The organism is Bacillus sp. MAG717A (assembly GCF_036884855.1).
Taxonomy (GTDB): domain Bacteria; phylum Bacillota; class Bacilli; order Bacillales; family Bacillaceae; genus Bacillus; species Bacillus safensis.
In genome coordinates this window covers 1,667,563-1,782,494 of the sequence record NZ_CP145733.1, presented here as the reverse complement: position 1 = coordinate 1,782,494, position 114,932 = coordinate 1,667,563, and the positions used below count along the sequence as shown (strand labels likewise).

Genomic DNA, 114,932 nt, shown 5'->3' with positions numbered 1-114,932 from the left:
CCTGTATTCGTTTCGCCATAAGCTTCTTTTGCCTCAAGAACAGCTGGAATGAGCTTTGTTAAATACTGATTGTTCATATAAAAGTTAATGAACCCTGGACCTGCGATATCCAGTTTTTCAATGGAAGCTTTCCCTTTATCAAACGCATTGACGATGTCCTCTGCGATTTGACGAGGTGCTTTTTTCGCAATGCGGGCAAGCTGCATCGCCATGTTGGTAGAGTAATCACCGTGAGTTTTGTCTTTCGGCACTTCTAAAAGGACATCTGGCACCTGGCTTTCATCGGCAAGTCCTGCTTTGACGACTGCCGCAATGATTTCTTCTTTTAACGCATCTTTGACCTGTTCTGCGATATTCATGAACGTAAATCCTCCTTATACGAAATCGATAATGTATGTAAATGCTTTTGATCTTCTCCTGTCAGCATATCGTACGTAATGTGCAGCAGCCCCTTGTCCACATCGAGATCAATACCATGTGTGTGCACATCTAACTGAAGTGTACCGAATGGCATCGTGTAATGTGTGACGGTCGTTTCTCCAATGAGAAAGCGCTGCTTCATTTGAATAGCCCCTGATCTCATCACAAAAATTTCCTTTTCACTCATTTTCACAACGGTTTTTACTTGACCCATTTCATGTTCTTCATGGTAAGTGAGATACGTTTTGTCATTCTTCTCTTGGTACGTTCCAGTCGTGCGGAATTCGATCGTTTCAGCCGGCTCCGTCTCTGGTTTCATCACTGACTTTACATGAATTGAAATTTGGTTTTGTGTCATTTTGCACTTCCTTTGCTAAGACCCGTTTAACTAAAATAGTATACCATAATCATGATCGCCTATCATACCATCATTTCTCTTCTTCACGGTGATTAAACTTCGTTTTTCATCTTCAGCCATCCCTTTAGAAAAAAAGAAAAATACAACTGACCAATACGACAAGTCCAGCCTTTACGCCTAAGTCTTTTCTTTTCAGTAAATAAAAAAGAGCTTGTATGCCTGAACTTGCCAAAAATGCCTGAAAAAAATCAAATGGTGCGATTAGATTCTTCTTAAATACCACCTGCATGAATAACGCAATGGACGTAAGATAGAAAAAGCCCCGATCCTGAAATAAACCAACTAACTCCTCCTTTGCTTCCTTTTTAGAAGCAAAAACAGGCGGATCAGCTGCGAGCTCTCGTTTCAGTGTGAGAAAGCCTGCCGCTAATACGCATAAAGCGAGGGACACCATCAATATTGAAGAAAACATGAGCTGCCTCCTTTATTTTTTGACCAATGTAAAAAAAGAGCTTGTCCACATGAGATGACAAGCTCCTCTATCAACTGATTATTTCACAAAACCAAGCAGCATTTCGCGTAAAAGCTTACTCGCTGTATTCGCTGTTTGGTCAGAGTGATCGTATACAGGTGCTACCTCGACAAGGTCTGCCCCGACGACTTGGACGTCAGATCCTGCAATCGCATGAATGGATGCAAGCAGCTCTTTTGATGTAATACCGCCAGCATCTACCGTTCCTGTACCAGGTGCATGAGCTGGGTCAAGTACATCTATATCGATCGTCACATATACTGGACGCCCTTTTAGCTTTGGCAATACTTGCTTCAATGGCTCCAGCACTTCAAATTTAGAAATGTGCATACCCGCTTCTTTTGCCCATTCAAATTCTTCTTTCATTCCAGAACGGATGCCGAAAGAAAATACATTTTCAGCCCCAATAAGTCCTGCAACTTTACGAATTGGTGTTGAATGTGAAAGTGGCTCACCCTCATATTCCTCACGAAGATCTGTATGTGCGTCCATATGGATGATCGCCAAATCAGGGTATTTCTTATACATCGCACGGAAAACCGGCCAAGACACAAGATGCTCGCCGCCCATTCCTAATGGAAACTTTCCTTTTTCTAAAATGCTGTCGACATACTCTTCAATTAAATCTAAGCTCTTTTGTGCATTCCCAAAAGGAAGTGGGATGTCCCCCGCATCAAAGAATGGCACCTCGTGCAGCTCACGATCTAAATAAGGGCTGTATTCCTCTAATCCGATCGATACTTCACGAATGCGGTTCGGACCGAAACGTGAACCTGGGCGGTAGCTAACTGTCCAGTCCATCGGCATGCCGTATAAAATGACCTTTGCATCTTCCCATGTCGGATGACTTCCAATAAACACTTTTCCTGAATAAGCCTCGTCGAATCTCATGCAAGATTCCTCCTTTTACGCTTCAAAAAATGCGCAAACTGTCATTTGCGCATTCCCATTTCGCTTCATTTATTTGATTAAGTCGCTCACAAATTTCGGCAGAACGAATGCCGCTTTGTGCAATTCTTTTGTGTAATATTTCGTATCAATATCAAAGAAACGGCTGTCTTCTACAGCAAGTGGATCGTATTTTTTAGAACCGATGGTGAATGTCCAAAGACCGCTTGGATACGTTGGAATATTCGCTGTGTAAAGCTTCGTAATTGGGAAAATTTCTTTTACATCACGCTGTACATTTGTAATCAGCTCAGGTGTGAACCAAGGGTTATCCGTTTGTGCAACGAAAATACCGTCTTCTTTGAGTGCCTTTGAGATTCCTGCGTAAAATCCTTTAGAGAATAGGTTCACAGCTGGTCCAACTGGCTCAGTTGAGTCCACCATGATCACATCATACTCGTTGTCAGCTTCAGCAATGTGCATAAAACCGTCTCCGACTTTGACATCTACACGAGGATCGTCTAATTTCCCAGCAATAGAAGGAAGGAATTTCTTCGAGTATTCGATGACCTTTCCGTCAATATCAACAAGTGTCGCTTTTTTCACACTTGGGTGTTTGAGAATCTCACGAATAACACCGCCGTCTCCTCCGCCTACGACAAGAACATTTTCCGGGTTTGGATGAGTGAAAAGAGGAACATGAGCCACCATTTCGTGGTATACAAACTCATCTTTCTCAGATGTCATCACCATGCCGTCTAAAAACAGCATATTGCCAAACTCTTCTGTTTCCACCATTTCTAAATGCTGAAAGTCTGTTTGTTCTGTGTGAAGGGTTTTGTTCACCTTCAATGTAATACCAAAATTCTTCGTTTGCTTCTCTGTATACCAAAGTTCGCTCATTGTTCATCTTCCTCTCATCCAATAATAAACAAACATCTATTGTTAGCGCCTTTTATCGGCTTTGACTATATCGATTGTCCAAGAAAAAAGTATAGTGGATTCATATCAAATTGTAAAGAACCGCATGAGTTCTCTTCATTTTTTAAAGCGCTCCTGCAATCGCTTGTTTAAAACGGTTTTCTTTGTTCCATACTGATAAAAAACCGTCAAAATGGGGGCTTTGCATGGACACAATCATGAGTAATAAAAAAATCCGCATGACCGTGAAAACGATTCGAGCCTGTTTTTTTATCGGCTTGCTCGCTTTTCTATTTGCAGGCACTGTCTTTTTGACGATTCTATTAATAGCTAAATGGCAAGGTGCCCCTTCTGTTCAAGTTCCCCAATCCACGACCATTTATGCAGCTGACGGGTCAAAGCTTGGAGAATCCAGTTTTGGAGAAAAGAGATATTGGGTGCCATTAAAGGATATGTCTCCTCATATGAGACAGGCAGTTGTCGCTGTTGAGGATAAAACCTTTTATGAGCATCATGGCTTTGATGTGAAACGGATGGCGGGTGCTGCGGTGGCCGATATTCGTGCCATGGCAAAGGTACAAGGTGCCAGCACGATCACCCAGCAATATGCACGAAATCTGTATTTAGATCATGATAAAACGTGGAAGCGGAAGTGGAATGAAGCCTTTTACACGATTCGTTTAGAGCAAAACTATACAAAAGATGAGATTTTAGAAGGATACTTGAACACCATTTATTATGGTCACGGAGCGTACGGTGTGGAAGCAGCGTCACGTCTGTATTTCGGGAAGAAAGCAAAGGACTTAACCCTCGCTGAATCTGCCCTGCTTGCCGGTATCCCAAAGGGGCCTTCTCTCTATTCCCCTTATGTGAATGAGGAGAAAGCCGGCGCAAGAAAGAATATGATTTTGAGACAAATGCAAGAGGATGGCATGATTACGAAAAAAGCAGCCGATGACGCTGTAAAAGAAAAGCTGTCCTATCGCCCTTTGCAGAAGAAGCAGATGCAAGCAAAGCAAGCCCCGTATTTTTATGACGATGTGATTCGAGAGCTGAAACAAAGCTTGGGGTTATCAGAGGAACAGATCGAAACCTATGGACTTCATATCCAAACGACCCTTAATCCAAAATTACAGAAAATCGCGGAAAAGACGTTAAAAAACACGATGGATTCCAAATCAGATATCCAAATTGGCTTTGCCGCCATCCATCCTCAAACAGGGCATGTACTTGCCCTCATAGGTGGGAGAGATTATGAGAAAAGTCCATTCAATCGGGTGACACAAGCAAAAAGGCAGCCCGGTTCAACCATGAAACCCCTTCTTTATTACATTGCCTTGCAAAACGGGTTTACACCCGCAACCGTCATGCGCAGTGAGGAAACGGTGTTTGAACTGGATGATCAAGGCAGCGGTGCGGCTTATTCACCAAGCAATTATCACGGCTATTACGCCAATGACGGCATTACAATGCTACAAGCTTTAGCGCTGTCTGATAATATTTACGCTGTAAAGACCCATCTATTTTTAGGAATGGAGCAGCTTGTACGTGCTGGCAAGACATTTGGAATCAAGGAGAAACTAGACCAAGTACCATCTCTTGCTCTAGGCACGTCTCCTGTGAAACCCATTGAAATGACCAATGCTTACGCCATGCTCGTCAATGGCGGAAAACGAGTCAAACCAACCTTTATTACGAAAGTAACCGACGCAAAAGGCAATGTGCTTTTTGAAGAGAAACAAAAACGAGAACAAATCCTCGATGAAAAAGCAGCCTTTGTCACCACCGATATGATGTCAGGAATGTTCAACGATCAATTAAACGGCTATACAAGTGTCACTGGCCGCACCATTATAAAGGACCTTACACGAACATACGGAGGAAAATCCGGGACAACAGGAGCCGACAGCTGGATGATCGGCTTCTCTCCCCAGCTCGTCACAGGTGTATGGACTGGCTATGATAAAGGCCGCACCATTGACTCAGTCGAAGAAACGGCCTATGCGAAAAAAATATGGGCTTCCTTTATGGAATCAGCCCTCTCGAAGCAGCCAGCCTCCTCCTTCATGCCGCCTGACGGTGTCAAAGGGGTATATATCAATCCAAAAACTGGCGATCTCGCAGGACCAGGATGTGAATCAAAGGTATTCACCTATTTTATAGAAGGAACAGAGCCGACAGGTGTCTGCTATGGTGCTGAGGACAAAGCCTCTGAGCAGGAACCAGTTCAAGATCAAAAGCCAAAGAAATGGTGGGAAAAGTGGCTGAAACGTTAAAAAAAGACATGAAAAACCCCGAGATCAATATCTCGGGATTCTCCATGTCCTAGCTTTAACACCAGTTTACTCAAAAAACGGATGGATTTGGTAGCGATCCGCCATTCTTCACAAAAATTTCACAATTATTCAGGGACAGCCAATCCTTCTTTTAATTCATCTGTCGATGCGTCCCATAGTGCTTCATTGTGACCCTTTAAGAAATCAGCCAGCACCTTTTTGGATACGTCATCCATATGACTCACGACGATTTTTCGCTTCATCGATTTATCCATTAAATTCACATGCTCTGGAAGTGACTTATACCCGCGGCGAATCGAACGGTCAACGGTCATTTCACAAGCCGTCACACCTGCATAATAAGGGCCTTCTTCTCTGCGGTCAATCGTCACCCATACGAGCCAATAAGGCTTTCCGTTCGGTACCTCTTCTTTTGTTTTCAAAAATTTAATTCCTTTTTCGACGGCACTTCTTGCATGCATGGCACCAATATCAATGACAGCTTCTTTTTCCTCTACATCAATGATGACTGGCGAGATATTATCAAGGCTGAGTGCACCTGCCCCAAAGCCTCCATGTCCGTCGGTTGCATCTGTTTTTTTAATGATGTTAAAACCAATTGGTTTCTTCTTTTTACCTTCCATTCATTAAACCTCCTAAAGCAGCGGCTTCAAAATAAGATTAAACCAGTATATGATTTGATCCCGCATTCCGATCAATGGACCAAACACAAACTGACCCAGCGGTGTGATCACGAATATGAGAAAAATAATGATCCCATATTGTTCAAATTGCGTCATTTTCGCACGAATACCAGGACTGACGACGTCCTCAATAATTCGATACCCATCCAGCGGCGGAAGCGGTAATAAGTTAAATAGGAACAAGATGACGTTTAAGTTAATAAAGATTAAGAAGAAATTATCGACTCCCGGCTCAAAGCGCATGATCCATTCTCCGCCAAACTTCTGAAGAAGCACATACACAAGAAAGCCCAAAAACGCCAGCACTAAGTTACTTAATGGCCCAGCAATGGAGACACAAATCCCTGCTAAACGCGGTTTTTTAAAATGGTAACGATTCACTGGTACAGGTCTCGCCCAACCAAACCCGGCCACAAAGATCAAAATCGTCCCGAAAATATCGAGATGCTTCAGTGGATTTAACGTCAGTCTCCCTTGATTCTTAGCCGTCGGGTCTCCGAAACGGTACGCAACATATGCATGCGCCAGCTCGTGCATCGTAAATGCAACAACAAGCGTAATGGCGACATATGGAATAAGTTCTAATGGATAAACAAGAAATTGGTTCAAAGGCATGAATCCCTCTTTCTTTCTATACAATGATTTACTTCATTCAGTATACTATAAGAAGTCCCTTAAACTAAAGGGAAGCGTAGCATTAAAGGAAAAAGGAGGTTTTCGCCATGCCGATTGTCACCGTTCAAATGCTTGAAGGAAGAACAGACGAGCAGAAAAGAGCGCTTGTGGAGAAAGTCACTGATGCCGTTGTGGAAACAACAGGCGCAGGTGCAGAAAAAGTATCTGTCATTATTGAAGAGATGAAAAAAGAACACTATGCCGTAGCAGGAAAGCGAATGAGCGATCTGTAAGCATATAAAAAGGACAAACACTCTATTGTGTTTGTCCTTTTGTCCTCTTTCTTATCTGTACCAAGCTTTATTACGGTTCACTTGATTTTTATGAGCCGCATCAAAGTAGTCAACTGTGTAGGAATAATCATAATTCATTAAGCAGACAATGCCGCTTCCTTGAGGGTCATGCGGTAAGCCAAAGTTATGGCCGTATTCATGTGTAGCCGCTTTTGCTGTATTCGCTGTTCCTTGGTCAAGGTTCACGGCGAATGCACTTCCGCTTGGTGCACTATTGTAGACATAAGCGATTCCGCCAGCATCAAAGTTTGGATTTGCTGTAAATCCAGTGACAAAGTCGTATCCTCTGCCATCAAAGCTGCGCGCAAGGTTGGAAAGAATTTGTGATGAATTTGATCCCGAAGACGTCCAAGATCCTACTGCTTGTACGACAAAGTCCACATCATGATCACGGTTAAACGTGACATCTGCTTGCTCGATGATGTTGACAATCCGTGTTTGCCAGTCACTATATTTCGCACGATACTGCGCATCAGCAACCGCATAGACAGTGACCTTCTGACTGCCTGTACTTGCTTTTGTTGAAATAGAATCTCCTGTATTAGCCTTAAAGGTTCTCGAGCCTACCTGCTTACCAGACTCATCTAATACCTTTGTTGTCACATCTCGTTCAATTGGAGGTGCTGCCGTCAAATCTTTAAAATCGTTTGCCTTTGGCAACCCCTCACCAATATGGGTTTCGAACGGCGCATGACCATGATCATGCCCATGACCCGCACTCGCTACTGGTGCTGAAGCTGAACTTACTCCCGGTAACAAACTACCTACCAATAAAAATGACAAAAAGACTGAACGCTTTTTCATTCCTATCCCTCCTTTGTTTTTCACAAAGTTATATATTCACTGAAAATTCACCATTTTCCTTCTCTTCAGTCAAAAACAGGGAATTAGATGCACAGGAAGAAAGTCGAATTACGTCATTTTCACTAATTTTTCGGATATTTTGACACACATTTTATCGAAAAATAGCGCTTTTGGTCTGGGTCTTACAAAACAAAAAAAGCCCTGAAATTCGGGCTTCTGTTCAACTAGTTCAATTTCTTCAACTGATCAATATAAGCAAGGGCAGCCTCAAATTCTTCGTCCGTATAACGCTGCTTGCTTTTAATGGTGAAGACCTTTTCCTTTATCTCATCTTCTGGCAGGTCATCAAAATATAAAATCGTTGAGACAAGCTCTAGGAAACGGGAAGATTGCTCGTTCATCTGCTGCGTCAGCGCTTTGAGGTCAGGCATGTCCACTTCACATTGATCGAGAAACTCTTTCCCATTGTCCGTCAGCGAATAGCGATATTGATAGTATCCGCCCTTTTTTTCCTTCATTTCGTCCAAGAATCCAAGGTTGCACAGCTCTTCAATTCTGAGCGTTAACTCCTCTGAATAGGGGCCATAAAAATGAAAATCGTATTTCTCGTAAAAAGGCAAATCTAGCTTTTTTGCTATGTAAATCATCTTTTGCAGCTTCTTCCGTCCAACGATTTCCCCTGATTCAGAGAATACCTTCATCAACTTTGCATGCTCTTTCAACAAATTCCCGACATCTCCTTTTTCAGTACTTCTTTATCCCAAACCAAGCAGCTTCATGATCGCCTTCTTTTCTTCAGCTTTTTCCGACATATCTACAATTAAGTCCATCGGGAAATAAAGTTTATGATCGGTTCTTCGTTTACCGGAAATGGCGTCAACAATATCTGACTGTCTCGACAGTTCTTTAATATGACCGCTTTGCGTCAAAAGGTGAATTGGCAGCCTCTCTTCTTCCTCTCCAGGTCTATAAAAGTCATAGGGCAAGTCAGAAGACGAGTCGACCACTAAATAGTAGTCAGGATCAATTCCTGCCTCCTTGAACAAGGCTGTCAGCTTGAAATATTTCGTCATTTCTTCATTTGGATTAAACTCTGTATATTGGAATAATCGGCGGTTCATAAAACGGCGGCACAAATCGGCCAGCACGTGATCTTCTTCGTCTTCCCACGCCTGAAAATAAAATAAGACAATGGATTCATCCAGCTTAATATAGTCCTCTGTGGTGACATTCCCCTCAAAGATTGAGTAAAAATGAACTGGGGCATGTGTAAAAATATAACCCGTTTCATGCAGCTCTTTTGCACGATGAAGGATTTTCGTTAAAATGACTTCAGCACTGCGTGTCACTGGGTGGAAATAGACTTGCCAGTACATTTGATAGCGGCTCATAATATAATCTTCTACCGCATGCATCCCGCTCTGCTTCATCACAATCTGATCTTCTCTCGGGCGCATCACACGTAAAATACGTTCCATATCAAAGTGGCCGTAGCTGACGCCTGTATAGTAGGCATCACGCTGCAAATAGTCCATTCGGTCGGCATCGATTTGACTTGAGATCAAACTGACCACCTGTTTGTTTTGATACGTTTTGGCAATGACTTCAGCCACATGCTTCGGGAAATCATCACTCACCCGGCGGAGCACTTCATTGACTTCCGTCTGCCCTAAAATAATATCTCTTGTAAACGATTCATGGTCTAAGTGGAAGACCTTCTCAAAGGAATGAGAAAATGGACCATGTCCGAGGTCATGAAGCAAAGCAGCACTAAGGACAAGCTCACGCTCTCCTTCATCCCATTCAGGCCGCCCTTTAAACACATCATCCACAATTCGTCTCACAATCTCGTATACACCGAGTGAATGATTGAATCGGCTGTGTTCTGCACCATGAAACGTCAAATACGTGGTTCCTAGCTGTTTAATTCGTCTCAGGCGTTGAAATTCTCTTGTTCCTATTAAATCCCATATTAATGCGTCCCTTACGTGAACATAACGGTGCACAGGATCTTTAAATACCTTTTCCTCAGATAATTTACCTTTTGGATACGCCATCGTTTCGTCCCTCTTTTTTTAAGACGTGTTTCTATTATATCGGGTAACTTTTCCCGAAAACATCCTTGAATTTGCTGGTGAATGTGTTCTCAAAGATTGCACGGACGTAAAAAGCCCGACCTGACAGGGACGGACCTCTTTTTAGGTCGACTGAACACATTCAGTGACATTTATTTGACTTTTTTTTGAACCTTTTCGAGTAATTCATCTTCTGTTGGTGCGGATAATGGGCGATTGTTCACAAACGCAAAAGCCTTTTTTCGTCCTGGACCACAATAGGATTGACAGCCAATCTCAATTTTTGCATCAGGGTCAACCGATTTGAGTCGAGGCAATAACGTCTTTAGGTTCGTCGCATCACAATCGTCACATACGCGAAACTCATTAGCCATGGTCTTACGCTTCCTTTCAATGATGATACTTCATTCTATATGAAACAGTTGGACAGCCAATCGTGAATAATATACCACCCAACATTGTACATCGAAGCGGCTGGACTTGCAAGACGCTTTGTGTCCCAATGACGCGCTTACATAAAAGCTAGTATTTTCCACTATCCTTTTAGCAAACTTGTATAAACCTTCTTGAACTTGGCTAATCTAATACCATCAAATCATATGGGGGTTTATACACATGTCAAAACAAAGACAAGATGCTTGGTCAGAGGAAAATGATCTCCTCCTGGCAGAAACCGTCTTACGTCACGTCAGAGAGGGCAGTACGCAGCTAAATGCGTTTGAAGAAGTAGGAGACAAGCTGAACCGCACCTCCGCAGCATGCGGATTTAGATGGAATGCTGTCGTGAGGCATCAATATGAAAAAGCGTTGGCACTTGCCAAAAAACAGCGAAAACAACGGATGCGCGCACTCGGCAATGGCCAGCCTGCGAAAAAACGATTACTTTATCAGCCGCAAGTAGAAGAAACGGTCACTCAGGAGGAATTCTCACAGGAATTGGAGCCAGCAAAGGAAGAAACATTTGCACCAGCTGCTGAAACTGCCGAACAGCTTCAGTTTGTGGATCAAAGCTACAATGAAGAGTTAGCTAGTTTATCACATTTATTGTCACAGGCTTCTCCTGCCCCAAATACCGCAGAGAAAAAGCCGGAAGCAAATCCATTTAGGCAGCATCAAGAATTAACCATCGACGATATCATTGATTTCTTACGCCGTTATGAAGGCGATGGTCAGCAATCCACTGCCTTACGTATGGAAAACAGCCGCTTAAAACGAGAAAACAATGAGCTTTCTCATAAAGTCTCGCAGCTAGAAGCTGAAGTGAAAAAGCTTGAAAAGGATCAGCTCACGATTCAAGAAGATTATGAAACACTCGTCAAAATCATGAACCGTGCAAGAAAACTAGTTTTGTTTGAAGAAGACGATAGTGCCGCACCAACCTTTAAAATGGACCGGAACGGCAACCTCGAAAAAATGGCAGAATAACAAAAAGTGCTCCCCACCTCGGGAAGCACTTTTTTAAATGCCCAAAAATAGCATCACACTAAAAAGGACATTGATCAAAAACACGAACATAAAAATATACTTGACCTGCCTTACTTGAAAATCACCAAACATAAAAATATAAAGACCTGCGATGCCAAGTGTCAGTACAGGCTGAAGAAATGGCACTAAAAGCGAAATGCCGTAGCCGGCTCCCATGATGACAGGAAGCCATAGTAAATAGAGGTAACCGCCATTTTTGGATTTCAAGAAACCACTCCCTCTCTTTCTTCTATCTGCTTGATTTCAGGCTGAACAAACTTGAGTCCGGCTATTGTGCGGCCGCGTTTTTGTGATGTCCAAACCACAATCGCCGGCTGCTCTGTCAGAGATTCTGTATCAATGGTGATTAGCACTTTGTCATGTAATTCAATTGAAGCTTCAGACTCGATTTTACACCCAGATAAACTAATATCATGTATGTTCACCGGCACCTTCTCTTTTAACCGGTCCTCATAGACTAGCGTGCCTGCCACACCTTGCAATGGTCTTCTCATCCATTTGCGCCGAATAGCCTTTGGTACTTTCTCCGTTTCTCTTACAAAGCGGAGAAATGTCCGAACAGCATAGGATTTTTTCTCACGATCCGTTATCGATACGTGCTCTCGTGTGAATAAGAAGCGGATCAGTGATAGGTACTGTGATTTTTCTGTGTCAGTAAAAGCCACACCAACCATCAGCTTGTCTCCCTCCGGATGACTCCAGACCACATCACATGCCACACTTTCATTCTCTGAAAAGAATAAATGCATTTGTCCTTGATTTAGAGAAGAAGCTTGATCCATTGGAATGGATAGACGCGCACCTGAATCACTCATATCTAGTAGAAAACAAGCAATCGACTCATCTTGATGATCAGAACGGAGCTGCCCCTCTTTTTCAATGACAAACCGCTCTGATTTTCGATAACGCGGACGATCAAACGCCACAATGAGTGCCATGAACAGGCCTGCACCGTTATAAAGTACCCAAAAAATATTAATCAACGTGAGATCAGCATTCATCGTCCCATTTACCTTCATATCGTATCCTATTTTCACAAGGACTAGCAATGAGAGGAGCAAGAAGATCAAATGAGGAATCATCGTTTTCAAATGAAAATGTCTCTTGTCCGTTTGAATTCCCTTCGGTGTGACAAGAAATTCAACCCTCTTCTTCAAAAACAGCTCACTTAAAGCCACGCCAGCCAGATGGAATGCCATAGAGCTTTCGTAAATATGACTCCAAAACATACTTCTTTTTTGATTCGACACCAGTTTAAACGCTAAATACGAACTAAAGAACGCCGGCAGCCAAAACATGAAAATGGACTGAAAATCGGCCCAGAAACTTTGAATACCAAATAATAAAAACAATATCGGTGTAAGAATGTAAATCATTTTAAACAAACCGTTAAACCAATACACAATGCCATCTAAATAAAGAACGCGCTGCATAAGCGTTAAGCCGCGAACCTTCAATGGATTAAACTTACGGGCGCACTGAATGTTCCCTCTCGACCACCGGTCTCGCTGCTTTAACAGATCAAGCCAGCTTTCAGGTGCCAGACCGACAGCTAATACCTCTCCGACAGACACAGATTTGAACTTCCCTTGGAGAAGCATTCCTGTCGCCATGTCTTCTGTAATTACCCCAGTAGCAAATCCGCCAATTTCCTCTAATGCTGTTCTTCTAAATACAGTATTACTCCCGACATACATGACCGCATTGAATCGATCTTTACCAGCTTGGAGGGTTTGCATGAAGAAGTCCTGCTCATTTGGAATTCGATCCTTCGAGAACATATTATATTGGAAAGGATCTTCGTTATAAAACGCCTGTGGAACTTGAACAAATGCAGTCGCTCCATCATGAAAGTAAGGCACTGTCTTTTCTAAAAAGGCAGGAAGCGGGACCATATCAGCATCAAGTGTGAGAATCAGCTCCCCGTTCGTTTGAGACATCGCATGGTTTAAATTCCCCGCCTTAGCAAACTTGTTATCTGTTCTTGTCAGATAATGAACACCAAACTCAGAAGCAAGCTGCTCTACAGACTCCCTCTTGCCATCATCACATAAATAAATATGGACGCTGCCTTTTGGATAAGACAGATTCAAACAACCTGCAACCGTGCGTTTTAGCACTTCAATTGGTTCATTATATGTAGCTATGAAAATATCAACTGTTGGCAGCCTTTCAAGATCACTGATCATGACTTGTTTCCGATTTGAAGGCTTCCAAACAAGTGTATAAAACACAAGCAGTTGTAAAAATCCAATACATTCACAGGCCACAAGCAAGATGCCCATTATCATATTAAATGTACCTTCATGCGGCAGTGTAAAGAAAAGACGCCAGCAAATATATGCGGCATTTGTTAACACACAGAGCACAATGATGATTTTTTTAATCGTAGAGGCCATCGGCTGAATACGATACATCACATACAACAAAGACAAAACACAAAGCATAAACAGCGGGTAATACGTGGTGATGAATGACAATACATTTTCCTTCTTTCTTACGCCATAAATGACTATTACATATAAAATTTCATAACAAAGGAGGGGATTCTTCCATTACATTGCCCCTCCATTTCTATATAAATCATTTCCACAATCTATCTAACTGATTTGAATAAAAATCAATCGCTTTTCGATAACTCAAAATAGCAGGATCGTTTGTCGTCTCAGTTAAACAGTTCAGTAATATTTCCATCGCTTTGCTATGTTCCTTCAAATTATACAAAGTCATGGCATAAAACGTTTGAATGGCTTTATTATGCGGATAAGCTTCCATCGCATGCAGGAATATCTGTTTTGACTTTTCATATTCCCCTAAGGTTCTGTATGTACTTCCTAATCCTAGTAAAGCGTCTGCTAGTTCTTCTCCTAGCTATTTAATTCATCGAAGGAGCTAAAATCCTATTAAATCCAATATTATATATGTCTCGCATGAAAATAACGGCGTACTGGATCTTTAAATACTTTTTCCTTAGACTATTTCAAATTTTTGGATTATCCATCGTTTCTTCTCTCTTTTTTATATTTCTATTATATCGAATAATTTTTTTCGAAAACAGCTTTAAATTTGCAGGTGAATGTGTCCATAAATAGCATCACACTTTAACCAAAATTACGAACATAAAAAGATAAATACCGGCATTGGCCTTGCCGGCTCCATGAGGAAAGGAAGTCATAGTAAATAAAGGTAACTGATTTTTTGGGACTTCATCACAACTTCTCCTTTTTAATCATCTGCAACTAATAAACAAAAAATTAATTTATTTGAAATAATGTTAATTTATAACAAAAAATACCGATATACATATTAATAATTAAAAGGGAGTTGTTAAATATTGAGGAAAATATTATTTGGGTTAGTGACCATTATTTTATTAAGTACTATCTCCTTTAACGCACAAGCAGCAGATGAGCCAAGTAATTCAATTGAATTAAAAAGAAGTAATGCTTTTTATTCACCAGATGAAGCTATGACAATTATTACACATGCAGAGGATCGACGATTGTATAAAGTCTCTCTTGGCATGAATAAGACAGAAAAACTAACCCTTCGCTCTTCTAAAACATTTGATGTCAAAATTACTAATCCTAATAGTGAAATCATTTCAGAAAGTAGAGGAATAGGAAGAAGCACGATTAATGAAGAAGGAACAGCTCAAGTTGAATTCCCAACGGATACAGTAGGAGATTATTTAATTTACATTGAACCTTCTGATGATAAAAAAAATCAATTTCCCTATGAATTAAATGTTACTGTAGGTATGCCTGTTTTATACCCTATTCCGGCCTCCTCGGTTATGGAAAAAAGGATTACGCTTAATCAAGCTTCGATTACGTCATTTAATAAAACTAGCTCGCTACAATATTTCGACCTATCCAATGACAGTTCAATTCCGAATAATAGCTACATAATAGAAGTTAGAACTGATGGTCCTGACAGCGGTCGAAATTCATTAAGTTTATATACATTGAAACGAAGTATACGTCCAAATTCTAGTATGACCTGGATTAACACAACGTACCCTAATTTCAAAGTTTACCCAGCTTATTATCCAAATGGATCATGGAATCCTGTTAAACAGAAGTATGCTTTCCGAATCTCTGCATTAACATTTAATCAACCTGGAATATACACTTTTGATCCTAACATTTATATTGGCTATAAAGTTGAATTAAAATAATAGAGATAGATCGACAAAATGACTCGATTGTTTTGTCGATCTAAAAATATATTTAAAAAATTTACTTCTCCTTCACGAAAACACCTTTTCATTCCGCTCAATCATCCGCGTCATGTTTTTCTCAAACTCTAGCTGTTCCTCGGTGGTCAGTCCTGAAGCTGTCAGTTGATCGCTCAGCCTTTGGAGTTCTTCTAGTAAAAGACGCATGAGAAGCGCACAGTCAATTGGTTCTCCAGTTAATTCTGATAGGGATGCCATCGTATCAGGCTGTATATCAGGGAATACCGCTTTCACCTCATGTCGTTTATCCTTTAAGGCTACCTCATAAAAACGGCGAATCAAATCAGCTCGTTTTCGACCGCTTCCATCAGCACACAAATAAATTTGCACAGCGACCCCACCGCGTAATCTACGCTGAGAAATGCCTGCAAATTTCTTTCCGTTGATACTTAAATCGTAGCTGCCTGGACAATATGAGCCAACAATTTCATAGGCTTCAATGTCCACCTCATACATCGACAGCATCCGGCGGATCAATTCCACCATCGCATCATACCCGCGGTCAATATCAATGCCCTTCTTTTGTTCAGCAAAGATTAAAGACACATTCAGTACACCTTCATCCAGCACCACAGCAAGACCACCTGAATTGCGCACAATTACGCGATAGCCCTCTTCCTCAAGCAGCTTTACGCCATCTTGGAGGAATGGAAGTCTTGTATCCTGAATACCAAGCACAATCGTATTGTGATGCACCCAAGAACGGGCTGTCGCTGGTGAGAGTCCCTTCCCCACCGACGCGCAAAGCGTATCATCCATCGCAAAGGATTGCTTTGGGTCTACATAGAGACCTAGGCTCGATTGATCTATGATTCGCCATGTCGGCTGTGTCAATAACTCAATAGGTTCATTTTTCATGTCCTGCATATCCTCTCGTTCATAAACTGTGTTTATTATAACATGGAGGGAGAATGAGAGAGAAAAAAGCTCTATGACAAGGAACGTCACAGAACTTTTCAACTGGATGCTTTGGTTTTCTTGTTCTTCTTTTTGAGATGAAATAAATAGCTGCAATTAAAACGACAGGAACCCCAACCATGAGGCATGCAGCGATCAATGTATTCCACGGCAAATCGATCATCTCCTTATTAGACTAAACCTCTATGAAACAGCCCTCATTTACCCAGCTCAACAAGTCTTCAGCGACCAATTCCGCATGCTGAGGGTCCATCACACCAGCATCGACGATCCACACTTTTTTCTCCTCTTCTGCCAGCCGCATGAGAAGTACTCGCCCGCCGCCATCGTCTCCAATGGCTACATAGCCGCTGGCATAATGATGGACTTCCCACGTTGCATTGCGTTCCATTATGTCCTCAGTTCCGTATAGCAGAACATCGCCTCCAACAGAACATCCATTTGTCTGTTTCAACAATTCCTTATAAGCATGGGGCAGCACCATGTTTAACTGGGATTCTGCCTCATTGATATGTATGTCACTTGCTGGTTTGTTCACTTGCAAATTTAGGATTTGAGGTAAATTGAGCATTTTAAGTGCCTCCTCTATGTTAAGCAGCTGATTTTTTCATGACCCTTTTATACATCTTTAAAAGAAAATAGCCTCATCTAGAACTATAGACAGCCATTTTATCTATTACAGCATTTCTTTTAGCAAACTCTCTGCTTTATGTAATTCATCTAGAAAGGGGTTTAAATAATCATTGTAACTATCCAAATAAGCTCTTACCCCGCCAATAATCAACATCTTTTGGAGATCTTCATTGTTCTGAATGATCCTTTGTGCATCCTTATATCTTTTGTATATTAATTGGAGAACACCTTGATTGATTTTTTGGGAATAGTTTTTTTCTAGGATGTTGATGACCGTTTGGATCTGTTTCGTTAGTTCTTGTTTTTTGTTCATTGAACGCTCCTAAAGAATCTGCATTTTTTATTCTCTTGTCAATTCAACAAGCAATCCCTGAGTGTATCTGATCATTATCGTTCTTCAACAGATATATCAATTCAACTATTATTATATTTCAAATAACCCTTAAAAGTTTTTAGACTTTCAAGGGTTTAAAGACATCATCTCTTACTAATAAATATCAAGTCGTTGACAATTAAAACTTATAAAATCGCCTTCATTTATATCTCCTGGTAAATTGTTATCCAATTCTAATAAAAGTCCGCCTACTCTCACTTTTTCATCATGCTTATCAATTAATTTTCCTAATAAACTATAGCTAAAATTATCATCTAATTTTTCAATTCTATACTCTGACAATTCAGCTTTCACTAGGTCTGACACATCTAAACAATAAATAGGCTCTAATAGTTCACTTTCTTCAAGGTAATTTAATGGTTGAGCAAAACACATTATTTCCAGTTCACCATCTGTTACAATCACTTCAGCTTCTGAAGCTTCTTGTGAAATCCAGTTTATTTTTTTTATTTTCAATACGATCACCCTTTTTTTACTTCTTTGTTTTTATCCCTAAACTTGGTGCTTTTTTAGAAAGTTCTTTAACCGATTTTATATGAAATGTGGTAATATTCCCTGTTTTTCTATCAAGCCCAACAAAACCATATTTTGCACTTCCCTTTCCACCAACAAGCCTCACATAACCATTCAGTTCTGGTACATATTTCCCCTTCTGAATAACGTGATTTGCATCTTTAAGGTAATTTTTGATATTGTATTGATTTTTACCCATTGCATCCATTATCTCTTTACTATGCTTTTCATAATGAATAATAGCTTGATCACCTTTGAATTTAATCAGGTCACCCGCACCTTTAGCCGTCTTTTCAACCCTCTTCACATTCTTCCCTTGATCCAACCTAAAAATATATTTCCCAACCTTCACTATTTTCGTGATTGGGATGATAGAGGCTGCGGATAGGGCTCGGTCTGTGCTGCTGATGTTTTGGCTGGTTTCTGGGTCTTTGCCAGTAACGGCTCGGTAGCCGTCGTAGATGCCGCTGTATTCTAGGATGATGTTTTCGGTGGTTGAGACGACTTCACCGTCTAATATGCGTTTAGCATTGCCACGGCTGCGGCTTTCTGGAATTTTGTCGACTTCTTCTATTCTTATTTCGCCGTTTGCGATATACGTTCGGATGATTTGTTTATTGGCGTAAACGGTGTATCTTCCGCCAATAAAATCAATATCCGATGGGTCTGTGACGACTTCATCTGCGATGTCGAATTCTTTTAACTTTTTAATGCCTTTTACGTTGAATAGTTTACCATTTATGACCCTGATATCTCTATGAATCTTGTTTTTCCCGTTCACGGCTTCCCTTTGCAATGTCGTAAGTGACGAATCGTTTGCTGTGATTTGTTTACTGATGTTTTTATGGGTGTCATTCCGAACAACCGTCTCCACATTCGCTTGTTGTTTCTCTTTTAGTTTCTTCAGCATGATGATCATTGGATTGTCTTTTGGGTTGTCTATTTTGTCGTTCAATCCACTGATGGTGCTGCTTACTTTTTCTTCTTTTCCATCTTTGAAAATAGATCCCTTTTGATAGCTCGTGATGTCGATTTTAGGGCCGGTGAACATGGTACTTAAGGTATCTATGTATTGCTTCATTGTTTGAAGGGAGCTTTTGGTTTCATGTAAAGCACTTGTCTGCTCCCTGTCAAATGCATGAAGCAGACCAATGGTTCTTGAGGTCTCAAGCCATGCCTTTTGATAATTTTGCTGAAAAGCTGATTCGTCTACACTTGGCAAGTGAACAATATGACCAACTCTGCCGATGGCGTGGTTTACCTCTGATACGATTTCAGAAATCGTACGTTCAGCTTTTTTTAAGCCTTGATCAAGATCATCTTCGATAAACGCTTGTGAGATAAAGCCGTGCTCGTTTGATTCTAGTGCGTGAAGAGCCTGCTTTGTGTTTTTTAATGCAGCGCTATATTCCTCAATGACGACCTGAAAGAATTGCAGGAAGGGAATATGGCATTCTGTATAGAAGGCGCGGATGGCTTGTCCTGCCTCTCCCTTTAGTGCGCCATCGAGTGAGATGATGTGATGGATTTGTTTTTCTAAAGAGCTGATTTGCTGTGACTGCTGCTTTAACGTATTCAGCGTTTGATCTATTCCGTTTATTAGCGCAAAGGCGTCAAGGGTTTTCATTGCGTTCTCCTTTATTTTCTTTTACTGCTAGAAGCAAGCGCCTTGTCCGTTTCAATCATGGTGTTCACCGCTTGTTCTGTTTGTACAAGCTGTTTCTGAAGGATGCCTATATAGGAGTTACTTAATTCGTTCAGCTGTTGATTGATCTTTTCTAATGAGTCTGCTGTCAGGAGCTGATTTCTTCCTTTGATGGTTGTTGGAAGGGCTGCATTCATTTGAGCGCCTGATTGTTTTGCTTGCTGTAATACTCGTTTGACCTGACTGGCATCTATTTTAATTTCTCTCGTCATGTGACTACCCTCTTTTTTCTTCCTGCTTTTCTTTCTCTATTTTTCTTTCAACCGAATGAATTTCATGTTCTAACGATTGAATCTCCGATGTGACATCACTAATTTTCTCATCAATTCGATTTAATAGATTGGTTAGCTGTACACCTTTTATTTCCTGACTGGCGGAAGCCATTTCGTCTCGAATGTCATCAAACGTGTCTGCCAAATGGCCAAACCATGTATGTGATGTCAGATCTGGATGAGTGATTTTCTTGCTGGCATCTGACAGGGTTGATTTTGCCTCTTTGATTTCTTTGCGGCACATGTTGAGTTCGATGATTTGTTCTTTTTTTATAGATATATCTGCCTTTAATGAATACAATGCTGTTTTATAACCGATGATTGCTCCAGATATCGTCAAACACCTCTATCCCTTAAATAGTCCTCCGTTATGTTACCATTTACTAGCACAAGAGGCATATGATTGAAAGTGAATTTACCAAAAAATGAATCGTATGTATTGGGTTTTAATACCTATTTCTTGCGCACAAAAAAGCTGAATTCATTTTCTGAATCCAGCTGTATATTGCTTATTTGAGCGAATCACTCGCTGTTGCTGATGGATGATCGCTAAATGAGGTGTCTTTCTTTTCAGGAATATAATTGAGAGAGAAACCAACAAGACTAAAAAAGGCACTTAACACCAGTGTTGGGTTTTTGAATAGATTCGTACTCGCAATAATCATATCTCCCTTTTGCAAGAGAATCCCTAGTATTTGACCGAATACCAACAGGGCTCCTGACGTTAAGAACAGGACAAGCAGCACTTTAAATAATAATTCCATTAATGCTCTCATGTGTTTCTCCTTTCTATACTGGAAGTATTCCCATTCCGATGAGCCAGCCAATTCCCACGATCGGCAGCATATAGTAGAGAATCAGTGGTATAAAGGTTTTCTCAGGTTTGGCTCCTGCAAGACCAGAAGCAATGAAAATCGATCCTGATGCCGGCGGGGAAGCGCCTTCTGTCGATGAAAAAGCAAGAATGGCGACAACTGCTACAACTGGATCCACTCCGACTGAGACTAAAGCTGAAAACGAGACAAGTCCAACAGCTGTTAATGTGGCTGTAGAAGATAATGGTCCAGCCACCAGCGTGACAAGAATTCCCACAATGAGTACCATGAGCCATTTCGGAATGGTAAGTACTGATGTGATTTGCGTCAAATCTTCTGCCAATCCTAATTCAGCAAGCACCTGACTTGCCGCAACAGCAAACAGCATCAAGGCACCGATCGTTGTAAATTTAGGAATGGCCGACTTGAAAAACTGAGACCAATCAAGTGCAGACGCCTTTTTTCTCCCGATCGTTAAACTAATCAACATCATGAGAATCGGAATCCACGTAATTAAAGAAATTTGATCCATTGCCTCTGGTCCAATGTGTGGATTACTTTTTAAGTAGTTTGCCAGTGGACCAATTGTGATAATGATAGGAATCAAGGCACCGAAAAAAATAAAGATCGACTTCCACCCTTGTTTCACAGCTTCCCTAAAAGGAAGAATATCATCTGGCGGCATGGCCTGAATTTTATTCTTTTTCACCAGAATATACACCAAAATAAATCGGTATACGACTTGATACAGTCCTCCTATGAGAAGCGCAATATATAAATCTCCCTCAGATACAAGGGCTGCAATTGGTGCAAACCCCAGCATGATAAACATGGAAGAGTTTGGAGGCAGTGCCGCTCCAAGTCCGCCATTCCCTGCTAAAATGGTCGCTGTATGGGTTCGGCTCCAGCCTGATTTAATCATCCAAGATGCCGTGATAGAGCCAGTGGCAGCTGTGTTTGCAGAATTTGAACCTGAAAGAGCACCTAAGACTGCTGAGCCTAACGTACTCATATAAGCCGCTCCACCAGGAAGTTTACCTACAACCGAATTTAAGATTCGCAAGAGTGCATGAATTAATTCCAGCTTTTCAATTAAATAAGCCATGAATACAAATGCGACAGCTGCATAGAGCACCTCATATGTGGATGCAAATTTTAATCCATCCCAGAAAAGTCTTAATGCATCCAATCCGCCAAATAATGTGGTTGCAATAAAGCCTAATAGCATGGCTTCTCCCATATTCCGTTTCACGACGACATTCCATATAATGATGACAGCTATGAATACAATCAACGCAATAAAACCCATATCGTTTTTCGCCTCCCCTTGGTTAAATAAAACGCTTACAATTTATTACCCCTGCTGCATCACGTCAATAACTTCTTCCCAGCTGGCCGGCTTTTTCCCATTAAACCGTTCAACGAATTGAAAGTCTGCTAATCTCTCTAGCTTCTGTTGCGCTGCCCGAGACATGCTGGCATCAACCTCTGCTTCATCTAACATTTCAATAGAGCCAAGAAGCTCGATCGCTCGTCGTTTTGCATGTAATGCACTCCCTGTCACAAGACGGTTCATGGTCTCTTCAAAACTTTTGCTATCCATTGTATCGCTTAATGAAGAAATCACTTGTTGTTCCACATTATATTTTTTGGAAATTTCCAAAAATTCAATCATGAGACCAACGATTCCCTTCATATAAACACTTCTGATCAGCTTTAAGGCAGAAGCATCTCCTGGCTGGTCACTGATTTTTGTGATATTCATGCCATAAGCATTCAATACTTTCATGAATTGGTCAGTTCCACTGCCGCTTGCCGTGATCGGAACCTTGTGTTTGTTGACTGGAAGAGGCCCTAGCATGGCAGCATCTACGAATAGAGCTTTTTGCTTTTCAATTTCGTTTGCCACTTGTTTTTTGATGTCTGGTGTTGATGCCGATACATCTACATATACTTGATTCTCTTTCAAACTTCCCGATACAGATTGGGCAACTTCTAAAGTTTTATTCGCTGGCACAGCAGCAATGACAATATCAGATTTCTCAATGACTTCACTAATACTGCTGGTTAATTGAACTCCTGTCTGCGATGCTTTTTCTTTCAACGCTCCAGCTAATTTCTCATTTTGTAATAGTACATCATACGCGTAAAATTGATCTAATCCTTCTGTTTTCAATCCCGTTGATAGCTCATATGCTGCTTCTCCATAACCGATAAAGCCTATCTTCATCACCGATTCTCCCCTATTCCTGAAATTTTTTCAATTTGCCTGCCAACCATGCAGGTGCTAAGAGACTGATGTCTTGCTTTCCTTCGTCCATATATTGTTGAATCGTTTTTAATCTCTGATTTTCATACGCTTGTTTCTGTTCTGCTAGTGTCAGCATGTGTTCCGCCTTCTCCTGTGGAACGATGACGACTCCATCATCGTCAGCAATGACTAAATCACCTGGTGCTACTTTGACACCGCCGCACGAGATGGTTTGATTCAATTCCCCAGGACCATCTTTAAAAGGTCCGTTTGGCATAAACCCCTTACTGTATATTGGAAAAGCCAGCTCCTCTAAAGCAAGTTTGTCGCGAACAAGCCCGTCAATCACGATTCCTTCTATTCCTACAGCCTTTGCTACACCTGCCATCAATTCCCCTAAATATGCATGACCTTTATGGTCTTTTCCATCAACAATCAGTACATCTCCTTCTTTAGCAGAGTAGATCGCATGATGAAGAAATAAATTATCCCCTGGCCGTAAGCTAACGGTAAAAGCAGTCCCTACTATATTCATGCCTCTTGCAACAGGTTTAATTTGATGATCCATCGCTCCGGTGCATCCCATCACGTCTGACAGCAAGGTTGAGTTAAGCTTTCTTGCCCGATCTATTAGATCATTTGACACGAATTGAACAGTACTCATTGTTTCCATCATCCCCTTTGAGTTATATTCATTACATTTAATTTTATTAAAGTAATATATATTACTTTCGTGACACGATCATACCATCTCGATTTCATTTAGTAAAGCGCTTTCAAAAAAATTAAATGAAAAAAATGAGTCACCACACGACTAATGTGTTGTGTGATAACTCATTTTCGTTAACATATGATTAATTTGATCTAAACGTGGTTTTGTCCTTTCAGGGTCATTAATGGCTAAGGCACTTAAAATATAATCTACGATAAAGATAGCAGATACGACAGAGTTATGAGAGCCCACACTTGCTGAGGAACATGGTAATACATATTGTGCATACTTAGTTAGTGGAGAGCTGTAGCTGTCTGTAATTAAAAGCACTTCCACTCCATATGACTTCGCTGCCTCCAGCAAGTCCTTTATACGCTTTGCATAGCGAGGATAGCTGACCGCTATAATGAAATCATCAGCTTGAAAATGAACGAGATCATCCACCCAGTCGCTTTTGTCCGCATCAATATATTGACAGTTCCCCAATAGCCGATTGATTCCAAATGACAGATACTCGCCAACAGGTCTTCCACTTCGTACACTTGTACACAGAACCTGGCGGGAGCTGGCTATTTTTTCAACAATATGCTGAAAGGTTTCTTCCGTGATATTGTCTAAAGCATACTGGATATTTTGAAATTGCAGCTCTACATGGTTATGCAGAAGCTTACTTTTGTTTGAATGCTTGAGGTTCGCTTCAAGTCTCGTTTGAGGGGCAGCTTTATGCTTCATGTTTGATTGAAGCTCTTTTTGAAGCTCAGAGAAACCGGAATACCCTACAGCAGCAGAGAATCTCATGATGGTAGCTGTACTCGTCCCAACTTTTGAAGCCAATTTATCTACAGTTAAAAACGCGACCTCCATCGGATTGTGCACGATATAATCTGCAATTCTCCTTTGTGCCTCTGTTAATCCCGCGACCTTATGCTGAAGCTTATGTATGAAATCGTCCATTATAGCACCTGCCTATTCTATCGGCTTTATTTACGATCAAATTTTTCTTTTCCCCCTATATTGTACACATTTGTCATCAAAAAAACAGCCAGCACGAATCTATCGTACTGGCTGTCTTTGTCGAGATCATTATAGTGCTTGAGCTGCTGTGATAAGCGCAAGGTTGTAAACGTCTTCGGCATTACAGCCTCTTGAAAGATCGTTTACTGGCTGGTTTAAGCCTTGCAGGATTGGACCTACAGCTTCAAAATTACCTAAACGCTGTGCAATTTTGTAGCCAATGTTTCCAGCTTCGAGGCTAGGGAAAACAAATACGCTGGCATCGCCTTTGATGACGGAATCTGGCGCTTTTTTCGCTGCTACTGAAGGAACGAAAGCTGCATCAAATTGGAATTCTCCATCAAGTACAAGCTCAGGTGCCTTTTCTTTTGCAATGCGAACTGCTTCAGATACTTTTTCTGTTTCGTCTGATTTTGCTGAGCCTTTTGTAGAGAAGCTAAGCATTGCCACACGTGGTTCGATATCAAACATTTTTGCTGTGTTTGCACTTTCAATCGCAATTTCAGCTAGATCTTGGCTGTCTGGAGCAATGTTGATTGCACAATCAGCAAACACGTACTGCTCTTCGCCGCGAGCCATGATGAAGACGCCAGATGTTTTCTTTACGCCTTCTTTTGTTTTAATGATTTGAAGTGCTGGACGCACTGTGTCAGCGGTTGAGTGTGCCGCACCGCTCACAAGTCCGTCTGCAAGACCTTTATACACAAGCATTGTACCGAAGTAGTTTTCATCTAGTAATGCTTTTCTTGCTTGCTCTTCAGTTGCTTTGCCTTTACGTCTTTCTACGAAAGCTTGTACAAGCTCTTCAAAACCTTCATATGTATGAGGATCATACACGTCAACACCATCAAGTGTAAGACCTAATTCTTTTGCTTTTGCTTCAACTTCTTGTTTTTTACCTACCACAATTGGCTGCAATACTTTGCCATCTGCTAGTTTTTGAACGGCTGTTAGAATGCGTTCGTCCATTCCCTCAGGAAAAACGATCTTTACTCCTTTACCTGCAACCTTTTCCTGAACTGTTGAAAAAATATCTGCCACTACAATACCCTCCTTGATTTTACAAAAAAAGCGTTCTCTTTTAAGCATACTCTTCTTCTACCTAAATTCAAACTACCAACTTATATTATAGCGCTTACAAATTAAATTCTTATTTTTCAAACTAATTTAATCAATTTTGATAAAAGCTGTTTTCTTCGTTCAAGTTTTGATCACATCTCCATTTGGACAAACTATGTTATAGTTGGAACAGATGGAAAACTGTTAATAGGAGTGAAAGAAATGAGCGAACAACATACAACAAATGAAGCAGCTCAAACACTAGATGGCTGGTATGCGCTGCATGATTTTAGAACGATCGACTGGACAGCTTGGAAGCTGCTGACAAGTGATGAGCGCCAAGCCATTATTCATGAGTTCACAGGTCTATTGGAAAAATGGAAAACAGCTGAGCAAGATAAAGCTGGAAGCCAAACAATCTATAGTATTGTCGGCCAAAAAGCAGATATTATGCTCATGATTTTACGTCCGACAATGGAAGAACTAGGTGAAATTGAACTTGAATTCAACAAAACACGACTAGCAGAATTTACGATTCCGGCTTATTCGTATGTTTCAGTTGTTGAGCTCAGCAACTACTTAGCAGGAGGCGGCGATGGCGGCGATCCTTACGAGAACCCGCATGTACGTGCGCGCCTATATCCAGAGCTTCCTTCTTCTCAATATGTGTGCTTCTATCCAATGGATAAAAGACGTTCTGGCAATGACAACTGGTACATGCTTTCCATGGATGAGCGTAAATCTCTTATGAGAAGCCATGGCTTAATTGGCCGAAGCTATGCTGGAAAAGTAAAACAGATCATTACAGGTTCTGTTGGTTTTGATGATTATGAGTGGGGCGTTACCCTTTTCTCTGATGATGTGCTTCAATTTAAAAAATTGGTTTATGAAATGCGCTTTGATGAAGTCAGTGCACGCTACGGCGAATTCGGTTCCTTCTTTGTTGGAAACCGTTTAGCAAACGAGCAGCTGGCGTCTTATTTCCATGTATGATAAACTCTTAAGGCTTCGGATCTTTCCGAAGCTTTTTTATGTATTTGTTTAGAAAGGTGATCACATCATGAAACGCTTCCCCATTGCTATTTTTGCATTAACACTCGGTGCGTTTTCCATTGGCATGACTGAATTTGTCATCATGGGACTTTTGCCAAATGTCGCAAACGATCTTCATGTATCAATTTCTGCTTCAGGACAGCTGATTACTGGATACGCACTTGGTGTCGCAGTTGGCGGACCTATATTAACGTTATCGACTGGGAAAATGTCGAGAAAACGTCTCCTCATTCTGTTAATGATTCTTTTCGTGGCGGGAAATGCTGCTGCCGCTGCCTCGACCTCTTATGGTCTATTAATGGCAGCCCGTATCTTAACGTCATTTGCTCATGGAACGTTCTTTGGCGTCGGAGCTATTATGGCTGCACGGCTTGTGCCTAAAGAGAAAAGCGCAAGTGCGATCAGCTTCATGTTTACAGGACTGACAGTAGCCAATGTACTCGGTGTGCCATTCGGTACCTTTATCGGAAATCAATTCGGCTGGCGTATGTCTTTTTTAGTCATTGCCGTCATTGGTCTCATTTCCTTAATGGGTATCATCAGCTTAGTTCCGAATCAGTCGAATGAAGAAGTACTCGATATTCGAAATGAAGTATCCGTCTTGAAAAAACCACAGGTACTCGTTTCCTTTGCGATGACCATCTTTGGTTTTGCTGGTGTATTTACAGCATTTACGTATATCAGCCCAATCCTGCTGCAAGTCACTGGCTTTCAGGAAAATGGGGTAACGCTCATCCTTGTCCTATTTGGACTTGGGGTCACCATCGGGAATTTAGTTGGCGGAAAGCTTGCTGACTGGAAGCTGATGCCGAGTATTATGGTGACACTGATCCTACTCATTGCTGTCCTGTTATTGTTTACAGTCACTTCCGAATTCAAAGTGCCTGCCGTGCTGACCATATTTGTTTGGGGAATCATTTCATTTATTCTTGTTCCTACCTTGCAATACCGCACGATGAACATGGCACATGAAGCACCGACACTCGCATCGACGCTCAGCCATTCTGCCTTTAATATTGGGAATGCCGGCGGTGCAGCGCTTGGCGGTCTTGCTATCGACATCACACATTTACAGCTTGTTCCGTTATTTGCTGCAGCTGTGACATTTATTGGCCTTATCATTACGTTTATGAGCTATCAGTCAGATAAACGAATAAAAAGGACCTGACATAGGTCCTTTTTTTATTTCACCACGGTCATTTCTGGCTCTTCTATTTGTTTCAAGCGTTCTTGAATGGGATGAGAAAAAGAGTGCTCTGACAAGACAATATGGGAGACGGTTTTTGTGAATCCAGACACTTCTTGAATAAAGGCTTCAATTTCTTCAAGAGAAGAAACTGACAGCTTAATGAAAAAGCAAGACTGTCCTGCCACTCGATAAGCAAAAAAAGCGCGTGGGTGCTCGTTCATAAAAGCCACAAAACGCTGATACTCCCCATTTAACACCGTAACTTCCAGCAGGCAGTCAATCAGAAGACCTAATTTTTTATAATTGACCTGAACAGAATACCCTTCGATAATCCCTGCGTCCTCTAATTTACGCACTCTTTCTGCTACAGCAGGTGCTGATAAATTCACTCGTTTAGACAATTCCCTCATGGATAAGCGGGCATCTTCTCTCAATTCATTTAAAATATGCACATCTACATCGGTGATTTTCATTCGTACCTCTCCTATCCAAAAATCGTTCCATTTGAAAAGTATTTGATGATAATACTTATGATGCGAAATGTAAAATAAAACTAAATAATGGTAGAATTTATTTTAACGGAATTGAATGAAAAAGCAAGTATGGAGGGATCACTTGATGAAAGAATCTTTAGACAGCCAGGTTTCTAAAACATTTCCCATCACACTTGCCATCGCACTCACACTTGGCGTTTTTGCGGCGGGATCGGAGGAACTGGTGATTTCACCACTGCTGCCCGATTTATCAAACTCCTTTCAGCACTCTCTTGATGTTCTCGCTCTTTCCATCAGCATTTATGGGTTAGCTGTGCTGGTTGGAGCTCCGCTTCTTGTTCCTTTAGGGGACCGGTATTCAAGAGAGTTGTGTTTGATTATTGGGCTGTCTTTCTTTTTGATTGGCACTGTGATGTGTGCTGCTGCCCCAAATTTGGCCGTGTTTTTTGCCGGCCGTGCTATTTCTGGGCTGGCGACTGGTGTATTTGTGCCAACAGCCTATGCTCTTGTGGGCGACCGGGTTCCATATGAATATCGCGGCAAAGTGATGGGACTCATTGTATCGAGCTGGTCTCTTTCTCTTGTCCTTGGTGTGCCCATTGGCGCTTTTATCGGTCAAAGTTTGAACTGGCGCTGGACATTTTGGATTTTCGCCATGATGAGTCTCGTTGTCCTGCTGCTCGTCATCCTTGAATCTCGAAAACAAGTCGCCACAGCTCATCCGAAGGCACCTCAAGCTAGGGAGAAATCAGGTTCTTTATGGGGGGCTTTGAAAATCGATCGTGTCCCTGCCTATTTGACCGTGACATTTTGTAACATGCTTGGATTTTATGGCATGTACTCATTTTTAGGAGCTTACCTGCAAAGTCTGTTTTCCGGAGGGCAATCAACAGCTGGACTTCTGATCATGGCTTATGGCGTTGGTTTTTCCATGAGTATATTTACCGGGAAATTAGCAGATTGGTTTGGCAAAACACGGTCTCTTTTCTTTGTGCTGGGCGGCATTACACTCGTTCTTGCCTTACTTCCTTATGCACCCTTCTCATGGACATTGCTCATTTTCGCTTTATTTATTTGGGGTGCCATGCAAAGTTTATCCGTCACGCTTTTAAGCACCGTCCTGAGCGACTGCTCCCAAACCCACCGAGGCAAAGTGATGGCTTTTTACAGCCTTGCTTCCAATCTTGCCGTTATGCTTGGGTCTGCTCTGATGGGACCTGTTTATGTCCATTTCAGCTATCATACGGTAGGACTTGTATGTGCACTTATTACGCTTGTTGGTTTCCTCATCAGCTTCGTCAGCTATAAACGTGAAAAAACCTTACAGCAGAAACATAAAAATACATTTGAAACGTGAGCTCATTTCACTGCACATCTCGATATGTGCAGTTTTTTAGGTCAATTTTTAATATTATCATAAAATACATTTTTTATAAATTATGTTGACAATTGCCAATTTTATTTTTTATAATCTAGTAAAAATTTGAAAAAGATTGGATGGTAAACATGATCTTAAAGAATGATGTTTTTCATTTCAAAGAAGAGCCCATCGTTTCACCTAAGATGTTTACAGTCAATACATTAGGCCCTAAGGGGACAAGCAGTGAATATGCAGCAAAACATTTCATCTCTCATTCCACCACTACACTCGGCACTCATACGAAACTATCCCTTTACGACACATTCGAAACTTGCATTGAACATACTCTCTCTAACGCACTCCAATACACTCTCGTTCCACACGCATACGAAGGAATTAAACATTTCTACATGAGACCTGACCTGCAGCTTTTACAAATATTCAGATGTGACACGCCCATGTATGGTTTGGCTGTCAGACCAGATTTCCCCTTTCAAGAACAAATGCTTCACCATTTAAAAATTGTTTCTCATCCTGCACCTGTGAATTTGATTCAATATTTTATTCATCAAAATGCTGAATTTGAGCTAGTCAATTCTACAAGTACAGCCGCACAAAAAGTAAGAGACGGCGAATTTGATTTCGCTTTAACCAATGAGGTGGCTAGAGCTACATACGGCCTCACCTTCATTCGAACATTTAAAAGCATTCCTATGAGCTGGTCTATATTCGGAAAAGGAGAGATGTAATCATGACAACTGAACAAAAGGTGCAAGAATTATATTTTCCTCAAGCGAAAAAACGAGACTGGGATAATGGTGTCATCCAATATTCTACTGTCAGAGGCGATACGGAAGTGTTAATTTCATACGTCCCACCTCACACGATCATCGAACCTCACGAGCATCCAGAAGCACAAATCGGTATCGTATTAAAAGGCGAGCTTCAAATGACGGTCGGCCAATCGACCCAAGTGCTCACCCCATTAGAATCAGCCTATATCGCACCACCATTTGTCCCTCACGGCGCATCGAATCTGACAGATGAAGAAGTGATCGCCATTGATATTAAGAGATTAAAAGATGGGGAAGAATATTCGGCTCCTCCTACTTATTTCTTAGACATTTTCAAAACACGCGATTTACTGCCTGGCATGGAAGTGACCTTTTTTGTAGAGGACTGGATGGAGCTTATGATTGCTAACATTCCGGGAAATGGCGGGGAAATGCCTTTTCATAAGCACCGTAATGAACAAATCGGGATTTGCATTAGCGGTGGATACGATATGACGATTGAAGGTTTTACAGAAAAGATGGAATTTGGCACGACCTACTTCTGTGATCCAAAAGAAGATCACGGCGCCATTAATCCAAAGCCAGAAGCATCAAAGTCTATTAATCTCTTCTTCCCTCCACGCTATAACCGCTTAAAGCCAAAAGCGTCTAAGGTGAAGAAATGAACATTGCCGGAAAAGTCGTCCTGATTACAGGAGGTGCGTCTGGGATTGGGCTTGCCGCCGTCAAGCTTTTCCTTGAACACGGAGCAAAAGTTGCTGTGGCTGATATCAATGAAGATAGTGGTAAACAACTCGTTGAATCATTGCCTCATGAACATGCTGCGTTTTTCAAAACAGATATTACGAATGAGGCTGACTGTCAAAAAACAGTTCAGTCCGTGCTGAGCCAATTCGGGACAATTGATGTGCTGATTAACAATGCAGGCATCGAAATTGTCTCACCTATTCACGAGATGACACTAGAGGATTGGAACCACATTCTACAGGTCAACCTGACTGGTGTATTTCTCATGAGTAAGCATACATTGCCGCATATGCTTGAAAAGAAAAGCGGAAGTATTATTAATACCGGATCTGTCGGAGGTCTCGTTGGCTGGCCTGACATTCCTGCATACAACGCAACAAAGGGCGGTGTCATCCAGCTCACCAAATCGATGGCGATCGACTATGCCGCTCATCAAATCAGGGTGAATTGTATCGCCCCAGGCATTATTGATACGCCATTAAATGAAAAATCCTTTTTAGACAATCATTCAGAAAGTCTTGAGGTTGTCAAAAAGGAAAAAGCAAAGGTGAATCCCTTGCTTCGTCTCGGAACCCCCGAAGAAATTGCGGGCGTGATGCTGTTTCTCGCCTCTGATCTATCCAGCTATATGACTGGAAGTGTTGTCACAGCAGATGGCGGATACACCGCTAGATAAAAAGGAGTGCTTTCATTGAGTAAAAAAACCGTACTTGTCATTGCTGACTTAGGAGGATGCCCGCCCCATATGTTTTATGAAAGCGTAGCGGCATCTTATCATATCGTTTCTTATATTCCGAGACCCTTTGCCATTACAAAGGGTCACGCTGAGCTAATAGAAAAATACTCCATTGCCGTCATCAAAGATCGCGATTATTTTGAGACACACCCTTCTTTTGAACACCCTGATTCTATTTACTGGGCACATGATGATTATCTGAAATCAGAGGAAGAGGTGGTAAATGACCTAGTCCGTGTGGCTTCCTTTTTCAAAGCTGATGCCATCACCACCAATAATGAATTATTCATTGCACCAATGGCAAAAGCCGCCGAGCGGCTGGGACTGCGCGGCGCTGGGGTAAAAGCAGCTGAATTGGCGCGTGATAAAAGCCAAATGAGGGCTGCATTCAACGCTGCGGGTGTCAAAGCGGTGAAAACACAGCCCGTTACGACTTTAGCTGATTTCCAGCAAGCTATTGAACATATCGGGACACCGCTTATTTTAAAGCCTACATATTTAGCAAGCTCGATTGGCGTGACCCTTTTTCATGACAGAGCCGGCAGTGATGATCTCTTTTTAAACGTACAATCCTACTTGCAAACCATTCCCGTCCCAAACGCTGTGACATATGAAGCACCATTTGTCGCTGAAACGTACTTAGAGGGTGCTTATGAGGATTGGTATCAAGAGGGTGGCTATTCTGATTATGTCAGTGTAGAAGGGTTCGTCGTGGAGGGAGAATATATCCCTTTTGTCATACATGACAAGACCCCTCAAATCGGTTTTACAGAAACGGCTCATATTACTCCCTCGATCCTAGACAATGAAGCCCAGCAAATCATCATTGAGGCAGCTAAGAAGGCAAATGAAGGGCTGGGCCTTGAAAATTGTGCGACCCATACAGAGATCAAGCTCATGAAAAATCGAGAAACAGGACTGATCGAATCCGCAGCTAGATTTGCTGGCTGGAATATGATTCCGAATATCAAAAAAGTGTTTGGGGTGGACATGGCCAAGCTGCTGATCGATGTATTAGTCGATGGAAAAAAAGCGAAGCTGCCAAAAGAGCTGCTTTCTGGACATACGCATTATATTGCAGACTGCCATTTGTACCCTCAGCATTTCAAAGAAAGCGGACACATACCGGCAGAGGCCACACATATCACCATTGATCATGTCCATATTCCGCAGGATGCTTTAGTTGGAGATACTGTGATCGTCAGTGAATCCGTCCCATCCAAAGGCACTTTTGTGGATCTCTCTTTATTTGAAGCCTTTAACGGCATCGTTTCGCTTGAATTAAAAGGGTCATCCTCACAGGATGTTGCCGCATCCATCCGCAACTTACAGAAGCAAGCTGCCATTCAGTTAATGGATGAATTAGTGAAGGGATAGAAAGAGAGGGTAACGTGGTGAAGATCTTACCATCTAACGTGATTGAACGGCTGCCAGAACAGAAATTTGGAACCGTATTTGAGAAAATTGCGCAAAAAGCACAAAACGGAGCGAACATCATAAACCTTGGTCAGGGAAATCCCGATCTTCCGACTCCTGCACATATCGTAAGCGCCCTTCAAGAGGCAGCAGGCACTTTAGAGTTTCAGCAATATGCACCTTTTAGAGGCTTCGACTTTTTCAAGCAAGCCATTGCAGACTTCTACAAAAAGGAGTTCGGCACTGAGATAGACCCACAGAAAGAAGTGGCCCTATTCAATGGGGGGAAAACAGGCCTTTATGTCATGAGTCAGTGTCTGCTTGACCCAGGGGACATTGCCCTCGTCCCCGATCCAGGATACCCAGAATATCATTCTGGGATCTTGATGGCAGATGCAAAGCCATACTGTATCAAACTTGAAGAGGAAAACGGTTATTTGCCGAATTTCTCGTCAATTGATCCGGAGGTGCTCAAAAAGGCAAAGGTTCTTTTCTTAAATTATCCGAATAACCCAACAGGTGCTGTGGCAAATGATGCATTTTTTGAAGAGGCTGCTGATTTTGCATCGGCTCACGGACTGCATGTCATTCACGATTTTGCCTATGGTTCATTTCATTATGAGCAAAAACCAGTAAGCTTTCTGAATGCTCCTCTTGGAAAAAGTGTAGGAGTAGAATTATATTCTCTATCCAAAACATTTAATATGGCAGGGTGGAGAGTCGCTTTTGCTGTAGGTAATGAGGACATCATCCAAGCCATTAACGCCTTCCAAGATCATGTGTTTGTCAGTATGTATGGCGGATTTCAACAAGCCGCAACCGTCGCCTTGCAAAGTGATGACCATCACATTCTATCATTAAAAGAGGTCTACCTTGAGCGAATTCACTTCTTCATCCGTCAGGCAGAAAAGCAGCTAGGATGGTTCATCGAACGTCCAGCTGGCGCCTTTTATTTATGGGCTCCAATCCCTGATGATTTTGAACATTCTCATGCATTTGCAGACTATTTACTCGAACATACCGATGTCGTTGTCACGCCCGGGGGAGTGTTTGGAGCACATGGAAAACGTCATGTCCGCATCTCAATGGTTGCTCCAATTGAACAGCTTGCCCTGTTTATCGACCGGCTTCGCATCCTTCCCATTCGCTTTAATCAAAAAACCCGCATATAGCGGGTTTTTTGGTTATATACTTTTCATCGCTCCACCATCGACGGATATTTGTTGTCCTGTAAGATAGGAGGCTTCCTCTGATGCGATAAAAGCGGCCAATGAAGCCATTTCACTCGCTGAGCCCACTCGTTGCATTGGAATTCCTGACGCTACAGCCTGTACAGCTTCTTCCCGCGATAATGCCTGTTTACGCATCATGTTTCCGATAAATTGTTCATACCGATCTGTAGCAATAAATCCCGGGTTTAAACAATTCACTGTGATGCCTGATGATGCAAGCTGTGTGGCAGCATTTTTACTAGCATTGATAATCGCTGCATTCATCATACTGTTCGTAAACATTTGGTCACCAGGTTCCTTCCATAGGTTCCCGACAATTTGAATGATCCGGCCATATTCATGTCGTTTCATCATCGCTGCTGCACGCTTCATCGTATCAATGTACGCAATGGCTTTTTGAGAAAATGCTGCCATCATCTGCTCGCTGTCACATGAATCAAAGGTATCTGGCTTTCCCCCCGGAATGTTATTAATCAACACATCCAGTCTGCCAAACTCTTTTTCTATTTCCGTAAAAGCCTCAGCCCTCACCCCTTCATCTGACATGTCGCCACAGAAAAGAGCCACCGGCTCCTTTGTTTCTGCCATACGCCCAATGTGCTGCTGCGCTTCTTCTAGTGAGGATTGATTTCTAGAATTGATGATGATCTTTACATTGTCTTGAGCGGCAAGCTTTATAGCGATGGCCTTTCCAATCCCTGTACTTGCTCCTGTTACAAATGCAATTCTTTTAGACAAACTCATCCACATCCCTTTTCTTATCAGCTTAGTAAATATACATAAAATGACACATATAGAATGTATTTCAACAAAAAAAGACCTTTCTCCTGCGAAAGGCCCCTCGTTCTCTATTTAAATGTCGTTTCCCAATCAAACCCGATCGTTTCGTCATTCCAGGCGATTCGCTTTTCATCTGGTTTTTTCGGGTCATACGATTCTGTTGTGAAATACACAATTTGCAGCGGCGTCTCACCTAATACACGGTAGCCATGTGCGACACCCTTCGGGATGAGAAGCAGCATCGGATTGTCTTCTCCCATATAATACACATCGGTTTGCCCCTTTGTGGGAGAGTCCTCACGCAAATCGTATAACACGACCTGTGCATGACCTACGGGGAAGAACCAAACGTCGTCTTGTTTTTCATGATAATGAAAGGCTTTGATCACGCCTGGAAAGCTTTTCGACCATGACGCCTGCCCAAAGCGTTTTAGCATCGGTTCATCATCTCGAATGAGCTCTGCAAAAAAGCCGCGGTCATCACAATGTTTCATGAGTTTTTTCGTTTCAACACCATCAATCATGCTGATGCCATCTCCCTTCTTTCTGCAAGTATTCGTGAAGTGCATCCTTCCAATGCCTCGGCTGCCAGCCTGTGGCTTCAATCGCTTGAAGATCTAAGACAGAATAGGCAGGGCGTGGCGTTTGGAAGCCGTACTCTTCCGTGGAAATCGGTTCAATTGTGGCGGACAAGCCGCTTTTCATCACAATTTCTGACGCAAAATCAAACCAGGAACAGCTTTCTCGGTTACTGACATGGTACACGCCTGCCTTCTGATCAAACAAATGAATCAGAGCCTCAGCTACATCCTTTGTATAAGTAGGAGACCCTATTTGATCGTTCACAATGCGTAAATGATCCTTCGTTTCAGCGAGACGAAGAATGGTATTCACAAAGTTATGCCCCTCATGTCCGTAAAGCCACGAGGTACGAATGATTTTCACTTCGTCTGATACAAGCTGAATCAATTCCTCACCAAGCTTTTTACTCTTTCCATAAATGGTTTGAGGATCTGCTTGTGCATCGACTTGGTAAGGGGTGTCCGCCTGCCCGTCAAACACATAATCTGTACTGACATGTAACACATCAGCCCCTGCGCGCTTTGCTTCTAATGCTGTATAGTAGGCGCCAATGCCATTCACAAGATACGCCTTTTCGGTTTCTGTTTCACATTGATCAACAGATGTATAGGCTGCTGCACTGACAACAATATCAGGCTGATAGTGTCTCATCGCATGCCTGACTGCTTGCTGGTCTGCGATATTGAGCATGTTCCTCGTTAAGGCAATGACGGTCATGTCTTTTTCCTTGAGCTGCCTGCTCAATTCTTTCCCTAATTGGCCGCCTGCACCGGTGATTAAAACTTTCATCCGTCACCCTTCTTCGCTCTGATCGTATTTGGCTCGATACCAATTGATCGTTTTTTCGATACCTTCTTCAAATGACGTCTCCTGCGTCCAGCCGAGCTCGCCTTTTAGCTTACTGGCATCAATGGCATACCGTCTGTCATGTCCTTTTCGGTCTTGAATAAACGCAATTTGATCATGACTGATTCCGAGCTGCGATAAAATCGTTTTGGTCAAATCGAGATTTGTTTTCTCGTTGCCGCCGCCAATATTGTATACCTGCCCGGCTGTGCCCATTTCGAGCACCTGTTTCACAGCTCTCGCATGGTCCTCTACATACAGCCAATCGCGAATTTGCTGACCGTCTCCATAAATCGGGATGTTCTCTCCATTGACTGCTTTTCTAATAATGGTCGGGATTAATTTTTCCTCATGCTGATACGGTCCGTAATTGTTGCTGCATCGTGTAATCATCGCGGGTAATTGGTGAGTGTGGATATAGGATTTCACAAGCAGGTCTGAACTCGCCTTGCTTGCTGAATAAGGATTATTCGGTGAAAGTGGTGTTTGTTCTGTGAAAGCAGGATCATCTGGCTCCAAATCTCCATATACTTCGTCTGTTGAAATATGAATGAGCTTTTTCGCCTTTCCTTTTAAGACCGCTTCAAGCATACGATACGTTCCGAGGACATTTGTTTGAATAAAAGGCTCTGCTGATTCAATGCTGCGATCAACATGCGATTCTGCCGCAAAATGAATGATGGCATCATAGACTTCGTCAAATGCTTGATCCAGCTCATGCTGAAGGGTGATATCCCCTTGAATAAAACGAAAATGAGACAACTTTAATAATTCATCCATCTCCTCTGGATGGCTGGCATACGTTAATTTATCAAAAACGGTGAGCCGGACATCTGCATCCTGAAGCAGCAGCTTCACAAAATTCAGTCCGATAAAACCCGCTCCGCCTGTAATTAAATAAGACTTCGTCATTCGGATCCCTCTTTTTTCTTCATCGTTTCAAACATTTTCGCAGATGCTTGGTGGAGAGATTCATGTGTTCCTGCATCAATCCACCACCCTTTTAACATATCATAGGTCAGCTGACTATTTGAGATATACAGATTGTTCACGTCTGTAATCTCTAATTCGCCTCGATCTGACGGCGAGATTCTCTCAATATATTGAAAAACTTCCTGGTCATAAAAATAGATGCCCGTGACGCAGTAAGATGAGCGCGGATACTCCGGCTTTTCCTCTATTGATAAAATCCGTTGGCGCGTGGCATCAATTTCTGCAATACCAAACCGCTTTGGATCTGCCACTTCTTTCAACAAAACCTTGGCTCCTCTTTCTTGCTGCTGAAAGGCTTCAACAAAAGGGTTTAGTGAATCCTCAAATACATTATCACCAAGCATCAGCACAAACTTCTCCCCTTCTACAAAGGGCTTTGCATAGGATAAACCGTCTGATATCCCAGACGCTTCAGGCTGTACCTGATATACGATGTTCATCCCCAGTTCCTGATCGCTTTCTATCAGCTTTTGAAACAGCGGAATTTGTTCTTCTTGTGATATGACCATCACATCTAAAATCCCTGCTTCCTTCAATTTGAACAATGACCAATAAATCATTGGATATGGACCAACCGGCAATAAATGTTTATTGAAAATCTTCGTTAAAGGCGCCAGTCGTGATCCCTTTCCTCCTGCTAAAATAACTCCCTTCACATCTACACATCCTTATGTTCTTTTTGGTGATGATTCATGAGGTGTATAAGAATGTTTTTCACTCGTTCAGTTCCTTTTCCATCTATGAGTGTCCGTCCATTGAGATGAATGCTCCTGCGGAGAAAATAGCTGCCGGACAGTCTTTCCACAGCACGCCGAATATCTTTTTCATCCACAAGTTCACCTAATCCAAGATGGTGACAGGCTCCCTTTTGCGCAAAACGAGCGGCTGTCACTGCTTGGTGGTCTACTTGTGAAAGGACAATGCTGGGCACTCCGATACAAACTGCCTCGTATAACGTCATCCCGCCAGCCACTATTGCCAGATCGGCTTCCGAGAGACGCGCAGATAATTGATCTGTATGACGAATGAATTGAATATGCTCAGCCTCTATTTGTTCTTCAATGCGGGAGGCTTTTCCTGTAACCGCTAAAATGTGTAGGTGGTCAGCTTCGAGCAGTGCTGATACAGCCTTTGATAACAATCCACGCGGGTCACTGCCTCCAAGGCTGATGACCACCTTTTTGCATTCTTTTCGAACCTCATATGTGTCTTTTAATCGGCTTATCTCTTGATCTAACAATAAATAAGGTGTTCCATCAAAATATGCTGTCCCATCTACTTGCATGTGCTTTTCGTCCAGACCGCCATAAATGCCGTTCACGACAACATCGGCAAGCTGACACGCTTCTGCTCTTTTTTCTTCGAATAAAACTAGCCTTGCAGATCCGAAGGACGCTTTGATCAATCGAAGAAATTGGAGGTCACAATCAAGTACATCAATCAGCAAAAGATCAGGATTCAGCTCTTTTAAGTCCTGCTCCATCTGAAGGAATGCCTTCGACTCCTGCACCAAATGAACGTGCCAATCTAGACCTGAGAGCATTTCTACACAAATCTGTTCATTTGTATAGAAATATAAGTCGTTTCCTTCTTGAAGCAGTTGGTTTGCCAGCCGTTTCATTCTGACAACATGGCCCATTCCTCTTAAAAACCCGCCATACACAACAATCATGATTTTCTTGTTCATTCAGCATCCTTCTGTTTCACAAATTGATTCAACCGAACAATATCAGGGTCTTGTTCGCAAATGGTGATGAGTTCAGCCGTAGGCACAGCAATGGAGCCGCCAGCTTTCTCTAGTAAACGGGTCGCAAACTCATAATCTTCTTCTGTATCAATCGTGAATCGATAAGCAGGATATGCAAGTTCTTTGGGCGGTGTGAATAATTGCAGGTGAAATTGCTCAGGATGCTTTCTGATATAGAGCGTGACATGCTCACGCTCTGGCTGCGTAAGGGGAAAATTGTCGATTTCAATTAAAATCTGTGCGTCGATCATTTCCCCGGAAATACCGAGTGGAGTGCCAGCCGTATACGTGTAATCAGCCTTCTCTTGTCTATGTTTTTCAAGCATTTTCGACAAAAGGGCCGGATCTATAAATGGGTTATCTCCTGTTAAACGCACAATGATTTGCGGTTCAAAATGACGGGCAATCTGCGCAAATCGCTGCAGTACATCCGTCTCACTGCCACGAAATACTTTATATCCCTTTGAGAGACAATAATGGGACAGCAGATCATCTTCTGCCTCAACTGTTGTGGCGATCATGAGATTCTGCGTTTTATGATTGTAATGATCTGATTGCTTTACCCGTTCAACAATCAGGTCGATCAGCGCCATACCGCCGATCGGTTTCATCACCTTTTTGGGCAGCCTTGTTGAGCCCATTCTTGCCTGTATGACAAAGAGCACATCATTAATCATTTGGCGTCTCCTTCATGAGTACATCTTTCCACGAAACCCCTGTATGGGCTGGGATATCTCTGACAGCCTTTGCGCCAAGTAAAACCGCCATATACCGTGGATGCAGACCTTGGCTTTTTTGTCCTGGACGTAACACGGCTAGATTTTCTGCGGTCAATGTCTCGCCCTTCGCAATGCCTTTTGTCGTAAAAATGCCTCGATACGCAAATTCACGAATCTTGCCTTCAATAGCTGTTGTCGTTTTATAAGAACTGCCAAGGAGCTCTTCTGGCACTGAATGAGTGTCAGCTTCTTTTAGATGCCGCTGCTTTTCTGCCGCTCGAATATGCTGAACCATTTCCTTCAATTCATCAGGATCAAGAGCAAAGGAATGATCCGCCCCAGGTAACGTTTTATCTACTGTAAAATGCTTTTCAATGATTGCTGCCCCAAGCTTCACAGCGGCCACAGGCGCTTCAGTTGGATGCTCACTATGATCAGAAAAGCCAATGACTGCATCGGGAAATGCCGCAGCTAAGGTTTGAAGAACCCGCAGATTCGTGTAAGCTCTAGGTGCTGGATACTTTGCTACGCAATGCATGATAGCGACCTGCTGATTTTGCTCGCTTGTAATCGCCTCATATGCTTCATGGACATCTGAAATGGTTGCCCCGGCTGTTGAGAAAATGATGGGCTTTTGAAATGATGCCGTGTGACGCATAAGCGGCAAATGATTGATTTCATAGGATGCCAGTTTGAAAGCCGGCGGATCAGTCTGATTCAATAGATCCGCAGATTCTTCGTCACATACTGTGCTTAAAAATAGCAGCCCTTTTTCCGCGCAGCGTGACAATAACACCGGAAGCCATTCTGGCGGTAGCTCCATTTGTTCTACTAAAGAAAAAATGGACACCTCTTCTCCCTTGGCTGTTTCATACAAACCCGGTTCCTTTTGATACATCCGATCAGCTTGAAACATTTGAAACTTCACCGCATCGGCACCTGCTTCTTTTGCCACATCAATTAAAGCAAGTGCCTGATCCAGCTTTCCATCATGGTTAATGCCTGCCTCTGCAATGATAAAGACAGGCGCACCATCCCCCACTTTGCGATCTCCAATATAGAAATACGCCATCTTACCTCTCTCCTTTTTTCGGCCACACATGGTAATACAAGAAGGCATTTTTTGTTCTAAAGCCCAGCTTTTCATACAGCTGAATCGCGGTTGTGTTATGCATCTGAGTTCCGGCAGACATAAACCGGTGCCCTCTCTCATAAGAGGCTTTTATCATCGCTATAACCAGCTTTTTTCCGATCCCTTTTCCTTGTGCATCCGGTCTAATAGACAATAAATCAAGCACCAGTTCATCGCCCTTTGTTACCCCTTGAATCAAACCAATGACTTCACCGTTCACCTTTGCCGCGAGATTGATATCTGCACGTCCGAGTAAATTGTTTCTCATCCATTCCTGAAAGAAATGCTGGACGACATTCTGATCTAAGAAAGGATCAAGTGCATACCGGCTTTTCCCAAAAGCCTGATGAGCAAGTGACACAGCCTCAACGTATTCCTTTTCATCCGGCAGACTGATGACCACATCTTCACCTGTTGATGGCATCTCCATTTGAACAGGCGGTGCCTCAAGACGAGTGAGACCACCTACATAGTACACATGTGACAGCCTTTGAACGATGCGGTTTTTTTCAAGATCAGACACTTCAAGACGTAAAAAGAAAAAATCGCATTTCTCTGTTCTCATCCAATTGATGAAACGCTCCATCAATTCTTGAAAAGCAGACCCTGATTCTGCTTCTACAAACTTCACATGAAAAATATGCTGATCAAAAATGCCGCTTTCCCATTTTGACCATTCATATAACAGAACCGCTTTGAGCTGGGCACCATTAACAAGAGCAAACTGCTTAAAGCCGTTCATTTGTTCCGCTTGTTGGCCGTATTTCTCCAGCCAAGCCGCCAGTACCTGATCATCGATGGAATGAACGACCTTCATGATGATGCCTTCTGTTCTTTTAAAATAGACAACACCGCTGTGATAACATCCTGCACATCTTCATCTGTCATACTTGGATAGAGCGGCAGTGAGAGCGTCTGCTTGTAGTATGCGAGTGACTCAGGGAAATCCTCTGGTGAATAGTGATATGTTTCTTTATAGTATGGATGCAAGTGAACAGGGATAAAGTGAACACTCGTGCCGATTTTATATTCCTTTTGCAGCTGATCAATCAGTTCATCACGCGTGATGAATGCTTCTTTTGGATTCACTTGCAGTACATACAAATGCCATGCATGTCTTCCTTCTTGATGCACAGGTGGCAGGATCAGGCCCGCTTCTTTTTGAAAAGCCTGATTGTATTCTTTTGCAATCTGTTCTCTCCGTGCCTGCATGTCATCTAGTCGGCTTAGCTGAACAAGCCCTAACGATGCCTGCACGTCAAACATATTCATTTTATAACCAGGTTCCTCGACCTCGTAATACCACGTTCCTTTTTCTCCATAACGATTCCACGCTCCCTTGCTCATCCCATGGAGCGCTAGTCTTCTAATTCTAGCTGCAAGCGCATCATCATTTGTTGTCAGCATGCCGCCTTCACCAGTCGCTAGATTTTTCGTTGCATAAAAGCTAAAAGCGGTCGCATCACCAATGGATCCAACGGGCTGACCGTGGTATGTTGTGTAAAGAGCATGGGCAGCATCTTCAAGTACAAATAGATCATACTTTTTGGCAATCGCTAAAATCCGGTCCATATCGCACGATTGACCAGCAAAGTGAACAGGAACAATTGCTTTTGTATGTGGTGTTATGGCCGCTTCTATTTTCTCTGCATCCAGATTGAGTGTTGCTGGATCAATATCGACAAATACAGGCGCTGCTCCCGTATGGATGATTGTATTTGCTGTTGCGCAGAATGTCAGAGGTGTTGTAATCACCTCATCCCCAGCCCCAATCCCTCTTGCCTTTAAGGCTAAAAATAAAGCAGCCGTACATGAATTGACTGCGATCGCATGTTTTGCACCTGTCAGCTGCTGAAATTCTTCTTCAAACTGTCTTACTTTTGGTCCAGTTGACAGCCAGCCGGACTTTAATGTTCCAATGACTTCATCGATTTCTTCCTGCTCAATGAAAGGCAGAGCATAAGGAAGAAATTGTGCTCTCTTTTTTCCCATATCGCTTGCACACCCCTATCTTCATCTCTGAAAATCAACACCAGTTTTTGTTTTGAGCAGAGAAAGCAGAACATCGGTAGATCGCGCATGCGGATAGTGTTGTTTAATAAACTGAGCTCCTTGCTGCTTTGCCAGCTTCATCTCTTGTTCATCCGACAAAATACGAATGGCTTTCTCAGCTAGTTCAACAGGGTCTTCCATATGATAGCTGCCAAGCGACTCGTAATATGGGTATCTTCTGCCTTCTGTCATTTTCCCGATCAGCACACTCTTTTCAAAAAGCATGGCTTCAAGACCAACTGTTGATGTGAGCGTAATCACGATATCCACATATGGCAGTAGGTCATACAGGTCAATTTCTTTTTTAATCAATTTCACATGATTTCCCGCTCGGTCAATAGACACATAGTCGTTTAATCGATTTCGAGCAATTTCCCAAGGATGCGGCTTCATGATCAGCTGAATGTCTTTCCGATTGGCAATCGTTTTAAGAACATTACCATAGAAGGCTTCAGAAAACGGCTGTGTTGCCACAAGCACGGTCTTTTTAGCCGGACTGAAGTTCAATTTACGAAAAATGAGATCCTGTTGAAGCGGTGTTCGCTCCTTCACCAAATCAAACCTCGGATGACCTGTGATTTCCACCTGTTCCGGCTGACAGCCTTTGTCTACATACCAGTCCTTTTCATATTTTCCAAACACCCCGTGGCAAGTCGTGAAAATCGGTAAAAAGGCTTCGTCTCCCATAAGCGCGCCGTGCTGAAGACAGATACTCGTCAGCTGGCGTTTCAATGTTTGCAAAGCGAGTACGCGGCTGTAAGCATCCTCCGTCGTTCCAACAATGACAGCTGCAATCGGCTGCATTTGAAACAGCACTTCTATCTGGTCAATGACATCAATAAATTGCACAATATCCTTCCGCAATTTTTCTCTAAAAAAGACATTGCCAAAGACAGGGTGGTGAGCGTAAGGTTTAAGGAGAGCATTTGCTTTTTCAATATATTCAGCGTGGGCTTCTTTATTAACCTCTCCGGCTAATTCCGGCTTACTGATAACAGGTAATCCGAAATAATCCGCCTTCTTCCAGCGAGCGAACACCACCGTTTGATCTGGATGGAACCGCGTATAATTTTGTTCAGTAAAACGCAGATGTTCAAAGTGAAGCAATACCTTTCCATTCGCCGGACGATAAGTGATGCGCTTCATCTGCTGCTTATGCTGATCAAAAAATGGCTGAATCTCTTCCGGTAATGGACAAGCGGTTGTCAGTTCTTGACCAAATGCTTCATCTTCCATGCGTTCCCTCACTTCAGGACTGATATATTGATAAAAATTGCTGATCAACCCAAGAGGAATTTCCTTGTAGGACAAATCTTTCATCAGATTCACATACTCAAAGTACACCTGCCAATAATGATGAATATAGTGCGACATTTCGGGTCACCTCCCATACCTTTGTTTTAATATACTGCGAAGCTCCCAGCAGGTAGACTGCTCGGGAAGTGCTTGAATAAAGGCACTTTTCTCTTCTTCTGCCAGCTGATAATGAATTGACTGTTCTGTGATGTAATTTGTATCTAATATTTCATCAAAGGGATAGAACGGATAAAAATGATTTAGCCGAAAAAAGAAACGGGCATCCCCTATCCGATAAAAATGCGGACTCTCGTCCCAGTAGGACCCAAATTCATCATGAATTTTTGATAAAATGGATGCACGATGCACAACAGAGCAATGATCTATGGCGCAGGGAGCATTCCATTGCACTGTTTGCGCTGGCCGAATCGTTTCCTTCACTGGCTCTTTTTTGTTATTTAAATAGATCACTTTAGAACTAGAATAGACAATATCTTTACCTGGATGGGCATCTAGATAATGAGTGAGCTTCTCTAAACGGTCCGGGGCATAGACATTGTCATCTGTGGCATAGGAAATATACTCGCCCTTTGCCAGTTCTAATGCTTGATTAATCAGCACGGCGTAGCGAGTTTTCGCTGTTCTTTCTTCCAATGTTTTGACACCGCTTTGGATAAAGTGAACGCGGGGATCTTTGCGAAACGGTTCAATAGCAGCAAGGGTTTTTTCGTTTGATCCATCATCCATGATAAAAAGTTCAAAGTCTGACAGCGTCTGCTGCAGGACCGCTTCAATCGATCTGCCGACGTAAGCCTCCTTGTTGTAGCTCGTCATAATGACAGTTACTTTTGTCAAAATTATCACCTCGGTCTCTTTCAAACTATGTTTATCATATGTGTCTCCTCTTAAAGAGACTGTAGAGTGACCTATTTTTTATAAAATTGTATTTTTTTATTGATCTTTCTTTGAAAAACGTGAACTTTTTGGTAATATAAGTAATCATTTATGTGAATTAAAGGAGTAAAGAACATTGGAAGCTATGAAGAATGATCACTCCCAAGAAGAGGAAGTAAAAGGATTCTTTCGATTTTTTAAAATTTTCGTCGCGACAAAAACGATTATTCGCTCATATCGACATTCCAATATTCCAATTTGGCTGATGATGCTCCTTGCAAGTATCGCCGGTACGGGCTGGATCTACGAAGGGTATTTTAGCGAGTATATGGGCAATCATATTCCATTTCCTTTTATTCTGTTACAAGGGGCGGGATATGGTATTTTGGCAGGCAATATGATTCTATTTTTCGGTGTCCTCATCATCAAGTGGTTAGGGCGTCTCTTTTTCGGCTGTCAAACGGCGTATCGAGATATACTCAAGGTCTGCACACTGACGGTCTTTTTCCCTTCTGCTTTATTTGCACTCACTTGGATTTCCACTGTTGCGATGCTCGGTCCGTATACGTTTGTTAAAATCACACCATATTTAGATCAGCATTATGAAGTATGGTATTATATCAATCTTTTGACTCTTACGGATGTATATGCAAAGACGTGGATATTTGGAATGGCTGTTTTAGGCATTGTCGCTGTGATGAAGCTCAGATTATGGCAAGCCTTCATCATTGTGATCACACCGCCCGCCGCGTTTTTTCTCATCGTGACACTTTTATTTGATGTCCAGCACGCTGTAAACTGGATCATGTAAAAAGGACGAGTACCGATAGAATACGAAGGTTTTTCTCCACTTTAGGAACTGTAGAGCAGTTCCTTTTTTTCGTTCAATGTACATATTCTCCCCTCCTGTCTCATAGTGTGAAAGAGAGAAAGAATGCTATGGAAACAACAGGCGCCTAAACGCCTTCTGTTTAGAACACCATGAGGAAAGAGGAGGAACGTTATGAAATTGAAAAATCAATTTGGGCAAGGTTCGGGTTTCGAAGGTCAAGATTTCCGCCAGCAACAATATGGAGCAAATCCGTATCCTGCGCAGCAGATGGGTTATTCAGTCCCTCCCCAAACGCAGGGTCAAATGCAAGGACAAATGCAGCAGGGGTTTTCACCAATGCCGTCTACCGGCACTTCACAAGGAGGCCAAGGAACGCAAGGCGGCGGTCAGCCATATCAAATTCCTTCTGGACCGATTTATCAGCAAAATGTCACCGGACAGCTGCCTCTTGAGCAGTCCTATATTGAAAATATTTTACGATTGAACCGCGGCAAGGTAGCCACGATTTATATGACGTTTGAGGCGAGTAAGGAATGGAATTCGAAGATTTTTAGAGGCGTCATTGAAGCTGCAGGACGTGACCACATTATCATTAGTGATAACAAAACAGGAACACGATACTTACTATTAACGATCTACCTTGATTACATTACATTTGATGGGGAAATTCAGTACGACTATCCATATTCGATGTCAACATATTCTCCGAGATAATGCCCTGCATGGCAAAAGCAAGGTTCAGGTACCCTTGCTTTTTTCTTTTGTCTAGGTTTTTGTCACACCTCTGGGGCGCGGCTCATAACATGCCTAGTAGTTTTTATCAAAAGCCTAGAGGTGACATCAATGACTGTTGAACTGGATTATACATCACCAAATGTGAAATTTTCATACGATCTGAATCAAAGCCCCCTTGTGAAATACGATCAGCATAACCTGATTAATGTGTTAGGAAAAAAACAATTAAACTCGTTGGATCAAGTGTCCCTGCTGGATATATATTTGAGTAAAAGCAAAGTCGTAGAGCCTCATTATCATCAAAATGCCGCAGAGCTTGTTTATTGTATAGCCGGTTCTGCTGCCGTATCGATGCTGAATCCATTTACAAAAAAACTGCACACCTACACCATTACACCTGGACAGGTGGCAAACGTGCCTCAAGGCTGGTGGCACTATGAAGTCGCTCTCCAAGACAGAACTCATTTGTTAGCCATTTTTAACGCATCAACACCTGAAGTGATCCTAGGCTCAGACCTTCTCACCCTCACCCCTTCTCACATCATGGCTCATACTTATTGCATGAACGAAACACAGTGGAAGCAGGCGACAAAGCCTGTGAAACCAAGCGTGTTTATCGGACCATTTTGCCACCGGGAGGAGGAGTCTCAAACGCATCCTGTCCCTCCATCTCACTACGTCCCTTATTATCAAGCACCGCCCAATTATACTCCTTACTGGAGTTAAGAAAAAAACCGATGCCCCTATGAGAGCATCGGTTTTTTGGCTTATAAATTTTTTGCTGCTGCAATGACAAGCATGATCCAAGAGGCGATAAATGCTACTCCACCAATAGGGGTAATGGCACCTAGAATCTTCACCTGAGTCAATGCCAGCACATAAAGGCTTCCTGAGAAGAAAAGGATGCCTGCAAGCATCACCCAGCCAGCAGCAGGAACCAAGGAGACACCTGACAGCTTATCTGCAAGAAAAGCGACAACAAATAAACCAATGGCATGGAACATCTGATATTGAACACCTTTATTCCATATTTCTATATATTTTTCAGGGATTTTCCCTTCCAGACCGTGCGCACCGAAGGCTCCAAGGCCTACAGCAAGCATGGCGTTAATTGCACCTAAAATGAAAAATAGTTTCATTCGTCATTCTCCTTATCTCGTCAATTATGTTTATCATAGCGCGGGTGAAGGGCGACATTCAACTTTCCCTTTACGTTGACACGAGATTGTCGGATTTCTTTTTCTTTCGTAACAAGACCTGATCGACAACAATCGCAATGAGCGTGCCTAGAACAAGACCGTTGCTTAATAATGAAATGAGCACAGGATGCATTCCTTTCAAGGCCCCCTGAGGCACAAACATCGCCCCTACGCCTGCTAAAACGGCAATCCCAAGAACAAAGCGAATCCGCGGGATTTCTTCTTTCTCATATTGATCAAACTCCGACATCGCAATCCCAATCATAGAAGAGAAGACCACAAAGTTTACAGCAAGCCCCACAGGTGATGGCAATGCAGAGAAAAAGCTCATGAGCAGCGGAAACAAACTAATGAGAACAACAAGCAGACTTCCTATGAAAAAAGGCTTTCTCGAAGGAATTTTGGTTGTCTGGATAAATCCTGCTGCCCCCGAAATAGGTACAGGCGCAATCGCACCGATCAGCCCGCTTAGTAAATGACCAAATGCTGCGACAAAACCAGCAGGACGTGCTCTCTTCCGCTCACGCAGTTCACCAAATGCCTTCACTGAGCTTTCCACAATTCGAATACTTGCCAGCATGTTTACAATGAGTAAAATCGTTATAAAAAAGGACGTGACAAGCAATCCACTGTCAAAGACCGGCATACCGAATGGAAACAGCTTCGGAAACTCGATGATTTGTTCTGGAATTCGTACCGGCTTCGCCAATCCGAGTAGAGCAAATAACAGCCATCCGCCTGCAAGTGCGAATAGCACAGAAAACTGCCTCAAGTAATGCCATTTTGATCGGCTGATCATGAAGGTAAGGATAATAATCAAGATCGATAAGCAAAAGACAAGCCCATCTACTTGATTTCCCCGATAGCCGATCCCCATAAGCCCTTTCATGATTGGCTGACTTAGCTGCACAACAAGAAGCAGCAGGTAAATACCTGTAACGACTGGCGTAAATAAAGACGCGAGCCAATTGATGATTTTAAATAGACTAAAAATAAAAAAGAAAATAGCACTAAAAATTAAAGCCCCTTGTAATGCTTGCAAGGTTTCAGGATACGTCGCAAAGATTGTTCCTGTCATGCCGGCATAAAGGGTATACACACCCCACCAAAGCCCTGCTGGACTTTCATTGATTGGCAGCATATGGCCGCATAAACACTGCACCATCGCCACAAGACCAAGTGAAAAGAAAGTACTTTGAATCAACTCCGCCGATTGCACTTGGTTCAATTCAAATGCTTGTGCAATCGCAATTGGTACGGCAATAGAAGCTGCGATAAAAAATGCCATCCACTGAATGGCGCCCAAAAATAGTTTCAAACAGATCACCTTCCCTTTGTCGTGACAAGACCATTAAAAATCAAAAATAGAGTCGCCGTTCCCGTCCTTCTCTTTTTGACCCTCATCATTTTGCTGAAATTTCTTCGCGCCACTTGTGCCCATGAGTTTCTCCAGCATGGCTTGATCTGTAGACACAGATGGCGCTGATGGTGTATGTATCGATGGAGGTGGTGAGATGACTGGCGACTGCGGCATTTGCGCCTGTGATGGTGCGTCGAGAATGACATCACATAGTGAAGAAATCGCTGCCACTTGACGTTTCACCTCTTCATCATTTCCACTTTGTTTTGCTTTTCGAACCGCTTCCTCCATTTTTTGAAGCAGGCTTGATATATGAATATTCAAGGGTAGACCCTCCAATCTAAAAAAATCTCTTTTCAACATTATTTTACCAAATGAACAAACCAAATGGGTTCATTTTTTCAAAGCAGTGCGCTCACGCCTCTCTAATTTGACCCCTCATCTTCATTCACACATAATAAAAGAAACAAAATCGTCTATGAAAGGATTAAATCATGAACAAGCTCACTGCTCTATTTCAGAAACAAAAAGTCTTTCAGAAGCCGGCAGTTAAAGAACGCATCCGCATTCTTCAAGACTTAAAAGCAGCAATCAAACAGCATGAGAAGGATATTTTACAGGCCTTAGCCCATGATTTACATAAATCCGAACAGGAAGCCTATACAACGGAGATCGGGATGGTATATGAAGAAATCAATCATACCATCAAGCACCTTCACAAATGGGCGAAGCCAACACGCGCGAAAACACCGCTGACTCATATCGGATCGAAAAGCATGATCATCAAGGAGCCCTATGGAAGTGTGCTCATCATTGCTCCTTGGAACTATCCTTTCCAATTGGCCCTTTCTCCATTAGTCGGCGCGATTTCTGCGGGAAATGCCGTGATTTTAAAACCGTCTGAGCTGACCCCGGCAGTCTCACAAGTGATCAGCACTATCATGAAACGTGTATTTCAAGAAGACCATGTGGCTGTCGTAGAGGGCGGTGTCGATGTCAGTACAGAGCTGCTGAAGCTGCCCTTTGATTATATCTTCTTTACTGGAAGTGTGGCAGTTGGCAAAGTCGTCATGGAAGCCGCCGCAAAGCATTTGACCCCTGTCACACTTGAGCTTGGCGGAAAAAGCCCCTGCATCGTCATGCCTGATGCCGACATCAAGCTAGCAGCGAAGCGGATCACCTTTGGGAAATTCACCAATGCAGGGCAAACCTGCATTGCACCAGACTATTTACTCGTTCATGAATCCATCAAAGAGGAACTTCTGCGAGAAATGACGGCCTGTATCCGTGACTTTTATGGTGAACACCCCGAAACGCATCCGCACTTCGGAAAAAATGTCAGTCAGCGTCATTTTGACAGACTCACACAATTTCTCTCAAATGGAACGATCGTCACAGGTGGACAGCGCAATGAACACGAGCTTAAAATCGCTCCGACCATTTTAGACGACATCACTTGGGAGGATCCCGTCATGCAGGAGGAAATTTTCGGGCCGATCCTGCCTGTCATGACCTTTGATTCTCTGCATGAGGCAGCGCATATGATCGAAGCAAGGCCAAAGCCGCTTGCGCTTTACTTATTTACAACAAATAAAGAAACAGAATCCTATATTCTAGACAACCTCTCATTTGGCGGAGGATGTATCAATGACACGCTTATGCATGTCGCTACACCTTACCTGCCATTCGGAGGCGTCGGCGAAAGCGGCATGGGACGATATCACGGGAAGGAAAGCTTCTTTACTTTTACGCATGAAAAAAGCGTCCTGCGTCAAACGAACCGCTTCGATTTTTCCTTCCGTTATCCAAATGCGAAAAACGGACTCGACTTGGTCCGCAAATTTTTAAAATAAACAGGACGAAGGGGCTCTCCCCTCGTCCTATTTTCATTCAATATCCTTGATACACCAATTGATTTCTTCGAAACCCATTTGCTTTAAATACGTGTTTACCTTTGAAAACGGACGACTGCCAAAAAAACCGTTTCTTGCAGAAAAAGGACTTGGATGAGGTGACTCAATGATGTAATGCTTGTTTTGATCAATGCGTTCTTTCTTGTTTTGAGCATGTCTGCCCCATAACACAAAAACGACGGGCTGATCACGTTCATTCAGCACATCAATCACGCGGTCTGTCACACGTTCCCAGCCCTTGCCTTTATGAGAATTCGCCTCGCCCTTTCTCACAGTCAGCACAGTGTTTAAGAGCAGCACACCCTGCTCTGCCCAGCTGACAAGTGAGCCGTGGTTTGGAACAGGACAGCCAAGATCATCCTTTAGCTCTTGAAAAATATTTCTCAAAGATGGCGGGTGTTTGACGCCTGGCTGAACAGAAAAGCTTAATCCATGTGCCTGCCCTGGGCCATGATAAGGGTCTTGTCCTAAAATCACCACTTTGACCTTTTCATATGACGTCAAATGAAGGGCACGATACACGTCATCTGGTTTTGGAAAAACGGTCTGCGTGCGATATTCTTCCTTCATCCATTCACGTAATTCCTGATAATACGGCTGTTCAAATTCACTTTTCATCACAGCCCACCAGCTATCATTTAAAAATGGCTTCATTGTGGTTTTCCTCCTTCTACTTGCTGCGCTAGTCTGGAGATCATCGGTTTTCCATCCCACACAATCTCACTCTCTGATTCTCGTTTTTTCATCGCTGGTTCTTCTAATAATATAGCAAAGTTCGCTGTTGGCAGGTCGCCTAAATCATGCTTTTCACTTAAATCATCTAGGTAGTTCTTCCTTGTTTCACCAAGATCACTAGACTGATTTCCACCGCCGTCAAAAAACGCATAGATCACGCTGGCAGCTGGCACTCGTTTGACTCGGGCATGCTGTGATACACGCAAAAAGAAGTCCCAGTCCCAATAATGATGCATCGCTGGATCAAAATAGCCAATCTCATCGTGTATAGAGCGTTTGTACATACTGCCGGAAGGAACATATGTAGAAAAGACACGCATATCCTCGATGTCCGCTGTATAAGCAAACAAACGTCTCGACAGTGGGAAACGGGTCGCGCCTTTTTCTTCAAATGACACAATTTCTGCATCAGAAAAGACAAAATCAGCATCTTCCAAAGCCTTGCTCATGCGTTCGATATGACAAGGTGTGAAGTAATCATCATCGTCACTCAGCATGATGACGTCGCCTGTCAGCTCCCGCACCCCCACATTCCTGGCATTCACATGCTGGACATTCTCATCTAAATGAATCAAGCGGATCGGAAGCTCAGGGTAAAGTTCCTGAATGATGTCGACTCGCTCTCCTGCATCATTGACGACGACAATTTCAAAAGGTTGTACGGTTTGTCTTGTAATGGATTCAAGCAGTTCACACAGTGCGCTAAGCCGGTTATGTGTCACAATTAATAAGGAAATCTTCATATGCAGCTTACTCCTTTAATAGATTCGTCTTTTTCCATTAAAACATAAATTGGCTTTCTTCTCATGATATAAAAGGCGGTTTGATTTGACGGGAAAATGGGAATTTTTGATGAAAAGGAGTGATGATAATGGAATATATCACAGCTGAGAATAGTAAAGAAGCGAAACAGGCTATCGACCACTTTCATTCATCGGGTTCAACAAAGGACGCTGTATTTGTTTTTGCGTACGACCCAGAACGCTCTGATACCGTAACGGAGTATACAGACGCCAAAAGCATGACTTCGGTCGATCAAGGGATTTGGGATCAAGTCGCCAATGTCATTCGCACCCGGGATGATGAACTGATGACCAAAATGATGTCAGTTGGCGCCGATCAAAAGTTAGCTTTAACCCTTTTAGACGAACTGAAAAAAGGGAAATTGGTGATTTGTAAAAGGTAAGAAAGAAAGGCGTTCCGAAGAGAGGAACGCTTTTTTATGCCGTTTCATTGTGATAAATGGAAAAGCTGATTATAATAAGGGATAGAACAATAACTGTTACACATCACATTGGAGGTTCAGCAACTATGTCTATGAATAAAGCACTCACCATCGCAGGTTCGGATTCAAGCGGCGGTGCAGGTATCCAAGCAGATTTAAAAACGTTTCAAGAAAAAAACGTCTACGGGATGACAGCTTTAACCGTTGTCGTTGCAATGGACCCTCATAATCATTGGGATCATCAGGTGTTTCCAATTGATACGGCGACGATTCGCGCGCAGCTCTCTACCATTGTAGAAGGCATTGGTGTAGATGCACTGAAAACAGGTATGCTCCCAACCGTCGACGTGATCGAGCTTGCAGCTAACACCATCAAAACATACGACCTAAAAAATGTCGTCATTGATCCTGTAATGGTTTGTAAGGGTGCGAATGAAGTCCTTTACCCAGAGCACGCGGAAGCATTGCGCGAAAAGCTCACGCCACTTGCAACCGTTATTACACCTAACCTTTTCGAAGCAGGTCAATTAAGCGGAATCGGCGAGATCAAAACAATCGAACAAATGGAAGAAGCAGCAAAACGCATTCACGAACTTGGTGCAAAATATGTGGTCATCACTGGAGGCGGTAAGCTAAGCGAGGACAAAGCCATCGATTTGCTTTATGATGGACAAACCTTCGAACGCCTTGAAACAGATAAAATCGACACAGAATACACACACGGCGCAGGCTGCACATTCTCAGCAGCAGTCACAGCTGAACTAGCGAATGGATCAGACGTGAAAGAAGCCATTTATGCAGCAAAAGAATTCATCACTGCTGCCATCAAAAGCTCTTTCCAGCTAAACGAATACATCGGACCAACAAAGCATTCTGCTCATCGTTTTGACAAATAAAACAGAAAAAAGCCGATTCGCCGTTTAGGTGAATCGGTTTTTTGTTTATCGAAAGCTTCTTCTCTGTGCAAACAGCCAATCGGTTAAGCCTGGCGTCTCATAAGCAGGCGTCCATGATGCATGGTCATATCCATACTTGCTTGCGTACTCCGTATAAAGTGGCTGGCCGCCTGCTTTTTGAATAGCTTGAATTGTATTTCTCGCATAGCTGATAGGGATAATGGAATCATCTTCTGCATGAAATGCCCATATCGGCTTGTGTGCTAGAATTCCCGCCTTGCTTGGATCTGCACCCCCAGCAATAGGAATCATCGCTGCAAACAAACGAGGATATGTGATGTTCAACTGGTAGGTGCCAAATCCACCTTGTGATAAACCCGTCGCATAAATCCTTTTCTGATCAATCTGATAAGAAGTTAACACATGCTGAAGGACATCATAAGCTTTGTGTAAATCCGGTGAAAATTGAAACACGTTTGTCAGATCGATTTCATTTTGCAAATTTCTTGTTAATGCAAAGCCTCCATCCACAGCATTTCGCGCCTGAGGGGCTAATACGTACGAAGGATGTTTCTTTTGGACTTCAGGGGAAGCCCATAAAACTGCACCATCATTCGCAAGTAACTGCTTTTGATTGTCTGTTCCCCTCTCACCTCCTCCATGTAAGAACAGGACGAGAGGATAGGCTTTACCCCTCTTACGATTTTTTGGAATATACAGCCGATAAGGCATTCCTTTGTATTCGAAAGATAAAAAAGATGATGCAATGTCCTCTCGTGTGACAAACCGATAATTGTATGTAGACGTGGAAAGGCGATGACTTTTCTTGTAAACGCTTACTTTTAAAGTCGTATCTGTTTCGATATGAATGGGCTTTTTGTACAACTGACTTTGAGTTGTCGGCTGGCTGCCATCTGTTGTGTAATAAAGAGAAGCTTTTTGAACGTGAGAATGCAGAGCTACCTCTTGTGAACGATAATATTGACCAGACGGGACTGAAGCAGTTGATGCAGCATACGACGTATGATTTCGGGCAGAAGAAATGGAAGGAAAAAGAAAACTTATAGAAAATAGGACAATCATAAAGGTGATCAGGCATTTCTTGGTTGTATGGTTCATATCGTTCCTCCTGTACATGCTCAGATGAATTTTTATTTATTATTTAACATGACAATAAGAATGTCAACGCTTTCATTTAAATTTCTGAATAATCTGACCGAAATAAAAAAGCATACCCGCAACCGAGTACACTCTTTTATCCATACTTGAATGCCTATTTTTGCTGATCGGACTCTTTCGCCATTTTTCGAATAAAGGCTTCGATGGATTCAACAAATAAAGCATATTCTTTCATTTGTTTATACGTATCTGTCAGCTTCTCTTTCACTTCTTCCTGCTCTAAAGAAGGTTCACCGAGAATAGATTGAACTTGAATGAGCAATTCTTTATATTCTTCACGTTTATCTTCAACATGATCTGCCATTGTCTCCAAGCGTTTTCTAGTCGTCGGCTGCTGTTTTGAATTCAAGTAAACAACCCCTTTTTGTCCTACCGCATTTGGATAAACGTCAGCCTCAGCTGTATATATTTTAAAATGATACCATAATTCCACCTGTTATCATATATGTAAAACGTCATCAAACCGCTTTAGGCCAACCTTGTATATACACGATATAGACCTTAAGATATAGGCTGATTTAACTAGAAAAAAGCAGATCATTGATCTGCTCAGATTGTAGAGAAATTATTTTTCAAGCCGGATTTCTCCTATTTCCTTCTGACTCTTGAAGGCAGTTCTTTTTTGCTCAAATTTCATAGCTAATACTAATATGAAAGCTATTATTAAAATAATACTTAAGAAAATCAAACCGGCTTGCATTTTTCCTGTAGCATCTTTTAGCCATCCAACTGCATAAGGGCCAACAAAACCTCCTAGATTTCCAATTGAATTAATGACTGCAATTCCAACAGCTACTGTGGCTGGACTCAATATCATAGTGGGTAATGACCAAAAAGGACCTTTAAAACAATACATGGCTGCCAATGATATGGTGATGAAAATCATTGCAATAAATGGATTGGATACCATTCCTACACTGAGTAACGTTAAACCAGCTACGAGTAACGGTAAAGCTGTGTGCATACGTCTTTCACCAGTGCGATCTGAGCGTCTTGACCAGTAATTCATGACGATTGAAGCAATAATGTAAGGGATTGTAGCAATGAAGCCGATCTGGGTGTTTGATAAATAGCCAGATAATCCTTTAATAATTTGGGGCATCCAATATCCAACGCCCAGTGTACCTGCAGTATATACAAAGTAAATTAAGGCGAGGTACCACAGTTTAGGATCAGTCAAGGCCGTCTTATGACTAGTTGTTTGTTTGCCTTTCTTTTCTCGTAGCTCCTCGTCCCTTCTTAATTCTGAAATCAACCAATTTTTTTCTTCGGCTGTTAGCCACTTTGCTTGTTCTGGCCGGTCTGTTAAGTAGAAATATGTAACAAACCCTAAAATAACAGCAGGGGCGCCTTCGATAATAAACATCCAACGCCATCCAGGCACATTCATCCAATGAATATGATCAATAATTAAAGTAGAAACGGGAGCACCTATAATATAAGAAACGGCGATTGCTGTCATAAACATCGCAATTGTACTTGCTCTTTCTTTAGCTCGGAACCAATAAGTAAGGTATAGAATAATACCTGGAAATAGACCTGCCTCTGCTATTCCAAGAAGGAATCTAATGATATAGAGCTGGGTAGCATTCTGAGCAAACCCAGTTGCCATAGAAATAATTCCCCAAGTAAAGAGTATCCTAGTAATCCAAACTCTTGCCCCAAATTTTTGCATTAAAATATTACTTGGTACTTCAAACAGAAAATAACCAATAAAAAAAATACCTGTCACAAGACCAAACATTTTACTTGTTAGTCCTAGTGCTTCATTCATTTCCAATGCAGCATATCCCACATTTGCCCTGTCTAGATAAGAAATAATATAGAGTAAAAATAGTAACGGAATAATTCTTCGTGTCACCTTTCGAATCGTCTTCTTTTCGAAATTCAATTGAGAATTTTCCAATCAAATTCCTCCTTTTAAAAAGAAATTTTGATAACGCTTACATTTATCTAAAAATTAAAGAGATACTCTTACGGTTCTGTAAGATGTGTAAGAGTATCTCCATTTACCCTTCTGTTGTTTCCTCAAGACAGCGAACAAAAATGAAATATATCTGGCAAAAACGTTTATTTCCAACTAGAAACGCTCTCAATATCTGGTATACCATTAAATATTAAGTGTTTCGGTTGATAATTAATGTTACCTAACACGGTTTCTCCATCTACATCAGGAAAAGCAGTCTCAGTAGAAGTAGAATCCAGAACCACAAGGTTATTTGGAGTAAAAGTAAAATCGTCAATTCCTAACAATTTAGGAGCTGTTACCAGAACGGTTCTAAAAGCTTCATCTAGAGACAGTCCACCTACAATCATTTTAGAAATGATGTAGCTCATGTTATAAACAGGGTATTTTCTCCATGACGCGCTTGTTAAATCTGAACTGATAGTATCTGGTTTAATTCCCTCAGCTAAGCATTTATAAAAAACATTCCAATTAAAGTGTTTTCTACCGTGACCGATATCTAATACTATCCCTCTTTCTACTGCATCTAGAAATTCTTTTTTTACCTTCCCGGCAGTATTTAACACGTTTCCATCCCTTCCTTGAAATGGATGAGTGAGAATGTCCCCTTTATTAAAATATTGTGTTACCTCTTCAATATCTAGTTTAGTTTCAGTTAAATGAACCATTATTCGTAAATCAGTTCGATCGGCTGCTTCTCTTGCTAAGCGTAATAAAGACCGGTCAGTCGTTATGTCCACCTGACCTAAGCGAATCTTAATTCCTAATAAACGATCATCAGCTAAAGATGCAACTTCAACAATTCGATCCAACGAAATACTTTCTGGCTTGGTTGGGTTAGGGTTGGGATGATTGGTTAGCCCTTCTGGTAAGGCTGATAACCAAGAACGAACTGTTAATGGGCTCTTTTCCCAATAACGATTTGCTTCCTCCCATCCGTCATAGCCAAAAGTACCTGCGTCCCCAACTGTTGTTACTCCTGAGGAGAGATATTGTTTATCTGTCACACCAATCTCCGCTCCAGGTGCCCATAAATGGCAATGAAAATCGACTAATCCTGGTACAATTACGCTAGATTCAGATAAATGAATTTCCCTATCGTCCTCATGAGTAACTGTTATTCTTGTAGACTTATTTGGAATGAATCCATTCTCTGACCAGATAGAACCGCCTTTAAAATTCCATACTCCCATGCAAATACACCCCTTAACTTCATATTGATATAATAGATTCGTTTATTTAATTGTTAACAATAGCATCTTCTTTACATGCCTTGATAACATCCAACCACTGGTGATAAATCACTGACCAACATACACTCCTCTTCTTTTTGGATAGTGGAACAATCAACTAAGTGGTTCATTTCCATACACAAACCAATAAGATAGCGCTTTCAAAAAATAAAATAAATGATGCAACCCCTATCCCCAAAGGATTATCACGCACCTCAAAAAATTTTTATGATTTATCTTACGTAATAAAAATTACTATTTTTTATATAAAAGTAATGTTTATTACCAATAATTTAAATGTATGTTATCACTCATACTTAATAAAGTAAACCTTTTTTATAAAGAACAGCAGATAAAGTAAAACGAACAGTGAAGCAAATGGGAAACGATCGTTTTCCGGAAAATATAATGGAATTGATGGCGAGGGATATGTAGACGTTGTGATTACCATTGGTCCAAAAGCAAAAAAACAATGAAAATAAAAATTCCACTTATGATCAGTGGAATAAGATGAGGATGCGGTATTGGGGTACCCAATTTCCCGCACCTCGCTTATCTGATAGAGAAATGTATTCTACTCGCACCTTTCTATCAATGGTGCAGACGGCTCTGAATCTCCTTTTTTTATATGACGTGCTGTTTTTGGTTACTTTTAATTTCACATCATATTAATCATCACATGTAGGGTTCGGATCAACGACCTGCTTCTTTTTGTAAATGCCATGTCTTCAATGTCAGCTTTGTTTCATTTCTTCCACTGATGGAGATTGATTTATTTCCCGGGGAAGGAAAGTAACGTGCAGTAAAAACTTCTCGGCCACCATTTACAAAAATCTCAATCGACGATGCATCAATAAAGATATGCAGGTCGTGTAATTCCTCTATGACCGCTTCACGAACTTCCTTTGATCGATCTTCAAATCGATCCCGCTCTAATGTCAGCTTCCCTTCCTCTTTATCATAGATGATCCGTGCAGCTGCACGGATACAGCATTCAAACCCTTTCTGTGTGTCAATTTGATCAATGAATACCTCTGCGCTCGTAATATCATCTACAGGGATAGAATGAACAGAACGTTTAATATGAAAAACATGCTCTTGTTCATTGGTCCGCATGGATTGAAGTTCACTTACTGGTTTTTGAATGAGATGTCCGTCATCATCTAAACGGAGCTCTCTCGGGATCGTGAGGCAGTGTATCCATTGATAAGAAATCGTCGGATGATGCTCTTCTCCTTGATCAGGCACCCCCATCCACCCGATTAAAAGACGTCTGCCTGATTCGTCTAAAAAGGTTTGCTGCGCGTAGAAGTCAAAGCCTCGATCCAGCTCCTCAAACGCTCCATGCGTATATTGATAAGTATGATCATCCAATCTCCCAACAAAATAACCTGATTGATGGGTATTGTGATATTTTAAACCATCCGGCTTGAGCCCTTGCGGTGATACAATCAATACATCTCGGCCGTCTAACTCAAACAGGTCTGGACATTCCCACATATAGCCGAAATTGTCTAAACCATTCTTTCCACTGCCTGCAATCGTGCCTTGAAACGTCCACTTCTCTAACGTATCAGAGGTAAACAAAACAAGGTGTCCTTTCAGGTCTAAACTTTGTGCACCAAGAACCATGTACCACTGACCATTCCTCTTCCATACCTTTGGATCTCTAAAATGGGCAGTGAAACCTTCCGGCAGCATTGCCACGACACCTTTTTTCTGAAAGTGAATGCCATCCTCTGAAACAGCTAAACATTGATACGTCTCACGGTTCCCTTGTTCATCTCGAACGTTTCCAGTGTACATCACATGCATCTGCCCATCGTCTATAAATGCACTGCCAGAATAACAGCCGTTTTGATCAAACCAATCACTTGGGGCAAGAGCGGCTTCTTCGTGATGCCAATTCACTAGATCTGTCGATGTGTAATGACCCCAGAATTTTGCACCATGTCCCGTTTTAAATGGCTGCCACTGATAAAAAACATGATAAATTCCTTTCCACTGAATCAGTCCATTCGGATCATTTAAAAGACCGACTGGCGGCATTAAATGAAATTGCTGCCGGTACACATCCTTTTTAACCAAATGCTCATAGTTTCGAATACGTTCTGCTATCTTTTGACGAAGTGCTGCGTCAGTTGTTGTCATGACTGTGACCACCCCTTGATTATTTTTCGACTTCTTTTACTTTAAAAATGATGGTGAGAATAAATGAAACAGCAACAGCGATTAACATACCAATTACATAATTGACCACATTTTGAACACCGAATGGTGCTGCAATCGCAATCATCGGAATGCCTGTTAAACCATAAGCATTGGCGGCTACCTTCGTGAAAACGACGAATGCTCCGCCCAATGCGCCCCCGATCATCGCCGCAATAAATGGTTTACGGTAGCGAAGGTTTACACCGAATATAACAGGCTCGGTAATTCCTAAAAAAGCAGAGAAAGCAGCAGGAAGGGCAATTTCTTTTGTTTTTGCACGCTTGGCTAAGAAAAAGACAGCCAATCCTGCCCCGCCTTGCGCGACATTGGACATTGCCCAAATTGGCAGCAAATAGTTACGTCCAATATCATTCAGCAATCCTGCCTCAATCGCATGGAAGCTATGGTGAACCCCTGTGAGCACAATTAAAGAGTAAGCACCGCCGAAAATGAGTCCTGCTAAGAACCCTGCATGGTCATAAATAAACGTCAGCGCATTCGAAATTCCTGTACCAAGCATTCTTCCAAGCGGGCCAACAGCAATAAACGTCACAAATCCAGTTACAATCACCGTCACAAATGGGGTCACAAGTAAATCAATACTGTTCGGAACCACTTTTCTTAAATTCTTCTCAACAAGACACATGATATATACGGTCAATAACACTGGAATAACCGTCCCTTGGTAACCAAGAAGAGCTATATCAACATTGAATAAATGCATATATTCTGGTTTTGCTTCCGTCAATCCCCACGGATTAAGCAGATTCGGGTGAATCATAATTCCCCCAATGACGGCCCCTAAATATGGATTTCCGCCAAACTCTTTCGCTGCACTGACCCCAATTAAAATCGGCAAAATGATAAAGGCTGCACTTGAGAACATATCAAGCATTTGGAAGACCGCAGAGCTTGGGTCAGCCCATTTGAAGGCTTTCATCATACCTAATAGACCCATTAATAAACCACTTGCCACAATTGCTGGAATGATCGGTACAAAAATATTCGATAATGTCTTTGCAAAACGCGCAAGTGGATTCATTTTTTGTTTCACTGCTTCATCATGGCTGACAGGCTTTTGTTTCTCGTCGCCTGTCTCGAGACCAGTCTCACGAGCAAATGGTTCATACACTTTGTTGACAGATCCCGTTCCGAAAATGACCTGAAATTGTCCTGAACTTGAGAAAGCCCCCTTCACTCCTTCAAGTTCTTCAATGGCCTCTTTGTCAATCAAATCCTCATTTTTCACCACCAATCTGAGTCTTGTTGCACAATGTGTGGCACTGATGACATTTTCCTTGCCGCCTAACAGACTTGTTAATTCTTTGGCTGTTTTTTGATAATCCATGATGTCTCCTCCTTTTTTAAAGCAAAAAAGACCTAAAATTCACCAACGAGTAAAGGACATACACGTCCCCTCGTTACGCAAATTTTAGGTCTTGCCTGCCTGACAGTCACAATCCCGCGATATCAAATTTTGATGACGCTTTCATCATAGTATAAGACTGTGACATGCGTCAACCTCTTTTTTCAAATCCAATGACCCATATACACTAATAAGAGTAGTGTGCATAAAAAAAAGCCTGCATGCAGGCACGATCATTTTAAACCAATTCGGCTTCCTGCAGACGCTGGACATGCAGCGTGATGTAGCCGATCTCCGATTCAGGGAGATGAAGTCCATATTCATCTTTTAACAAATCAGCAAGTCCAAGGGCACACCGGTAAGCCGTATCATACTTTGTTTGGATAAAAATCAGCATGTCATCGTCCATGATTTGAAATGCCTCATTCGATTCCAACCTGCCTAATGCATACCTCAAATGTGTCACAAGCCGCTGATAGGAAATACTATCCTCATCAATTGAATGCTGAAAATAGCTTTCAATATGCTCGATCATTTCTTTGATCATCGTTGTATATTTTACGGTCTTTTTCATGGACTCCGTATTCATTTTGGCCGTATGAATATGAAGTGCCACATATCCTGCCTCATCGTCCGGCAGTTCGACCCCCAGCCGCTCCTTTACATAACGAATGGCATACTTTCCAATCTCATATTCCTGCTTATATAAGACTTTGATCTCACCAAGCAATTTATTATATAACACAATGCCTTTTTGAAGGCGTTCAATGGCGAAGGACAAATGATCAGTCAGTGATATGTGGATGTGATCACTGAGCGGCATCATGAGTTTACCTTCTGCATAACTGATGATATGCTCTGCCACCTCAATATGCGCTTCTGGCAATGTGGCAAGAATTTGTTTGAATTTCTCATTTTCTTCACGCACAACAAAGATTTTCTCTATTTTTTGAAGAGGAACGACGTCATTTTTCCCCTTCTGAAAAGCAATTCCGGGTCCCATCACAATTTTCTCCTGATCGCCCTCCTTTACAACCACTGCGTTGTTATTCAATATTTTATATATCTTCAAGGGGTATCCTCTCCCAGCAGATAACATTTCTTATGTGGGATTTTACCCTGTTTCACTTTTTCTGTAAAGGTAAGAGCGGACCAGCACGCGCCTCTCGCATCGTCTTCTCTTCAAGCATCATCAGACTTTGAGTCAACCGCTTCTCTGCCCTGCGTTTCTTCTTATGCTCTTCTGCCAGCTTCTCCAGCTCTCTCTCTTTCACTACTTGAAAGAATCCGGCATCCGCCGCGGCCGCCTGAAACCCTTGCTGCTTCATCATCACACCAGGGTTCACAAGCACATTCATCATGAAACCAAACCATACGCTCAACCAGCTTTTTAATTTCTTCACTGAACATCCCTCCGCTTTTCTTAGAATCTAGCAGCTCTATCAAAACAACTGCTCCTATCATATCCCGAGAAAAAAGAGAGGTTTGTCACAATCTGGGTGAAAAAACAAACTAGTTTTCAGAAGTTTTGTTGAAAAGTGCAGAAGATCATCATGTGCCTAGATGTTTCATTGAAAATTTTATGCACACGCTATCCCAAAGATAAGCACACCTTATCAACAGGGTTTATCCACATATCAACACCCTCTCACTAGATTTTGTGTATGTAAATTTTTTATTTTCCATATATGTATCTTAATAATCGAGTTATCAACAGACATTTGTGAATAAGTGCGACTTTATAAACAAAATAGTTCTTTGTAACTATGTAAAATAAGACCATTTTAGTAAAGGAATTGTTTTCAACATATTGAATACTTAATAACGGGCAGTGAATCTTTCCTATTTATCCACAAAAAGAAAGGCTATCTCCCTAAAAACACAGCTAGAAAGGGGAAAATTAATGAAAAAGGTCATATCTCGTTCTTCTGTTCTATTGTTCTCCACTATTTTTATTTTATCCACATTCTTTACCGGTCAACAGGCTGCTGCTGCTCCTTCTAACAAAAAGGCGGAACTAGAAAAAGCAGAAATCTTCGGTGAAATCAATGTCAACTCGAAAAAACAAACCACTGTCATTGTTGAATTAAAGGAAAAATCCTTAGTTGAAGCCAAGCAAGACGGCGAAGCACAAACAAAAGCCTCCCTCAAAAAATCTCGAACAAAAGTAAAGAGCGCAGCACTCAAAGAGGTAGATAAAGCGAGTGTTCGTCAAGAATATGAAAAAGTCTTCTCTGGTTTCTCTATGAAACTTCCTGCAAACGAAATCCCGAAGCTGCTTGCAGTTGATGGAGTAAAAGCCGTTTATCCGGATGTTACATATAAAACCGATGAAGTGAAAAAGGAAAGCATCCAGCTTCCAAACGAAGATGTCTCCCCGCTTATGGATAAGAGCGCTCCATTTATCGGTGCACCAAAAGCATGGGATGCCGGCTATTCTGGAAAAGGGGTCAAAGTCGCAGTCATTGATACTGGAGTAGACTATACCCACCCTGATTTAAAAGGAAACTTCGGTTTATACAAAGGCTATGATTTTGTTGATAATGATTATTCTCCGCAAGAGACACCTAAAGGAGATCCTAGAGGTGAATCCACAGATCACGGCACACACGTCGCAGGAACGATCGCGGCAAATGGACAAATTAAAGGTGTCGCAAAGGATGCAACACTTCTTGCATACCGTGTACTTGGACCAGGTGGATCTGGAACAACTGAGAACGTTCTTGCAGGCATCGATCGGGCGGTTACTGACGGAGCAGATGTCATGAACCTCTCTCTTGGAAACAGTGTCAATAACCCTGATTATGCAACGAGCATCGCTCTCGATTGGGCCATGTCTGAAGACGTTGTCGCTGTTACATCCAATGGAAACAGCGGTCCGAACAACTGGACAGTCGGTTCACCTGGCACATCAAGAGATGCCATTTCTGTCGGAGCAACTCAGCTTCCGTACAGCCTTTACAATGTGAAATTCCCGAACTATTCCACTGCAAAAGTCATGGGCTACTACCAAGAGAGTGATTTAAAAGCGCTTGACCAAAAACAAGTCACACTCGTCCAAGCTGGAATCGGTGACGAAAAGGCATTTGAAGACATCGATGTTAAAGGAAAGGTGGCCGTCATTGAACGTGGTGCCATTGCTTTTGTTGATAAAGTCGACAATGCAAAAGCAGCTGGTGCAATCGGCGTTGTGATGTATAACAATACCGATGGAGAAATCCCAGTCGATGTACCAGGTCTCGCACTTCCTACAATTAAGCTGTCAAAAGCTGAAGGAACAGCGCTTGTGAAAGCCATTGAGGCTGGAAGCAATACAACGGCTTTCTCCATTCAATTTGTCAAAGAGCTTAGTGAGCAAGTCGCTGACTTCTCATCCCGCGGACCGGTTGTGGATACGTGGATGATTAAGCCTGATCTATCAGCACCCGGCGTCAGCATTGTGAGTACGATCCCAACACATGATCCATCTCAGCCTTACGGATATGGTTCTAAGCAAGGAACAAGTATGGCATCTCCGCATGTGGCAGGAGTTGCAGCGATCATCAAACAAGCAAAACCATCGTACTCAACTGAACAAATCAAAGCATTGCTGATGAATACAGCAGAAAAACTGTTTGACGCAAATGGCAGCCCATTCCCTCATAACACACAGGGAACAGGCAGCGTTCGAATCATGGAATCACTTCAAGCGTCTTCTATCGTTTCTGATGCGAGCTATTCTTACGGCACTTTCTTAAAGGAAAAAGGCGTTCAAATCAAAACGAAGAAATTCAAGGTAGAAAACCTTTCAAAAGCACCGAAAACGTATACCATTGATTACAAATTCAATGGCAGCGGCATTAGTACAAACGGAACGAAAAAAATCACCGTCAAAGGAAATTCCACTGGATCCTTTACTTCCGCAGTACAGGTGAATTACGGAAAAACCAAAAAAGGGACGTACCAAGGCAGCATAACCATTCGCGAAAATGGCAGAAAGGTCACGGAAATCCCTACTTTATTGATTGTGAAAGAGCCAGATTATCCGCGCGTCACTTCTGTTTCCGTAGAGCCCGACAATCGTGCTGGAAGCTATGTCATTAGCAGCTACCTGCCTGGCGGTGCTGAGAACCTTGCATTCCTTGTCTACTCGACAGATGGAGAGTATTTAGGTGAAGCTGGTGTTTATCAACATGTTGATAAAGGAGAGCATCGCGTAAAATGGAATGGTACGATCAATCAAGGCCAGAAGCTTGAAGCTGGTGAGTATACAATGCTTGCGTATGCAAGTTTGAAAGGAAAATCAGATACCGTACAAACGAAGGAACCTTTCGAAATTTACCCTGAATAAATGTGAATCACAAGAAAAGCCTTGTATGAGCGGATAAGCTCATCAAGGCTTTTCGATCATATATGGAGGAAAGAGAAACTCATATTGATATGGCTATGGATCGTTTCTTTTTTTACTGCTTTTTGACGATCACCTTGGTTTATTTACTAACTTTTTTACATACGAAGCAGCCTCGTCCTTTTCATCAAGCATGCGAGCTGACTGTTTATGCTTCCTGTATCTACCCGCTCAGCCTGCTGGTGTCAGCCGCCTTCTTCCTCGCTATGATGCTGCTTTTCCCCTTTTACTGGCTGCTTGGACGATAAATATACATACGTTATGCATCAAAGGCTTCTTTTAATAAACGATACGATGTGAGCCGGTCTTGCACGTGATGTGTGATGGTCACAGCAATCAATTCATCTGTCCGATAAGCCTTGGCGAGAGTGGTCAGCTGCTTTTTCACAGATGCTGGTGTTCCAACGACCATCCTTTGACGATTGGCAGCCACTCGTTTTTGTTCATATGGACTGTAAGAATACGCCTGTGCCTCTTCATATGAAGGAAAGCCTTCAAGCTTCAGCCCCTGTTCATTGGCAAGTAAAGATAAATCTAAGCTGACAGCCAGTTTTTCTGCCTGCTCCTCTGTTTCAGCACATAAAACAAAGACTGCCAGACTGACACGCGGCTGATCACCGAATACTGAAGGTTCAAACCGATTGATATATTGCTCTACAGAATCTTCTCCACCTTCACCATTAATAAAAAGAGCAAACGTGTAGCCTGCACCTGCTTTCGCCGCAAGCCTTGCACTCCCCCCAGAGGAACCGAGCATCCAAACTTCTGGCGCGGTCTCTACCTTCGGAGAAGCAGTCAAATGAGGCAGCGGGTAAAATTCATCCGCTAGATCGTGTAAATACACCTTCAATTCTTCTACTTGCTCAGGATATTGATCACCTAAACGCTTTCGCTCACCATGATGAAGGGCAATGGATGAAATAGGCATACCACCAGGGGCACGTCCAATCCCAAGATCAATTCTGCCCGGAGCCAGTGCTTCGAGAACCCTGAAGTTCTCTGCTACTTTATAGGCACTATAGTGGGGAAGCATGACGCCGCCCGATCCAATGCGTATGTGTGACGTAACGGCTGATAAATGGCCGAGAAGCACCTCTGGGCTCGATCCTGCAAGCCGGTTTGAAAAATGGTGCTCTGATACCCAAAAACGGTGATAACCCCACTTTTCCGCCTGCTTCGCCAGTTCAACCGTCTGCTTCAAAGCCTCAGCAGGCGTAGCACCTCCTATCAAAGGAGATTGATCCAGTATACTTAATTTCATCATGCTGCACCTCTTACAGAAATCCCCCTCTCTCAAACGAAAGGGGGATGTCTTATTTATTTTCGATTAAAGCCCTTCTCTTTTACAAATTCTCCAAGAAAGGCACGCTTTGGCTGGCTAAAGCCTCGCAGCATCTGCTCAGACCACGTATCTTTTCTCTCGCCGTTTGTTCGTGCTTCATAATATGCGGAAATACGATCATCATATTCTTTTAAATAACGATCCACATGCGCTTCATCTTGCTGATATGAATTTTCATGATATATGAGTTCAACTGGCAGCCGTTCCTTTTGAGACGACTGATTAGCTGGATGCCCAACAGCTAAACCGAATAACGGCAGCACATAAGATGGCGTTTCAAGCACTTCAGAGACTTCTCTCAGCTGATTACGCAGTCCGCCAATATAGCAGATTCCAAGTCCCATTGATTCTGCGGCAACACTGACATTTTGTGCAGCCAATGCCGCATCAATGACGCTAATGAGAAAGGCTTCTGTATTCTCAAGCGCCTCCTGATGATTCTTCCCTGCTTTTTTTGCAATATGATCATGGCGTTTCAAGTCTGCACAGAAGACAAAGAAATGCCCATTCTTCTCAACGTAAGGCTGATTCCCAGCCAGTTCAGCAAGCTTGGCCTTCTTCTCCTGATCTGTTACACCAATAATACTATACGCCTGTACGTAGCTTGATGTTGAAGCAGCCTGTGCACTTTTGATCAGTGTCAGTACCTCTTCTTCTTTCAAACGCTCGTCTGTAAACGAACGAATGGATCGATGATTTAATATGGTTTCTATCGTTTTGTTCAACTCGAAGACCTCCTTGACTTCTTCTATCATAAAACAAAAACATAGGGCTTTTCAAAAATTAAAACTCGCAATAAAAAAGACAGCCTATACTTAGACTGCCCTTACCCGTTTTATTTAAATAAATAACTTTGATATTTCGTTAATTGAACGCTTGCGTTATAGGCGATCCCGAATCCAATCAGAACGGACAAGACAGAGCTTCCTCCAAAGCTGATAAATAAGAGCGGAATCCCTGTTACAGGCATCACGCCTATGTTCATTCCAATGTTCTGGAACGTATGGATCACAATCAAGGCTGTATATCCGACGCAGAAGAATGATGCAAATCGGCTATAAGGATGTATTCGGTCAATCAGCACGACCAGCCGGTAGATCAAGAAGAAGAACATGATCACAACAAACGCACAGCCGATAAAGCCAAAGGCTTCACCTATAATAGAGAAAATCATATCCGTTTGTGCTTCAGGAACATAGACCTTTAAGTTTTTAATGCCGTTCCCAAAAATCTGACCTGCACCAATGGCCATAATCGCCTGCTCTACTTGATATTTATCAGATCCAGATGCATCCTGCGTCTGTGCTTGGTTGGCTGTCGAAGAACTATCAGGCAGCCAAGCGGTAATACGGTTGATCTGGTACTGCTGAATGCCGATTGTTTTCGCAAAATCAGGGAATAAGATGATCACGGCTAAAATAGAGGCAACTAAAAGCACAACCACTGAACCGATAAGAGAAATGAGTTTCCAATTGATCCCTGATAAAAACACCATCACGACGACAATAAACATACAAACAGCCGCAGTCCCTGCATCCTGCAAGAAAATTAGTCCAACTGGTACAGCTGACACCCCAGCAATTTTTAATAGTAGAAAGATATCATCTTCTAATGTCCGTTTTCCTCTAGGGCTTGACTTGCCGATGACAGATGCGAGCATCATAATCAAACCAATTTTCATGAACTCTGAGGGCTGAAGTGTTCCAACCCCTGGTATCACAAACCAGCTTTTTGCACCATTTTTAATTGGAGCAAAATCATGACTTCCAATTTTTGCAGGAGCAACTTTCAGAAAAAGTAACAGCAGTATGCCACCTATAAAAATATAGAGACTTAGCTTCTCTAATTGCTCCAAATCAAAATAATTTATGGCTACAATACATATAACTCCGACCATGTAGTAAATAATCTGCCTCGTCCATGCATTAGTTCCATACTGCCCAAATTGACCCGCAGCATAAATCGCAATGACACTGATGGCAAAGAAGGCTAAAAATATAAAAATCAAATCTCCTTGATAGTAAGGAGATGTATTCTGCTTGTTCATGAACTAACCACCCTTATTACAAAACATAAACGCCCTTATTTATATTAGATTGAAATTTTCACAAAATCAACTCACCTTAAATATGACGGAAGATACATCCGAAAGGTTCCATTCAATTTTCAAAAAATGAAATACTTTTCATCCTAACAATAGGAAAAAATTCCTCTATACACTTTTCATTCAACCGATCTCAAGTCCTTTAAAAAGTTTATTTTACAGATTTTAAGGGGAAAATTCAATGACCTATGTGGCGATATGAAAAGTAAACATCAGATGAGATAAGCTGCACTGAGGAATGAGGATTAAAACCATTTTGTATGGAATAAGGCCCATTTTCCAATTATTACGTTTACTTCAAAGTCAATTGTGGTATAATACCTGTAACAAAATGTTCACAATATCTCCTAAAAACAGACACAATTGCATCCTGACCTCTCATTTGATTTGAACATCAACTTAAAAAGGAGTTGGATACGATGGATATGTTCTTTGCGTACCTATGTATTGCAACGGCTACACCCCTGTTTTTATGGCTGGAAAACAGAAAGATTGCATTAGCATCTATTCCACCCATTATGATTATGTGGATTTTCTTCGGTCTTTACATGACAAGCAGTTTATCTCCAGCAGGACATACCTTCATGATCGCATTCTTTGCCATTAACGTGATTTTGGCTCACATTGCAGCGTTCCTCATCTACGGACTTCCATTCATTCGCAAAAGATTCAGCAGCAGATAGATATCGCCCAACTATTGGAAGCGTTATCACCATTATGATAAAAACCACTCACCTTCAAGAGATGAGTGGTTTTTTTATTATTTCTCTGAATGCTCAGACTGCTTTGGTGCAGACGGTGAATAACCGTCTTTACTGTTCTCTCCGTGGCTGTAGTGAGCCGCAAAGATCCAAACAGATCCGATGACGAAGATAATCGCACAGAACAGACCAAACAAAGTATTTCCGACTTGAACAGTTCCGTTCTCGCTCTCTGTCATGTGCATAAACATGAACAGCTGCAAGAATGCTTGAATGAACGCAAAACCAAAGATAATCCATAGTTTTGCGGAACTGCCAATTTCAGCTCCAATGGCAATCCAGAATGCTAAGATTGTCAGCACAATGGATAGGATGAAGCCAACTACGTGTTTCCAAGGGAAGTGTTCGTGCTCTGCTGAGGAATGTGTTTTTCCAGCCATATCACAAAAGCCCCCCTAATCCGATCAAGTAAACAGCTGTGAAGATGAAAATCCATACAACATCAAGGAAATGCCAGTATAGACTTGAGATAAAAATCTTCGCTGCTGTTTGTGGAGTTAATCCACGTTTTTTAATTTGGAACAAGATTCCGGTAATCCAGAAGATACCGATCGATACGTGTAGTCCGTGAGTTCCTAAGAGTACAAAGAATGCAGACCAGTACGCACTTGTATGGATGCTCGCACCCTCATGTACATAATGGAAGAACTCAAAAATCTCAAATCCAACGAAGCCTGCACCTAGAAGCAGTGTGAGAATCGTCCAGATGACAACCCCTTTTGTACTTCCACGGCGCATTTCATGAACGGCAATCCCACATGTAAATGAACTAACCAATAGCAGGAATGTCATGATCAATACAAGTTTCATATCAAACAGCTCAGCTGGTAAAACGCCACCAGCTGTTCTGCCATGTAGAACAAAGTAGGTCGCAAAAAGTGTTGAGAATAACACGATTTCCGCGCCAAGGAATATCCAGAAACCAAGGATGTTTAAACGTCCGGTTTCAGAGCGATATTCAAGCGGTGCATTTGCATAGCTGCTATCATTATGTCCCATTACTTCTGCGCCTCCTTATTCTTTTTCTCTGTTTCGATTACTTCTTCAACAGGAATATAGTAGCCATCGTCATATTCGAATGAACGTAAAATCATCGTTGCGAATACACCGATTAAGCCAATAACGCCAATCCAGTACCATTCAAATACAAGACCGAATGCACCAAGTCCAAAGAATGCAGACATGATCAGCGGTCTGCCTGAATTGTGCGGCATGTGAATTTTCTTGAATTCTTTTTCAGGATGAACGTCTACATTGTTTTGCTTCCAATGATGGAATGCATCTGGTGTTGTCACTTCTGGAAGTGCTGCAAAGTTATAATGCGGCGGAATTGCAGAAGATGTCGCCCAGTCAAGTGTACGTCCTTCTCCCCAGCTGTCTCCAGACACTTCACGTTTTGCGTGTCTCCAGCTGTAGTAAATGTTGTAGCAAAGGATGATGAATCCGATACCCATCATAAATGCACCAATTGTTGAAATAAAGTTTAGTGCAGTCCAGCCATCTTCTGGTCCATACGTATAAATACGTCTTGGCATTCCTTGCAGTCCTAAGAAGTACTGCGGGAAGAAACAAATGTTAAATCCGATCATGAATACCCAGAAGAACCATTTGCCGATTCTTTCGTTTAACTTGTAGCCAAACATTTTTGGATACCAGAAAACAAGACCAGCAAAACAAGCAAATACAGTACCTGCGATTAATACATAGTGGAAGTGGGATACAAGGAAGTACGTGTTATGGTACTGGTAATCCGCAGCTGCCATCGCAAGCATAACCCCAGTTACACCACCGATTACGAAGTTCGGGATGAAACCAAGTGCCCAAAGCATTGGTGATGTAAAGCTGATACGGCCTCGATACATCGTAAAGAGCCAGTTAAAGATTTTCACACCTGTTGGTACAGAGATCGCCATTGTTGTAATCGAGAAGAATGAGTTAACCGCTGCACTGTTCCCCATTGTAAAGAAGTGGTGAACCCACACAAGGAAACTAAGAACAGAGATTGCCACAATCGAGACAACCATCGCTTTGTAACCAAACAACTGCTTTCTTGAGAACGTCGCAAAGATTTCTGAGAAAATACCGAAAGCCGGCAGGATAACAATATATACCTCAGGATGTCCCCAAATCCAGAATAGGTTCGCCCAAAGCATCGGCATACCGCCTGCTTCGAGTGTAAAGAATGCAGAACCGAATAAACGATCAAATGTCATAAGTGCTAAAGCAACTGTTAGTACAGGGAATGCAAAAACGATGATGACAGACGTAATCAATGTTGTCCATGTAAACATTGGCATACGCATAAGTGTCATACCTTTTGTACGCATTTTTAAGATGGTCACCATGAAGTTAATACCTGTCATAAGTGTACCAATACCTGCAATTTGGAGCCCGAGCAAGTAGTAGTTCTGTCCAGGTCCTGGTGAGAAATCATTTCCGGCGAGCGGCATGTAACTCGTCCAGCCTGCACTTGGTGATCCTCCAATAACGAAGGAAATGTTGAACAGCATTGCTCCGACCATGAATGTCCAGAAGCTAAGGTTGTTCAAATAAGGGAATGCAACGTCACGTGCACCAATTTGAAGAGGAACAACGACGTTGATTAAACCAATTAAAAATGGCATCGCCATGAATAGAATCATGATCGTACCATGCGTTGTAAAGATTTCATTATAGTGGTTTGAATCTAAAAACGTATTATTAGGAAGCGCCAGCTGCGCGCGCATCATCAGTCCGTCTACCCCACCGCGGAAGAACATAATCACAGCAGCAAGGATATACATGATTCCAAGCTTTTTATGATCAACTGATGTCAGCCATTCTTTCCAGAGCCATTTCCACTTTTTAAAGTAGGTTAAAACAAACACGATGGCAATGGAGGTAAGAGCGATAGAAATTTGCGCACCAAGAATTAATGGGTCTCCAGTTACAAAAAACTCATCCCATTTTAAATGCATAACGGCCTCCTCCTTTCCTTAGTCAGTTTATTCTGTTTCTAGTTTTCTTTTATAGTTCTTCACATTCTCGAAAGGATCTGTCTTGGAATGCGGAGAAACTGCTTGGTAACCTAAACGTTTGCGTGCTTGGAGTGCATATTCAGAATCCTCTCCGTGCTTCGCAAAGGATAAATGTGTTGATGAGAATGTCTGCACATCTGCAGCATCAGGAAGCATCAAGTAGTCATACGTTTTCTTCGTTAACTTCGGTGCTTCTTTCTTCGTTTTGTTTACCCATTTATCATAGTCAGACTGCGTCATCGCATTGACTTTGAATTTTTGCTGAGCAAAGCCCTCACCTGTGAAGTTGGCGTTTCTTCCTTGGTATGTGCCCACTTCATCAGCTTGAAGATATTGTTCCATTTCCATTCCAGCCATCGCATACTTCTCCCCGCCTAGCTGAGGAATCCATAGGGATGCCATTGTATCAGCGGAAGTGATTTTGAATAAAATCGGCTGATCTTTTGGAATGTTTAAGTAGTTCACTGTCTCAATATTTTCCTCTGGATAACTAAAGATCCATTTCCAATCAACAGCTGTCGCATAAACGACAAGTGGATCTTTATGGCTTGTTGCTTGAGGTGCCTCTTCCAAAGAGTAAATTGTTTTTACAGTTGGAATAGAAAGAGCAGCAACGATTAATATTGGGATCACTGTCCAGACAACTTCTAGAAGCGTATTCCCGTGTATTTCTGGGTTATAAGAGGCGTTTCCAACGTCCTTACGCTCACGGTATTTAACCAAAATGATGGTAAACAGTACAAATACCGCACCAACGATAAAGAGCATGAATCCGATAGATAAAAGGATTAAGTCTTTTTGTTGTGCTGCGACTGGTCCTTTAGGATCTAAAACAGCGATATTGCTGCAACCTCCTAATACAAAAACACTCACGAGCATCGCTAATAAAAGCATAGGTTTAATGGCTCTGAACAAGAAGATCACCATCCTTCCTTAAATAATGTATAAATTGCTGAATAATTGTGAAAAGCCATCTGCCTTCGAAAACTTTTCTTCCCTTTGTAATGCTATCAAAATCTGTTAGAGTTAGCTTCCCTTTTTTCAAAAGTTCATTTATTTTTCAACAGATTTCTCTTAAAATGTCATAAATTCGACATAAATTTATATTATTGCACACACAATAAATTACTAGGATTTTGAAAAGTTGAGAGTTGAAGGCAAAGGACAAACAATCTATAACTTTGTCAAATTTAGGTTTACCACAATAAAAAAGTTTGGTCAAATTTCAATTTAACTTAATGAAATTTTATCTAGGTAAACAATTTCAAAATAGGTATCCCCACATTTAACAAAAACCTTACTCATTTTAACGCAAGTTGACAAGAAAAGAAAGTATCGATCCTCTAACTATACGCTGTAAGAATTGGTAATCATGTTGAATATGTGGAATCCCACTAAATGACTTCCAGCAAAAAACCGGCTCAGCGCCGGCATTCTGCAATTATTCATCTCTTACTAAAATATCAGGGCGCCTATAGATGTCCCCTTCATGTTCAACATCAATGTATGTCCACTTGCCTGTATAGGTTAAAAAGCGGTTCCCCTCTTTCTCTACGACTATCGTATCCTCTGATTTCAATCCAGGCAATGAAGGGTTCCATGTAAACACTTGATGCAGCTGAATTTCTTCCTTCGATGAAGGAACTGCAATCATTTCTCTAGACACAAAGCCCGTTTTCCCTCCTTGATGAAGCTTTTTCCAGCTATCGGGGAAGCCTTCATTTTCATACTGAGCAATACCTGCTTTCAACACGTCTCCCAAAGTCTTACCGGGGCGCGTGGCGGCATTCATGACCGTGTCAATTCGTGCAAGCCGCTCTTTGTTCTCTTCAAGCTCCTTTGGAAGCTGACCGAAGTAAACAGACCTTGTGACATTCGCCACGAGTCCGTGCCGTTCAGCACAAAGGACAACAAGCGCATGCTTTTGAAGTTTTTTGTCTGTTGGAATTGGATGACGGTATTGATGAATCCGGTCATCTGTTGCCACAAGCAGTACCTCTATCGTCATTCCCTGCGCGATCGCTTTTTGAGCCGCAAGCGATGCGATTTCGTACTCTGTCTGTCCTGGAACGATTTCTTTACAGACATTCTCTACAATGACTGCTGTTTCATGACAAAGCGTTTCATATTGGCGGAGCTGTGATGCGGAAAGAATGGATCGAACTTGCGACAAATCCGGCTCGATCCATTCGAATCCATCCATTTGAATGTCTGACCCGATTCGTTTGTCTTTTGTGAGTGTTTGAATGTGTGTCGTATCATCCTCATACCAATCCATCGTTACTACTTGAAATGGGTGATCGATATACGCCATCTCTTCTTCAATGATCCGCTTTTCTTCCATTTGATTCACAATGAGGACGATGTCGTCTTTTAACACAAGCAGCTTACACACGCCCTCTGGTGTATTTAACACGATATGATTTCTTCTTCCTCCTGTCAGCCAGGAGAAGTTATTTCGCTTTTGAATTAAGACACCGTCGAGCTGTTTTTCTTCCATTATTGTTCTTACTTGTTCAATCATCTAATCACCTGCCTATATGAGTGTATGAATGAAACGTTTAAAAGCTGTTTTCCCTTGCTCGGTTCTTTTAAACACACCCGCCTGTGAGAGAATTCGAGAAAAAATCATGCCGACTTCTTTTTGTAAAATGGCTTCTGTATTCTCCACTGTAAAGGTGTTCTCTTCAAGCAGACGCTTTGCCCATGCTTCATGTTTCGTGATAGCAGGACGGGCTTTGATTTCTTCAAGGGGGTTTTGGGATAACAGCGCTTCTTTTAATTGGCTTAATTCCTCTGCTAATCTACCAGGAAGAACTGCAAGACCCATCACTTCAATTAATCCGATATTCTCTTTTTTAATATGATGGACTTCTTCGTGCGGATGGAAAATTCCGTCCGGGTGCTGCTTGTTTGTACGATTATTACGCAGCACTAGATCTAATTCATAGTCATCTCCATGTCGGCGTGCAATTGGTGTAATGGTATTATGCGGCGTCTCTCCTGTATGAGCTAGCAGCTCCACTTCTTCATCTGAATACATTTTCCACTCGTTTAAGATAAAGTCTGCGGCGTCTGCAAGCGTCTGCCTATCGCTGCTTCGAAGGCGGATCACAGACATCGGCCATTTCACAATCCCGGCCCTCACATTCGGAAAGGCACTCAGAGTAAAAACATCTTCAAGCTTCGCTTTCGCCATCGGAAATTCATGCGCACCGCCCTGAAAATGGTCATGGCTTAATATACTGCCCCCGACAATCGGAAGGTCAGCGTTCGATCCGATGAAATAATGCGGGTATATATATATGAAAGAAAGCAATCGTTCAAAGGTCTTTTTGGTGATACTCATCGGCTCATGTTCGCCTTTGAACACAATGCAGTGCTCGTTGTAATACACATAAGGTGAAAATTGTAGAAACCAAGATTCATCTGTGAGTGTCACAGGAATAATCCGATGATTCTGTCTCGCTGGATGGTTGATCCGTCCCCCAAACCCAACGTTTTCTTTACAAAGGAGACAAAGAGGATATTGTTTTTGACTAAGCTTTTTGGCTTCAGCGATTGCTTTTGGGTCCTTTTCCGGCTTCGATAGATTAATTGTGATCTCCAGCTCGCCATCATCTGTTGGTGTAAACCACTGCACATTTTTGGCGATTCTGCCTGTATGAATATAGTGTGCGTGCTGCTGCATTTCATAGAACCAGCTTGTAGCAGCCTCTGGCCCTTCATACTGGCGTTTCTCTTCAAACTTTGCGTAGATGACACTTGGAGGCGCAACCAAGCATCCCATGATTTTCGCATCTAGTAAATCGCGATACGTATCCGTCCCCTCAAGGATAAGGCCAGTCTCTACTGCCCAATCCAGCATCGGCATTAAGATGTCTTCAAGCTCCGCATCCCCTGAGACTGTTCTTGGCTCAGCTTCATCCAGCCCAAGCACCTCAAGCAGCCGATTTCTCGTATAATCGATATCTAGTGGTGTAATCAGCTCTTGATTAATTCCGTATTGAATCAGCTGTTCCAGTTTTTCAAAAATATCAACCGCCATTCTCTCTGTCCCCTCTCTTGCCTGCCTGTTTACGCGCTATTTACTCTGGTAGCCGTCAGGATGCTTCTGAAACCAATCCCACGCACTTTGAATGATGGTGTGAAGGTCAGCATATTGAGGTGTCCACCCTAATTCTTGCAGCGCTTTTTCAGAAGAAGCGATCAGCTTTGCTGGATCTCCTGCGCGTCTGTTAGCCACCTGTGCTGGAATCGCATGCCCCGTGACGTTTCTTACAGCCTCTACTACCTGTTTCACAGAGAAACCTGTGCCATTCCCTAAGTTATATGTTGCACTTCCTTTTCCAGCGCGCAGACGATCAACAGCTAAGATGTGCGCCTCTACTAAATCCATGACATGAATGTAATCCCTAATACACGTGCCGTCCTCTGTCTCATAATCATCACCGTAAATCATGATCTGATCTCGTTTTCCTAAAGCCACTTGCAGAATGATCGGAATGAGGTGTGTCTCAGGCTGATGATCCTCTCCGACAAGTCCTTCTGTATGAGCACCAGCTACATTAAAGTAGCGAAGCACAACGTATTTCATTCCATATGCCTGCTCAGACCACTTCAGCATTTTTTCAATGGCAAGTTTCGTTTCTCCATAAGGATTGGTTGGATTCGTTTCATCGGTTTCAACGATCGGCACACGCTTTGGTTCACCATACGCAGCTGCGGTTGAAGAGAAAACGATGTGTTTCACATCAAATTCATTCATCACCTGAAGTAAGACTGTTGCTCCTCCAACATTGTTGTCATAGTACTTTAGCGGGTCTGTCACACTCTCACCAACAAGTGAATCTGCGGCAAAGTGCATAACCGCTTCTATTTGATGCGTTTTGAAAACCTGTCTTAAAAAATCTTGATCTCGCAAATCTCCCTCTTCTAAAACAGCTCCCTCCAAAACAGCTTCTTTGTGGCCTGTCTGCAAATTATCCACTACTACTACTTGTTCACCTTTCGCTATAAGAGCCGCTACAGCATGACTGCCAATGTACCCTGCTCCCCCGCACACTAAAATCGTCATTACACTTCCTCCTTCGTGAGTTCTCTTGCGCCGCCTCCAATTCCAGCTGTGTAAAAAGAGGCTTGAATACCTGTCTTCTCTTGATAAATCGCACCCGTTTCTTCTATAAACGATGCCAGCTGTTTTTCTTGCACAATACTGATCGTGCAGCCGCCAAAACCCGCGCCCGTCATACGGGAGCCAATTGTTCCAGGATGGAGCCAAGCGGCTTCTGCCAGAGTATCCAGTTCAAATCCAGTCACTTCATAATCATTCTTTAAAGAGAGATGAGATGCCTTCATAAGCGCACCTATTTCTTCCATTTTATCATCTTTCAGAAATTTGACTGCTTTTATGGTTCGGTCGTTTTCTGTCACCACGTGTCTTGCACGTTTGCGGCATGTTTCATCCTGTATCAAGTGGGCATGCTCGGCAAATTCATCAGCCGTGAGCTCACATAAGTGGGCAAGATCGATTTCTTTTCGTAAATCGTTTAAGGCTGATTGACACTCTGACCGGCGTTCATTGTATTTGGAGTCTGCCAGTGTCCGCTTTTTGTTTGTATTGGCAATGACAAGCGCCAGTCCCTCTTGCCGAAACGGACTGTATTCAAAATCAAGGGTATCGCAATTGAGCAAGATGGCATGATCTTCTTTTCCAAGAGCGATTGAAAACTGATCCATGATGCCGCAATTGACGCCAATAAATTCATTTTCTGCACGCTGCGAAAGGAGGGCAAGACGGGCATTTGAAACGCCGAATGAATGCCATTCATTGATAAAGACAGCGGTGACAAGCTCGATGGAGGCAGAGGAAGACAGCCCTGCGCCATTGGGAATATTGCCGCCATATACAATGTCAAAGCCTTCTTCTATCTTCATCCCTGCTTCGATAAACTGATGGAACACGCCCTTCGGATAATTCGCCCAGCCGTCCGGCTCTAAGTAAGCGATTTCAAAAAGATCGAATTCTTTCACACCATCGCCATCAAAGTTCAAGGAATACATTCTCACGCGGCCATCTGACCGCTTTGCACATGCTGCATATGTACCGAGAGTGAGCGCACAAGGGAATACATGACCTCCATTGTAATCTGTATGTTCTCCAATCAAGTTCACTCTTCCCGGGGCAAAAAAATAGCGAAGTTCTTCTTCTCTATCCCCAAATTGCTGGTGAAATGCCGTGCGTAACATATCGATCATATCCATTCCCCTTTTCTCTTCTGATATTCTTATTTTAGTTGCCTGAACTGCGTAAGTTCAATGGTAAAAAAATCGTTAAAAAATACCCTTTTTTTGCTGTGAATGGTACGATGTGATATGAGGTGTACCATGATTCAAAATAGAAAAAGGTTGTTTTTTGCTGTGAAGGAGGTTTTCCAATTTGAAGAAGGAAGCATTTGCATTTCGTTTTCACCATTCTGATGTTACATTGCCGGCACAAATATGGTCTGTTGGCTGGGAGGTTCAATCATCTTCGTTATACAGCTGGAATGGCGTGGAGCGGAAGGATCAGGGCAAGTGCATCTTTCAGCTCACACTGTCTGGACACGGCATGATTGAAATCGGACAGAAGCGGTTCAAAGTCTTGCCAGGGCAGGCCTTTCTTGTGAAAAGTCCAAGTGCCTATCAATATTATTTTCCAGAGGACAGTGAGCATTGGGAATTTCTATATTTGACGCTTTATGGGGAAGCCTGCGATCTTTGCTTTGACCAATTTATTGATCAAGGAAAGCAGGTCATGCGTTTTCATCCTAATTCCAAACCGATCCGCCTGCTGAAGAAAATTTATGATGAAGCCAGTGAAAGACGGATTACCAATCCATTTGAGGGGTCTAGCCTTGCTTATCAATTTGTCATGGAACTGTATTCATATTTGCCAAAGCTTGAGGGACAAATGGAGAAATGGCCTGAGCCCATCGTTCAAGCGGCCTTGTTTGCCAGCCATCATTTTCACGAGGAAATTGGCCCAGACGATATGGCAGCTGCGGCACGTTTATCCAAAAGTCATTTTACGAGGGAATTCAAAAAGGCCACTGGCTTCACACCAATTCACTACTTAACCAATATCAGGTTAGAGAAGGCGGAAACATTATTAAAAACAACGAAATACTCGATTGAAGAAATCGCCATACAGTGCGGCTACCGAAATGCGAATTACTTGAATAAAGTCTTTCGAAAGAAAATCGGCATGTCTCCAAAGCAACTGCGGGAAACAAGCGATGCATAATAAAAAGCAGCCGCTTTATCATTGGCTGCTTCTTTTACGCTTTTGACAGGTCAACATGAATTCTCCCTTGTCTTAAAACAATGGTCATTTGCGTATCAGGGGTCATTAAGTTTTCTAAAATGTCCGTTGCCGTTTGAAGCGCAATGTCCATTCGGTTGATCTTTTCCTTTTCTTGTTCCGAAAACGCTTCTGGATGTGCGGTCATTTCTTTGACTAGCCTCAGCACTTGTTCATGCTGCTTTTCTGTTTGTTGATATATGGCATCATATAAGTCGTCTGGCCTGCTGCTCATTTCACATCACCTATCTTTTTTTATGTGTTAAATCGCATCTTCTTTTGTTTTCTTGAAGACGAACCACTTACTGGCGACATAATTGACCACCACAATCACAAAGTTGACAAGAATTTTTGCGACGGTTTCATTGAGCGCCATTTGGCTCACAAATAAAATCATCAGCCCCAGATCTACACCTAGAGACATGAGACGGACACTAAAAAATGAAGAAAGCTCACGCATGAGGCTTTTTGTGTCACGAGCCTTTTGCTTGAAGACATACTTCTTATTGGTGATATAAGCAAAGAGCACAGCAAATACCCATGAAACAACCGTAGCTGTTTTGTAATCCATGGAAAACATCTCAACGAATAAATAGAAGCTGACGATATTGACAATGGTTGTACACACACCCATCACAAGATACATGACAACTTCTTGATACTTTTGAAAAAGGCTATACATGTCTTTCTTCATTCCTTCTTGGTGGTTTCTGTTTCTTTTAGAATACCATCTTGAGAAGAACTTCCCAAACGAACAATATGTACGTCCTGCAAAAGATGAAATTTGTTCTACTCGATGGCAAATGTCAGCACAATCGGTTTATATGAGTCAAATGTTTTAGGTCTTTATCATTATTTTAATTTATAATCTTTCAACTGACTTTACAATTGTTTATTATTAGAAGTAAGATTTCAATATTTATGGGTTTTTTAGTCATTTTTTTAGGGACGTGGTAGGTGATAGATTTTACAAAATAGGTTAAATGTCATCATTTTTCGACAAAAATTTATTTTGCGCTGTTTTTAACCACACGTACAGTTACTAGACGGTTTGTTCAAGTCATTGGTTGCAGTGAATATGTCTTATTGAACTGGAGGATATTATGGATACGCAAGTGAAAAGAAGAGTTGACGAAGAGTGGGTTTATTTGATTCAGGAAGCGAAAAAAATTGGACTAGGCATCGAAGAAATACAAGCTTTTTTAACATCCAACGGTGATCAGAAGATGATAAACAAACCGTAAATCAACGCCGTTATCCTTTGTCTTTCAGACTGCTTTGGCTAAAAGTTCTGACCTGTCAATTGACCTTTCGAAAATCCTTTCATGACGATACGCTACAATAATTGAACACCTCTCCATACCAATCCCTTCACTCAATGGGGTTCTGTCTTTCTATATTAGGAGGACAGTCCACTTCCCGTTCTCTATATGATTCCTTTTTAGTTGCATTCATGAAAATTGTCCTTCTCTCGTTATAAAACCAAGCTGCCCACCCATATATTAAGCATGAAAACAACGAGAAAGCAGAAAGGTGGGTAGAGCGTGAGTTCAGATTCCCTTTCGTATTATCACCAAAAAAAGGATCAGTATTATCATGGGGTAAACCCGGTCATCGTCAGTCGTATTCGCGCGGAATGGACGTCTTTGTTGGATATCGGATGCGGCACAGGCAAGCTTGGAAAAGTCCTGAAACAAAAGGGCCGAACCATCTATGGCATTGAGTCATTTGAAGACGCAGCAAAAGAGGCTGAGCAAGAGCTGGATCATGTTCTCTGTGGAAATATTGAACAGATGGCTCTCCCTTATGAACATGAACAATTTGACTGCATTATTTTCGGAGATGTCCTCGAGCACTTATTGGACCCTTGGGCCGTTTTAAAAAAGGTGAAACCCTTCCTTAAAAAAGAGGGTGCCATCTTGTCATCTATTCCAAATATCGGCCACATTTCAACGGTTTTAGAATTACTAGCCGGCAGATTTACTTATACAGATGCAGGGTTAATGGATCAAACACATCTACGCTTCTTCACGCTCCACGAAATACATGCACTCTTTCATTCAGCGGGTTTTCGCATTCGCGAATTCGAGGCTATTCGCGTACAGCATCCTTCCTATGCAAGCGTGTTGAATGATCTACATGAATTACTCATGAAACACGGCATTCGTTCTGATTTTCATGAGGCCGCTACAGCCTATCAATATGTAGTCGAGGCGGTTCCATTTCATGAGTAATCCGACCATCCTGTTTGTTTTATGTGTAAATGATGAATCGATGTTTCAAGCTTGCTTCCGGCAGCTCGCTTCGCTTCCGGCTCCTCATGGATACCATGTGGAGGTCTTACCAATCAGACAGGCATCAAGTATGACCTCTGCCTACAATGAAGCCATCACTCATCCAGCTCAGTTTAAAATTTATCTTCATCAGGATACCTTGATTGTCAAACAGCATATGCTGCTTGAGCTCATCCCCCTTTTTTTACAAAATCCATCACTTGGCATGGTTGGCGTGATTGGAGCAGAAAGCGTGCCCGACAATGGAATTTGGTGGGAGAGTGCTGATTGCAGGGGTAAAGTCATTGAATATCGCTACGACACCTATCAGCTGCTTTCGTTTGAAGGAGACCGTCAGCAGCCCGAAGTGCAAGATTATATCAAAGCTGCGGCTATTGATGGTCTATTCATGGCAACACAATACGATGTGAGGTGGCGTGAGGACCTCTTTGACGGCTTTCATTTTTATGATGTCTCGCAGTCCTTTGAATTCTCTCAGCAGGGCTATGAAGTTGGAATTGCAAAACAAGAAGAGCCTTGGTGTATTCATAAATGCGGAGATCATTTTGATGCAAAAGCATATGAAAAAGCGAGAGAACAATTTCTTGCAAATTATCGATAGAAAGCACCCTTTTCGGGTGCCTTTTTTATGATATACTGTCATAAACAGCCAGATCGTCTCATATGCATTGGAGTACCTTGTCCCTAATTCGTACAAAGGAGGAAACAATGGCAGACAAAAAAGTTCATTATAAGAAGGTTGCCGCTTCAGAGGATTTTCGAAAACTTCTTGAGGAAAAACGCAGATTTATCGTACCGATGACGATTTTCTTTTTTCTCTTTTACTTTTCACTTCCGGTTGCTACATCCTACTTCACCTTTTTGAACACGCCGGCAATTGGCGCGATCTCATGGGCTTGGTTATTCGCCCTCACACAATTTGTCATGACCTGGGTTTTATGTGGACTTTATGCAAAAAAAGCAGCTAAGTTCGACAATTATGTAAGCGCTTTAAAAACTGAATCAAGAGGTGATGACGAATGAGCATGACCGCTTTTATTTTGTTCGTAGCGATCGTAGGTCTCACATTGGTCATCACATATTTTGCTGCGAAAAAAACAAGCAATGCGAGTGATTTTTACACAGCAGGCGGAGGTCTGACTGGGTTTCAAAACGGCCTTGCCATTGCTGGCGACTATATGTCTGCTGCATCATTTTTAGGGATTGCTGGAATGATCGCGTTAAACGGATTTGACGGTTTTTTCTATAGCATTGGTTTTCTAGTAGCGTATCTTGTCGTTCTTTACGTTGTGGCTGAACCGCTACGAAATCTAGGGAAATATACGATGGCCGATATGATCGCTGCACGATTTAAGCGCCCTGCCATTCGAGGGGTTGCCGCCTTTAATACCATTACAGTCTCCACTTTTTATATGATTGCACAGCTTGTTGGAGCAGGTGCATTAATCAAGCTGCTTCTTGGCATTGATTACTGGATCGCAGTGCTGATCGTGGGTGTCCTGATGACCATTTATGTCGTGTTTGGCGGCATGATTGCGACCAGCTGGGTACAAATCACAAAGGCTGTGCTTCTCATGCTTGGGACGCTCATTATTTCTCTGCTTGTGTTTGCAAAGTTTGATTTTAGTCTGCTGAAGATGTTTGAACAGATGAAAACTGCAACCCCGCTTGGTGAATCGTTTCTTCACCCGGGAAATAAATATGATGTGCCTTTAGAAACCTTGTCTCTTAACCTCGCCTTAGTGCTTGGGACAGCAGGTTTGCCGCACATTTTGATCCGTTTTTACACAGTAAAGGATGCGATTTCTGCGCGAAAATCGGTTCTTTCTGCTACTTGGATCATCGGGATTTTTTATTTAATGACGGTTTTCCTTGGCTTCGGTGCTGCTGCCTTTGTTGGAACAGAAGCGATCACAGCAGCAGATGCAGCCGGAAATATGGCCGCGCCTCTTCTGGCACAAGCCCTTGGAGGAGATTTATTATTTGCCTTTGTTTCCGCTATCGCTTTTGCGACCATATTGGCAGTGGTGACTGGTCTTGTTTTATCCGCCGCGTCAGCTTTTGCCCATGACTTTTATAGTCAGATTATCCGCAAAGGAAAAGCGAGTGAGCGGGAGCAGGTGAAGGCGGCACGCTTTGCTTCAATCGGCGTGGCGATCCTCTCCATCATTCTTGCATTATTTGCCCAGTCCTTAAACGTCGCTTTTCTTGTGTCTCTTGCCTTCGCAGTCGCAGCGAGTGCGAATTTACCTTTGATTATCTTCACTGTTTTTTGGAAACGTTTTAACTCTACGGGTGCCATTGCCGGAAGCTTAACAGGCCTTCTGAGTGCACTGATCATCGTCTCGCTCAGCCCAAGCGTTTGGGACCCATCAGGAGCAGCCATCTTCACAGGAGAGCCGCTCATCCCGCTGTCGAACCCTGGGATTATCTCGATTCCACTCGGATTCCTTGCCGCATACTTAGGCACGATATTCTCGTCTGAAAAAGCAGATGAAGACACCTTTACGGAAATTCAAGTAAAGGCACATACAGGCATGCATATGGATACTGATTCATAAGGAAAAGCCGGCTGCTTAGCCGGCTTTTTTGTGTTCTTCTGTTCAAGTCTCAGTAAGGTATAAATTGGCTTTTCAACTTATTTTTATACTTCTCTAATCTGGCAACCCTTCTAAACGTGATGAGAGAGCAGCATGTAATGATGATTAACAGAATTTCATGAACTTCCCCTATGTTATCAACCACATTCTTCATCTCTATCCCTCCCCGTAATGAATCTATTTATCGTTATGAATTCCCTGCAAGATGTCATTCCTATGTTATCATGTTATACACATACTGGAAATTATTTAAATCGACACGAAAGAAGTGGGATGACGTATGCAAAGGATTTATTCTGCAAAATTATTATTCGAATCCATCTCATCACCAAGCAATATTCCCGATAAAATCTTTGAAGAACGAATCGTCTTGGTAAAAGCTAAGAACCAACGTCAAGTGAAGGAAATAGTCAAACAAGGCTTCCCAGAGGAAACCTATGATAATGCCGAAGGTGGCCAAACTAACATAAAATTAGCAGCCATTCTAGATATTTTTGAGCTTGTAGATCACTTAGAGCAAAAATCACTACACTTGAGTGAAGTATACAGCCGCCACCTTATTTTTGATGAAGAAACTTCTGTTCAAGAAGCCATCGAGGCCTATTCTTTAGACAAATAAAAAAGCCGGCTGCTCAGCCGGCTTTTTAATAGCGCTGGAATAACTCTGGGTTTTTCGGAACGTTTTCTAAATAAACGATCTTCCCTTGGTCGTCCAGCTCTGCGATATCAATTCCTTCTCCTGTATAGACACGGCCATCCGAAAGCTTTCCGCACACGGCCCAGTTTGTTTCATACTTTCCATCTGCTCTTTTAATCCATCCATCCCACATATGCTTAATGTCATCATGTACGTGGAAAAATGTGTTCAAAAATTGTGTGAATGCTTGGATTCCAGGCTTCTGGGCGCCATTTAAGACAATCATGACATCGTCAGAAAACAATGCCAGCAATTCATCCAGCTGCTCCTGCCCTTTTCCTGCTTCATCGTATCGGCGAAAATACGTATCGAGCACTTCCATGTTCATTCTCCTTTATTTACATATCATTTCGAAAACAATCGAACTATATAATTGTACACAATTGTTTCTCGCCTGTCTATTTCACCGACATAAGAAAAGACATGAATTGATTCAATCCATGTCTCCTTCAGATCAAAGAGATGCTTTTTCTTCTTCAACAAGTGATTTCAGCTTTTCTGCTGCTTTTTTTGGATCGGTGCTCTGGCTAATGGCGCTAATGATGCTAATGCCATCTGCCCCCGCTTGTATGACTGGAGCCGCATTGTCGTATGTGATCCCTCCGATACCCACAATCGGAATTTGAAGGCCATGACGGCGGACTTCAGTGATCAAAGACACCCCCTGGACACTGCGTGTATCCTTTTTCGTTTCCGTTGGATAGACTGGGCCCATCCCGACATAATCTGCTCCGTCTTTCATGGCTTGTTTCACTTCATCTAAGTTATGCGTCGACACGCCTAATATTTTATTCCCGATCCTTTGTCTGACGTCTTGTGCGTTTGTGTCTTCCTGTCCAACATGAACGCCATCTGCATCAAGATCAATCGCTAGTTGTACATCATCATTCACAATAAAAGGAACATTTGCTTCTTGGCAAAGCGCTTGAATTTGACGAGCCAATTGTTTCTTCTCTTCACCCTGCAAGGCTTTTTCACCCTTTTCACGAAATTGAAACATGGTGATTCCTCCTTGAATGGCCTCTTTCACAACATCAAGCGGCTGTCTCGTTGAATTTGCTGTTCCCATAATAAAATAAACCGATAATTGCTGTTTGATTTGCTGTTGATCAGCCTTTGTCATGTGAAACTCCCCCTAATTTCCCTAGTGTCAGCACATCATCGCCGGTTGTGTGTGATAGTGCGTTTAACAATTCCATTTGAAAGGTTCCCGGTCCTTTATCCTTTGTGTGCAGAGCAGCCTTTTCAGCTGCCACACCATAAAACAGCAATGCAGCGGCCGACGCATGAAGCGGCCGTTCACCTGCTGCACAAAATGCTCCAATGATAGATGTCAGCAAACAGCCGGTTCCTGTCACCTTGGTGAGCCATTCATGTCCATTATGAATGGACAACACCTCATCTCCATCTGACACCACATCGACTTTTCCTGTGATCACCACTATTGTCTGAAGTACAATGGACGCTTGTTTGGCTAATGCCGATACATCTCCATTCGCCGCTTTCGCATCAACGCCTTTTGACTCCCAGCCATCCACTCCAAGTAAATGAGCCACCTCAGCAGCATTCCCTCGGACAACGGTCATTTTTACTTTCTCTAACAGCTGTTTAGCCGCATTCGCTCGAAACGTTGTCGCACCGACGCCGACAGGATCTAACAAAACAGGTACACCTTTTTCATTGGCGGCTTGTCCAGCGAGAATCATGGCTTCCACCGTCTCCTTGGTCAGTGTGCCAATATTAATCACAAGTGCATCCGCTAATTGTGCCATTTCAGCCACTTCTTCTTTGGCGTTTGCCATGACTGGCGAAGCACCTAAAGCAAGCAGTCCATTCGCTGTGAAATTCGTCACGACTTGATTCGTGATATTATGAACGAGTGGATTTTCCTCTCGAACCTTCTCCAATAAATGAGACGCGCGGCTTGTTTTCATCTGTATCATCCTCCCTTTTACTCTGCATCCCACACGTAAGATTTCGTATGCTTTAACCATTCTCTTGCCGCAAACGACAAATAACGGTCTTTTCGCCAAATGACACCTAAATGCCACGGGATCGATGGGTTTAGGGAAATGACCTTTACCTTTTCAGGATCAAGATCACGGCAGATTCGTTCTGGCAGAAGTCCAATCCCTAAGTTTTCAGCTACCATTTCACTAATGAAATCCCACTGAGACGTTTCATAAATGACATTTGGCCGGAATCCCGCATTCATACATTCATTCAAAATCCGGCTGTGCAGAACAAAATCTTCTCTAAAGAAAATAAACGACTCTTCCCTTAAATCAGCTAAATGTACCTCCTCACGACCGGCCATCGGATGGGATGGATGCGTCACGAGCTTCATGTTCTCTTTAATAATGGTGTACGTATGAAAAATTTTATCATTTGCAGGCAGAACAATGACACCAATATCTAACGACCCATCCTCGACCCCTTCCTCTACTTTAATGGAGCCGTGCTCGACCAATTGAAATGTGACATCTGGATATTGCTGGCGGAATTCACCCATGACATTTGGGAAGAAACTTGACCCAATCATCGGGGGCAGTCCAATTCGAATATGCCCTTTTTTCACATTCATTAAATCATTTAATTCGCTCGTTAAATTCTGAAATGACTGTGTGATTTCACTCGCCTGTGTATACATGGTTTGGCCAGCATCTGTCATTTCAACCTGCCGTCCATTTCGGTAAAACAACTGCACCCCCAGCTCATCCTCCAGGTTTTTGACCATCTTGGAAATGGTCGGCTGTGATACGTAAAGGGACTGCGATGCTTTCGTGAAGCTCTTTAACCTTGCCACTTCTAAGAAATATGTTAAATGTCTGATGTCCACATGCTTCATCCTTCCTATAGACAAAAGGAATAATTACTATTCAATATATGTATTTTACCTATAACTGAACGTGCTGTACACTTTAAAGTAAGCTCATCAATTGGAACGTTGTCATGTTTTTGTGAAACACTGAACAATTTATATAGAAAAAGGAGTGAACAGAAAGTGAAATTGCTCAAAACGCCGCTGATTGCTGCCCTTCAGATTATGGTCTTGTTTATTTTTGCGAAATTCATGAATGTGCTGGCGGCCTTTTTGCATTTAAGAATCCCGGGCACGATCTTAGGCATTCTTGTCATTTTCTTATTACTTCATTTTAAGATCATTCAATTAAAATGGATAGAACTTGGCGCCGTATGGCTGCTCGGAGAACTGCTGCTTTTCTTTATTCCATCAGCAGTTGGTGTCATTGATTATGGAAAACTGCTTTCTCAATCTGGCACAAGTATTGTCCTTGTCGTCTTACTTAGTACGTTTGTGGTCATGCTTTCAACTGGTATCATGACGCAAATGATTGCGAAACGAAAGGAGCGAAAAAAGCTATGTTAGTTGGCGGACTATTTCTGATTTTAACTGTTCTTTTATATCTCGGATCAAAAGCGGTGTACAAACGGCATCCAAAGGTTTATGTCTCACCATTACTTGTCACTCCGCTTGTTCTTGTCGTCTTGCTGTTAATCGTCAACATTCCTTACGATGCTTACAATCAAGGCGGGAAATGGCTCACGAATATGCTGCAGCCTGCGACTGTTGCTTTTGCCATTCCTTTATATAAGTATTTTCATATCCTGAAGAAGCATGCAGTGGAAATTCTTTTGAATGTGGCTTGCGGCTCTATCATTGCGATTTTATCTACGGCATTTATCGCCAAGTTATTTCATCTAGACACAGGCCTTATTGAGAGCCTTGTCCCAAGATCGGTCACAACACCTGTAGCAATGAGTGTGTCAGAAATGATCGGCGGCATGCCGTCCGTTACGGCTGTCTTTGTCATTTTAACCGCACTGTTTGGATCGATTATCGGTCCAATGGTGATCCGTTACTTCCGCATCGATAATGACATTGCCATGGGCGTCCTGCTTGGAACAGGTGCACACGGTGCAGGAACATCGAAAGCCTTTGAAATGAGCTCCGTCTCAGGGACGATCTCAAGTGTATCGATGATTATTTCAGCCATTATTACATTATGTGCAGCGCCGATCCTCATGTCGTTTGCCTTATAAAAAAAGCTATTTCCCTTATAGGAAATAGCTTTTAGATTGTTGACAAAGTGCTAAAATGTTCTTTATTTTAGCACTTTGTCTTCTTTTCAGCGTGATAGAAAACCTTTGCAGTCTAGGAAGGACGAGTACCGGAGCGGAGCGAATTTGACATTCGTGAGCACCGGAGCGCAGACCTGCGGGCGAATGCGAGGGTTTGTCTACACGCTGAAAGCCATTCCTTATCGGAAATGGCTTTTTCTTATGCTTGTATGAAGACAACCTTTAAATAGTTTCCTTCAGGATAATTCTTCGTTGTACGGAAATCCTCAGGAAGTGTATATTCTTCAAGTATCCGATAGCTTTGCCCTGATTCTTTAAAGGCCTGCGCAATAAACCCTTTAAATTTCTTCATGCCAAATGCACTGCTATTCGTTGATGCCACAATGACGCCGTTCTCAGCTGTGATTTGCATGGCTTCTTTTAATAGCTTCTTATAATCCTTCGCCGCACTGAATGTGTGCTTTTTCGTTCGTGCAAAGGAAGGCGGGTCTAAGATGACGAGATCATATGTCCAGCCTTTTTTAGCTGCAAACGGAAAATATTTAAAGACATCCATGACTTTGATATCCTGCCCGTCCAAATCAATATCATTGACTTCAAACTGCTCAGATGTTTTTTTCAAGCTGCGATTTGCAACATCCACACTTGTCGTACGGCTCGCTCCACCAAGCGCAGCTGCTACTGAGAAAGCACCTGTGTAAGAAAACGTATTGAGCACAGTCTTTCCCTTTGCATAACGATCTCGAATCGCTTTTCTCACATGACGCTGATCAAGGAAAATGCCCGTCATCGCACCATCATTTAAGTAAACTGCTACGTTCATGCCGTTTTCTTTCACAATGAGAGGAAATTCACCTTTCTCTCCCTTCACAAAATCATCATCTTCTATATACTGTCCAGACGTATCAAATCGTTTCTTCTCATAAATACCTTTATAGTCTGGATAGACGTGCTCGAGTGCAGCCAATACTTCTGCCTTTAATGTATAGACTCCTTCGCTATACCATTGGATGAGGTAGAATCCGTCATAATGATCAATCGTGACACCGCCAATACCATCCCCTTCTCCGTTGAACACACGAAAAGCAGTCGTCTGTGCATCACGAAATAAATGCGTTCTGCTTTTCGCTGCCTGCTCAAGCCTAGAGACAAAAAAAGCTTGATCTATTTTTTCGTTATCATCAAAGGTTAGAACCCAGCCGATTCCTTTATTTTGTACACCATAATACCCTTTTCCTAAAAAAGCGCCTCGCTCATCCACCCATTCAATGAGCTCGCCTTCCCGTACACCGTTCACATGCGATACCGCATCTTTGGAAATGAGCGGATATCCCTTTTTCACTTGTTCCGCAAATGTTTGTTTTAATGAGATTTTTTTCATTTGTGTCATCCTTATCCTAAATTGACTCTCTCTATCCTACCATATGAATGTATACGTTACTTCTATTATGATAAGATGAGGAGAAAAATATCAACATGACATAGAGGAGGCACTTCTTTTGACGACATTACGCTTAGATCATACAGGTATTATGGTTTCGAATATTGATCAATCGATTGATTTTTATGAAAAAGTGGTGGGGATGAAATTAAAGGACCGCATCACTCATACAAATGGAGTGATTGAGCTTGCATTTCTCGGTTTTAAAGATGAAACCGAAACGGAAATTGAGCTCATCCAAGGCTACAGCAGTGACCTGCCATCTGAAGGGAAGGTCCATCATCTCGCCTTCACAACAGACAATATTCACGCTGAATTCAATCGTATTCAAAAGCTGCAAATTGAATTAATCGATGAAGAAATCACGACATTACCAAATGGATATTGCTACTTCTTTTTCAGAGGACCAGACCAAGAATGGATCGAATTCTTCCAGCGCTAATATTTCCTAGGAAATCTATCTCCCATTTATTCATAAAAAAGAGTAAGAGCATATACAATGCCCTTACTCTTTTTATAACACTTTACTAAGAAATGATTTTGTACGCTCATGCTGCGGGTTTCCAAAGAGGGCTTCCGGTTTGTCTTCCTCGACAATATATCCGCCATCCATAAAGATGACACGGTCTCCTACCTCTCTTGCAAAGCCCATTTCATGTGTCACCACAATCATGGTCATGCCTTCGACAGCTAATTGTTTCATTACAGCTAATACATCCCCCACAACTTCAGGATCAAGAGCTGATGTCGGCTCATCGAATAATAGTACTTTCGGATCCATTGCCAATGCTCTTGCAATGGCGACACGCTGTTTTTGTCCACCGGATAATTGGTTAGGGTAGCTTTGGGCTTTGTCTTTTAAGCCGACTTTTTCAAGCAAGTCTAACGCTTTTTCGGCCGCTGCCTTCTTTTCAATGCCTTTTACCTTTATCGGTGCGATCGTAATGTTTTCTAAAACGGTTTTATGAGGGAATAAATTAAAGTGCTGAAACACCATGCCTACTTCTTGTCGTACTTTATTGATATTTACCTTTGGGTCCGTAATCGTGTGTCCGTGGACAATGACTTCTCCAGCAGTGATATCTTCTAATTTATTGAGGCATCTTAGAAACGTGCTTTTCCCTGATCCAGAAGGACCAATGACGCACACTACTTCCTTTTCCTCGATGACTGCATTAATATCCTTTAAGACTTCGTGATCGCCAAAGGATTTCTTTAAGTTTTTCACCGTAATCATACTCATTTGATATCAAATCTCCTTTCTGCGTAGCTAGCCAGTAGAGAAAGTAAATAAATGATCACGAAATAAATGACACCGACAATGAGCCAGACATTCAATGGATCAAATGTAGCCGATGCTTGAACTTGTCCTCGCTGCATAATATCGGCAATCCCGATAATAGATAAGAGAGATGTATCCTTCAAGCTGATGATGGCCTGGTTTGTAATCGCTGGGAGCATGCGGCGGAATGCCTGCGGAAGGACGATAAAGCGCATGTTTTGTCCCCCTGTAAAGCCTAATGAGCGCGCAGCTTCTGTTTGCCCTTTATCAATGGACTGAATCCCTGCACGAATAATTTCTGAGAAATAAGCGCCTGCATTAATCGCTACTGTAATAATACCTGCGGGCACTCGATCAAGCGAAATGAATTCAAGTGTATTCAAACCAAAATAAATGAAGAATAGCTGTACGATAAATGGTGTGCCTCGAATGGCATTCACAAAGACGAGTGCGATGAAATTTAAAATTTTAAATGGTGACAGACGGAATAATGCCACAATTAACCCGATGATAAAACCTAAAATGATGGCAACAACAAAGATATATAAAGTGGTTTGCAAACCATCCATTAAATATGGAAATGCATTAATAATTGTATCCATGTTTCTCCCTCCCTAATTCACATACGGCTGACACATAAAGAAAGCGCGCTCGGAGCGCGCCTCGCTTGTGTTATGACTTCAAATATTTATCAATAATTTTGTCATATTCACCGTTTTTCTTTAGGTTCTCCAGACCTTTATTGATTTTCTTCAATAGGTCTTGATTTTTCCCCTTCATGACAGAGATACCATACTGGTCTCCATTCAAGCGGTCTCCAACTGTTTTCAATTTTAAATCTTGTTGTGCGATCGCATACGTAATGACAGGATAATCCTCAATTAAGGCATCTGCATTTCCGTTTGATACTTCCTGGAACATAGATGGGCTGTCATTAAATTGAACGACTTCATACCCATATTTATCTGCGTTATCAGATGCGAACTTTGCACCAGTCGTCCCGTTTTTAACAGCTAGCTTTTTCCCCTTTAAATCATTAATTGATTTGATACTGCTGTCCTTTTTCACAACAACTGTCAGCCCAGCGTCGAAGTAAGGATCTGAGAAATCTACTTTCTTCTTACGCTCATCTGTAATACTCATCCCGCCCATTCCAACATCAAGCTGTCCTGCCTGCATTGCTGGAATGATACCTGAGAAGTCCATAGCTTCCAGCTTCACTTTGAAACCTTGATCTTTCGCGATTGCATTAATTAAATCAACGTCTATGCCTTCATATTTACCGCCCTTTTCAAATTCAAATGGCGGATACGTTGTATCTATCCCAATTTTATATGTGCCTTTGCCTTCTCCCGAACCACTGTCCGACTTTGATCCACAGGCTGCCATGACAAGCACAACAATTAGTCCCATGATCAATAACATCGATTTCTTCATAAAACACGACCCCCATTGTCAGTTTTGTCTAAATATTCGCAATAACAATAATACTATAACACGCTAAAGCTATAGTGTGTGATATTTTTTATCAATACCAAAGATCCATACAATTCTAGATCAATAGTCTCTTTAAATTTTACTTTTTTGCGAATAACTCATTTTATTCTAAAAGAAGAGTCATTCACAATTATAATGTAAGATAATCTTACAAAAAAATGAGGCAGCACCTTGATAAATGATGTTTCTTTCTAGTATACGAAAGCAAACTCAACAACCGGCTTCCTCTCTTTATTGATATTGTAGTATATTTTTTTCAAAACCCTCTTTTTACCTAAAAATATGTAAGCGTATACAAAATGTCACTGTCTCCCTATTTCTTTCACTACTGGTTGAATTTACATCAAAAAACATGTTTTACAAACTGCATGAGAGAGCTTAAAATATAAGAAGATACTGGAATATGGAAAGTTGATTCAAAAGAACGGATTTTGATAGATGAAGAAAGGAGGATATGAATTGGCAGAAGCAGGTGTTTTGTCGTCCGTTGATGTAGCAAATATGCTCAATGATTGGTATGTCATGATGAAAAAAAGAGAGATACAAGGTGCCATCCAGTTAAAAGAAGACATTCTTCAAGCGTTTGATCGAATGGAAGAAAATCAAGACGTCTTACTTTACTATCAACTGCTAGAGTACCGTTTTAAAGATCTAATAGAAGATACAGCTTCGTTAGATCATAGTCTTTTTGTTGATGAAAATGCCATCCGTACGGATGATATGCTCAGCTATTATTTCTATTTCTTTAAAGGGATGTATGAAATGCGCAGAGGCAATCAGGATACAGCATTTCACCATTTAAAATTGGCCGAGGATAAATTAGATCTCGTGCACGATGACATTGAAAAAGCCGAATTTCATTATAAAACAGGGTGTCTTTACTATAATATTAGGTCCACGCTTCTCTCTATCCACCACTTAAAGATGGCTTCATCTATTTACGACGCAGATCCATGTTATGTGAAAAAATCAATCAGCTGTCAAATGATGCTTGCTTTGAATTATGCGGATCAGTCGAAATATGATGAGGCAGAATCGTTGTTCGAAGAAGTAATTCATTCACTAGAACAGATAGAAGATCCAGATTTACTTGGACACGCCTATTGCAATGCAGCCTTTATTAAAAGTCTAAGAAATGAATACAGTGAAGCTGTGCCACTCCTAGAAAAGGCTTTAATGATAGAAACATTCGAAACCTCTTCTCCAGGCGGCTATTTACTTGCCATGTACGCCTACACAAAAGCACTATTTAAGCTGAAAAAGCCAGGTTTGTTCCACTATTATGTACAGCTTTCACTTCAAAAAGCAGAAAATTTAAAACAACGAAACATTTCACTTAAATTATCCATTTTAGAAACACTTATGATTCAGCCAGACAACATGATTGAGCAAATCAAGTCTTATTGTGATCAATTAGAATCGATGAATTTCCTTGTTGACCTTGAAGCTATTTGTCAGGATGCAGCTGCTTACTTAATGGATCTTGGACTTCATGAAGAATCCTCTTATTTTAGAAACAAGGCGTTGTCCTTAAAAACTTGTTAAGAAAATGGAGTGATGTATGATGAAGAAATGGCTTATCACAAGTGCGATTTTAACCCTCTTGATAACAGGTGTTTCTGTTGGTACTTCCATTCAAAAAGACAGCCAAACTGCACAATCTCAAGATATCATTCAACAAAGAGACCGTGGAACCAATCCTTAATATGAAAAAAGCAGCTGTTTTGATCACAGCTGCTTTTTTATGTGTTAATCAATTTCTCGTTTGATATTTTGCATTTTTTCATCTAAGTAATGGGCAATATCTGCGGCTTCCTTCAGTTCATCAGTCAGTTGATGAGGAACATCGTTTTGCAGTTTATAATAGATTTTATGCTCTAGACTCGCCCAAAAATCCATCGCTATGGTCCGCACCTGAATCTCAACCTTTACATACTCCACTCGATTCGTTAAGTAAACAGGTATCTCAACAATTAAGTGAAGACTTCTGTAGCCATTTGGTTTCGGATGTTGAATGTAGTCCTTCACTTCAAGAATTTTTAAATCCTCTCTTTGCCTCAATACATCCATAATATTATAGATATCTTGAATAAAAGAACAGATGATGCGGACACCTGCGATATCATGGATATGCTCCTTGGCACATTGTGTCGTGATATCGCATCCTTTTCTTGCTAGTTTATTCACTATGCTTTCAAAGGATTTGATCCGTGATTTTGTATGCTCTATAGGGTTATGTCCATGGATTAAATTATACTCCTGGCTGATAATCGAAAACTTTGTATCCATTTCATCTAATGCAAATTTATATACTAATAGTTCATTTTTCCAGTCTTCCATGACATTTTTCAAATCTTCAACATGAGTTGCTGACATATTCATTTTCTTTGTCATCTCCTTTTGGGAAACGGCAGCTGCACCGCTTTCCGTTTACTAGACGGAGAGAGGACTCGAATGGTTTTAAAAAAAAGCAGTTAGCCTCGTTGTTTGTAATATGTCAGCGCCAGTGCAAGAGCCAGCACAGAACCTTTCACAATATCCATTGCATAATAAGGAACAGACATCATCACAAGCCCATTTTGTAAGATCCCGATGAGTACAGCCCCGATAAAAGTACCAAATGCGTTTGGCTTACCTGCTCCCATGACCGAAAAGCCGATAAAAGCAGCCGCTACTCCATCCATTAAATATGGTGCACCAGCATTAATTTCTGCTGTCATCACCCTTGATGCCAGCACGATACCTCCGATCGCTGCAAATAACGCAGAAAGCAGATAGGCCGCAATTTTGTATTTGTTCACATGAATGCCAGACAATCGAGCCGCTTCCTTATTCCCACCGATGATGTACATGAATCTGCCATGCTTTGTGTAGGTCATGAAAACATGCGCAAATAGAACAATGGCAGCCATAATGAGAATGATATATGGCACCTGTCCGATTTTGCTAAAAAAGGCAGGGATCGTTCCCGTTGAAAACGTGCCATCGGGCAGCACCATATTTTCAGAAATGGTCGCCCCTTTCGTATACGTTTGAGCCAGCCCTTGAATGATAAACATCATGGCTAATGTCATAAGCATATCTGGAATTTTCATTTTGACGATCATCCATGCATTTAACAGACCAACAATGATAGAAGCCGCTAGTGCAGAAAGGATTGCAATCAGTGGGTTTTGCGAGAACCATACGAACATAGAAATGACAATGGCATTTGACAGCGTAGCGACTGATCCAACTGATAAATCAAAACCGTTTACTGCCAATGAGATGGTTAAACCCACCGCAATGATGGTCACAATTGAGATAGACCGTAAAATATTGATGATATTTCCCGATTGCAAAAACGCTGGATTCGCTGCCGCAAATACCACAATCAACACAACAATGGTTAAAATCGTCCCATATCGATAAAAGAAATCAAACAGATGAAAGGATGGCCGCTGTTTTTTGATTTGCTGCACAGGGGCTGGAATTTGTTGTTCGCTCATGATTGTCCTCCTGTTGAATGATATAAAAGCTCCTCTTCAGTCGTCGGTGCAGTCATTTCCCGGGCAATGCTGCCATCATATAAAACGTATACTCGGTCAGCGATACCTGCAATCTCTGACAGCTCACTCGACGCATAAATGACAGATTTTCCGCGGGCGGCAAGCTCTGCGATCAAAGTGAAAATATCTTTTTTCGCTCCAACGTCTACACCTTTAGTTGGTTCATCAAAGAGATACACATCTGCCTCAGCCAGCAGCCATTTTCCGATGGCAACCTTTTGCTGATTTCCACCAGATAGGTGCTTCACCTTTGCTTCAAGAGACGGCGTTTTGACACCAAGCCGTTTGACGATGTCGTCTGCTCCCTGCTTTTCCTTCGAACGATGTAAGAAGCTGAATATCCGTGAAAATGATTGAAGACTTGCAGCCGTTAAGTTCCACCCCACGCTCTCTTCAGTCAGAATCCCTTCTTTTCTCCGCTCTTCAGGCACAAGGGCTATTCCAGCTTTCACAGCTTGATGAGGTGATGTGATGTGAATGGTTTGACCATGCAGCTGCACGATCCCTGTCTTTTTTTCTGTGGCACCGAAAAGGGCTTTGCACAATTCTGTTTTTCCAGCACCGACAAGTCCTGCGATCCCGAGAATTTCTCCTTTTTTGACATAAAAGTGAATGTTGTTTAATTTTTGTTGATCGTTTAGTTCTTTCACTTCCAGCACAATAGGTGCATCTTTCAGTGGCCTGCGAGACGGGAATTGCTCCTCTAATGGTGCACCTAGCATTTCTTCAATGACTTTCTGAGGATTTGTGTCTTTGACAAGGTGAGCTGCGACATCCGTTCCATTTCGCATCACTGTCAGTTCATCACAGATGGTAAAAATTTCGGGCATGCGATGGGAGATAAACACGATCCCTGTCCCATGCTGTTTCAGCCGATCAATCATTGAGAATAATTTGCTTGTTTCTGCATGACTAAGCGGAGCTGTTGGTTCATCTAAGATTAAAATGCTGCATTGAATGGAAAAGGCCTTAGCAATGAGCACCATCTGTTTTTCAGCAAGGGTCAGATCGCTGACAAGTCTTTTTGTGGAGATGTCGATGTCCATTTCTTTTAATAGCTGAGCCGCCTTGCGATGCAGCTCTTTCCAGCTGACAAATGTTTTTTTCTCAATCTCATGCATCATCATATTCTCGCCAACACTTAAGTAGGGAACAAGAGCCGTATCCACTTCTTGATGGACCGTCTGCACACCATATGAGGATGCATCCTTTGGGGTTTGAATGGTTGCCGCCTGGCCATTGATGTGGATGGTTCCGTCGAAGTGGGAATGAGCGCCAGAAAGAACTTTCATTAACGTGGACTTCCCAGCACCATTCGCTCCAATTAGTGCATGGACCGTCCCTTTTTTTAATGTGAAATTCACTTGATCTAAAGCTTTGACCCCTGGGAATTCAATTGAAATATTTTTCATACGAACAAGCGGCGCTGTCATAGGTGTCCTCCTTCTCTTGATATCATCTGAAAAACGAAACACCCTCTATGGAAAGAGAGTGCACGTCGCTTATTTTGTATAATGCTTCTTCAAGGTCTTCATCCAATCTTCCTCAAAAGCAGTCGATGAACCGAATCCCTTCACTTCGTCTGCAAGATTGACCATGTTAATGGCTTTTCCTGCTTGTTGAAGCTGCTTTTGCGAGATGAGAGAGGCCTCAAGGTCATAGGAAGATGGTGTTTTCTCACCAGCTATTTTCTTCGCAAGAATCCTCACGTCGACTGCGCCGATGAGCTTCGGATCAACCGCTGCTGTGTACTTCCATGGACTGTCCTTCGCTGTCATTTCTTGAAGATCAGCATTTGACACATCAATCCCATAAATCTTCACTTCTGTTCTTCCTGCTTCCTTTAACGCTCTTGCTGCCCCAATGGCAAAGGCATCCCATGTGGCAAAAATAGCGTCGAGCTTGCCCTTTGGATACTTATTCAGCATGGCTGCTACTGCATTTTGCGTTTGAACAGACGTATCAGAAGAGGCAATACCAAAGCGGTCAAGCTCCTTGATCCCTGAATGTTGTTTGAGCGTTTCTTGATAGACCTTATTTCGTCTCACCATTGGCGGGAATCCATCTACCCACAGGTACGCAATATTCGCTTTTCCTTTAAAATCAGACACGAGCGCGTCTAATGATTTTTTCGCTAATTGTTCGTCATCTTGAGACGTCACTGTGACCCCTTTGATGTCCTTTAGCTTAGGATTCGAATCAAATGCTACAACTGGAATGCCTTTCGCTGTGATCTTTTTCACATCAGCGACTGTCGCCTCGTCGTCCCCGTGAGAGATGATAAAGCCATCATAATTTTCTTCCAGCGCCTGAGAGATGGCATCATGGAACTTCGCTGTATCTCCATTTGCGGTGTAGACATCTACCGTAAAGCCGAGTGCTTCACCTTCTGCCTTCGTCCCAGCTAAAAATTGAGCTGTATGATCGTCTCCTCCAATTTTGCGGATCACTTTAATTTTTGCCCCCTGTCCCTTTGCAAATCGCTTCGGTACATTGTCAAAAGAGACTTTTTCGTTTGCATTTGCCTTTGAGCCTGCACTTGATCCAGTGCCGCAGCCAGATAATAGGACGGTTAATGCCGTTAATAAGACAAGAAATGATGTAAAATGCTTACGCTTCATTGCTGTTCCTCCTCAAGTTGTTTTTATTTTTCACATCGGAAAACTAGGTGAAAAAGTAGGAATACGCCTGTAAAACAAGCATTTGATTCGAAAAAGAGACGAAAAAAAGCCTCTCTTGGAAAGAGAGGCTTGATCACCGTTGCATGAAACATGTATCGGGAAGTCTTCCTCTCTTATCTGTCAAAGCTGTAACAGCTTTGCAGGAATTAGCACCAATTTCTAAAATAGAAACGGTTGCTGGGCGTCATAGGGCCAGTCCCTCTGCCTCTCTTGATAAGAGATCCGTTATGAAATTTGTTTTCGTTGAAATGTCTTCTTTACTTTAATGTGATGTCACATCAATGTCAATGACTTTTTTGAAAATTTCTAAAATATCATCAGCTTCCGATGATTTTCTTAGCAGGTGATGATTTCTTCAGACGGAAATCATATTTTTTCTCATTCACAAATTGTGGGTTGAGATGTGCTGATCCTTTATCTTGACCGCTTTTAGAGAGATAGGTTTTGTAGCCTTCCATCCATTTCCCGCGCCATACCCACTGTGATGCTTTCGCACCTTTGCGGTCATCATAAACGTTCTTCTGGAAGGTATTCTTTTGATTCACTTGATAAAGATTCACGACTAAGTAATGCGAGGCGCTAGCCGTCATGATATTATTCGTGATTCGATTGTTCACTGCTTGATATTGCATTAGCAATTGACCGCCTTCTAAGCCGGCTGTGTCATTTTTGTACAAAATATTATGTGAAATCGTCGTATTGGTTGTACCGCCACGCTTCTTATCATAGCCGCCAATAGAAATGCCTGTATAACGGTTTAAATATACTTGATTGTGTTCGATGCGGATGCGATCTGCCATTTTTCCTTTATGTTCGCTTGTGACTTCAATCCCCAGGTCATTGTGATGTGAGATGTTATGATCGATCACAATGTCTTTTCCGCCATCAACATAAATTCCGCCAGCGGAGATGTCGCTTCCATAGGCTGGGTTCCCTGCACTCGTAATCTCATATACTTTGTTTCTAGAGACGACTCCATTTCTAACTTGATCATACTTTTTAGAGGGTGCTACGTTCTCGAAACCAATTAAATCAATGCCAATATTATCAGTGTGCCGGACCGTGTTATGTGTCACACGGAACTTTTTGACGTTTCCATTTAGCACAAGCGCTTCACTGAAGCCCAGTTTTAATTTTTCAACGGTATTTCCTTTGATTTCAATGTCTTCTATTGCTGCAGGAGCTTTTGTCCCATAGACAGCAATTCCATGTGCATTTCCATTTTCATGTTTCGTCTGAATGTCATACACTCGGTTATTGAGCAGTTTTACGCCTTTACCGCTTCCTTTGATGAAAATACCAACTGGTGTTAAATCTTCTTTATTCGTCTTAAGATGTCCTACAGTCAGGCCTTTGAGGGTGATGTAGCTCTTTTGATCGACCGTGACAAGACCGCCATCGGCTTGATTTCCTTTAAGGGATGCCCCGCTAATCACAGGTTTTTCTTTTCCGTAAGCTTGAAAGACAACGGGTGCTTTCTTTGTTCCGGAATGGCGGACAATCAATTTCTCTTTGTATGTACCGCCTCTCATGTAAATGGTTGTCCCAGCCTTCGCTATACTTGCTGCTTTTTTCAGCGTGCGGAAAGGTTTTTGCTTTGTTCCCGGGTTTTTGTCGTTTCCGTTTACCGCTACGTAATAAGCTGTGCTTTGCTTAGCACCAGCTTCCTCTGTCATCGACTGACAGCCAAAGCTGATCATGGACATGAATACAATGAGTAAAATGCATGGTATCGCTCGTTTCATCTTGTCGTTTGCTCCTTTCCCTTCTCTTCTTCCTTTATCGGTTAAAAAAAAGAGGATTAAAATATGACAATGTCCCTTGCAATGTACTAGTCAAAAGGTGTATGGTTGAAAGAATATCTTACAGGAAACCCATTCGTTTTTAAATTGTCAGATTAATCAGTTAATAACGTATTTGGATTTTATTTCTTTTTTAAAAAGGGGGGACATGAGCCAAACTGACAGCAGAGAGAAGGAAAGCGCTTTAACAGATTTTTCTTGTCTGAATTCCAGAAAACCTATTGCTAATATTTTGTGAAGGTATAGAATAGAATCATAATTATTTCATATTATTAGAATTTTCAAATAATCAAACAGCAAGGAGATTTACAATGCCAAAACAACCCATCCGCGTTGAACTTAGTTCAACAAAAAAACCAAAACCTCAATCTGATCAACTTGAATTCGGAAAAATCTTCACAGATCACATGTTTGTGATGGATTATTCAATTGATAAAGGCTGGTATGATCCAAGAATTATTCCTTATCAGGCTATTCCAATGGACCCAGCTTCGATGGTCTACCATTATGGTCAATCTGTTTTTGAAGGCTTGAAGGCTTATGTTTCTGAGGATCAAAAAATTCTCTTATTCCGTCCGGAAAAGAACATGGAACGCTTAAACAGATCCAATGACCGCCTGTGTATTCCGCAAATTGATTCAGAAACAGTATTAGAGGGCTTAAATGAACTCATTCGCATTGATAAGGATTGGGTACCTGATGCAGAGGGCACTTCCTTGTATATTCGTCCATTCATTATTTCCACTGAGCCGTATTTAGGCGTTGCACCGTCTAGCACGTATAAGCTGATCATTATCTTATCTCCAGTGGGATCATACTATAAAGAAGGCATTCATCCGGTCAAAATTGCCGTTGAAAATGAGTTTGTCCGTGCCGTTAAGGGTGGAACAGGAAATGCCAAAACAGCTGGAAACTATGCATCAAGCCTTAAAGCACAGCAAGTGGCTGAAACGAAAGGATTTTCACAAGTTCTTTGGCTTGATGGGGTCGAGAAAAAATACATTGAAGAAGTCGGCAGCATGAATATCTTCTTTAAAATCAACGGGGAAATCGTGACGCCTGAATTGAACGGCAGCATTTTAGAAGGCATCACGCGTAACTCTGTACTTGAGCTGTTAAAGCATTGGGGAATTCCAGTCACAGAGCGCAAAATATCAATTGATGAGTTAATTGAAGCACATCAATCTGGTGAGCTTGAAGAAATTTTTGGGACTGGAACGGCGGCCGTGATCTCTCCTGTCGGGGAATTAATTTATCATGATCAGCCATATGTGATCCAAAATGGTCAAACAGGCGAAGTATCCAAGAAATTGTATGAAGCCATTACTGGCATCCAAAAAGGAACACAGCCAGACATCTTCGGCTGGACAGTTGAAGTTGACTCGGTCGTCAAGCAAGCATAAGCATGTAAAAGAACCTTTCATTCACGAAGGGTTCTTTTTTGTTTATTTACCTCTCTAACATACCTTATAATGGTAATAAATTAAGGAGGGATGGTATGTTTTTTACTTATCTATTAGCGTTCATTGGGATCTGTATCGGATCGATGATCGTCGCTACTGGTTTCGACGATTCACCGTTCCTCACCCGATTTCTATTTAAGGCGCTTGGGATTTCTATCCTTGCTCTTTCCATCTCTTTTGTAAAGGTTAGACGAAAGAAGTTACAGAAACAAAAAGCGAAAAAGACTTAGTTGACTCGTCTGCTTCCCATCAAATCGTGCACCAAAACAAGACCGATACCGCAACAATTGCCCCGACGTATATCCACTGTTTCCCCTTGATGCTCCGCTTTCTTTCGATCAGTAAAAAAATCTCTGGCAAAAAGATGATCATGATTTCTAGGATAAAGACAAGATAGTAAACAAGCGGCATCGGCTGGAAATCAAACTTTCTTGCATCTCCTCCAATCGTTGCGAAATACATCAATAGGTTGGTCACTGGAATGGTGAAAGAAACAAGCAGACGGAGAACATAGATCCACAAATAGCCCTTATGCCGAATGAGGCCAACAAATGAAGCAATAAGGCCATACAAAAACAAGATCACTGTGCCATAACTTATTACAGGCTGTACGACAAACCCGTAAAGCATTAAACCAATTGCAACCATATTCCAACATTCCTTTCTTTGAAGCCATACATGCTGTTTTTTCTATCATACACTTCTTTCTCCAGTTCCATATGAAGAAATCATAAAAAATGACCCCATAAAAGGGGTCATTCAATATGTGTTAAGCATTGACTGATTTGAAGAATTGCGGTAAATACTCACGGTGCGCTTCGAGCATTTCATCTAAAATTTGCTTTGCAATCTCGTCTGAAGGGACGAGCGGGTTGATCGTCATCGCAACAAGAGCCGTCTCATAATCTCCAGTTACAGCCGCTTCAGCTGCCACACGCTCGAATGATTTGATTTGTTGAACGAGCCCTCTGACAGCTACAGGCAGATCACCTGTCGCGATTGGCTTTGGTCCGTCCTTCGTAATGATACAGTTTACTTCAACTGCTGATTCAGCCGGAATGCTGGCAATCGCCCCTCTGTTCACTGTATTGACTGGTTGAATGTCGTGCTTATCATTATAGATGGAGCTGATTAAGTTACAAGCCGCATCGCTATAATAGGCTCCGCCTCTTTTTTCGAGCTGCGGTGGCTTAATCGACAAATCAGGATCTTTATAGAGCTCAAATAGTTCCTGCTCGACCTGCTGTACAACCTCCGCTCGTGTTCCTTTTTCTTGAGCCGCCTTTTGCTCTTCTTCCAGCATATCTTTCGTTTTATAGTAATAGCGATGATACGGACATGGGATGACCCCTAATCCTTTCACAAAAGAAGGCTCCCAGTTTTTCGCTTCAATGTTTTTCATGGACCACTGGCTGTTCGGATTTCCTAGTTCATCAAGCACTTGATCCATAATGCTGACCCCGTCTAAATATACGTCTAATCCATAGACCATGTGATTGAGACCGGCAAACTGTACCTCAATGCGTTCTACATCCACTTCAAGCGCCTTAGCGATTCCCATTTTGATCCCAATCGGCACATTGCATAGACCGACGACTTTTTTGAGATTCGTGTAGCGTAAAACAGCTTCTGTGACCATGCCGGCTGGATTCGTAAAGTTCACAAGCCATGCGTCTGGGCAAAGCTCTTCCATATCCTTCACAATGTCTAAAATGACCGGGATGGTCCGAAGGCCTTTAAATAAACCGCCTGGTCCATTCGTTTCCTGACCGATGACGCCATATTTAAGCGGTATTCTTTCATCCTTTGCCCGTGCTTCCAGCAGTCCTACACGAAATTGTGTCGTCACAAAATCTGCGTCCTTCAAGGCTTCCCGTCGGTCAAGAGTCAGGTGTACCTCAATCGGCAGACCTGCTTTTTCGACCATACGTTTCGCCAGAGCGCCCACGATGTTTAACTTTTCCTGACCCGCTTCAATATCCACAAGCCATAATTCCTTTACAGGCAATTCATGATATCGTTTAATAAACCCTTCGACGAGCTCAGGCGTATAGCTCGATCCACCGCCTATTGTGACAATTTTGATTCCTTCTTTCATGAATTGACACCTCCGAGTTGCTTCATTTTTTCATGGAGCTCAATGATTTCTGCTGCGAGCTCCTTAACGGTCATTGCGTTCATGAGATGATCCTGCGCATGAATCATGAGGAGGCTAATATCCGTCTTTTCGCCCCTGATTTCTCCTTGGATCAGCTCTGTCTGTGCGTGATGCGCCTCATTTAACGCGTCTTGTGCTTCCTGCATTTTTTGCTTCGCCTCATCAAAATTACCTTGCTTTGCACACGTAATGGCTTCCATCGCTGAGCTTCTGCCATTTCCGCCGTGCAGGATGAGTTGAAACACAATTTGTTCCATTTCCATCGGCCGCATCCCCCTTGTTCCCTCTATTACATGCTGACGACATTTTCATCAGTTGATGCTTTTGTTTCTAGCTCACTTTCTTCTTTCAATTTCTGCTTATCCCACATTCTAAAGAATGGGTAGTATAGAGCAAATGACAACGCAAGGTTAATCAGCTGCATGACAGCACCAGAGATTTTACCTCCTGTGGCGAGATAGCCTGAAATGATTGGCGGCATGGTCCATGGGACAGCAATCCCTGCCGGTTTTGCCACAAGGCCTGTGCTCATTCCGATATATGTGGTGATGATCATCATGATTGGCGTAAGGATAAACGGAATGAGAAGCATTGGGTTCATCACAATCGGCATTCCAAAAATGATCGGCTCGTTGATGTTAAAGATGGCTGGCCCAATGGCAAGGCGGCCAAGCTGTTTCATTTGTTTACTTCTAGCACGTAAGATCATGGTCAGCACCAAAGCTAGCGTTGCACCGCTTCCGCCGACGTTGATGAAGATTTCAAAGAACTGCGCTGTGAAAATATTCGGCAGCACTTCTCCTGCTTGAAATGCAAGACGGTTCTCATCCATTGCACCGAGCCAAATTGGCCCCATGACGCCCCCGACAATGGTTGCTCCGTGAATACCACATGCCCATAGGAGCATTTGCACACCCATCGCAACGATACTGCCGCCTAAGCTGCCACCAAGAATGGAAAGCGGTGTACCAATTAAGACCGTGATGATATTATGAATACTCTCAAAAGGTGTCATCTCAATCACAAGTCTAGCGACCCAGATCAGCGTGATGACCACAAAACCTGGAATAAGTGCAATAAACGATTTACTGACTGCTGGCGGTACACCATCAGGCATTTTGATAACGATGTTCCGCTGTACAATAAAGCGGTAAATTTCGGTTGAAAGCATGGCAATAATCATGGCAACGAATAAGCCTTTACTGCCCATCAGTGTGACAGGAATTCCCCCGCCCACTAGGATAGCTTCTGTTGAGCCTTCAGGTGTGAAAGGTACTTGATATGGAGTAGCCAACAGGAAAGCCGCAACAGCGATCGCACCAGATGATAGTGCATCAACGGCATACTTTTCAGCTAGCCTGTAAGCAATCCCGAAGGTTGCAACAAGTGCCATAATGTCAAAGGTTGCATTAACAGGATAGGATAGTTTCGTGGCCCATTCTGCTCCGAAGATACTTGCCATAAAATCGCTGTATCCTGGGATCGGAAGGTTGGCTAAAATGAGAAACAGTGAACCGACAATAATGAGAGGCATCGTTAAAACAATTCCGTCACGCAATGCTTGTAAATGTCTTTGAGCGGCAATCTTCCCTGCAAACGGCATGACCTTCTCTTCTAGAAATCGGTTGAATCCATTCATCCCCTCCGCCCCCTTTATCCGTTCACTAGCTGTTCAGCAGATTTTAAAACCTCGGCGCCATTACATACGCCATAATGCACGGTATTAATTACGTCTACTGGTATTCCTTTTTCTTCTCCGAGCTTTTTCATTTGCGGTAATAAATATCGAACCTGAGGTCCTAATAAAAGCACATCTGCTTGATCAATATGATTTTTGGCAGAATCTCCAGATACTGCCCAAATACGATAATCTTTTCCTTGTTCTTGTGCGCTTTTCTCCATTTTTGTGACAAGTAAGCTTGTAGACATACCTGCTGCGCAAACCAATAAGATGTTCATGTGTAAACGCCCCCTTTTCAAAGTGTGAAGCTATTCTTTACACATTCATCATATTATGAAACCGCTTTCATAAACACCCATACTTTTTCCTTTAGGAAGCGGAAAAAGTTAATATCACACAGTTAGTTCTTGTACGAAGGAGCCTTTTTATACATGATATCAAGCATGTCTTCAAATGTATCACAGGTGATCAGGTGATGAATGAATTTCACATTATGCACAAGCTCCCCCAGCAGGCGGTACATGCCTTTTAAATCTTTGGCATTCTCTTTTTCGACACAAAGCAGGCAGACAAATTGAACCTTTTTCTCTCCCCAAATGATTGGTTTTTCTAATGTACATATCGCCCAAAACGTCTCATCTGTCAGCGGCGTCATCGGGTGCGGAATCGCCGTATAATGTCCGAAAGAGGTAGGGGCAGCCTCTTCTCTTTCCATGACAGATGGTGTGAGCTCAGCTGGCGCTAATCCCATTTCGATGACTTTTTGCGTTAAAAAGGTGATGACCTCTTCCTTTGTGTGAAAGGCGCGTTTTGTAAACACCAATTCCTTTTTCATATATTGCGAGGCCAATGTCACCCTTGTTTCACTCGTCAGGGCTTCTTCAATTTTTAAAAAATCACCGCCTCCCAAAATGGTGTTCACTTGAATGACTGGAACCGGTAATTCCATATGAATTGGAATCGTTGTAATAATCAAATCCAGGGCATGTAAAGAGACATGCGGAAGCGAATATAGCTCCGCTGTTCCTAAAATGGTCAGCTTTGACCCAAATTGTGACCGCAAACGATCCTGCAGCAGCCTCGCACTCCCTGCACCAGACGCACAGACAATGAGACACCGCTTCGGCGGAATCTCCATTTTCCTCCGCTCTAAAGCCGCACCAAAATGAAGCGCCATATATCCAATTTCATTCTCATGAATACTCAGCCCCTCCTCTTCTTCAAGGACCCTGCTGGCAATAATCCCCGCTTCAAAGGCAAGTGGATACCCCGCTTTTATTTCATCAAGCATCGGATTTCTTAAGTTCATTCCATATTTACATCGGTTGATGGCAGGCTTTAAGTGCAGACTCAATCCAATCATTAGTTCCGTATCACCGGCTAAATCAAGCTGCAATTTTTGATCAATGGCCTTCAGCATGAGCTGTACAAGCCGGCTCGTGTCATCATCGACAATTTGTTTTTGACCGCTCGAGGAAAAGGACTGTACCATTTTGGCTGTTCCTAGCAAATGAATGGTGATATAGACGATTTCCTCTTGTGGAAATGAGACACCCAGCAGCCCTTCAAGACGCTCCACCATTTTTTTAGCGACCCTGTATTCCTTTGCTCGCGGAATTTCGCTGATTTCCTCTGGAAGAACAGATACATAGTTTCCGTGTCTAATTCGTTTGCAGGCAATAGCAACATGAACGATTAAATTATTCATGCAAATGTCTGATAGATTCATGCCTTCCTCATTGATATAATCGATCATTGTTTTCTGAATCAATTCGAGTTCATGCTTTGGCAAAATGGTGACAGCTGTGTTAAGCATCGTTTGATAAGAACGACGTTCATTGAATAAATATTCTGACATGCAATAACGGATTTTCATCTCTGATCCCTTGATTCGGCAGCCTTTGCTCGGCTTCGCTTCAAGCTTCAGATCAAAGGGCTCCAGTTTACGTTTGACCGATTTCACATCGTTGCTCATCGTCGATTTACTAATAAACAGCTGCTCCTGTAAATCCTCCAGCTTCACATAGGATTCTGCCAAAAGAAGTCTTTTTAAAATAAACCGAACTCGCTCCTCTGGCAGCACAGCAAGCGGCTCTTCCTGCTCGACCTCCTCCTTCATAAAACGGCGAAAGGCATTCTCATCGTTGATCAACAGCTCATAGCCAGCTCCTCTAACAGCTGTTACAGCCGCTTGATAAGGGGCAAGACGGTCGTTCAGTTCCTTTATGTCTGTACGAATAGTGCGGCTTGTCACTTGTAAACTGGCAGAAAGTGCAGCGCTTGTGAGCGGGGTCTCAGCTACCATGAGCTGACTTAAGATGTGCGCCAGTCTTTTACTCAGCATCAGATCGGCCTCCTTATGTAGGGTGGAGAATCTGCCTTGTCTGGACAGGTTGTATACGCTTGCAGTTCTCTTCATTACTCATATTCTACTGAAAACAAATAAAAATTGCCAACTCATTTATATGACAAATGCCCCTATTTATACAACTAACCATATCTAATGTCCTATGAATCTTTTTGAAAGATACTTGCGAAAACCACGAAAAAAAGGCGTATACCATCGTGTATCCGCCTTCTTTATGAAGAGATCATCTGGGTAAAGACAACCAATCTATTTTCATGCGTACCTGCTGCATGATCAAATGTCCCTGTACAAGTGATTAAATTGAGATTCCGTGTAAAGGTGTATCCAAAAAACGCCTTGGGCTTCTCCTCACGCGGATAGCTTCTTACTTTTATGACTTCAAAGGTTCGCTTTTTTCCCGATGAGGACGTGACGATCACCTTGTCACCCTTTTTTAGCTCCTTTAATCGATAAAATACCGATGGCCCCCATTTATTATCTACATGGCCATTTATGACGGCATTCCCTTTATCTCCCGGTTTTGGACCATCTTCAAACCAAGCCGTGTTGTCTGTATCCTGAGGGACACCCATACTGCCATCCTTTAATAAAGATGTTTTCTCCACTTTTGCTTTGATATCAATAGCGGGAATGGCGATTTCAGCTGGTACTATACCAGATGGCTCGTCTTTTAATGTATCGTGTGAGTGGTTCTGTTTCTCGGCTTGATGTGTGGTCATTTCCTTAGAAGCTGGTATGTTTTTTGAGGATGACGATTCATCCATTGCCTGTGATGAGCAGCCTGTGATGATGAGAAGCGAAAGAATACTGAGCAGCCAATTCTTCATCTAAGCCGGCCTCCTTTTGAAGAAAGGAACGGCACGATTGTGCACGTTCCCGTCTGTCTTTATGAGTTAGAATTTGATGCCTTACGGCGATTAAGGAAGAATGCACCTGCCACGCCGCCTGCGAGGATCAAACTTGCGATCATTCCCGCAAATGCTTCATAGGACATGCCTAAAGGACCAGCTGTGCCCCCCATACCTGTTTTCGGCATTTCATTAGGCATGTTCGATTTGAACAGCTCAGGATGCTGATCAACAATTGCTGCTGTGACATCCTGACCAACCATGAACATATGACCATAAGCCTCTCTCACTGTCGGATAAAGCTGATCATATTCGCCATTATGGTAAGACGTATACGTTTTGATCAGCTCATCAATATGTGTTTTCAAACCAGCTTCTAAATCAGCTGCCTTTAAACGGCCATCTGTTGCTTGATCTAGGAATTTCGCTTGCTTCATTCGATACGCATCTAAATCTTTGACAGCCTTTTCTTTTGCTTGATGATCGCCTGATGCATCGGCTTTGACATAATCAACTAAGTAACCGATATGGCTTGACCAAATGTCTTTGAATTGTTTGCCTGCATCCTTACCATAAACAGATGCAATTGCATCAGATAAATCATTTGTGTTTTCATTTAAAGCCGCTGCTGCTTGCTCAAAGTCCTTGCTGCCATCATTTCCTTTTTGCATGGCAACTACTGCGAGTGCCAAATGCTCTGAGAACAAATAGTTTAAATCTTCACGAAGATCCGCCGCTGGTGTATCCACTGACTTTTGATCAAATTTCCCAGGAAATTGATCTGTGATGGCCCATGACACGCCTTTTCCTACCTCAAACATATGATGAATGGATTTTCTCACCGTTTCATAGGTCGTATCAAAATCCTTTTCAGTGTAGCTGTCAAACGCTTTTAGCAGTTCATTCACATGCATCTTCAAGCCTTCTTCAAGCTCACTTGCTTTCAGTCTGCCGTCTGTTGCTTGATCGAGCATACCGGCTTGTTTCATTCGATATTGATCAAGCTGCTTGATCGCTTTCTTTTTACCTGCATCATCTTTTTTCGCTGTGGCTTGTACATAGTCAACAAAGTAGCCGATATGACTTGACCAAATGTCTTTGAATTGTTTGCCTGCTTTTTTTCCATACACGGAGGCAATTGCATCTGATAAGTCATTCGTGTTGTCATTTAACGCCGCCGCTGCTTGATCGAAGTCTTTACTGCCGTCAATTCCTTTTTGCATCGTGATCACCGCTAAATAGGCATGCTCTGAAAACAGCTGATCTAGTGCTGCTCGAAGATCTGTTGCTTTATTTGATACCTCTTGTGACGAAGACGTCTTCTTCGCCTCCCCATGCATATGTCCTTCGTGTGCACTTGCGCTATGAGCCGTCGGGAATAGTAACGCTGCGCTCAGTGGAATGGTTAACATTGCTTTCTTCATGTTCATCTTTTATTTCCTCCTCTTTCCGTTTGTTATGTACTTAACGGAGAGAGGGATGAAATGGATCATTCGATTCTATTATTTTTTTTACAACACAGGATCTGTATGTTTGCATAAAAAAAGCCGGATTATCCGGCTGATACGTTACGACGTTTAGATGCTTTCCGCTCTTTATATATTTTCCTCACCACTGGATAAATCACAGGTGCCCATTTGACAATTTGTTTCAGCCATTTTTTCATTTCTCCCGCGCCTCCTTATTGTCATTCTTAAAGGACGATTCCCCATCATGTCATGAAATAAACAGGTGCGGGAGAGCAGGAGTTAAATCACGCCTTGTGCGATCATGGCATCTGCCACCTTACGAAATCCTGCAATATTTGCTCCAACCATGATGTTCCCTGAGTGTCCATATTCGTCTGCTGTCTCTGTACACTGACGATAAATAGACTGCATCATTTGTTTCAGCTGATCATCTACTTCTTCAAATGTCCAAGACATTCTTGCACTGTTTTGCGCCATTTCCAGTGCTGAGACACCTACTCCGCCAGCATTCGCCGCTTTTGCCGGCGCAAACAAAATACGATTCTCTTCAAATACTTTGACTGCCTTAAGAGTGGACGGCATATTGGCTCCTTCTCCAACAGCGATGACACCATTTGCTACAAGCTGCTGTGCATGCGCCTCTGATATTTCATTTTGTGTTGCACATGGCAGCGCAATATCACAAGGAACGGACCAAATTTGTTCGCAATCTTCAATTAATTCAGCATGTGGGTGAATGTCTATGTATGCTCCAATCCGCTGATTCTCGACTTCCTTCAACTGTTTGATGGTCTCCAGTGAAATCCCTTGAGGATCATAAATCGCTCCGCTTGAATCACTGCAAGCCACAACCTTACCGCCTAATTCCATTACTTTTTCCATTGCATAAATAGACACATTTCCTGAGCCTGACACAACAACTGAACGCCCTTCAAATTGGAGCCCATGTGCTTTCAGCATTTCCTCCATGAAGTACACCAGTCCGTAGCCTGTCGCCTCTTTTCTCGCTAAGCTACCTCCGAATCCAGGGCTTTTCCCCGTGAGTACGCCCGCTTCATAAGCACCACGCATTTTCTTATACTGTCCGAACATATAGCCAATTTCGCGTGCTCCAACACCAATATCACCTGCTGGCACATCTTGATCAGGTCCGATATATCGGCCGAGTTCACTCATAAAGC

123 protein-coding genes, 1 pseudogene and 1 riboswitch (2 of these 125 only partly in view) are annotated in these 114,932 nt (G+C 42.3%); of the genes and pseudogenes, 35 read left to right on the top strand and 89 right to left on the bottom strand.

Annotated features, from left to right (window positions below; translation table 11 throughout):
* The 5 genes from argS to speE form a co-directional block, all read right to left on the bottom strand.
* A protein-coding gene (gene argS / locus V6Z54_RS09110) for an arginine--tRNA ligase (RefSeq protein WP_041087789.1) crosses the window boundary here: on the bottom strand, positions 1-359 show its 5' end (the start). Its footprint begins 1,315 nt before the window's first position; only the first 359 of its 1,674 coding nucleotides appear in the window; its start codon is at positions 357-359; the stop codon falls past the left edge of the window.
* A complete protein-coding gene (locus tag V6Z54_RS09105; RefSeq protein ID WP_003215400.1) occupies positions 356-778 on the bottom strand; it encodes a DUF1934 family protein in 423 nt (140 codons plus the stop codon). Before V6Z54_RS09105 ends, argS begins: the two co-directional genes overlap by 4 nt.
* A gap of 124 nt (positions 779-902) precedes the next feature.
* A complete protein-coding gene (locus V6Z54_RS09100) occupies positions 903-1,250 on the bottom strand; it encodes a hypothetical protein (protein WP_338527950.1) in 348 nt (115 codons plus the stop codon).
* A 78-nt stretch (positions 1,251-1,328) separates the two neighbouring features.
* A complete protein-coding gene (gene speB, locus V6Z54_RS09095) occupies positions 1,329-2,201 on the bottom strand; it encodes an agmatinase (RefSeq protein ID WP_039182190.1) in 873 nt (290 codons plus the stop codon).
* 69 nt (positions 2,202-2,270) lie between these two features.
* A complete protein-coding gene (gene speE, locus V6Z54_RS09090) occupies positions 2,271-3,101 on the bottom strand; it encodes a spermidine synthase (RefSeq protein ID WP_003214614.1) in 831 nt (276 codons plus the stop codon).
* A 224-nt stretch (positions 3,102-3,325) separates the two neighbouring features.
* Between speE and V6Z54_RS09085 the strand changes: the two genes are divergently transcribed.
* Positions 3,326-5,395, top strand: a complete 2,070-nt coding sequence (locus V6Z54_RS09085; protein WP_338527949.1) for a transglycosylase domain-containing protein — start codon at positions 3,326-3,328, stop codon at positions 5,393-5,395.
* Positions 5,396-5,520: 125 nt separating this feature from the next.
* Here V6Z54_RS09085 and V6Z54_RS09080 read toward each other — a convergent pair whose 3' ends face one another.
* Positions 5,521-6,039 carry a YwhD family protein gene (locus tag V6Z54_RS09080; RefSeq protein WP_039182196.1) on the bottom strand — a complete coding sequence of 173 codons (519 nt, stop codon included), beginning with the start codon at positions 6,037-6,039 and terminating at the stop codon, positions 5,521-5,523.
* A 12-nt stretch (positions 6,040-6,051) separates the two neighbouring features.
* Positions 6,052-6,708 (bottom strand): site-2 protease family protein, encoded by a 657-nt coding sequence (locus tag V6Z54_RS09075; protein WP_241768934.1) that lies wholly within the window; start codon positions 6,706-6,708, stop codon positions 6,052-6,054.
* A 113-nt stretch (positions 6,709-6,821) separates the two neighbouring features.
* On the opposite strand from V6Z54_RS09075, the gene V6Z54_RS09070 reads away from it, so the two are divergent.
* Positions 6,822-7,007 carry a 2-hydroxymuconate tautomerase gene (locus tag V6Z54_RS09070; RefSeq protein WP_003214939.1) on the top strand — a complete coding sequence of 62 codons (186 nt, stop codon included), beginning with the start codon at positions 6,822-6,824 and terminating at the stop codon, positions 7,005-7,007.
* 51 nt (positions 7,008-7,058) lie between these two features.
* Here the strand turns inward: V6Z54_RS09070 and V6Z54_RS09065 are convergent, their stop codons facing one another.
* The 4 genes from V6Z54_RS09065 to V6Z54_RS09050 all read right to left on the bottom strand — a co-directional run bounded on the left by V6Z54_RS09065 (position 7,059) and on the right by V6Z54_RS09050 (position 10,320).
* A complete protein-coding gene (locus V6Z54_RS09065; protein WP_041087780.1) occupies positions 7,059-7,871 on the bottom strand; it encodes a zinc-dependent metalloprotease in 813 nt (270 codons plus the stop codon).
* 224 nt (positions 7,872-8,095) lie between these two features.
* Positions 8,096-8,596, bottom strand: coding sequence for a YwgA family protein (locus tag V6Z54_RS09060; RefSeq protein WP_041087778.1), 501 nt, complete (start codon positions 8,594-8,596; stop codon positions 8,096-8,098).
* Between the two features lie 30 nt (positions 8,597-8,626).
* Positions 8,627-9,928, bottom strand: coding sequence for an HD domain-containing protein (locus tag V6Z54_RS09055; protein ID WP_007497716.1), 1,302 nt, complete (start codon positions 9,926-9,928; stop codon positions 8,627-8,629).
* A 170-nt stretch (positions 9,929-10,098) separates the two neighbouring features.
* Complete coding sequence (locus V6Z54_RS09050) at positions 10,099-10,320, bottom strand: DUF1450 domain-containing protein (RefSeq protein WP_003215259.1); 222 nt, start codon at positions 10,318-10,320, stop codon at positions 10,099-10,101.
* A gap of 241 nt (positions 10,321-10,561) precedes the next feature.
* Here V6Z54_RS09050 and V6Z54_RS09045 point away from each other — a divergent pair, with 241 nt between their 5' ends.
* Positions 10,562-11,371, top strand: a complete 810-nt coding sequence (locus tag V6Z54_RS09045; protein ID WP_034281253.1) for an RsfA family transcriptional regulator — start codon at positions 10,562-10,564, stop codon at positions 11,369-11,371.
* A 33-nt stretch (positions 11,372-11,404) separates the two neighbouring features.
* On the opposite strand, the gene V6Z54_RS09040 is transcribed toward V6Z54_RS09045, so the two are convergent.
* From V6Z54_RS09040 to V6Z54_RS09030, 3 genes and pseudogenes are all read right to left on the bottom strand, one after another.
* On the bottom strand, positions 11,405-11,638 hold the full coding sequence (locus tag V6Z54_RS09040) for a DUF5970 family protein (RefSeq protein WP_058838521.1): 234 nt from the start codon (positions 11,636-11,638) through the stop codon (positions 11,405-11,407).
* Positions 11,635-13,911 (bottom strand): glycosyltransferase, encoded by a 2,277-nt coding sequence (locus V6Z54_RS09035; protein WP_305960523.1) that lies wholly within the window; start codon positions 13,909-13,911, stop codon positions 11,635-11,637. Before V6Z54_RS09035 ends, V6Z54_RS09040 begins: the two co-directional genes overlap by 4 nt.
* 103 nt (positions 13,912-14,014) lie before the next feature.
* A pseudogene (locus V6Z54_RS09030) lies at positions 14,015-14,296 on the bottom strand (tetratricopeptide repeat protein); the annotation flags it as partial.
* A 469-nt stretch (positions 14,297-14,765) separates the two neighbouring features.
* Here V6Z54_RS09030 and V6Z54_RS09025 point away from each other — a divergent pair.
* Positions 14,766-15,611 carry a hypothetical protein gene (locus V6Z54_RS09025; RefSeq protein WP_073978849.1) on the top strand — a complete coding sequence of 282 codons (846 nt, stop codon included), beginning with the start codon at positions 14,766-14,768 and terminating at the stop codon, positions 15,609-15,611.
* Between the two features lie 72 nt (positions 15,612-15,683).
* Here the strand turns inward: V6Z54_RS09025 and V6Z54_RS09020 are convergent, their stop codons facing one another.
* The 13 genes from V6Z54_RS09020 to pta form a co-directional block, all read right to left on the bottom strand.
* Positions 15,684-16,529, bottom strand: coding sequence for a lipoate--protein ligase family protein (locus tag V6Z54_RS09020; protein WP_041088608.1), 846 nt, complete (start codon positions 16,527-16,529; stop codon positions 15,684-15,686).
* 235 nt (positions 16,530-16,764) lie between these two features.
* Entirely contained in the window at positions 16,765-17,160 is a 396-nt protein-coding gene (locus V6Z54_RS09015; protein WP_041087768.1) for an SMI1/KNR4 family protein, read from the bottom strand.
* A 105-nt stretch (positions 17,161-17,265) separates the two neighbouring features.
* Complete coding sequence (locus tag V6Z54_RS09010) at positions 17,266-17,535, bottom strand: hypothetical protein (protein ID WP_041087765.1); 270 nt, start codon at positions 17,533-17,535, stop codon at positions 17,266-17,268.
* A gap of 174 nt (positions 17,536-17,709) precedes the next feature.
* Positions 17,710-18,072, bottom strand: a complete 363-nt coding sequence (locus tag V6Z54_RS09005) for a hypothetical protein (protein ID WP_041088606.1) — start codon at positions 18,070-18,072, stop codon at positions 17,710-17,712.
* Positions 18,073-18,088: 16 nt separating this feature from the next.
* The gene (locus V6Z54_RS09000; RefSeq protein WP_338527948.1) at positions 18,089-19,756 is read right to left on the bottom strand and encodes a T7SS effector LXG polymorphic toxin; all 1,668 of its coding nucleotides are present in this window, start codon (positions 19,754-19,756) and stop codon (positions 18,089-18,091) included.
* 11 nt (positions 19,757-19,767) lie between these two features.
* Positions 19,768-20,046, bottom strand: coding sequence for a YwqI/YxiC family protein (locus tag V6Z54_RS08995; RefSeq protein ID WP_073978845.1), 279 nt, complete (start codon positions 20,044-20,046; stop codon positions 19,768-19,770).
* A 4-nt stretch (positions 20,047-20,050) separates the two neighbouring features.
* Positions 20,051-20,440 (bottom strand): DUF5082 family protein, encoded by a 390-nt coding sequence (locus tag V6Z54_RS08990; protein WP_073978976.1) that lies wholly within the window; start codon positions 20,438-20,440, stop codon positions 20,051-20,053.
* A gap of 175 nt (positions 20,441-20,615) precedes the next feature.
* The gene (locus V6Z54_RS08985) at positions 20,616-20,882 is read right to left on the bottom strand and encodes a hypothetical protein (RefSeq protein ID WP_338527947.1); all 267 of its coding nucleotides are present in this window, start codon (positions 20,880-20,882) and stop codon (positions 20,616-20,618) included.
* A gap of 13 nt (positions 20,883-20,895) precedes the next feature.
* Positions 20,896-22,230 (bottom strand): TRAP transporter large permease subunit, encoded by a 1,335-nt coding sequence (locus V6Z54_RS08980; RefSeq protein ID WP_338527946.1) that lies wholly within the window; start codon positions 22,228-22,230, stop codon positions 20,896-20,898.
* A gap of 45 nt (positions 22,231-22,275) precedes the next feature.
* Positions 22,276-23,151, bottom strand: a complete 876-nt coding sequence (locus V6Z54_RS08975) for a prephenate dehydrogenase/arogenate dehydrogenase family protein (RefSeq protein ID WP_338527945.1) — start codon at positions 23,149-23,151, stop codon at positions 22,276-22,278.
* Positions 23,152-23,164: 13 nt separating this feature from the next.
* A complete protein-coding gene (locus V6Z54_RS08970; protein WP_338527944.1) occupies positions 23,165-23,836 on the bottom strand; it encodes an RraA family protein in 672 nt (223 codons plus the stop codon).
* 150 nt (positions 23,837-23,986) lie between these two features.
* On the bottom strand, positions 23,987-24,838 hold the full coding sequence (locus tag V6Z54_RS08965; protein WP_338527943.1) for a MurR/RpiR family transcriptional regulator: 852 nt from the start codon (positions 24,836-24,838) through the stop codon (positions 23,987-23,989).
* A gap of 129 nt (positions 24,839-24,967) precedes the next feature.
* Positions 24,968-25,939, bottom strand: coding sequence for a phosphate acetyltransferase (gene pta, locus V6Z54_RS08960; RefSeq protein WP_024423792.1), 972 nt, complete (start codon positions 25,937-25,939; stop codon positions 24,968-24,970).
* Positions 25,940-26,179: 240 nt separating this feature from the next.
* Between pta and hemQ the strand changes: the two genes are divergently transcribed.
* Positions 26,180-26,950: a hydrogen peroxide-dependent heme synthase gene (hemQ, locus tag V6Z54_RS08955; RefSeq protein ID WP_024423793.1), complete on the top strand. Its 771-nt coding sequence runs from the start codon at positions 26,180-26,182 to the stop codon at positions 26,948-26,950.
* Between the two features lie 67 nt (positions 26,951-27,017).
* Positions 27,018-28,178, top strand: coding sequence for an MFS transporter (locus V6Z54_RS08950; RefSeq protein ID WP_338527942.1), 1,161 nt, complete (start codon positions 27,018-27,020; stop codon positions 28,176-28,178).
* A 14-nt stretch (positions 28,179-28,192) separates the two neighbouring features.
* Here the strand turns inward: V6Z54_RS08950 and V6Z54_RS08945 are convergent, their stop codons facing one another.
* Positions 28,193-28,672, bottom strand: coding sequence for an Lrp/AsnC family transcriptional regulator (locus V6Z54_RS08945; protein WP_041087746.1), 480 nt, complete (start codon positions 28,670-28,672; stop codon positions 28,193-28,195).
* A 145-nt stretch (positions 28,673-28,817) separates the two neighbouring features.
* Here V6Z54_RS08945 and V6Z54_RS08940 point away from each other — a divergent pair, with 145 nt between their 5' ends.
* From V6Z54_RS08940 to V6Z54_RS08915, 6 genes are all read left to right on the top strand, one after another.
* Entirely contained in the window at positions 28,818-30,050 is a 1,233-nt protein-coding gene (locus V6Z54_RS08940; protein ID WP_073978838.1) for an MFS transporter, read from the top strand.
* A 149-nt stretch (positions 30,051-30,199) separates the two neighbouring features.
* Complete coding sequence (locus V6Z54_RS08935; protein WP_024423797.1) at positions 30,200-30,802, top strand: bacilysin biosynthesis protein BacA; 603 nt, start codon at positions 30,200-30,202, stop codon at positions 30,800-30,802.
* A 2-nt stretch (positions 30,803-30,804) separates the two neighbouring features.
* Positions 30,805-31,512: a cupin domain-containing protein gene (locus V6Z54_RS08930; protein ID WP_041087742.1), complete on the top strand. Its 708-nt coding sequence runs from the start codon at positions 30,805-30,807 to the stop codon at positions 31,510-31,512.
* Positions 31,509-32,270: a glucose 1-dehydrogenase gene (locus V6Z54_RS08925; RefSeq protein ID WP_041087740.1), complete on the top strand. Its 762-nt coding sequence runs from the start codon at positions 31,509-31,511 to the stop codon at positions 32,268-32,270. The genes V6Z54_RS08930 and V6Z54_RS08925 overlap by 4 nt, the downstream gene beginning before the upstream one ends.
* 15 nt (positions 32,271-32,285) lie before the next feature.
* Positions 32,286-33,707 carry an ATP-grasp domain-containing protein gene (locus tag V6Z54_RS08920; protein ID WP_073978837.1) on the top strand — a complete coding sequence of 474 codons (1,422 nt, stop codon included), beginning with the start codon at positions 32,286-32,288 and terminating at the stop codon, positions 33,705-33,707.
* Between the two features lie 17 nt (positions 33,708-33,724).
* A complete protein-coding gene (locus tag V6Z54_RS08915; protein ID WP_338527969.1) occupies positions 33,725-34,918 on the top strand; it encodes a pyridoxal phosphate-dependent aminotransferase in 1,194 nt (397 codons plus the stop codon).
* 12 nt (positions 34,919-34,930) lie between these two features.
* On the opposite strand, the gene V6Z54_RS08910 is transcribed toward V6Z54_RS08915, so the two are convergent.
* The 12 genes from V6Z54_RS08910 to V6Z54_RS08855 all read right to left on the bottom strand — a co-directional run bounded on the left by V6Z54_RS08910 (position 34,931) and on the right by V6Z54_RS08855 (position 45,980).
* Positions 34,931-35,722, bottom strand: a complete 792-nt coding sequence (locus V6Z54_RS08910; protein WP_269199593.1) for an SDR family oxidoreductase — start codon at positions 35,720-35,722, stop codon at positions 34,931-34,933.
* Positions 35,723-35,826: 104 nt separating this feature from the next.
* Positions 35,827-36,282 (bottom strand): dTDP-4-dehydrorhamnose 3,5-epimerase family protein, encoded by a 456-nt coding sequence (locus V6Z54_RS08905; protein WP_338527941.1) that lies wholly within the window; start codon positions 36,280-36,282, stop codon positions 35,827-35,829.
* A complete protein-coding gene (gene rfbD / locus V6Z54_RS08900) occupies positions 36,275-37,129 on the bottom strand; it encodes a dTDP-4-dehydrorhamnose reductase (RefSeq protein ID WP_041087734.1) in 855 nt (284 codons plus the stop codon). Before rfbD ends, V6Z54_RS08905 begins: the two co-directional genes overlap by 8 nt.
* Before the next feature lie 3 nt (positions 37,130-37,132).
* Positions 37,133-38,098, bottom strand: a complete 966-nt coding sequence (gene rfbB / locus V6Z54_RS08895) for a dTDP-glucose 4,6-dehydratase (protein ID WP_041087732.1) — start codon at positions 38,096-38,098, stop codon at positions 37,133-37,135.
* Positions 38,095-38,835 carry a sugar phosphate nucleotidyltransferase gene (locus tag V6Z54_RS08890; protein ID WP_041087730.1) on the bottom strand — a complete coding sequence of 247 codons (741 nt, stop codon included), beginning with the start codon at positions 38,833-38,835 and terminating at the stop codon, positions 38,095-38,097. The genes rfbB and V6Z54_RS08890 overlap by 4 nt, the downstream gene beginning before the upstream one ends.
* Before the next feature lie 2 nt (positions 38,836-38,837).
* Positions 38,838-39,866 carry a glycosyltransferase gene (locus V6Z54_RS08885; RefSeq protein ID WP_041087728.1) on the bottom strand — a complete coding sequence of 343 codons (1,029 nt, stop codon included), beginning with the start codon at positions 39,864-39,866 and terminating at the stop codon, positions 38,838-38,840.
* Positions 39,863-40,603, bottom strand: a complete 741-nt coding sequence (locus tag V6Z54_RS08880) for a glycosyltransferase family protein (protein WP_041087727.1) — start codon at positions 40,601-40,603, stop codon at positions 39,863-39,865. The genes V6Z54_RS08885 and V6Z54_RS08880 overlap by 4 nt, the downstream gene beginning before the upstream one ends.
* A complete protein-coding gene (locus V6Z54_RS08875; protein ID WP_073978836.1) occupies positions 40,596-41,717 on the bottom strand; it encodes an N-acetylneuraminate synthase family protein in 1,122 nt (373 codons plus the stop codon). Before V6Z54_RS08875 ends, V6Z54_RS08880 begins: the two co-directional genes overlap by 8 nt.
* Before the next feature lies 1 nt (position 41,718).
* Complete coding sequence (locus V6Z54_RS08870; protein ID WP_041087724.1) at positions 41,719-42,594, bottom strand: GNAT family N-acetyltransferase; 876 nt, start codon at positions 42,592-42,594, stop codon at positions 41,719-41,721.
* Positions 42,591-43,769 (bottom strand): DegT/DnrJ/EryC1/StrS family aminotransferase, encoded by a 1,179-nt coding sequence (locus tag V6Z54_RS08865; protein ID WP_075612103.1) that lies wholly within the window; start codon positions 43,767-43,769, stop codon positions 42,591-42,593. Before V6Z54_RS08865 ends, V6Z54_RS08870 begins: the two co-directional genes overlap by 4 nt.
* Positions 43,770-43,790: 21 nt before the next feature.
* Entirely contained in the window at positions 43,791-45,203 is a 1,413-nt protein-coding gene (locus V6Z54_RS08860; RefSeq protein WP_338527940.1) for a CDP-glycerol glycerophosphotransferase family protein, read from the bottom strand.
* 6 nt (positions 45,204-45,209) lie between these two features.
* A complete protein-coding gene (locus tag V6Z54_RS08855; protein WP_338527939.1) occupies positions 45,210-45,980 on the bottom strand; it encodes a glycosyltransferase family 2 protein in 771 nt (256 codons plus the stop codon).
* 184 nt (positions 45,981-46,164) lie between these two features.
* Here V6Z54_RS08855 and V6Z54_RS08850 point away from each other — a divergent pair, with 184 nt between their 5' ends.
* The 3 genes from V6Z54_RS08850 to V6Z54_RS08840 all read left to right on the top strand — a co-directional run bounded on the left by V6Z54_RS08850 (position 46,165) and on the right by V6Z54_RS08840 (position 48,312).
* Positions 46,165-46,830: a YIP1 family protein gene (locus V6Z54_RS08850; protein ID WP_241768933.1), complete on the top strand. Its 666-nt coding sequence runs from the start codon at positions 46,165-46,167 to the stop codon at positions 46,828-46,830.
* A gap of 192 nt (positions 46,831-47,022) precedes the next feature.
* Positions 47,023-47,565 carry a spore coat protein GerQ gene (gene gerQ / locus V6Z54_RS08845; RefSeq protein WP_041087716.1) on the top strand — a complete coding sequence of 181 codons (543 nt, stop codon included), beginning with the start codon at positions 47,023-47,025 and terminating at the stop codon, positions 47,563-47,565.
* Between the two features lie 129 nt (positions 47,566-47,694).
* A complete protein-coding gene (locus tag V6Z54_RS08840; protein WP_039182316.1) occupies positions 47,695-48,312 on the top strand; it encodes a cupin domain-containing protein in 618 nt (205 codons plus the stop codon).
* A 41-nt stretch (positions 48,313-48,353) separates the two neighbouring features.
* Here V6Z54_RS08840 and V6Z54_RS08835 read toward each other — a convergent pair whose 3' ends face one another.
* The 3 genes from V6Z54_RS08835 to V6Z54_RS08825 all read right to left on the bottom strand — a co-directional run bounded on the left by V6Z54_RS08835 (position 48,354) and on the right by V6Z54_RS08825 (position 50,469).
* A complete protein-coding gene (locus tag V6Z54_RS08835) occupies positions 48,354-48,725 on the bottom strand; it encodes a DUF423 domain-containing protein (protein ID WP_025093833.1) in 372 nt (123 codons plus the stop codon).
* A gap of 70 nt (positions 48,726-48,795) precedes the next feature.
* Positions 48,796-50,103, bottom strand: coding sequence for a purine/pyrimidine permease (locus tag V6Z54_RS08830; protein WP_041087711.1), 1,308 nt, complete (start codon positions 50,101-50,103; stop codon positions 48,796-48,798).
* 33 nt (positions 50,104-50,136) lie between these two features.
* Positions 50,137-50,469: a YwdI family protein gene (locus V6Z54_RS08825; RefSeq protein ID WP_338527938.1), complete on the bottom strand. Its 333-nt coding sequence runs from the start codon at positions 50,467-50,469 to the stop codon at positions 50,137-50,139.
* Positions 50,470-50,639: 170 nt separating this feature from the next.
* Here V6Z54_RS08825 and V6Z54_RS08820 point away from each other — a divergent pair, with 170 nt between their 5' ends.
* The gene (locus tag V6Z54_RS08820) at positions 50,640-51,998 is read left to right on the top strand and encodes an aldehyde dehydrogenase (protein WP_338527937.1); all 1,359 of its coding nucleotides are present in this window, start codon (positions 50,640-50,642) and stop codon (positions 51,996-51,998) included.
* 33 nt (positions 51,999-52,031) lie between these two features.
* On the opposite strand, the gene V6Z54_RS08815 is transcribed toward V6Z54_RS08820, so the two are convergent.
* Both V6Z54_RS08815 and V6Z54_RS08810 read right to left on the bottom strand, forming a co-directional pair.
* The gene (locus V6Z54_RS08815) at positions 52,032-52,712 is read right to left on the bottom strand and encodes a uracil-DNA glycosylase (RefSeq protein WP_039182328.1); all 681 of its coding nucleotides are present in this window, start codon (positions 52,710-52,712) and stop codon (positions 52,032-52,034) included.
* On the bottom strand, positions 52,709-53,536 hold the full coding sequence (locus V6Z54_RS08810) for a glycosyltransferase family 2 protein (protein WP_041087706.1): 828 nt from the start codon (positions 53,534-53,536) through the stop codon (positions 52,709-52,711). Before V6Z54_RS08810 ends, V6Z54_RS08815 begins: the two co-directional genes overlap by 4 nt.
* A 128-nt stretch (positions 53,537-53,664) precedes the next feature.
* On the opposite strand from V6Z54_RS08810, the gene V6Z54_RS08805 reads away from it, so the two are divergent.
* Both V6Z54_RS08805 and V6Z54_RS08800 read left to right on the top strand, forming a co-directional pair.
* Positions 53,665-53,979, top strand: coding sequence for a general stress protein (locus tag V6Z54_RS08805; protein WP_338527936.1), 315 nt, complete (start codon positions 53,665-53,667; stop codon positions 53,977-53,979).
* A gap of 125 nt (positions 53,980-54,104) precedes the next feature.
* The gene (locus tag V6Z54_RS08800; RefSeq protein ID WP_073978831.1) at positions 54,105-54,914 is read left to right on the top strand and encodes a bifunctional hydroxymethylpyrimidine kinase/phosphomethylpyrimidine kinase; all 810 of its coding nucleotides are present in this window, start codon (positions 54,105-54,107) and stop codon (positions 54,912-54,914) included.
* A gap of 45 nt (positions 54,915-54,959) precedes the next feature.
* On the opposite strand, the gene V6Z54_RS08795 is transcribed toward V6Z54_RS08800, so the two are convergent.
* From V6Z54_RS08795 to V6Z54_RS08760, 8 genes are all read right to left on the bottom strand, one after another.
* Positions 54,960-56,033 carry a chitobiase/beta-hexosaminidase C-terminal domain-containing protein gene (locus tag V6Z54_RS08795; protein WP_073978830.1) on the bottom strand — a complete coding sequence of 358 codons (1,074 nt, stop codon included), beginning with the start codon at positions 56,031-56,033 and terminating at the stop codon, positions 54,960-54,962.
* A gap of 154 nt (positions 56,034-56,187) precedes the next feature.
* Positions 56,188-56,442, bottom strand: coding sequence for a hypothetical protein (locus V6Z54_RS08790; RefSeq protein WP_041087697.1), 255 nt, complete (start codon positions 56,440-56,442; stop codon positions 56,188-56,190).
* Between the two features lie 216 nt (positions 56,443-56,658).
* A complete protein-coding gene (locus tag V6Z54_RS08785; RefSeq protein ID WP_338527935.1) occupies positions 56,659-57,999 on the bottom strand; it encodes an MFS transporter in 1,341 nt (446 codons plus the stop codon).
* A gap of 164 nt (positions 58,000-58,163) precedes the next feature.
* Complete coding sequence (locus tag V6Z54_RS08780) at positions 58,164-59,252, bottom strand: amidohydrolase family protein (protein ID WP_338527934.1); 1,089 nt, start codon at positions 59,250-59,252, stop codon at positions 58,164-58,166.
* A gap of 732 nt (positions 59,253-59,984) precedes the next feature.
* Entirely contained in the window at positions 59,985-61,442 is a 1,458-nt protein-coding gene (locus tag V6Z54_RS08775; protein WP_338527933.1) for a sucrose-6-phosphate hydrolase, read from the bottom strand.
* A 19-nt stretch (positions 61,443-61,461) separates the two neighbouring features.
* Complete coding sequence (locus V6Z54_RS08770) at positions 61,462-62,850, bottom strand: sucrose-specific PTS transporter subunit IIBC (RefSeq protein ID WP_039182351.1); 1,389 nt, start codon at positions 62,848-62,850, stop codon at positions 61,462-61,464.
* Positions 62,851-63,106: 256 nt separating this feature from the next.
* Complete coding sequence (locus V6Z54_RS08765; protein WP_039182354.1) at positions 63,107-63,940, bottom strand: PRD domain-containing protein; 834 nt, start codon at positions 63,938-63,940, stop codon at positions 63,107-63,109.
* A gap of 52 nt (positions 63,941-63,992) precedes the next feature.
* Complete coding sequence (locus V6Z54_RS08760; protein ID WP_041087688.1) at positions 63,993-64,271, bottom strand: hypothetical protein; 279 nt, start codon at positions 64,269-64,271, stop codon at positions 63,993-63,995.
* Positions 64,272-64,771: 500 nt separating this feature from the next.
* On the opposite strand from V6Z54_RS08760, the gene V6Z54_RS08755 reads away from it, so the two are divergent.
* Positions 64,772-67,198 carry a S8 family serine peptidase gene (locus tag V6Z54_RS08755; RefSeq protein WP_338527932.1) on the top strand — a complete coding sequence of 809 codons (2,427 nt, stop codon included), beginning with the start codon at positions 64,772-64,774 and terminating at the stop codon, positions 67,196-67,198.
* An 89-nt stretch (positions 67,199-67,287) separates the two neighbouring features.
* Positions 67,288-67,503, top strand: a complete 216-nt coding sequence (locus tag V6Z54_RS08750) for a hypothetical protein (protein ID WP_338527931.1) — start codon at positions 67,288-67,290, stop codon at positions 67,501-67,503.
* 11 nt (positions 67,504-67,514) lie between these two features.
* Here V6Z54_RS08750 and V6Z54_RS08745 read toward each other — a convergent pair whose 3' ends face one another.
* From V6Z54_RS08745 to V6Z54_RS08735, 3 genes are all read right to left on the bottom strand, one after another.
* Positions 67,515-68,519 carry an LLM class flavin-dependent oxidoreductase gene (locus V6Z54_RS08745; RefSeq protein WP_041087684.1) on the bottom strand — a complete coding sequence of 335 codons (1,005 nt, stop codon included), beginning with the start codon at positions 68,517-68,519 and terminating at the stop codon, positions 67,515-67,517.
* Positions 68,520-68,572: 53 nt separating this feature from the next.
* Positions 68,573-69,322 (bottom strand): oxygen-insensitive NADPH nitroreductase, encoded by a 750-nt coding sequence (gene nfsA / locus V6Z54_RS08740; protein ID WP_041087682.1) that lies wholly within the window; start codon positions 69,320-69,322, stop codon positions 68,573-68,575.
* A 110-nt stretch (positions 69,323-69,432) separates the two neighbouring features.
* A complete protein-coding gene (locus tag V6Z54_RS08735) occupies positions 69,433-70,644 on the bottom strand; it encodes an FtsW/RodA/SpoVE family cell cycle protein (RefSeq protein WP_041087681.1) in 1,212 nt (403 codons plus the stop codon).
* Positions 70,645-71,120: 476 nt separating this feature from the next.
* Between V6Z54_RS08735 and V6Z54_RS08730 the strand changes: the two genes are divergently transcribed.
* Complete coding sequence (locus V6Z54_RS08730) at positions 71,121-71,384, top strand: spore morphogenesis/germination protein YwcE (RefSeq protein WP_008345491.1); 264 nt, start codon at positions 71,121-71,123, stop codon at positions 71,382-71,384.
* 77 nt (positions 71,385-71,461) lie between these two features.
* Here the strand turns inward: V6Z54_RS08730 and qoxD are convergent, their stop codons facing one another.
* The 8 genes from qoxD to V6Z54_RS08690 form a co-directional block, all read right to left on the bottom strand.
* A complete protein-coding gene (gene qoxD, locus V6Z54_RS08725; RefSeq protein ID WP_007497818.1) occupies positions 71,462-71,842 on the bottom strand; it encodes a cytochrome aa3 quinol oxidase subunit IV in 381 nt (126 codons plus the stop codon).
* Position 71,843: 1 nt separating this feature from the next.
* Positions 71,844-72,461, bottom strand: coding sequence for a cytochrome aa3 quinol oxidase subunit III (gene qoxC / locus V6Z54_RS08720; RefSeq protein ID WP_039182371.1), 618 nt, complete (start codon positions 72,459-72,461; stop codon positions 71,844-71,846).
* The gene (qoxB, locus tag V6Z54_RS08715) at positions 72,461-74,419 is read right to left on the bottom strand and encodes a cytochrome aa3 quinol oxidase subunit I (RefSeq protein ID WP_007497822.1); all 1,959 of its coding nucleotides are present in this window, start codon (positions 74,417-74,419) and stop codon (positions 72,461-72,463) included. Before qoxB ends, qoxC begins: the two co-directional genes overlap by 1 nt.
* Positions 74,420-74,446: 27 nt before the next feature.
* Positions 74,447-75,403 (bottom strand): cytochrome aa3 quinol oxidase subunit II, encoded by a 957-nt coding sequence (gene qoxA / locus V6Z54_RS08710; protein WP_087976235.1) that lies wholly within the window; start codon positions 75,401-75,403, stop codon positions 74,447-74,449.
* Between the two features lie 517 nt (positions 75,404-75,920).
* Positions 75,921-77,003, bottom strand: a complete 1,083-nt coding sequence (locus tag V6Z54_RS08705; RefSeq protein ID WP_073978820.1) for an aminopeptidase P family N-terminal domain-containing protein — start codon at positions 77,001-77,003, stop codon at positions 75,921-75,923.
* A gap of 12 nt (positions 77,004-77,015) precedes the next feature.
* Positions 77,016-78,527, bottom strand: coding sequence for a UDP-glucose--hexose-1-phosphate uridylyltransferase (gene galT, locus V6Z54_RS08700; protein WP_338527930.1), 1,512 nt, complete (start codon positions 78,525-78,527; stop codon positions 77,016-77,018).
* A 36-nt stretch (positions 78,528-78,563) separates the two neighbouring features.
* On the bottom strand, positions 78,564-79,556 hold the full coding sequence (gene galE / locus V6Z54_RS08695) for a UDP-glucose 4-epimerase GalE (protein ID WP_338527929.1): 993 nt from the start codon (positions 79,554-79,556) through the stop codon (positions 78,564-78,566).
* Positions 79,556-80,743, bottom strand: coding sequence for a galactokinase (locus V6Z54_RS08690; protein WP_338527928.1), 1,188 nt, complete (start codon positions 80,741-80,743; stop codon positions 79,556-79,558). The genes galE and V6Z54_RS08690 overlap by 1 nt, the downstream gene beginning before the upstream one ends.
* A 175-nt stretch (positions 80,744-80,918) precedes the next feature.
* Here V6Z54_RS08690 and V6Z54_RS08685 point away from each other — a divergent pair, with 175 nt between their 5' ends.
* Positions 80,919-81,764 (top strand): AraC family transcriptional regulator, encoded by an 846-nt coding sequence (locus tag V6Z54_RS08685; protein WP_007497828.1) that lies wholly within the window; start codon positions 80,919-80,921, stop codon positions 81,762-81,764.
* A 34-nt stretch (positions 81,765-81,798) separates the two neighbouring features.
* On the opposite strand, the gene V6Z54_RS08680 is transcribed toward V6Z54_RS08685, so the two are convergent.
* Positions 81,799-82,056: a hypothetical protein gene (locus V6Z54_RS08680; RefSeq protein ID WP_024423842.1), complete on the bottom strand. Its 258-nt coding sequence runs from the start codon at positions 82,054-82,056 to the stop codon at positions 81,799-81,801.
* A gap of 27 nt (positions 82,057-82,083) precedes the next feature.
* Positions 82,084-82,467 carry a GtrA family protein gene (locus V6Z54_RS08675; RefSeq protein WP_012011676.1) on the bottom strand — a complete coding sequence of 128 codons (384 nt, stop codon included), beginning with the start codon at positions 82,465-82,467 and terminating at the stop codon, positions 82,084-82,086.
* Positions 82,468-82,924: 457 nt separating this feature from the next.
* On the opposite strand from V6Z54_RS08675, the gene V6Z54_RS08670 reads away from it, so the two are divergent.
* The 6 genes from V6Z54_RS08670 (at position 82,925) to V6Z54_RS08645 (ending at position 87,334) form a co-directional block, all read left to right on the top strand.
* Positions 82,925-83,065: an anti-repressor SinI family protein gene (locus tag V6Z54_RS08670; protein ID WP_008345506.1), complete on the top strand. Its 141-nt coding sequence runs from the start codon at positions 82,925-82,927 to the stop codon at positions 83,063-83,065.
* Positions 83,066-83,365: 300 nt separating this feature from the next.
* Entirely contained in the window at positions 83,366-84,055 is a 690-nt protein-coding gene (locus V6Z54_RS08665; RefSeq protein WP_041087669.1) for a class I SAM-dependent methyltransferase, read from the top strand.
* Positions 84,048-84,716, top strand: a complete 669-nt coding sequence (locus V6Z54_RS08660; protein WP_041087668.1) for a glycosyltransferase family protein — start codon at positions 84,048-84,050, stop codon at positions 84,714-84,716. Before V6Z54_RS08665 ends, V6Z54_RS08660 begins: the two co-directional genes overlap by 8 nt.
* A 107-nt stretch (positions 84,717-84,823) precedes the next feature.
* Positions 84,824-85,138, top strand: a complete 315-nt coding sequence (locus V6Z54_RS08655; protein ID WP_024423845.1) for a DUF485 domain-containing protein — start codon at positions 84,824-84,826, stop codon at positions 85,136-85,138.
* Positions 85,135-86,676 (top strand): cation acetate symporter, encoded by a 1,542-nt coding sequence (locus V6Z54_RS08650; protein ID WP_024423846.1) that lies wholly within the window; start codon positions 85,135-85,137, stop codon positions 86,674-86,676. Before V6Z54_RS08655 ends, V6Z54_RS08650 begins: the two co-directional genes overlap by 4 nt.
* Positions 86,677-86,995: 319 nt before the next feature.
* Positions 86,996-87,334 carry a DUF4288 domain-containing protein gene (locus tag V6Z54_RS08645; protein WP_041087667.1) on the top strand — a complete coding sequence of 113 codons (339 nt, stop codon included), beginning with the start codon at positions 86,996-86,998 and terminating at the stop codon, positions 87,332-87,334.
* Between the two features lie 25 nt (positions 87,335-87,359).
* Here the strand turns inward: V6Z54_RS08645 and V6Z54_RS08640 are convergent, their stop codons facing one another.
* The 4 genes from V6Z54_RS08640 to V6Z54_RS08625 form a co-directional block, all read right to left on the bottom strand.
* Entirely contained in the window at positions 87,360-87,734 is a 375-nt protein-coding gene (locus V6Z54_RS08640) for a nuclear transport factor 2 family protein (RefSeq protein WP_338527927.1), read from the bottom strand.
* A 132-nt stretch (positions 87,735-87,866) separates the two neighbouring features.
* Entirely contained in the window at positions 87,867-88,535 is a 669-nt protein-coding gene (thiE, locus tag V6Z54_RS08635; protein ID WP_073978816.1) for a thiamine phosphate synthase, read from the bottom strand.
* On the bottom strand, positions 88,522-89,346 hold the full coding sequence (gene thiM / locus V6Z54_RS08630) for a hydroxyethylthiazole kinase (RefSeq protein ID WP_073978815.1): 825 nt from the start codon (positions 89,344-89,346) through the stop codon (positions 88,522-88,524). The genes thiE and thiM overlap by 14 nt, the downstream gene beginning before the upstream one ends.
* 17 nt (positions 89,347-89,363) lie before the next feature.
* Positions 89,364-90,251 (bottom strand): LysR family transcriptional regulator, encoded by an 888-nt coding sequence (locus V6Z54_RS08625; RefSeq protein ID WP_039182411.1) that lies wholly within the window; start codon positions 90,249-90,251, stop codon positions 89,364-89,366.
* 165 nt (positions 90,252-90,416) lie between these two features.
* Between V6Z54_RS08625 and V6Z54_RS08620 the strand changes: the two genes are divergently transcribed.
* Both V6Z54_RS08620 and V6Z54_RS08615 read left to right on the top strand, forming a co-directional pair.
* A complete protein-coding gene (locus V6Z54_RS08620) occupies positions 90,417-90,800 on the top strand; it encodes a CidA/LrgA family holin-like protein (RefSeq protein ID WP_081378132.1) in 384 nt (127 codons plus the stop codon).
* Positions 90,794-91,474 carry a CidB/LrgB family autolysis modulator gene (locus V6Z54_RS08615; RefSeq protein ID WP_039182414.1) on the top strand — a complete coding sequence of 227 codons (681 nt, stop codon included), beginning with the start codon at positions 90,794-90,796 and terminating at the stop codon, positions 91,472-91,474. The genes V6Z54_RS08620 and V6Z54_RS08615 overlap by 7 nt, the downstream gene beginning before the upstream one ends.
* 238 nt (positions 91,475-91,712) lie before the next feature.
* On the opposite strand, the gene V6Z54_RS08610 is transcribed toward V6Z54_RS08615, so the two are convergent.
* Positions 91,713-92,894, bottom strand: coding sequence for a class I SAM-dependent rRNA methyltransferase (locus V6Z54_RS08610; protein ID WP_073978814.1), 1,182 nt, complete (start codon positions 92,892-92,894; stop codon positions 91,713-91,715).
* A gap of 118 nt (positions 92,895-93,012) precedes the next feature.
* Here V6Z54_RS08610 and V6Z54_RS08605 point away from each other — a divergent pair, with 118 nt between their 5' ends.
* A complete protein-coding gene (locus V6Z54_RS08605) occupies positions 93,013-93,396 on the top strand; it encodes a VOC family protein (RefSeq protein ID WP_024423854.1) in 384 nt (127 codons plus the stop codon).
* A 72-nt stretch (positions 93,397-93,468) separates the two neighbouring features.
* Here the strand turns inward: V6Z54_RS08605 and V6Z54_RS08600 are convergent, their stop codons facing one another.
* The 3 genes from V6Z54_RS08600 to V6Z54_RS08590 all read right to left on the bottom strand — a co-directional run bounded on the left by V6Z54_RS08600 (position 93,469) and on the right by V6Z54_RS08590 (position 95,673).
* The gene (locus V6Z54_RS08600; RefSeq protein WP_041087662.1) at positions 93,469-94,197 is read right to left on the bottom strand and encodes an amino acid ABC transporter ATP-binding protein; all 729 of its coding nucleotides are present in this window, start codon (positions 94,195-94,197) and stop codon (positions 93,469-93,471) included.
* Positions 94,194-94,838 carry an amino acid ABC transporter permease gene (locus tag V6Z54_RS08595; RefSeq protein ID WP_024423856.1) on the bottom strand — a complete coding sequence of 215 codons (645 nt, stop codon included), beginning with the start codon at positions 94,836-94,838 and terminating at the stop codon, positions 94,194-94,196. Before V6Z54_RS08595 ends, V6Z54_RS08600 begins: the two co-directional genes overlap by 4 nt.
* A 70-nt stretch (positions 94,839-94,908) precedes the next feature.
* Entirely contained in the window at positions 94,909-95,673 is a 765-nt protein-coding gene (locus tag V6Z54_RS08590) for a transporter substrate-binding domain-containing protein (protein WP_024423857.1), read from the bottom strand.
* A gap of 519 nt (positions 95,674-96,192) precedes the next feature.
* Between V6Z54_RS08590 and V6Z54_RS08585 the strand changes: the two genes are divergently transcribed.
* The gene (locus tag V6Z54_RS08585; RefSeq protein WP_041087661.1) at positions 96,193-97,278 is read left to right on the top strand and encodes a Rap family tetratricopeptide repeat protein; all 1,086 of its coding nucleotides are present in this window, start codon (positions 96,193-96,195) and stop codon (positions 97,276-97,278) included.
* Between the two features lie 19 nt (positions 97,279-97,297).
* Positions 97,298-97,438, top strand: coding sequence for a hypothetical protein (locus V6Z54_RS08580; protein ID WP_175297111.1), 141 nt, complete (start codon positions 97,298-97,300; stop codon positions 97,436-97,438).
* 44 nt (positions 97,439-97,482) lie between these two features.
* On the opposite strand, the gene V6Z54_RS08575 is transcribed toward V6Z54_RS08580, so the two are convergent.
* The 5 genes from V6Z54_RS08575 to V6Z54_RS08555 form a co-directional block, all read right to left on the bottom strand.
* Positions 97,483-98,115, bottom strand: a complete 633-nt coding sequence (locus tag V6Z54_RS08575) for a GTP pyrophosphokinase family protein (protein WP_039182427.1) — start codon at positions 98,113-98,115, stop codon at positions 97,483-97,485.
* A 92-nt stretch (positions 98,116-98,207) separates the two neighbouring features.
* Positions 98,208-99,221, bottom strand: a complete 1,014-nt coding sequence (locus V6Z54_RS08570; protein WP_039182429.1) for an ABC transporter permease — start codon at positions 99,219-99,221, stop codon at positions 98,208-98,210.
* Positions 99,218-100,714, bottom strand: coding sequence for a sugar ABC transporter ATP-binding protein (locus V6Z54_RS08565; RefSeq protein WP_338527926.1), 1,497 nt, complete (start codon positions 100,712-100,714; stop codon positions 99,218-99,220). The genes V6Z54_RS08570 and V6Z54_RS08565 overlap by 4 nt, the downstream gene beginning before the upstream one ends.
* Positions 100,715-100,783: 69 nt before the next feature.
* Positions 100,784-101,902 carry a sugar ABC transporter substrate-binding protein gene (locus V6Z54_RS08560; protein WP_269102849.1) on the bottom strand — a complete coding sequence of 373 codons (1,119 nt, stop codon included), beginning with the start codon at positions 101,900-101,902 and terminating at the stop codon, positions 100,784-100,786.
* 170 nt (positions 101,903-102,072) lie between these two features.
* Positions 102,073-102,182, bottom strand: a riboswitch (SAM riboswitch).
* Positions 102,183-102,279: 97 nt separating this feature from the next.
* Positions 102,280-103,707, bottom strand: a complete 1,428-nt coding sequence (locus V6Z54_RS08555; RefSeq protein WP_338527925.1) for a right-handed parallel beta-helix repeat-containing protein — start codon at positions 103,705-103,707, stop codon at positions 102,280-102,282.
* A gap of 368 nt (positions 103,708-104,075) precedes the next feature.
* On the opposite strand from V6Z54_RS08555, the gene V6Z54_RS08550 reads away from it, so the two are divergent.
* Positions 104,076-105,167 carry a branched-chain amino acid aminotransferase gene (locus V6Z54_RS08550; protein WP_039182437.1) on the top strand — a complete coding sequence of 364 codons (1,092 nt, stop codon included), beginning with the start codon at positions 104,076-104,078 and terminating at the stop codon, positions 105,165-105,167.
* A gap of 95 nt (positions 105,168-105,262) precedes the next feature.
* A complete protein-coding gene (locus tag V6Z54_RS08545) occupies positions 105,263-105,457 on the top strand; it encodes a hypothetical protein (protein WP_039182442.1) in 195 nt (64 codons plus the stop codon).
* Positions 105,458-105,476: 19 nt separating this feature from the next.
* On the opposite strand, the gene V6Z54_RS08540 is transcribed toward V6Z54_RS08545, so the two are convergent.
* From V6Z54_RS08540 to gdhA, 10 genes are all read right to left on the bottom strand, one after another.
* A complete protein-coding gene (locus V6Z54_RS08540) occupies positions 105,477-105,875 on the bottom strand; it encodes a hypothetical protein (protein WP_041087655.1) in 399 nt (132 codons plus the stop codon).
* Positions 105,876-105,996: 121 nt separating this feature from the next.
* Positions 105,997-107,325: a 6-phospho-beta-glucosidase gene (locus tag V6Z54_RS08535; protein WP_075612131.1), complete on the bottom strand. Its 1,329-nt coding sequence runs from the start codon at positions 107,323-107,325 to the stop codon at positions 105,997-105,999.
* Complete coding sequence (locus V6Z54_RS08530) at positions 107,322-107,648, bottom strand: PTS lactose/cellobiose transporter subunit IIA (RefSeq protein ID WP_039182451.1); 327 nt, start codon at positions 107,646-107,648, stop codon at positions 107,322-107,324. Before V6Z54_RS08530 ends, V6Z54_RS08535 begins: the two co-directional genes overlap by 4 nt.
* A 26-nt stretch (positions 107,649-107,674) precedes the next feature.
* A complete protein-coding gene (gene celB / locus V6Z54_RS08525) occupies positions 107,675-109,024 on the bottom strand; it encodes a PTS cellobiose transporter subunit IIC (protein ID WP_024423868.1) in 1,350 nt (449 codons plus the stop codon).
* Between the two features lie 14 nt (positions 109,025-109,038).
* Entirely contained in the window at positions 109,039-109,344 is a 306-nt protein-coding gene (locus tag V6Z54_RS08520) for a PTS sugar transporter subunit IIB (RefSeq protein WP_003214824.1), read from the bottom strand.
* A 122-nt stretch (positions 109,345-109,466) separates the two neighbouring features.
* Positions 109,467-111,410: a BglG family transcription antiterminator gene (locus V6Z54_RS08515; RefSeq protein WP_073978810.1), complete on the bottom strand. Its 1,944-nt coding sequence runs from the start codon at positions 111,408-111,410 to the stop codon at positions 109,467-109,469.
* 236 nt (positions 111,411-111,646) lie between these two features.
* Complete coding sequence (locus tag V6Z54_RS08510; protein ID WP_338527924.1) at positions 111,647-112,261, bottom strand: class F sortase; 615 nt, start codon at positions 112,259-112,261, stop codon at positions 111,647-111,649.
* Between the two features lie 59 nt (positions 112,262-112,320).
* Positions 112,321-113,712, bottom strand: coding sequence for a copper amine oxidase (locus V6Z54_RS08505; protein ID WP_338527923.1), 1,392 nt, complete (start codon positions 113,710-113,712; stop codon positions 112,321-112,323).
* Between the two features lie 122 nt (positions 113,713-113,834).
* Positions 113,835-113,948 (bottom strand): hypothetical protein, encoded by a 114-nt coding sequence (locus tag V6Z54_RS08500; RefSeq protein WP_223250414.1) that lies wholly within the window; start codon positions 113,946-113,948, stop codon positions 113,835-113,837.
* 82 nt (positions 113,949-114,030) lie between these two features.
* Positions 114,031-114,932 carry the 3' portion of an NADP-specific glutamate dehydrogenase gene (gene gdhA / locus V6Z54_RS08495; RefSeq protein WP_039182467.1) on the bottom strand. Its footprint extends 469 nt past the window's final position, so 902 of the gene's 1,371 nt are visible here — the last part of the coding sequence; its start codon lies off the right edge, out of view; the stop codon is at positions 114,031-114,033.

Excerpts from the sequence above, each read along its gene's own strand:
- V6Z54_RS09100 (WP_338527950.1), bottom strand. The coding sequence starts at position 1,250 with ATGTTTTCTTCAATATTGATGGTGTCCCTCGCTTTATGCGTATTAGCG.
- V6Z54_RS08530 (WP_039182451.1), bottom strand. The coding sequence starts at position 107,648 with ATGGAAATGGAACAAATTGTGTTTCAACTCATCCTGCACGGCGGAAAT.
- V6Z54_RS08535 (WP_075612131.1), bottom strand. The coding sequence starts at position 107,325 with ATGAAAGAAGGAATCAAAATTGTCACAATAGGCGGTGGATCGAGCTAT.
- V6Z54_RS08670 (WP_008345506.1), top strand. The coding sequence starts at position 82,925 with ATGGATACGCAAGTGAAAAGAAGAGTTGACGAAGAGTGGGTTTATTTG.
- thiM (WP_073978815.1), bottom strand. The coding sequence starts at position 89,346 with ATGAAAACAAGCCGCGCGTCTCATTTATTGGAGAAGGTTCGAGAGGAA.
- V6Z54_RS09015 (WP_041087768.1), bottom strand. The coding sequence starts at position 17,160 with ATGCTCAATTTACCTCAAATCCTAAATTTGCAAGTGAACAAACCAGCA.
- V6Z54_RS08500 (WP_223250414.1), bottom strand. The coding sequence starts at position 113,948 with ATGAAAAAATGGCTGAAACAAATTGTCAAATGGGCACCTGTGATTTAT.
- qoxD (WP_007497818.1), bottom strand. The coding sequence starts at position 71,842 with ATGGCTGGAAAAACACATTCCTCAGCAGAGCACGAACACTTCCCTTGG.
- V6Z54_RS08805 (WP_338527936.1), top strand. The coding sequence starts at position 53,665 with ATGGAATATATCACAGCTGAGAATAGTAAAGAAGCGAAACAGGCTATC.
- V6Z54_RS09080 (WP_039182196.1), bottom strand. The coding sequence starts at position 6,039 with ATGGAAGGTAAAAAGAAGAAACCAATTGGTTTTAACATCATTAAAAAA.
- V6Z54_RS09055 (WP_007497716.1), bottom strand. The coding sequence starts at position 9,928 with ATGGCGTATCCAAAAGGTAAATTATCTGAGGAAAAGGTATTTAAAGAT.
- V6Z54_RS09105 (WP_003215400.1), bottom strand. The coding sequence starts at position 778 with ATGACACAAAACCAAATTTCAATTCATGTAAAGTCAGTGATGAAACCA.
- V6Z54_RS09085 (WP_338527949.1), top strand. The coding sequence starts at position 3,326 with ATGGACACAATCATGAGTAATAAAAAAATCCGCATGACCGTGAAAACG.
- V6Z54_RS08745 (WP_041087684.1), bottom strand. The coding sequence starts at position 68,519 with ATGATGAAATTAAGTATACTGGATCAATCTCCTTTGATAGGAGGTGCT.
- V6Z54_RS08835 (WP_025093833.1), bottom strand. The coding sequence starts at position 48,725 with ATGAAACTATTTTTCATTTTAGGTGCAATTAACGCCATGCTTGCTGTA.
- V6Z54_RS08885 (WP_041087728.1), bottom strand. The coding sequence starts at position 39,866 with ATGAACAAGAAAATCATGATTGTTGTGTATGGCGGGTTTTTAAGAGGA.
- V6Z54_RS08735 (WP_041087681.1), bottom strand. The coding sequence starts at position 70,644 with ATGAACAAGCAGAATACATCTCCTTACTATCAAGGAGATTTGATTTTT.
- V6Z54_RS08945 (WP_041087746.1), bottom strand. The coding sequence starts at position 28,672 with ATGAAAATCACCGATGTAGATGTGCATATTTTAAATGAATTGAGAGAA.
- V6Z54_RS09010 (WP_041087765.1), bottom strand. The coding sequence starts at position 17,535 with ATGAACAAAAAACAAGAACTAACGAAACAGATCCAAACGGTCATCAAC.
- V6Z54_RS08570 (WP_039182429.1), bottom strand. The coding sequence starts at position 99,221 with ATGAGCGAACAACAAATTCCAGCCCCTGTGCAGCAAATCAAAAAACAG.
- V6Z54_RS08560 (WP_269102849.1), bottom strand. The coding sequence starts at position 101,902 with ATGAAGCGTAAGCATTTTACATCATTTCTTGTCTTATTAACGGCATTA.
- V6Z54_RS08985 (WP_338527947.1), bottom strand. The coding sequence starts at position 20,882 with ATGAGAGCATTAATGGAATTATTATTTAAAGTGCTGCTTGTCCTGTTC.
- V6Z54_RS08770 (WP_039182351.1), bottom strand. The coding sequence starts at position 62,850 with ATGGATTATCAAAAAACAGCCAAAGAATTAACAAGTCTGTTAGGCGGC.
- V6Z54_RS08545 (WP_039182442.1), top strand. The coding sequence starts at position 105,263 with ATGTTTTTTACTTATCTATTAGCGTTCATTGGGATCTGTATCGGATCG.
- celB (WP_024423868.1), bottom strand. The coding sequence starts at position 109,024 with ATGAATGGATTCAACCGATTTCTAGAAGAGAAGGTCATGCCGTTTGCA.
- V6Z54_RS08865 (WP_075612103.1), bottom strand. The coding sequence starts at position 43,769 with ATGGGAAAAAAGAGAGCACAATTTCTTCCTTATGCTCTGCCTTTCATT.
- V6Z54_RS08675 (WP_012011676.1), bottom strand. The coding sequence starts at position 82,467 with ATGTATCTTGTGATGGGTGTGTGTACAACCATTGTCAATATCGTCAGC.
- V6Z54_RS08860 (WP_338527940.1), bottom strand. The coding sequence starts at position 45,203 with ATGTCGCACTATATTCATCATTATTGGCAGGTGTACTTTGAGTATGTG.
- V6Z54_RS09065 (WP_041087780.1), bottom strand. The coding sequence starts at position 7,871 with ATGAAAAAGCGTTCAGTCTTTTTGTCATTTTTATTGGTAGGTAGTTTG.
- V6Z54_RS08680 (WP_024423842.1), bottom strand. The coding sequence starts at position 82,056 with ATGAGCAGCAGGCCAGACGACTTATATGATGCCATATATCAACAAACA.
- V6Z54_RS08655 (WP_024423845.1), top strand. The coding sequence starts at position 84,824 with ATGGCAGACAAAAAAGTTCATTATAAGAAGGTTGCCGCTTCAGAGGAT.
- rfbD (WP_041087734.1), bottom strand. The coding sequence starts at position 37,129 with ATGAAAGTTTTAATCACCGGTGCAGGCGGCCAATTAGGGAAAGAATTG.
- V6Z54_RS08870 (WP_041087724.1), bottom strand. The coding sequence starts at position 42,594 with ATGAAGGTCGTTCATTCCATCGATGATCAGGTACTGGCGGCTTGGCTG.
- V6Z54_RS08840 (WP_039182316.1), top strand. The coding sequence starts at position 47,695 with ATGACTGTTGAACTGGATTATACATCACCAAATGTGAAATTTTCATAC.
- V6Z54_RS08580 (WP_175297111.1), top strand. The coding sequence starts at position 97,298 with ATGAAGAAATGGCTTATCACAAGTGCGATTTTAACCCTCTTGATAACA.
- V6Z54_RS08810 (WP_041087706.1), bottom strand. The coding sequence starts at position 53,536 with ATGAAGATTTCCTTATTAATTGTGACACATAACCGGCTTAGCGCACTG.
- V6Z54_RS08555 (WP_338527925.1), bottom strand. The coding sequence starts at position 103,707 with ATGAAACGAGCGATACCATGCATTTTACTCATTGTATTCATGTCCATG.
- thiE (WP_073978816.1), bottom strand. The coding sequence starts at position 88,535 with ATGACAAAGGCTGATCAACAGCAAATCAAACAGCAATTATCGGTTTAT.
- V6Z54_RS08995 (WP_073978845.1), bottom strand. The coding sequence starts at position 20,046 with ATGACGAGAGAAATTAAAATAGATGCCAGTCAGGTCAAACGAGTATTA.
- V6Z54_RS08705 (WP_073978820.1), bottom strand. The coding sequence starts at position 77,003 with ATGATTGAACAAGTAAGAACAATAATGGAAGAAAAACAGCTCGACGGT.
- V6Z54_RS08505 (WP_338527923.1), bottom strand. The coding sequence starts at position 113,712 with ATGAACATGAAGAAAGCAATGTTAACCATTCCACTGAGCGCAGCGTTA.
- V6Z54_RS08950 (WP_338527942.1), top strand. The coding sequence starts at position 27,018 with ATGAAACGCTTCCCCATTGCTATTTTTGCATTAACACTCGGTGCGTTT.
- V6Z54_RS08970 (WP_338527944.1), bottom strand. The coding sequence starts at position 23,836 with ATGAGTACTGTTCAATTCGTGTCAAATGATCTAATAGATCGGGCAAGA.
- V6Z54_RS08730 (WP_008345491.1), top strand. The coding sequence starts at position 71,121 with ATGGATATGTTCTTTGCGTACCTATGTATTGCAACGGCTACACCCCTG.
- V6Z54_RS08925 (WP_041087740.1), top strand. The coding sequence starts at position 31,509 with ATGAACATTGCCGGAAAAGTCGTCCTGATTACAGGAGGTGCGTCTGGG.
- V6Z54_RS08815 (WP_039182328.1), bottom strand. The coding sequence starts at position 52,712 with ATGAAGCCATTTTTAAATGATAGCTGGTGGGCTGTGATGAAAAGTGAA.
- galE (WP_338527929.1), bottom strand. The coding sequence starts at position 79,556 with ATGACGATTTTAGTGTGCGGGGGAGCAGGGTACATTGGCAGTCATGCT.
- speB (WP_039182190.1), bottom strand. The coding sequence starts at position 2,201 with ATGAGATTCGACGAGGCTTATTCAGGAAAAGTGTTTATTGGAAGTCAT.
- V6Z54_RS08850 (WP_241768933.1), top strand. The coding sequence starts at position 46,165 with ATGAAGAATGATCACTCCCAAGAAGAGGAAGTAAAAGGATTCTTTCGA.
- V6Z54_RS08905 (WP_338527941.1), bottom strand. The coding sequence starts at position 36,282 with ATGATTGATGGTGTTGAAACGAAAAAACTCATGAAACATTGTGATGAC.
- V6Z54_RS08640 (WP_338527927.1), bottom strand. The coding sequence starts at position 87,734 with ATGGAAGTGCTCGATACGTATTTTCGCCGATACGATGAAGCAGGAAAA.
- V6Z54_RS08975 (WP_338527945.1), bottom strand. The coding sequence starts at position 23,151 with ATGAAGATAGGCTTTATCGGTTATGGAGAAGCAGCATATGAGCTATCA.
- V6Z54_RS08645 (WP_041087667.1), top strand. The coding sequence starts at position 86,996 with ATGCAAAGGATTTATTCTGCAAAATTATTATTCGAATCCATCTCATCA.
- V6Z54_RS08610 (WP_073978814.1), bottom strand. The coding sequence starts at position 92,894 with ATGAAAAAAATCTCATTAAAACAAACATTTGCGGAACAAGTGAAAAAG.
- V6Z54_RS08565 (WP_338527926.1), bottom strand. The coding sequence starts at position 100,714 with ATGACAGCGCCGCTTGTTCGTATGAAAAATATTTCAATTGAATTCCCA.
- V6Z54_RS08690 (WP_338527928.1), bottom strand. The coding sequence starts at position 80,743 with ATGGATATGATCGATATGTTACGCACGGCATTTCACCAGCAATTTGGG.
- galT (WP_338527930.1), bottom strand. The coding sequence starts at position 78,527 with ATGGCGGTTGATATTTTTGAAAAACTGGAACAGCTGATTCAATACGGA.
- rfbB (WP_041087732.1), bottom strand. The coding sequence starts at position 38,098 with ATGACGAAGTCTTATTTAATTACAGGCGGAGCGGGTTTTATCGGACTG.
- V6Z54_RS08520 (WP_003214824.1), bottom strand. The coding sequence starts at position 109,344 with ATGAACATCTTATTGGTTTGCGCAGCAGGTATGTCTACAAGCTTACTT.
- hemQ (WP_024423793.1), top strand. The coding sequence starts at position 26,180 with ATGAGCGAACAACATACAACAAATGAAGCAGCTCAAACACTAGATGGC.
- V6Z54_RS08755 (WP_338527932.1), top strand. The coding sequence starts at position 64,772 with ATGAAAAAGGTCATATCTCGTTCTTCTGTTCTATTGTTCTCCACTATT.
- V6Z54_RS08510 (WP_338527924.1), bottom strand. The coding sequence starts at position 112,261 with ATGAAGAATTGGCTGCTCAGTATTCTTTCGCTTCTCATCATCACAGGC.
- V6Z54_RS08795 (WP_073978830.1), bottom strand. The coding sequence starts at position 56,033 with ATGAACCATACAACCAAGAAATGCCTGATCACCTTTATGATTGTCCTA.
- V6Z54_RS09045 (WP_034281253.1), top strand. The coding sequence starts at position 10,562 with ATGTCAAAACAAAGACAAGATGCTTGGTCAGAGGAAAATGATCTCCTC.
- V6Z54_RS08615 (WP_039182414.1), top strand. The coding sequence starts at position 90,794 with ATGTTAGTTGGCGGACTATTTCTGATTTTAACTGTTCTTTTATATCTC.
- V6Z54_RS08750 (WP_338527931.1), top strand. The coding sequence starts at position 67,288 with ATGGCTATGGATCGTTTCTTTTTTTACTGCTTTTTGACGATCACCTTG.
- V6Z54_RS08965 (WP_338527943.1), bottom strand. The coding sequence starts at position 24,838 with ATGGACGATTTCATACATAAGCTTCAGCATAAGGTCGCGGGATTAACA.
- V6Z54_RS08820 (WP_338527937.1), top strand. The coding sequence starts at position 50,640 with ATGAACAAGCTCACTGCTCTATTTCAGAAACAAAAAGTCTTTCAGAAG.
- qoxC (WP_039182371.1), bottom strand. The coding sequence starts at position 72,461 with ATGGGACATAATGATAGCAGCTATGCAAATGCACCGCTTGAATATCGC.
- V6Z54_RS08595 (WP_024423856.1), bottom strand. The coding sequence starts at position 94,838 with ATGGATACAATTATTAATGCATTTCCATATTTAATGGATGGTTTGCAA.
- V6Z54_RS08515 (WP_073978810.1), bottom strand. The coding sequence starts at position 111,410 with ATGCTGAGTAAAAGACTGGCGCACATCTTAAGTCAGCTCATGGTAGCT.
- V6Z54_RS08935 (WP_024423797.1), top strand. The coding sequence starts at position 30,200 with ATGATCTTAAAGAATGATGTTTTTCATTTCAAAGAAGAGCCCATCGTT.
- V6Z54_RS08800 (WP_073978831.1), top strand. The coding sequence starts at position 54,105 with ATGTCTATGAATAAAGCACTCACCATCGCAGGTTCGGATTCAAGCGGC.
- gerQ (WP_041087716.1), top strand. The coding sequence starts at position 47,023 with ATGAAATTGAAAAATCAATTTGGGCAAGGTTCGGGTTTCGAAGGTCAA.
- speE (WP_003214614.1), bottom strand. The coding sequence starts at position 3,101 with ATGAGCGAACTTTGGTATACAGAGAAGCAAACGAAGAATTTTGGTATT.
- qoxB (WP_007497822.1), bottom strand. The coding sequence starts at position 74,419 with ATGCATTTAAAATGGGATGAGTTTTTTGTAACTGGAGACCCATTAATT.
- V6Z54_RS09020 (WP_041088608.1), bottom strand. The coding sequence starts at position 16,529 with ATGAAAAATGAACCTATTGAGTTATTGACACAGCCGACATGGCGAATC.
- V6Z54_RS08775 (WP_338527933.1), bottom strand. The coding sequence starts at position 61,442 with ATGACAACAACTGACGCAGCACTTCGTCAAAAGATAGCAGAACGTATT.
- V6Z54_RS09070 (WP_003214939.1), top strand. The coding sequence starts at position 6,822 with ATGCCGATTGTCACCGTTCAAATGCTTGAAGGAAGAACAGACGAGCAG.
- V6Z54_RS08875 (WP_073978836.1), bottom strand. The coding sequence starts at position 41,717 with ATGGCGTATTTCTATATTGGAGATCGCAAAGTGGGGGATGGTGCGCCT.
- V6Z54_RS08880 (WP_041087727.1), bottom strand. The coding sequence starts at position 40,603 with ATGATTAATGATGTGCTCTTTGTCATACAGGCAAGAATGGGCTCAACA.
- V6Z54_RS08650 (WP_024423846.1), top strand. The coding sequence starts at position 85,135 with ATGAGCATGACCGCTTTTATTTTGTTCGTAGCGATCGTAGGTCTCACA.
- V6Z54_RS09050 (WP_003215259.1), bottom strand. The coding sequence starts at position 10,320 with ATGGCTAATGAGTTTCGCGTATGTGACGATTGTGATGCGACGAACCTA.
- V6Z54_RS08780 (WP_338527934.1), bottom strand. The coding sequence starts at position 59,252 with ATGGGAGTATGGAATTTTAAAGGCGGTTCTATCTGGTCAGAGAATGGA.
- V6Z54_RS08590 (WP_024423857.1), bottom strand. The coding sequence starts at position 95,673 with ATGAAGAAATCGATGTTATTGATCATGGGACTAATTGTTGTGCTTGTC.
- V6Z54_RS09000 (WP_338527948.1), bottom strand. The coding sequence starts at position 19,756 with ATGAAAACCCTTGACGCCTTTGCGCTAATAAACGGAATAGATCAAACG.
- V6Z54_RS08980 (WP_338527946.1), bottom strand. The coding sequence starts at position 22,230 with ATGGGTTTTATTGCGTTGATTGTATTCATAGCTGTCATCATTATATGG.
- V6Z54_RS08550 (WP_039182437.1), top strand. The coding sequence starts at position 104,076 with ATGCCAAAACAACCCATCCGCGTTGAACTTAGTTCAACAAAAAAACCA.
- V6Z54_RS08540 (WP_041087655.1), bottom strand. The coding sequence starts at position 105,875 with ATGGTTGCAATTGGTTTAATGCTTTACGGGTTTGTCGTACAGCCTGTA.
- V6Z54_RS08575 (WP_039182427.1), bottom strand. The coding sequence starts at position 98,115 with ATGAATATGTCAGCAACTCATGTTGAAGATTTGAAAAATGTCATGGAA.
- V6Z54_RS08930 (WP_041087742.1), top strand. The coding sequence starts at position 30,805 with ATGACAACTGAACAAAAGGTGCAAGAATTATATTTTCCTCAAGCGAAA.
- V6Z54_RS08600 (WP_041087662.1), bottom strand. The coding sequence starts at position 94,197 with ATGAGTATGATTACGGTGAAAAACTTAAAGAAATCCTTTGGCGATCAC.
- V6Z54_RS08910 (WP_269199593.1), bottom strand. The coding sequence starts at position 35,722 with ATGAGTTTGTCTAAAAGAATTGCATTTGTAACAGGAGCAAGTACAGGG.
- V6Z54_RS08940 (WP_073978838.1), top strand. The coding sequence starts at position 28,818 with ATGAAAGAATCTTTAGACAGCCAGGTTTCTAAAACATTTCCCATCACA.
- V6Z54_RS08660 (WP_041087668.1), top strand. The coding sequence starts at position 84,048 with ATGAGTAATCCGACCATCCTGTTTGTTTTATGTGTAAATGATGAATCG.